Source organism: Hydrogenophaga sp., assembly GCF_031426985.1.
Taxonomy (GTDB): Bacteria; Pseudomonadota; Gammaproteobacteria; order Burkholderiales; family Burkholderiaceae_C; genus Hydrogenophaga.
Map to the genome: position 1 here is coordinate 1 of NZ_JASJOY010000107.1, position 100,763 is coordinate 100,763.

Genomic DNA, 100,763 nt, shown 5'->3' on the forward strand with positions numbered 1-100,763 from the left:
GGGACAGGTCGGCGATGATTTCGCGGATGTTCCAGATCAGCTTGTCCACGTCGGACGACTGTTGGGTGGCGCCGTTGACTTCGAGCGCGATCGCGCCACGGTCGATCACCACGCCGGCCATCGGCACGATCTCGGAACAGACCGCGCCTTCTTCGATGTCCTTGCCGAGGTCCCAGGGACGGCCCTTGTCGCGCGCCGCCAGCTGCAGGTCGCGGCGCGTCATGTCCAGGCCGGCCGCGTAGCCGTAGACCACCTCATGCGCCTGGTCCGCGCTGACGCGAAAACCGGGCTGGTCGATGGCCAGCACCAGCTCCATTTCAAAGTGGTAGTTGTTCGTGCCGGGCGGGTAGGCCACGGTCGCGCCGCTGTGCACCAGGGTCTGCGGTGACTTGGTGAAGTAAAACGGGCGCTCGGCACTTTTGTCGACCGGGCGGCCCATCTCGACGGCGTGCGCGTGGTAGTTGCGGCCGACGCAGAAGATGCGGTTGATCGGAAAGCGCTCCGTCTTGCCACGGATGGGCAGGGACTGGATGGCGGGTGGGGGGAAGAGGTACTGGGTCATGGTGAGAAGGAAAAAGAAGTCGGAGCGCCGTGTCTAGAACCAGAAACACCGCGGAACCGGCTGTGCCGGGCCGCTGGTGTTGCCCCCTTGAGGGGGTGAGGCGCGAAGCGCGGCGCGGGGGTGGGCTATCTCGTCTCGTAGACGCCCAGCTTGCGGTGCAGCGGCGATTCGTCGGCGATGAAGACGAAGGCGGGCTGTTCGGTCGAGCGGTTCGTCAGTGCCACGGGTTCGTAGCCGGGGGCGCAGCAGGTGTCGGCCTCGACCAGGCCGAAGCGTTTGCCGCAGGTGGACACGTCCACGCCGCCCTCGATCAGGTGGAACACCTGCGCGGGCGAACGCGCGGGCAGCGCCAGCGTCTGGCCGGGCTTGAGCATGAGCGCGTAGAAGCCCAGGATGTTCTGCGCGTCGCCGCCGGTTTCGGGGTTCACGTAGGTGACCTGCACACAGTCCAACGCGGGCTGGTTGGTGGCCATCGCCACGAGCGCGGCGCGCGTGTCCACCCAGGGGTAGCGCAGCATGGGGTAACGCTTGTCGCTGCGGTTGAAAACGTGTGTCGGCACCACACCGGCGCGGGTCCAGGCGCGGTCGCCGCTGCCTTGGTTGACGGTCTGGCGCGCGCCGTTGATGTGGTAACTCGCCTCCATGTAATAGACCAGCGGCAGGTCCAGCACGTCCAGCCACACCACCGGGTCGCTGCCGTCGTGGCCGTGTTCGTGCCACAGCCCGGTCGGCGTCAAGATCAAATCGCCGCGGCGCATCGGGCACTTCTCGCCGTTGACCGTGGTGTACGCGCCTTCGCCTTCCACGATCATGCGCACCGCGTTGGGCGTGTGGCGGTGGCTGGGCGCCCACTCGCCCGGCAGCAGCAGCTGCATGCCCAGGTAGATGGCGGGGCTGGCCTTCATGTTCTCCAGGCCATGGCCGGGGTTGGCCAGCACCAGCACGCGGCGCTCGGCTTTCTCGATCGGCGTGAGCTCGCCGGCTTTCAGCAACAGCGGCTTGAGCGTGGCGTAGGGCCAGTGGATGGCCTGCGTGGCGCGCGTGGGCGTGCCCGGCGGCAGCACGGCGCGCAGGCTGGGCCACAGCGGCACCAGGTTCAGGTGTTTCAGGTCGTCGCGGTAGTCCTGCGGCAGGTCTTCCAGGCGGCCGAGTTCGTGGCTCATGGGGTGTCTCCTCTGGTCTTCGGTGCGGCGGGGGCGGCGTGTCGGGTGGGAAAAGGTTCGCACGAAAATAATCAGCATACTCATGATAAGGGTGCTGCTAAACTGGGTCAACACTTTCCTGTACCGCCATGGACTCCGCCGCATCCACCGCCATCGACATCGATCTGCAACCCGGTCACATGATCCGCCGCCTGCACCAGATCTCGGTCGGCATCTTCCTGCAGGAAACGAGCGAACCGGGTGTGACGCCGGTGCAGTACGCCGCGCTGCAGGTGGTGCACAACCAGCCGGGCATCGACCAGCGCACGCTGGCGCGGGCCATTGCGCTGGACGCGTCCACCACCGGCGGCGTGGTCGACCGGCTCGAAGCCCGGGGCTGGTTGGAGCGGCGCATGTCGCCCGAAGACCGGCGCGCGCGCCAGCTGTTCCTGCTGCCGCCCGGCGAGCAGGGCCTGCGCGACACGCTGCCGGCCATGCTGCGCGCGCAGGAACAGATCCTGGCGCCGCTCACGCCGCGCCAGCGCAGCGAATTCATGCGCCTGCTGCACGTGCTGGTGACGCAGAACAACGACCTCAGCCGCGCGCCCAGCGACGGGCCGCTGCGCAGCGGCCCGGCCGTGGCTTAGGGCGCGCGCAAGCGGTTTCGCGCGGTTGAGGGCCCCCATGAATAAGGGGGGGCCTATTGGAAATCGAACGGGGCGTTCGGGTTATTGGCGATCACCCCGGAATCCTGTGTTTGTGTGGATTCCGGGGATTGTTTGGGGCCCATTCAATAGCTTCTGACAACGAACGACTTCCAGCTGTCCTTCGGACCTTCGAGGGTGATGCGACCCGCCTGACCGTTGTTCTCAAACACCAGATGGTCACCCGAAGCTGAACAGTCTGCGGTCAGACAGCGCAATCGCCATTGGGACTGATAGGGGTGAGGGTAATTGTTGTAGTTGTGGGCAAGATCATCTCTTAGTTCCACCTGCCAAACGAGCGTGGTGCCGCTCTCATCGCCTTTGCCTGCTGGAACCGTATAGGCGACGGTGGCCGCTATGTAGTCATTGGTGCTGTCGTAGGTTTTTGACTCGTCAAAACGCGATGTGAAATAGTCGAAGCCGTCGACCGACTTGAGCTTTTTCATGAGGTACCTTGTTCCCTCGCCTTCGGCAACCTTGCAATACGTGTCATAGCAAAACTCTTTGTACGTATAAGTCGCGTCCGGCTCCATGATCCATTTGGGCCAAATGGGGTGATTGTTGACGGCGAACATTTTGGGATCCACCTTGGCGGCCAGCCCGTGTTGCGCTGCATCAGGAGGCGGGGGCGAGTAATAAACAGCATCTGGGCCGGTTTGAATCCACGTCGTGCTCCGATCTGTGAACTTGTCGTTGGTGCGTGCCACCACCGGAACCCCCAGAATGTTCTTGTACGACTCCCACGGATCGTCGGCTGTGTAATAGAACTTGGACTTCACCATGCGGCCCGCGTTGTAGCAATGCACCACGGCATATGGCTTTTCGTCGTTGGGAAACCAGGCGCTGATGGCGGGCTGGGTCTCGTCTTCTGAGCGGCAGCTGGCGGTGAACGAAAGGCCGGCATTGACGTTGGTCGGCAAGTCCTGGAGCACGGGCACGAAGCTGTTGCCCAGGGCACTGCCAAATTGCGCCAGGTTGGTTTTGAGCGTGCTGTTGACTTCCGTTTGCGCACTGTCCCAGCCGGCGACGAATGGCGAGACGAAGGTCATTTCAATCCAGGTCTTGTCGCTGCTGCTGGCCGCCAGGTACTGCTGGTGCACCATGGCCACTTCATCTTTCATCAGCAGCGCCAGCTGGTTCTGTGCTTCGCTGAATTGGGCGGTGATGGTGGCCAGCAGCAGGTTGCACATGCCCCGCTGTTCCGCCACGTTGCCCGACATGTCGGCCGTCTTTTCGCATTTCAGACGGAAAGCGTTGGCCAGCGAATCCAGGTTGGACTTCAACGCCAAACCTTTGAACGACTGGTTCTGGGCTGCCACGTTGCGCAGCAGCGCATACAGAGCGGTTTCACTGCCAAACTTGCTTTGTTTGAGCCCTCCGTTTTGCTGCACGTAGTCGCTCAGGTTCTTATAGGGCACCTTTCCGAGCGGATTGAGCATGTTGTGGTAGGTGCTGGTGTACGACACGATCTTGTTGTAGTCGTCGTAGAAGCGCCCCAGCGCCGTGTTCTGGATCGAGTCGTACACCGCTTTTTGCAGCTCTTCGATGCGGTAGCCCAGTGCCACCACCTTGGCATCGAGTTCGTGCAGTTGCTCTTGTATTTCGTCCAGCTTGTCGTTGATCTCGGTGAGCTGTTCGACCATCTTGTCGGACTGGTCACATGCCGCGCCGGCTGAAGCGCTCAAGGCCTTGCCCATGAACTTGCCCACGCCCTCCCCCACGTAGGGGATGAACTTGCCGTAGTCGCTGGCCACTTCGGTGATGGCTTGGAGCCACCCGGGACAACTGGCCTGTGTGTCGGTGCTGGCCGCCGCCATGACGCGGTCAAGACTGGCGGTTTGGGCGGGCTCGTCGTCGTCAGCACGCATGTAGTCTGGCCGCAGCACTTCGTGCTTGTCCAGCCGCTTTTTCAGTTCGGCGTAGAACGCCAGCTCGCCATAAGCAAGCTCGGGGTCTTGACGCACGGTCTGGTACAGCCGCCCCAGTTCGTTGAAGTGATCGGGCGTCCCGTCGAGGTTTTCAACGGCTTGAAAAAACGTGGCCAGTTGCACGCTCAGCTGCTGCGGAGACACCGCGTAGCGCGCCGCGTAGGTGCGAAACAGGTAGGTTCCGAGCATGGTGTCGGAGTTCGACAGCGCGAAGCTGTTGCGGTCGGTGCGGTAGACGTCGCTCACCGACACCAGCTGGGCATCGGCGTTGTAGAGCTTGAAACTCAGCTGCTCGGGTGGGCTGTAGTTGAGCAGCGTCATGCGGCAGCTTGCCTGCGTTGCACAGTTCAGACTTTGTGCGTAAAGCTCTGCGCCGTTCTGGTCAAGCACGCTGATGCGGCTGACGTCGAGTGCTTCCATGCCAGAGAAGCGGGCTTGGGCGACGCGCGTTTGCTCGACACTGCCGCCACCGCAGGCAGCCAGGCCCAGGCACAAGGCCAGGGCTGTGCCCAGTTTCAGCAGGACAGCCGGGACCGGGGTGAGCGGTCGCACGAAGCGGCCAGGGACATGCGGTGCTGATGTCATACAGACTCCTTAAAAACAATAGCGGGTGCTGCGTTGACCGATGGCGGTGCAGCGGGTTGGGTGGGGTTGGACGCGTGCGGTGCCAGGCGGCTTTCGACCGATCGGATGTTGCGCAACAGGCTCATGTGGTCACTGGCGTTGGGGAACCAGGCGCCATCGGCCTGCTTTTTCAAACGTTGCAGGCGCTCGGTCACATCGGGTGTGGCGTGCGCTGGCCCCAATGCGTCCAGGTGTTGCTCTATCCCGAGCAGCTGTTCGTTGAGGTTGTCGAGCACGCTGTCGGCCAGAGACTGCCTCAGCGACCGGGCACCCATCCACGCAGGAATGGCCACGGCCATCAGCCACAAGGCTAAAAGCCAGATGCGGTCAAACAACGCCGCCCAGTGCAGCGGGAGATGGGCAAAGACAGCCGGGATGCCCTGGTCAAAGTAGCGGCGCGCGACGGGGCTGAGGCTGACGGTTTGGTCCAGATCGGCAGGAAAGCCGCCCGGGTTGGCAAAAAATTGATTTCGACCCTGACCCACCTCGCGCGCGGCCAGCAGAAAAAGCCATTGCAATGCAGGGTGCATGTCGTCTTGCACCAGCAAATTCACGGTGGACGACAGCAGCACCACGTCTTGCGGGGGCAGCACGCGCGTGATGTCCAGCGCGCCCCTGGGGATGCGCACCTGGCTGAGCTCTGGCAGGTGTTTGAGGTAGGCCTCGGCAAGGGCCAGGTTCAGCATGTGCACGCCGGGCATGTTCAGCAGTGCTTGCACGTTGGGTGAATCGATCCCGTCGACCATGAACACCGCGTCGAGTTCGCCTCGGCGCAACCGATCGATGGCGGCCGCGTGCGATAGCTCGTAGAAGTTGGGCCGCTCCTTGTAGGCGAGGCCATGGGCGCCTGCGAGCTTGACGAAAATGTTGCGCGTGGCGGAACCTGGCAGCCCGATGGCCAGCCGCATGTCCCGCAGCTCGACGATGCTGTTGAATGCGTTGGCCTCGCCACGGTAGAAGATCCACAGTGGCGAAAACTGCACGCTGCCCATCGACATGAGCGAGGTGTAAGTCTCGGGCGCCTTGCCGCCACCGGTGAGAAAGCTGGCATTCACGGGATCGGCGTCGTCCTGCAGTCGAACCCAGCCCTCTTCCAGTCCGGCGGTGGGGCGCAGCACAAGTTCGATGCCGTGTCGAGCAAAGATGGCCGCAAACTGCTCGGCCAACCTTGTGTAAGAGCTGCCCGCTTGCCCGGTGGCCAGGTAGGCCTTGGCAGGTGGCCAAGGCCGTAAAACGGCCGCAACAAACACCACCCCCCCCACCGTGGCCAGCAGCAGCCAGCGAAAGTGCATCACCACGGCCACCCAGCCGCGCAGCTCGTCGGCCACCATTTCGGCGGTGTCCCGCAAACGCTCTCGCACCTCGCCCAAGGCTGCGTGGCGCTTGCTCATCTCGATGCCTCAGTTGATCACGCCGGGACAACCCGCGCGGTTGCTTCGCGAACGAAACGTGGGCGCATCTTCAATGGCCGCCTGGACCGCCGCCACCGTGCGCGGGTCGAAGGTGATGCCGTAGCCGCGGTCAAGCCCCATGAGGTCGGTGTAGAAAATGCTGTGCACGCCGTTTTGCGTCAGGCAGCGGCGGTGGGGCAAGACCGCGTCGCTCACCCCTTGCGCCAGGGCGCTGCGGGCGGCCACCAGCGCGTCGTTGGGCCATACAGAGGCATTGGCAGGGGCCGACGGGGCCTGTGCGTAGTCACCCGCAATCAGGGTCACGGGCACATCATCGAGCACGCCTTTTTGACGTTCGTTCCAGCCACCGGCGCCGGTCAGGTAGGCGCGGGTGACCTGCGGCGCTGCGCCCTCAGCCATGTTGCCCCAGGTCTTGAACGTGTCCACCGATTTCAGACACATGGCGTCGCCCAGGCAAGCCAGGGGCGAGAGATCGCCCCTGGCGACGTCGGCGGGAAATGCCCCCTCCCACGGGGTGCCGATGGTGGTGAGCGAGCGAACTCGAATGCTGGAACCAGCGGCTTTGAGTACCCCAAACGCAGCACGCGAAAAAAGGCCGCCCATGGAGTGCCCCACCACATCCACCGTGGTCACGCCGTACGCCGAGCGCAGGTGTTCAAAAAATGCCGCAAGACGAACACCCGCAGCGTCAATCTCTCCCACAGAGTCCACGGTCATGGAAGCAGGCAACGCGGTCGGGCAATCACTGAACCCGTACGCCCCCTCAAATGCAGCGATAGGACCAGGCCCCACCCGCGCAGGCGAGGTGAACACCGCGTAGCCGGCCTTGATCAGCGCCTGGCGCAGGTGGTCGTCGGTGCTGCCCGCTGCAAACCCCTTGGCGCACCCTGCGCTGGGCGTGGTGAAGGGGCTGACGGCCGCTCCACCAGAAACGATGACCACGGCGCGCTCCTGCGCCTGGGCCACGGCCCACCCCGCCATGCCCGCCACCACACAACCCACCCCCAGCCAGCGAACCATCATTTGCAGCATTGTCGGATTCAGGCGCGGCTTGTTGGGCCTCGCCATTCGGTTACTTCAGATGCGCCGTAGGTTAGCTTTTCACCCCCTTTCAAAGCGCACTTTTTCCGACAAACTCCGACAAATTCCGACCTAAATTAAACGCCTCAACCATCATCGCAGGAAAGTAGCCATAAATAGTTAGCAGTGTGCAACGATCCATTCGGCAAATAGACGTATGGATTAATACCTATCCGCAAACTAAAAAAATGACCGCCCACAAGCGCCGCTCCAGTGGCGCTGGACCCGCATGAATTGTCGGAATTTGTCGGTGCAGAACCCTTGATCACGACAAGCCGCATCGACTAGGATGAAAAGGCCTCGGCAAAGGATTGCCTGTGGCAAATATTTCGATCCTCGGAGTTGCATGGTGGGCAATTGGTTTAATGCAGGTTTATTGAGCGCCATTGCTTGTCTCGGCACGGGCTGTGGAGGCGAATCAAAACAACCAATTTACACCGCCATTGTGGATGCTGGCAGCAGTGGCACCCGAATGTACCTATACAAGGTTGTCCCCGGCAGCTATCCCGTTGTTGAGCATTTGCTTGAGCAAGAATACGACGCCGCAGAAAACGGCATCGATGAATTTATCAATGGCCAGGGTGGCGTTACCGGGGACATGGGGCCAGACCAAGTGGGCCCCTATGTGATTGGTCCGCTGTTGAATGCGATCAAACCCAAGCTCCAGGCATTGTCGGTGGCGCCACGCGATGTGCTCGTGGAGGTGTTGGCAACGGCCGGCATGCGAACTGAAGAAATCAGAAACGGCGGCAGCCACACCGACGAGAACATTGCTCAGTTCTACGACGGCATTAAAACTTACATCACGCATCAAGGATTTCCGGTTGGTGATGTTCGAACCACCGACGGCAACAGCGAAGAGGGGAAGTGGAGCTGGATCAATTTGAACGACAAATACCGCCACGCATTCACTACCCAGGAAAGCCCCGTTGGTGTCGTTGAAGTGGGCGGCTCTTCTGTTCAGGTGACCTACCCCACCCACACCACCCCGGCACCTGGCAACCATGTGTATCCGGTGACCATTGGCGGCAAGATATTTTTTGTGTTCAGCAAAACCTATCCGGGGCTGGGCCAAGATGAAGCACGCAAAGCCATGCGCACCGCCGGATACCCAGACGCTTACACCGGTGGTACCGACTGCTTCCCCATGGGCATGACCACCGCCGAGGACAAAGGCGATCTCAACATCAGGGTTTCGCCGCAAACCGTGTTGCCGGTGGTCAAGCTCAGAACGGCGGGTGGCGATGCAACCAGCGCTGCTTACCGTTTTGAAGCGTGTTCAAACACGTTCAACAGCATCATTGCCAACACCATAGAGTCACTCGGTGACCCACAAATCGAAAACAGCAGCGGCCATTTTTACGGCATAAACAGCGCCTTCTATGCGTATGAAACCTTTGGCATTCACGAGGGCGATATTTCGGCAGAGCTGCTGGCTGAAAAAACCCAGGACATGTGCGCGGACAAAAGCAATTTTGACCTGACCAAAGGCTTTTCCAGAAATCAGTGCGCATCGGCAACCTACATCAATGCCCTGACATACGGCCCGTCTGGACTGTTTGCCAATGCACCCGATGCGTTTGTCAAAGTGGTCCCGACCAAATCCGCTGGTGCGACCGTCTTGTCCTGGACGCGGGGCTATTTGATGAACAAACATGGTCAATAAATGGTGTTTCCATTTTAAAACACCGGATGTGCAATCCGTTGATTCATTGCCCGTTCGCGCATCCATGAAAAATCACCGACCCGTCGCCTGCAGCCTTCTCATGCTGGCCGCATTGAGCGGCTGCGGGGGGGCGCATGCGCCCATGGCAGATGCCATGGTTTCGTTCACCCGGTTCGCCCCCAATGGTTCCAACATCTTCACGGTTGAGACCGATGGCACGGGTGAGCAACAGATCACTTTTGGGGAAGCTGTCGATGCCCACGGAACCTGGGCCCGCACGGGTGAGCAGTTGGCCTATTCTCGCGTCACACCCATGGGTTCCAGCATCCAGCTTGCACAGGGCACCACTGAAAAAGCCACATCACTGACACCAGAAAACGAGTGGGGCATGGTGCCCTCGTTTTCACCCGATGCTGCTCGAATTGCCTACGCCAGCAACCGCGATGGCAATTTTGAGATTTATACGATGGCGCGTGACGGTACCGACTTGCAGCAGCTCACGTTCAGCGATTACCCGGTGTCACATGTGGGGCCGAAGTACGCGCCCGATGGCCAAACCATCTTGTACGCAAAACGCCTGCGCGACGAAGACGCTGACCAGGACCTGTACCTCATGCGGGCAAACGGAATCCCCATTCGGCGGCTGACCCAGGGTGCGAACAATGCAGAAAGTCGCAGCTGGTCGCCCGATGGCACACGAATTGTCTTCAACAACGTGGTGGCCGGGGTGGGGCAAATTTTTATCGTCAACGTCGATGGCACGGACTTCACCCAGCTCACACGCAATGCCGGCACCAGCCCCGCTTTTGAGCCTGGCGGTATTTTCCCGAGCATGCGAGGTGACATCACGCCAGCCTGGTCGCCCGACGGCGCCTGGATCGCTTACGCCAGCGACGCCGATGGTGATTTTGATATCTACCTGATCAGGCCAGATGGCAGTGGCAAACACCAGATAACGAATACCCCGGCTCACGAATTGTCTGTGGGCTGGCGTCCGATGAATTGAACGAAATTCTCGTCGTTGGATGGGGTCACCCGACCTGCCAAACACTCTTTGGATCCACGTTCTGTACCAAAAAAAGAAGACCGATCACCCACTCAGCAGGCAGCAACCCGGCACGGGATCAACGGTGCACGGGAACAGAAGCCGGGGCTGGCGAGGATAGGCCCACCGCCTCGATCGGGCCCAGGAAGGCATACCCCACTCGATGGGCTGTCTGCAGCGGGAATGGGTAGCCCAGGCAGGCGTCGGCTTTTTTGCGCAAGCGCCGAACAAGAACTTCGAGCCGACGGGCATCGTAAGCCTGCGGCTGAACACCCAGCGCACGGGCGATCTCGTCGCGTGACACGGGCTGCCCCGGTGTCTGGGCGAGTCGGCGCATCAGACTGCGCTCGTTGTTCGTCAGCTCGATGGATACACCGTCCGGCGACAGCAAGGACCAGTTCATCGCGTCCAGCATCCATCCCTTGGTGTTCACACGCGTGAGTCGGCGTGCGAGGTTGCCAATCAGACAGGACAGCTCGGGCAGTGAGACGGGCTTAACCAAGTAGGCATCAGCACCGGCCTGAGAGCCCCGGATGCGGGCAGCTTCCTCTCCCCGCGCAGTGGTGATGATGACGCCTGTTTCTGGCACCGCACCGCGCTGCATCAACCAGTCCAGTGCGTCCCCGTCGGGTAGCCCAAGGTCCAGCAGCAAGATATCCGCATGCTGCCGTTGCAGCCAGGCACTGGCCCCCTGAAGACTCCCAACCGATGCTGTGAGATATCCGTCCAGGTTGAGATAACTTTGAACCGCATCCGCCAACTCCGATTCGTCTTCGATCACCAATACACGAATGTCTGACGTTGGGTTCATGACGGTCTCCGTGGAAATTGCAACCAGAAGCGGCTGCCGCTGCGCGGCCAACTTTCAACGCCAGCCTTGCCCTGGTGCATTTGCATGATTCTGGCCACCATGGCCAGACCCAGCCCGAGTCCTCGATGCTGGCTTTCTTGGTTGACTCGGTAAAACTCATCAAAGATGTGCTCGGCCGCATCGTCATCGATGCCGGCGCCCTGGTCGGTCACCGATAGGGTGATGCTGTCGACATCGAAAGACAACCCCAGCTCGATCCATGCGCCACCCGGTGCGTATTTTTCTGCGTTCTCAATCAGGTTCCACACGGCCAGATCCACCAAATGACGGTCCCCTTGCACGACAAGAGCGGCCTGGGGCTGTGTCCCGGGCACGTGATCGGCATATCGACAGCGCATGCCTTTTTGTTTCGCCAGATCCAGCGTGCTTGCGATCCATTCATTGACGTCAATGGGTGCCTGGCGCAACGCGCCATAAGCCCCGTTCAAAATGCGGTCGCTCTCGAACCATTGTTCAAACAAACGACGCAGCTGCTCTGTGGCAAGTAACACCTTGGACAAGCGACGCTCAAGATGGTGTGTTCCCGTGACCAATTCTCGGCGTGCAACTTCAACCTGACTCATGATGACCGCCAGCGGATTTCGAAATTCATGAGCAATCAGCGAGCCAAACCGGACGTAGCGTTGCTTGAGTTCCTTTTCCCGTTGCAGTGCTTCCTGCAAGTCATGCGTTCTGTTGCTGACCTGGAGTTCCAGGGTCCGCTCCGACTGGGTCATCAGGTGAATGATTTGCCCGCGCAAAGCAATGGCCTCTGCCTGATCTTTGTCCCTTTGCCGCATCTCTAGCCGTATGAGATCAGCCATCGCAAAGGCAAGCAAGATCATTTCCAGGGCCGACGATATCTGCAGGGCATACTGGGTAAATCCATTGCTCGGGATGATGTTGAACGCTCTCAAAGAGGCAACAACAACCCCGAGCCACAGGACCTGCCACGAGAACAAGAAAATGCGCACCCGCTCCCAGCGCTGACGCGCCGCCGTCACACAGGCAAAAAGAATGACGGCGGCCACAATCAGAGACAAACCAAACAAAGCCTGGTTGGCCATTTTGACGGGCACCGTCCACTTCAAATGAGCCAGCATCAGGCACACATTGGCCGCCAAAATGACCGACAACGACACCAGCACGCCATCGAGACGTTGCAAATAACTTCGGGTTTCCAGAAAAATCCGAGAGAAATGAATTGCCGCAATCGCGGCCAGTCCCAAAAAAACACCCTGAGATATTTGGTCAAAACGTGCGGCATCTTGCCAGAAGAATACGCGGCCGTAGCCGTTGCCGGCGAAAATGCCCAAGCCGAAGAGCCCTATGTAGGCCAGGTAATAAAGAAATCGCCGGTCGCGTGTTGTAATAAAAATGCAGGCATTGAGGAAAAACAGGGCCGCCACTCCGCCAAAATACATGAACTGTCCGAGTGTCATATGTTGTCGGTGCAATTCAAAATCCGACCCATTTGATACTCGAATAGGCATCGATAGCGCGTATTGAGACCGAATCCGCAAGTAAGCCCATTGTTGACTGCCGTCGAGCTGCAGAGGGAAGGTGTAGTACGGACGCGGCAGCGGTCGGCTTGAAAACGGACGCGCGGATCCGGTAATCACAGCAGGTTCGCCGTCCACGAAAACATCCAGCTCATCCAGATGGGTGTTGAGAACCTCAAGTACCCAGTGGCCTGCGAAAGCCTGGCGGACCTGCAGCGGTACGCGTATCCAGTACGCCGCGGTGTCAAATCCGAAATTGAGCTCGTTTTGCGAGTGCCAAGGCGTGAAGCGTTTGGCTTCAGCCAGCGCACGCGCCTCGGTCAACTTGAGTGCCCCCGACGGGTCTCGAAAGTAGGCAAGCTGGCTGACCAGGGCATTGCCTTCGTCGTGCGGCGTCCACTCAGCCGGCCTGTTGGTGGCGTGTGCGGTACCTGCGAAGACCAGCAGGACGAGCGCCCAAAAGCACAAAACGTGCAGCTGGGTCATCAATCGTTGGCATGTCAACGAAAGGATGTTGGGCAGGGGCAGATCATCAAAGACGGTTTTCGTGGACACATCGAACTATCGGCGCCCGGCACATCTTCTAAAGCCTCTAAAGCTGGGCGATCCGTGGGTATCCGACCCTCGTTCTGACCCTTGTATGGGAGCAGCGAGACCTCTGCTGGCTTACGGGGCGATGAGCTCTGTGAGGGGCCGTACCACCCGTCTGTTTCTCATATTGCAAGAAGGCGGTGACGAACTTTATTGTTCGCGTATGAGCGTTATTGTCGGCACACAGCGGTGCGGTCTGGCTGGGGGCAGGTGGTAACCCGCTGGTAACAAGTTTCCAACATAATGCGAAACCAAATTACAACGCCAGACCTTCCATCCCCCTGACGGAGACCCCCGACATGCCCCAACGCGCCACCAAAATCGTCGCCACCCTCGGCCCCGCGTCCAGCGATCCCGCCCTGCTCGAAGCCATGATCCGCGCCGGCGTCAACGTCGTGCGGCTGAACTTCTCGCACGGCAAGGCGCAGGACCACATCGACCGCGCCAACCTCGTGCGCGCCGCGGCCAAGCGCGCCGGGCGTGAGGTCGGCATCATGGCCGACCTGCAGGGGCCCAAGATCCGCGTCGGCAAGTTCGCCGACGGCAAGGTCATGCTCGAACCGGGCCAGCCCTTCGTGCTTGACGCCTCGCGCACCGAGCCGGGCGACCTCACCGGGGTGGGCCTGGACTACAAGGAACTGCCGCGCGACGTGAAGGCCGGCGACACCCTGCTGCTCAACGACGGCCTGATCGTCATGACGGTGGACAAGGTGGTCGGCGACGCCGTGCACGCCACCGTCAAGCTCGGCGGCGAGCTGTCCAACAACAAGGGCATCAACAAGCAGGGCGGCGGCCTGACCGCGCCGGCGCTGACCGCCAAGGACATGGAGGACATCAAGACCGCCATGAGCCTGCAGGCCGACTACGTGGCGGTGAGCTTTCCCAAGAACGCGACCGACATGGAGCTGGCGCGCCAGCTGTGCAACATGGCCGCCGCGCAATACAACCACAAGCCGGGCCTGATCGCCAAGATCGAGCGCGCCGAGGCGATCCCCGAGCTGGCCAACATCCTCAAGGTGTCCGACGGCATCATGGTTGCGCGCGGTGACCTGGCGGTGGAAGTGGGCAACGCCGTGGTGCCGGGTTTGCAGAAGCACATGATCAAGCTGGCACGCCAGATGGACAAGGTGGTCATCACCGCCACGCAGATGATGGAGTCCATGATCGTCAACCCGGTGCCCACGCGCGCCGAGGTGAGCGACGTGGCCAACGCCGTGCTGGACGGCACCGACGCGGTGATGCTCAGCGCCGAGACCGCGGCCGGCAAGTACCCGCTGGAGACGGTGGAGCAGATGGCCGCCATCTGCCAGGCCGCCGAAACGACCGACCACGACCCGCTGGACGACGACTTCATCGACGAGACCTTCACCCGCATCGACCAGGCCATCGCCATGGGCGCGCTGTTCACCGCGCACCACCTCAAGGCCAAGGCCATCGTGGCGCTGACCGAGTCGGGTTCGACCGCGCTGTGGATGAGCCGTCACAATGTGCGCATGCCCATCTTCGCGGTCACGTCCAAGCTGGCCAGCCAGCGCAAGATGACGCTCTACCGCAACGTGCGCCCGCTGCTGGTGGACACCAGCGCCGACCGCGACACCGCGCTGGCCGAAGCCGAAGCCGATCTGAAAGCGCGCGGCGTGATCCACACGGGCGACGTGTACGCCATCACCGTGGGCGAGCCAATGGGCACGCCGGGCGGCACGAACACGCTGAAGATCATCCGCGCCGGGTAGAGGTAGCCCCCCTGCGCCGCTGTGCGGCTTCCCCCCTCTGGCCTGCGGCCGGGGGGGACGCACCCTGTGGCCTGGCAAAGCCAGTTCCACGGGTGCCCTAGTCGTAGACACATGCGCCGATTGCCAAGCCCCTCCGCCTGTGCGGCAGGGGCATGCCGCTCGCGGCCTGGCACAGCCGGTTCTGCGGCAGCGCGTTTGTCATCCGCGGGCAAGGCCTGTCGTCTTAAAATTCCCCGAGTTACAGACCGGTTACCAACTTTGACTAGGGGATTTTCATGGCTCTCGTTTCCATGCGCGAACTGCTCGACCACGCTGCGGCGAACGGCTACGGCATTCCGGCTTTCAACGTCAACAACCTCGAACAGGTGCAGGCCGTCATGGCCGCGGCCGACGAAGTCGGTGCGCCCGTCATCCTGCAGGCCAGCGCTGGCGCCCGCAAGTACGCGGGCGAGGCCTTCATCAAGCACCTGATCCAGGCCGCCGCCGAGCAGTACCCGCACATCCCCCTGGTCATGCACCAGGATCACGGCACCAGCCTCAAGGTCTGCGAAGGCGCCATCGGTCTGGGCTTCGGCTCGGTCATGATGGACGGCTCGCTGATGGAAGACGGCAAGACCCCCGCCAGCTTCGACTACAACGTGGACGTGACCCGCAAGGTCGTTGAACTGGCCCACAGGACCGGCGTGACGGTGGAAGGTGAACTCGGCTGCCTGGGCAACCTGGAAACCGGCGACGCTGGCGAAGAAGACGGCATCGGCGCCGAAGGCAAGCTGGACCATTCCCAGATGCTGACCGACCCCGAAGAGGCCGCCCAGTTCGTCAAGGCCACCCAGCTCGACGCGCTGGCCATCGCCATCGGCACCAGCCACGGCGCCTACAAGTTCAGCCGCCCGCCCACCGGCGACATCCTGGCCATCTCCCGCGTCAAGGAAATCCACGCCCGCATCCCCAACACCCACCTGGTCATGCACGGTTCGTCCAGCGTGCCGCAGGAGCTGCGCGCCATCATCAACCAGTACGGCGGCGCCATGAAGGAAACCTACGGCGTGCCGGTGGCCGAGATCCAGGAAGCCATCAAGCACGGCGTGCGCAAGATCAACATCGACACCGACATCCGCATGGCCATGACCGGCGCGGTGCGCAAGTTCCTGGCCGAGAACCCCGAGAAGTTCGACGCCCGCGAATGGCTCAAGCCCGCCCGCGAAGCCGCCAAGGCGGTGTGCAAGGCGCGTTACCTGGAATTCGGTTGCGAAGGCCAAGGCGCCAAGATCAAGGGCCAGACGCTCAGCGTGATGGCCGCCCAGTACGCCCAGGGCGTGCTGGCGCAACAGGTGGTTTGAGCCCCCACGCTCCGCCGCTGCGCGGGTCGCTGCCCCCCATGGGGGTTGATCCGGCTTGGGGCGGCCCGGCGCCGGATCGTCTGATCCCACGATCGACCTGCGATAATTCGCCGGAATGGTTCGAAGCCCGCTGACTGTTCGGTCACCGGGCTTTTTTCTTGGCTGTCACCTTTTCCGCGACCGATCATGACCACCGCCCTGCACACCTCCGCCCTCAAGTCCCTGCCGCTGCTCGCGCGCGGCAAGGTGCGTGACAACTACGCCGTGGGCGACGACCGCATCCTGATGGTGGCCTCGGACCGCATCAGCGCTTTCGACGTGATCATGGGCGAGCCCATCCCCGGCAAGGGCGCGCTGCTGACCCAGCTCTCGCTGTTCTGGTTCGACCAGCTCGGCCCCAAAGGCCTGGCCATCTGCCCCATCCACCTGACCGGTGACGCGCCCGAGAGCGTGGTCTCGGCCGACGAGGTGGCCCAGGTCACCGGCCGTTCCATGCTGGTGCAGCGCCTCAAGCCCATCCCGGTCGAAGCCGTGGTGCGCGGCTACCTGGCTGGCAGCGGCTGGAAGGAATACCAGGAGAGCCGCTCGGTCTGCGGCGTGCCGCTGCCCGAAGGCCTGCAGAACGCCAGCCAGCTGCCCGAGCCGATCTACACCCCGGCGGCCAAGGCCGAGATGGGCGAGCACGACGAGAACATCACCTTCGAGAAGACGGTCGAGATGGTCGGCGCCGACATCGCCGCGCAGATCCGCGACAAGGCCATTGCGTTGTACAAGGCCGCGGCCGAGATCGCGCTGAAGAAGGGCATCATCATCGCGGACACCAAGTTCGAATTCGGTCTGGACAAAAACGGCACCGTGGTGCTGATGGACGAGGTGCTGACGCCCGATTCCTCGCGCTACTGGCCGGCCGACCAGTACGCCGTGGGCAGCAACCCGCCCAGCTACGACAAGCAGTTCCTGCGCGACTGGCTGGAAACCGCCAAGGTTAATGGCCAGCCCTGGGACAAAGCGCCGCCCGCACCGCGCCTGCCGCGCGAGGTGATCGAGAAGACCTCGGCCAAGTACCAGGAAGCGCTCACGCGCATGCTGGGCTGAACTTCGTTCCCCCACAAAAAAGCCCGGGCCTGCCCGGGCTTTTTTGTGGGGGAATGTCCGCCTGTTGCCTTCCGGTGGGTCGGAAAAGGCCACGTCCGTCGGGCGTGAGGCGGATCAAATCCCCTCGGCAAAGCCCGGCGCCAGCGCCTCCCGCAAATAGGCCACGAACACCGTGACCGCGCGCGGCACGTGCGCCGAATACGGGCGGATGGCGTAGAGCTGCTCGGCGAACCCGCCCACCGGCTTCCAGTCCGGCAGCACCTGCACCAGCTTGCCCGACAGCAGACTGGCCTGGGCGGTGAAGTCGGGCAGCAGCGCGATGCCCAGGCCGCCCAGCGCCGCGTCGCGCAGGGCTTCGCTGTTGTTGGCCGCCAGCGAGCCGGACACCTGCACCGTCACCCGCTCGGCGCCCGCCCGGGCGCGCAGCGGCTCCAGGGTCCAGGCCGGCGTGTCCTGCGAGCGCGGGTAGTGCAGGCAGTTGTGCTGCGTGAGGTCGCCGGGCGACTCGGGCATGCCGTGCTTGCGCAGGTAGGCGCGGCTGGCCACCAGCACCGAGCGGGTGCCGCACAGCGTCCAGGCCACGTGGGTGTCGGGCGGGTGTGCCGTGTGGCGGATCGCGAGGTCGAAGCCCTCGGTCGCCAGCGACGAGAGCCGGTCGGCCAGGTCCAGCTCCAGCCGCACCTCGGGGTACTGGCGCAGAAAGTCAGGCAGGCGCGGCACCAGCTGCTGGCGCGCAAAGGCCACCGGCGCCGTCACCCGCAGCAGGCCGCGCGGCGCGCCGGCCGCGTCGCGCACCTGGGCAAAGCACTGGGCGATGTGCTCGAACGAGGCCCGCGTGTCGTCCACCAGGCGCTGGCCGGCCTCGGTCAGGCGCACGCTGCGGGTGGTGCGCTGCACCAGCGCCACCCCCGCCAGCCGCTCCAGCTCGGCCATGCGCTGGCTCACCGCCGCCTTGCTCACGCCCAGGCGCGCGGCCGCCGCCGTGTAGCTGCCCTGCTGGGCCAGCACGTTGAGCCAGTGGAAGTGGCCCCACAGCTCATGAATTTTCTGTTCGTTCATGCCTTCATTGTTCACCAAACTGAACAATCAATTCAAGGTTTCGGTCTTGTATCAAAAGCGCCCGGTTCCTAGACTGCATGCATTCATCCACCGGAGACATTCCATGAACGCACGCCAACCCGCCGTCACCGACATTCCGCACTTCGTCGGTGGCGCCCGCTTCGCCGGCGCGGCCAGCCGCAGCCAGGACGTGACCAACCCCGCCACCGGCGCCGTCACCGGGCGTGTGGCCCTGGCCAGCGCGGCCGACGTGGATGCGGCGGTCGCCGCCGCGCAGGCCGCCTTCCCCGCCTGGTCCGACACGCCGCCGATCCGCCGCGCGCGGGTCATGTTCAAGTTCCTGGAACTGCTGAACCAGCACAAGGACGATCTGGCCCGCATGATCACCGCCGAGCACGGCAAGGTCTTCACCGACGCGCAGGGCGAAGTGGCGCGCGGCATCGACATCGTCGAATTCGCCTGCGGCATCCCCCAGCTGCTCAAGGGCGATTTCACCGACCAGGTCTCCACCGGCATGGACAACTGGACCATCCGCCAGGCCCTGGGCGTGGTCGCCGGCATCACGCCGTTCAACTTCCCGGTCATGGTGCCCATGTGGATGTTCCCGGTGGCGATTGCCGCGGGCAACACCTTCATCTTGAAGCCCAGCCCCATCGACCCCAGCGCCAGCCTGTTCATGGCCGATCTGCTCAAGCAGGCCGGTCTGCCGGACGGCGTGTTCAACGTGGTGCAGGGCGACAAGGAAGCCGTGGACGCGCTGCTGGTGCACCCGGACGTCAGGGCGATCAGCTTCGTCGGCTCCACCCCCATCGCCAACTACATCTACGAAACCGGCGCCCACCACGGCAAGCGCGTGCAGGCCCTGGGCGGCGCGAAGAACCACATGGTGGTGATGCCCGACGCCGACCTCGACCAGGCGGTGGACGCGCTGATTGGCGCGGCCTACGGCTCGGCCGGCGAGCGCTGCATGGCGATCAGCGTGGCGGTGCTGGTGGGCGACGTGGCCGAGAAGATCATGCCCAAGCTGATCGAGCGCACCAAGGCGCTGAAGGTGCTCAACGGCACCAACCTGGCCGCTGAGATGGGCCCCATCGTGACCCGCGCGGCCTACGAACGCATCACCGGCTACATCGACGCTGGCGTGATGCAGGGCGCCGACCTGCTGGTGGACGGCCGCCAGTTCGACGCCAGGCAGACCGGCGAAGGTTGCGAAGGCGGCTTCTGGATGGGCGGCACGCTGTTCGACAACGTGACCACCGACATGCGCATCTACAAGGAAGAGATCTTCGGCCCGGTGCTGTCCTGCGTGCGCGTGGCCGACTTCGGCGCCGCCGTGCAGCTGATCAACGACCACGAGTTCGGCAACGGCACCAGCTGCTTCACCCGCGACGGCCACGTGGCGCGCGAATTCGCCCGCCGCATCCAGGTCGGCATGGTCGGCATCAACGTACCGATCCCGGTGCCCATGGCCTGGCACGGCTTCGGTGGCTGGAAGAAGAGCCTGTTCGGCGACATGCACGCCTATGGCGAAGAGGGCGTGCGCTTCTACACGAAGCAGAAGTCGATCATGCAGCGCTGGCCCGAAAGCATCGGCAAGGGTGCCGAGTTCGTGATGCCGACGGCCAAGTAAAGGCGCCGGACCCCGGGCGCAGGTTCAGTTCGAGATGCCGTACTTGCGCAGCCGTGCCGCGATCGCGGAATGTGAGGTGCCCAGGCGCTCGGCCAGTCGCCGGGTCGACGGGTACTTGGGCCACAGCCGCTGCAGCAGCGCGCATTCATAGCCGGCAACCGCCTCGTCCAGGCGGGTCACGCTGTCTTCGTCGAGCACCGTCTGGGCGGCCGTGGCCGCATCGGCCAGTTCGAGGTTGTCGGTGTCGATGACGGCGGCGTCGCTCATCGTGACGGCTCGGAAGATCACGTTCTGCAGCTGCCGGACGTTGCCGCGCCAGGGGTTGGACTGCAGCGCGGCGGTGGCGGCGCGGCTCAGGCGCACCGGTGGCCGGCCGGCCTGCGAGCAGGCGCGCTCCAGAAAGGCCTGCGCGAGCAGCAGGATGTCCTCCGCGCGCTCGCGCAGCGGCGGCACGACGACCTGCAGCACGTCCAGGCGGAACAGCAGGTCCTGCCGGAAGGCGCCGCTCTCCACCATGTCCTCCAGCGAACGGTGGGTGGCGCTGATGATGCGGACATCGGCTTTCAGTTCGCGCTCGCCCCCCACGCGCCGGAAGCTGCCGTCGTTCAGGAAGCGCAGCAGCTTGGCTTGCAGGTAGGGCGACATCTCGCCCACCTCGTCGAGGAACAGGGTGCCCCCGTCGGCCAGCTCCAGCAGCCCGGGCCGGCCGCCGCGCAGCGCGCCCGTGAAGGCGCCCGGCGCATAACCGAACAGCTCGCTCTCGGCCAGGCTCTCGGGCAGGGCGGCGCAGTTCAGTGCAAAGAAGGGCTGCCCGTGCCGCCGGCTGCCGGCGTGGCAGGCGTGGGCGACCAGCTCCTTGCCGGTGCCCGTCTCGCCGCGGATCAGCAGCGGCGCATCGACCTGCGCCATGCGGGCGGCGCGCTGCCGGAGGTTGCGGATCGCGGTGGACCGGCCCAGGATGGCCTCGAAGCCGCCCGCGCTGTAGTTCTGCAGCGCGCTCAGGCGCTCGCCGATGCGGTGCGGCGCGTGCAGCGTCAGCACGGCCCCGGCGACCCGTCCGCCGGATTCGTGCAGCGCCACCGTCTCCAGCAGGTAGGGCTGACCGCCGACCTGCACCTCGCCCACGGGCAGGCGGTAGTCGTGCGAGACCAGGGTGTCGGCCAGGCCCGCGTCGCCGGTCAGTTCGTGCAGCGACAGGCCCGAGAGCTGGTCCTCCCGCAGGCCGATGGCCTGGGCCGCCGCGGCGTTGGCCACGACCACCTGGCCCTGGGCGTCGACCGCCAGCACCGGGTCCGCCAGCGACGCGAGCAAGGCGTCGAGGTACAGCTGCCGGCGGGCGCCGGGCAGCATGGACACCTCGGTGGCCTGCCGCACGCCGGGGATGGCCTGCACGGCGGCGTCCACGCCGGCCAGGTCGGCCGGCAACAGCGCCGGGGCTTCCAGGTAGATGTGCGGCGGGTCGACCTCGACGGCGATCACATCCAGGCCGCGGCCGGCCAGGACGGCGAGGATCTCCTGGGCGATGCCGAGGCGGTCGACGAACTCGATTTTCAGGCGCATGGTGTGTACGGGAATCGATACGGTGGAATGAAATCGTGACGGCAGTGTAACGGCCGTAGGGGGGCGATGGAAATCTGTTTTGAGGGCCTGGTCACTGCAGGCGCTGCCATTGCGGGCAGACCGGACTCCCCTTGTGGTGTATGGATTTCGATACGGCATCAGGCGATGACCGGCTGTGCCTGCTCTCGCAAGGGCTTGATTTGTATGGCCTTGGCCGCGTCACCGCGTGGTGGCACAAGGCTTGCAAGACAGCCCCACGGCGGGGTTTCCCCATGAACGAAAAAAAGAGGGCTCAAGGCATGAAGGTTCTGGTTCTTGGCAGCGGTGTGATCGGCGTGTCGGTCGCGTATTACCTGGCGCGTGCCGGGCACGAGGTGACGGTCGTTGACCGGCAACCCGCGCCGGCCCTCGAAACCAGCTTCGCCAACGCGGGCGAGGTCTCGCCCGGCTACTCGGCCCCCTGGGCCGGGCCGGGGGTGCCCGTCAAGGCGATCAAGTGGATGCTGATGCACCACAGCCCGCTGGTCATCAAGCCGATGCTGGACCCGGCCATGTGGCGCTGGGGTCTGTCGATGCTGCGCAACTGCACCGAGGCGCGCTACCGCGTCAACAAGGCCCGCATGGTGCGGCTGGCCGAGTACAGCCGGGACTGCCTGGTCGACCTGCGGCGCGAGACCGGCATCCGGTACGACGAACGCGCCCAGGGCACGCTGCAGCTGTTCCGCACCCAGAAACAGCTTGAGGGCGTGGGCAAGGACGTCGAGATCCTGCGCCAGTACGGCGTACCCTTCCAGGTGCTCGACCGCGAGGGTTACCTGCAGTACGAGCCCGCGCTGGCCCAGGTGAAAGAGAAGTTCGTGGGCGCGCTGCGCCTGCCGGGCGACGAAACCGGCGACTGCTTCCTGTTCACCCAGCGCCTGGCCGAGATGGCCAAGGGCCTGGGGGTGCGCTTCGAATTCGGCGTGAACATCCGGCACATCGAGCAGTCGGGCGACCGCTTCACCGGCGTGCAGACCGATCGCGGCCTGATGACCGCCGACCGCTGCGTGCTGGCCACCGGCAGCTACTCGACGGCCCTGGCCGCGCCGCTGGGCCTGCACCTGCCGGTGTACCCGGTGAAAGGTTTCTCGATCACGGTGCCGATCACCGACCCCGCGGCCGCGCCGGAGTCCACCATCATGGACGAGACGCACAAGGTGGCCGTCACGCGGCTGGGCGACCGCATCCGCGTGGGCGGCACGGCGCAGCTCTCGGGCTTTGACCTGAACCTCGATGCCGGCCGGCGCAAGACGCTGGAGTTCGTCGTGGGCGACCTGTTCCCCCGCGGCGGCGATGTGCAACGCGCCGAGTTCTGGACCGGCCTGCGCCCAATGACACCCGATGGCACGCCGATCCTCGGCAGCTGCCGCGTGAAGAACCTGCTGCTGTGCACCGGTCACGGCACGCTGGGCTGGACCATGGCCGCCGGCACCGGCCGCGTGATGGCCGACCTCATCAGCGGCAAGTCGCCCGAGATCGACATGGAAGGCCTCGGCCTGGACCGCTACGCCTGAGCGGTCCGCCGGCGTTTTCCAACCGTCTTTTGCATCGCGCCCGCCGGGCGCACGGCCGCCACCGGGCCCAGATCCGGCGCGGCCGACTTTCCTTTCATTTCACAACACACCACAGGAGACTCCCCCCATGTCCGTGTCCGAAATCGTCAGCGCCCTCAACGGCGTCATCTGGAGCCCCGCTCTGATCTACCTGTGCCTGGGTGTCGGGCTGTACTTCTCGTTGCGCACCCGCTTCATGCAGGTGCGCGGCCTGGGGCAGATGATCAAGCTGATGTTCAACAACAAGTCCTCGGCGGCCGGGGTGTCCTCGTTCCAGGCGCTGGCCATGTCGCTGTCGGGCCGGGTGGGCACGGGCAACATCGCAGGCGTCGCCACCGCGATCACCTTCGGTGGCCCTGGGGCGGTGTTCTGGATGTGGATGGTGGCCTTCCTGGGCGCGTCGACCGCCTACGTCGAATCGACGCTGGCCCAGATCTACAAGGAAAAAGACGACAACGGCCAGTACCGCGGCGGCCCGGCCTACTACATCGAGAAGTGCATGGGCCAGAAGTGGTACGCGTGGATCTTCGCGGTGTCGACCGTCATCGCCACCGGCCTGCTGCTGCCGGGCGTGCAGGCCAACAGCATCGCCTCGGGGCTGGCCAACGCCTGGGGCGTGGACACCGCCGTGAGCGCCGCCGTGATGGTGCTGCTGCTGGGCTTCATCATCTTCGGCGGCGTCAAGCGCATTGCGCTGTTCGCCGAGATCGTGGTGCCGTTCATGGCGCTGGCGTACATCCTGGTGGCGCTGGTCATCGTGTTGCTGAACGTCGGCCAGGTGCCGGCCATGATCGCCCTGATCTTCAAGAGCGCCTTTGGCCTGGAGGCCGGCTTCGGTGCGGTCATGGGCATGGCGGTGCAGTGGGGCGTCAAGCGCGGCGTGTACTCGAACGAAGCCGGCCAGGGCACCGGCCCGCACCCCGCCGCCGCGGCCGAGGTGGACCACCCCGCCGAGCAGGGCTACGTGCAGGCCTTCTCGGTCTACATCGACACGCTGTTCGTCTGCTCGGCAACGGCCTTCATGCTGCTGTCCACCGGCATGTACAACGTCAAGGCGCCCAGCGGCGAGATGCTGTTCAACGGCCTGCCCGGCGTCGAAACCGGGGCCGCCTACACCCAGGCCGCGGTCGAGACCATGCTGCCGGGCTTCGGGGCTTCGTTCGTGGCGATCGCGCTGTTCTTCTTCGCCTTCACCACCATCGTGGCGTACTACTACATGGCCGAGACCAACATCGCCTACATCAACCGCAAGGTGCACCGGCCGTGGCTGAGCTTCGTGCTGAAGCTGGCCATCATGGCGGCCGTCACCTACGGCTCGGTCAAGAGCGCCGGCCTGGCCTGGGACCTGGGGGACGTCGGCGTGGGCCTGATGGCCTGGCTCAACATCGTCGCCATCCTGATCATCCAGAAGCCGGCGCTGCTGGCGCTCAAAGACTACGAACGCCAGAAGAAGGCCAAGCTCAAGCCCAGCTTCGACCCCGAGTCGCTGGGCATCCGCAACGCGGCTTTCTGGGTCGAGCGGGTCAAAGACAGCAAGGCCGCCGGCCTGCGCAAGTGACCGCCGCGGGCTGCCGCAGCTGCTTCGTGGCGAGTGTGTGACGCCCACGGGCAGGTCATCGATCTCGTCTGACTCTGTGGCCTCGTTGCGCTTTGGCGTGACGGGGCTTTTTTTTGCGACTTCTGTGGCGGGTCTGCTGCAGAGTCGCGTCTTTTTGGATGTTTCGGGCTGGCTTCGAGGGTTGAGAGCAGGGTGAGGGACTTGTTTCGACCCGCTGCTGACTTCGCATATCCGCACAAGGGCGCCGAAATGCCGACATTCAAGCGGGCATCTTGCGCTGCTGATTGGTCTGGCGCCTGCCAGTGCGCACTCGGCTGCTTATGCAAGTGGCGACGAAGCGCCGAGAGGTTCGAATGCCCCTAGTGCTGCCTTGAATTCACGTCCTGTCATGAACATCTTGTGGTCAAGCGTCGCTGCATTGAACACGACAAGCTGTGCCTCGACGATCTCACGATCGACTACCACTTTGGCGACGCCCGGAAGGTATGGCCACCCGAACGGAGGCAGTGCTTCAAGCGCAACGCCTGCAGAAATGGTCAACACTTCATCTCGGCTGGCCCGCCGGAACTGGCCGAACTCCACTTGCAGGTCGCGATCGGTTGGGCTTCTTCCGGCCGGAACGACTACGAGCACGTAAATGTCGCCCGGCAACGGTTTGACCAAAAGTGAGGCGGCTGCGATCACCGGCATTCTTTCAGCCTCACCACCACCGGACCTTGCCCCTGTTCGCCATTGCTGGCTCGGAGGCACGTCGATATCGAACCTGGCACCGAGAAACGACAGGTAGTCGATCAAGTCGTGATAACGGGCGGGCGCGTTCATCGATGGGCATTGAAAGCGGTGTCGCTTGGCTGGACACTTTGTCGAGGAGCCGAGCCGATCAGGCTGCCGCCGCTGGTCGACCCTCCGGGTACTCGTCGAGCAGTTCGGCAAACCGTCCCAGGTCAACATTGCCGCCACTGATCAGAATGCCGATCCGTTTGCCTGCCAGTTCAGATCGGCGGGCCCGCGCGGCAGCAAAGCCCAGGCACCCCGTCGGTTCGACGATGAGCTTCATGCGGGCGGCAAAAAATCGCATGCAATCAACCAGTTCCGCATCCGAAACGGTGAGCACGTCGTCCACCGTGCGCTGGATGATCTGGAATGTGTAGTGCCCCAGATGCTGGGTTTGCGCTCCATCAGCAATGGTACGAGGCGTGTCGATGTGGACGATCGAGCCACTGCGAAACGACTGTTGGCCATCGTTGCCGGCCTGTGGTTCGACGCCATAGACCTTGCAACCTGGAGCGAGCGCTCGGGAAGACAGGGCTGACCCGGAAAGCAGTCCGCCACCGCCTAGGCAGACAAACAGCGCATCGAGTGAACCGACCTCATCGAACAATTCCTTGGCTGCTGTTCCTTGACCCGTGATCACATCAGGATGGTCGTAGGGCGGGATAAGGGCCAGACCGTCGCGCTGGGCGAGGTCTCGTCCAATTTGCTCGCGATCCTCGGTGTAGCGGTCGTAGAGTACAACCTTGCCACCGTAGCCTCGGGTCGCCGCCACTTTGGCGGCCGGGGCGTCGTGCGGCATGACAATGGTGGCAGGCATGCCGAGCAGGTGCGCCGAAAGGGCGATGGCCTGTGCGTGGTTACCGGAGGAGAATGCGACAACACCACGGTGACGCTGCTCTGAGTCGAACCGTGAGAGCGCATTGAATGCACCCCTGAACTTGAACGCCCCCATCCTTTGAAGGTTCTCGCACTTGAAGAAGACGCTTGCACAGAACTCGCTGTCAACCGTCCGGGAGGTCAGGACGGGCGTGACATTCGCGTGGCCTCTCAGCCGCTTCGCGGCTTGGACAACATCATCGAAGGTGGGCAGGGCCAATGCATTCATGTGCGCTCCGTCCTGACGGTTCGCGGGCACCTGAAACCTACTCCGATTTGGCAGAAACGGCTAGCCCGGCCTTGTATCGCGAGGATGAACGGAACCTCTTGGCAGGGCAATGCGACTCACGTTGAGGAAAGCATTCGCCCCGGTGCCACTGGCGATGAGACGCAACGAGTATCGATATCAGCGCGAGAGCCTACTTCAAAGCGGGCACTGATGAGCTACAGCAATTGGCCGAAACGGGCCCCTGAAGTTGAACGACCGCAGCCACGCATGCCAACCCCCGGACCGGCGCGCCGGGGTGTCTTGTAGAGCGAAGTCAAGGAGGAGACGGTCGCAGGCCGTCGGGGGACATGAGCGGCGCAGGGCGCCCCGGTGCACCACTCCAGCGAGCGAAGGGTTTCCCCAACCCCCAGCGCCGCGAGCGCCTGTCTACCGCCGCTGCCAGGCCGAAAACTCCAGCGGCCGAATCCCAAACCGCACCGCATTGCCCGCGTGCAGCGAGGCAAATTCAGACAGCACCAGCGTGCAGAAGTGGGCGTGCTCGGCCACTGGCACCGACGCGGGGATCTTGCTCTTCACGGCCTGTTCGGTGACGGCTTCGCCTTGCCGCACGATGGCGGCGACCACCTCGGCCAGTGCCTGGCGGTGGCGCAGCCGGAAGATGTCTGGCGGCACCAGGGTCTGCTGGACCGCCACGTACTGCTGGCACGAGCGTTCGTAGGCCCACACAAACACGTCGCGCAGCAGGTCCACGCGGTTGAGTTCGTACACGCCCAGCATGGCGTTCACATAGGCCTGTTGCGGCACGTCGATGAAGGACAGTGGGCAGAGGTTGTGCCGGATGAACGGGATGTTGGCCGCCAGCCGCGAGACGCGTTTGTTAACGTCCTCGAACGGCTGCAGGTAGGGCAGGTGCACCATCAGGAAGAAGGCCTGCTCGAACGGGTCGGTGATTTCTGCGGCCATCTGCACCACGATGCCCAGCAGTTCCTCCAGCCGCTGGGGCAGCGCCAGGGGCAGGTACACGCTGCCGCCAATTTCCACCGCGCGGCGGCGCACGCGGCCCACGGCGGAGGGGTCGGCCATCAGGCCGTCCGACAGGAGGGCGTGCAGCGCGATCAGGGTGTCGGTCTGCACGCGGGCGTTGTCGGGGCTGAGCACCAGGTATTCGATGGCCTGCTTGTGGTTCAGGATCATCTGCGTTTCCAGCGCGTCCTTGCCCTCGGCGGCCTGGCCGAACTCGATCAGGCGCTCGGTGTCCAGGCGGCTGTAGGTGTTGCCTTCCAGGTGCGACGACGCCCAGGACAGGTCGATCAGCAGGCGGTTGAGGATGTCTTTGGCGAAGGTGCCGGCGGGGGTCTGCTGCGCAGGCGAACGGCCCATGGCATGCAGCTGCTCGCGCAAGGCAGGCGGCAGGTAGGCCGTGTGGTTGGGGTGGTACTGCTCCAGGAACGACTGCCGGTAGCCCACCGGGCTGCGCAGGTGGCGCGGCTGGGTGACGTGGTCGCGGATCTCGGCACCCGCCGCGGAAACGGGCAGGTCGTCCTGGGCAGGGGCGGTGCGCCAGGTGTGCTCGGGCTCGGCGGCGCGGTCGGCCGGCGCTGCCCGGCGGTGGTAGCGCGCGGTTCGGCGCTCCCCCAGCATGTCGATGCGTTGCTGTGCCACCAGCACGGCCAGGCGCCGCTGCAGGGTGCGGCGGTGGAGCGGGGTGCCCAGCTGTTGCTCGATGGCTTCAATGCCCACGCCGCCGGGTGCGGAGGCGATGAGTTCGACCAGCCGGTCCAGCTCTTGGGTGGGGGTGACGCGTGACATGCGGTGGGCTCCGTTGAGGTCGCGGGAGTGTTGCGACAATTGATTTGTCGCAAACTATTTTATGCGACACATAAACTGTCGCAAAGACTTGTTTTGCACCCGTTTTGCGCCTGTACGGCCCCAGGCCCTTCTGTCGAAGCTCGGCCGTGAGCGGAGCACGCCACCGGCGATTCTTGATACCGATTCGTGGTCTTGTGGCGCGTTTGGACATCGCCATCCAGGGGGTGTACAACGCCAGTTCGAAGTCTGTTTGTTGTGAGAGCTTGCATCGATTGCCACACCGCTTTGCGGAAGGAGGCCCCCATGAGCAAGCGTATTTACTGGCTGTTGCCCGACGTGGCCAGCGCCCGCCGGACGATGAATGACATGCTGCTGGCTCGCATCGACGAGCGACACATGCACTTTGTCGGACGCGAAGACCTCAACCTCTCCGGCCTGCACATGGCCAACGTCCTGCAGACCTCCGACGTGGTGCGCGCCGCCCAGCTGGGCGCGCTCATCGGCGCGGTCCTGGGTTCAGTGGCGGGCCTGGCGGTGGCGTGGTACCTGCCGCTGGCCGGCGAGCCGCCGCGATGGGGCCTGGTCGTCGTGCTGGCGATGGTGGGGCTGGTCTTCGGCGCCTGGGCGTCGAGCCTGATCGGTGTGTCCATCCCCAGCCAGCGGCTGCGGCGTTTCGAACGCGCGATCCGGCAGGGCCAGATCCTGCTGATGCTGGACGTGCCGCCCGGGCGTGTCGAGGCCATCGAGTCGCGGCTGCAGGCACTGCACCCCGAAGCCCGCCTCGAAGGCGTCGAGCCCAACATCCCGGCCTTTCCCTGAGCGCCCCGCTCGCGGCAACACGTCGCAGCGACACCGCCACCGGAGGGCACCATGGGCATCGCCATCGCCCTGCTGGTGATCGTGGTCGCCACGGTGGTCTTCCACCTGGTGACTCCCTGGTGGCTGACGCCGCTGGCCTCGAACTGGGCCGCGATGGACGACACGCTGACGGTCACCGTGGCCGTCACCGGCGTGTTCTTTGTCGCCATCAACCTGTTCGTGGTCTACACCCTGTGGCGCTTCCGGCATCGCGCGGGCGCGCGCGCCGCCTACGCGCCCGACAACCACCGCCTGGAGCGCTGGCTGGGCGGCATCACCACCCTGGGCATCGTGGCGCTGCTGGCGCCGGGCCTGCTGGTGTACGCGCGCTACATCGACCCGCCCGCGGACGCGATGCTGCTCGAAATCCTCGGCCAGCAATGGCAATGGCGTTTTCGCCTGCCGGGGCCGGACGGCCGGCTGGGCGGCACCGACCTGCGCTTCGTCTCGGCCGACAACCCCTTCGGCCTGGACCCGGCCGACCCCGCCGCGCAGGACGACCTGCTGGTCGACGCCAACGAGGTCCACCTGCCGACGGACCGCTCGGTGAAGGTGCTGACGCGCTCGCACGACGTGCTGCACGACTTCTTCGTGCCGCAGTTCCGCGCGCGCATGAACATCGTGCCGGGCCAGGTGAGCTGGTTCTGGTTCACGCCCATCCGGGCGGGGCGCTACGAGTCCCTGTGCGCGCAGCTGTGCGGCGTCGGGCACCCGGCCATGCGCGGCGTGGTCGTGGTGGAGGATGCGAACGCCTGGCAGGCCTGGCGGCAGCAGCAGCCCAGCTTCGCGGCGACGCGGGCCGGTGGCGTAGCGGCCGGTGGTGGCGGGCAGGACCTGGCGGCCATGGGCCGCGCGCTCGCGCAGGCCAAAGGCTGCGTGGCCTGCCACACGGTGGATGGCCGGCCCGGCGTGGGCCCAACCTGGCAAGGCCTGTTCGGCAAGACCGAGACCTTCGCCGACGGCTCCACCGCACGGGTCGACGAGGACTACCTGCGCGGCTTCATCCGCAACCCGAAGGCGCGCAACGTGAAGGGCTTCGCGCCGGTGATGCCGCAGATCGAACTGAGCGCCGACGATCTCGACGCGCTCGTGGCCTACATCAAGACGCAGGGCCCCGCGCCCGCCGCCCGGCCCTGACGCCCACAGGACGACCGCCATGGCCCACATCGACACCCCCCACACCGATGACGCCCCGCAGAGCTTCGTCAGGCGCTACGTCTGGAGCCTGGACCACAAGGTGATCGCGGTGCAGTACGCGGGCACGGCCATCGCGGTCGGGCTGGTGGGCCTGCTGCTGTCCAACCTGATGCGGCTGCAGATCGGCTTCCCCGGCGTGTTCGAGTTCATCAACGCCGAACGCTACTACCAGTACGTGACCATGCACGGGATGATCATGGTGGTCTACCTGCTCACCGCGCTGTTCCTCGGCGGCTTCGGCAACTACCTGATCCCGCTCATGATCGGCGCGCGCGACATGGTGTTCCCCTACATGAACATGCTGAGCTTCTGGACCTACCTGCTCAGCGTGCTTGTGCTGATGGCCAGCTTCTTCGTGCCCGGAGGGCCCACCGGCGCCGGCTGGACGCTGTACCCGCCGGCGGCCATCCTGCCCGGCACGCCGGGGCACGACTGGGGCATCATCCTGATGCTGGTCTCGCTGCTGATCTTCATCGTCGCCACCACCATGGGCGGCCTGAACTACGTCACCACCGTGCTGCAGGCGCGCTGCGAGGGCATGACGCTGCTGCGCATGCCGCTGTCGGTGTGGGGCATTTTCGTGGCCACCATCCTCGCGCTGCTGGCGTTCCCGGCGCTGTTCGTCAGCGGCGTGATGATGCTGCTGGACAAGACCCTGGGCACCAGCTTCTTCATGCCCGCCTTGCTGTCGATGGGCCAGGCCACCGGCACCCGGGGCGGCAGCCCGCTGCTGTTCCAGCACCTGTTCTGGTTCTTCGGCCACCCCGAGGTCTACATCGTCGCGCTGCCCGCCTTCGGCATCGTGTCGGACCTCATCAGCGTGCACGCCCGCAAGGCGATCTTCGGCTACCGCACCATGGTCTGGGCGATCGTCGTCATCGGCGGTTTGAGCTTCGTGGTGTGGGCGCACCACATGTTTGTCAGCGGCATGAACCCCTGGTTCGGTTTTTTCTTCGCCACCAGCACGCTGATCATCGCGGTGCCCACCGCGATCAAGGTCTACAACTGGGTGCTCACGCTGTGGCGCGGCGACATACACCTCACGCTGCCCATGCTGTTCACGCTGGCCTTCATCCTCACCTTCCTGGCCGGCGGGCTGACGGGGCTGTTCCTGGGCAACGTCAGCGTCGACATCCCGCTGTCGGGCACCTATTTCGTGGTCGCGCACTTCCACATGGTCATGGGCGTGGCGCCGCTGCTGGTGGTGTTCGGCGCCATCACGCACTGGTACCCCATGGTCACCGGTCGCATGCTCGACGAGCGCCTGGGGCGCATCCACTTCTGGATCACCTTCCTCGGCACCTACGCGATCTACTTTCCGATGCATTACCTGGGCGTGCTGGGCATGCCGCGGCGCTACTACGAGTACGCGAACTACGCCTTCATTCCCGCCTCGGCCCACACGCTCAACGCCTTCATCACCGTGGTGGCGCTGATCGTGGGCGCGGCGCAGCTGCTGTTCGTGTTCAACCTGCTGTGGAGCGCCTGGCGCGGGCGCCGGGCCGAACCCAACCCCTGGCGCGCGGCGTCGCTGGAATGGGCCACGCCGCACACCCCGCCGCACCATGGCAACTGGGGCGCGCAGCTGCCGGTGGTGCACCGCTGGGCCTACGCCTACAGCGTGCCGGGCGCCCCACAGGATTTCATCGCACAGGACGCCCCGGCACTGGCCGGTGGCCAGGAAGCCGGGGCGCCGGCGTCGCCGACCGCGCCCCGGAATGGAGCCCGCTCATGAACACCACCACACTGCCGATCGGGGACCCGGCCAGCACCCGGGCGCGCGCCGCCGCGACCGGGCTGTGGCTGTTCATGGGCGTGGTCAGCGCGCTGTTCGCCTTGTTCCTCGTCGCCTACGCGATGCGCATGGAGGCGGCCGACTGGTCGCCGATCGGCATGCCGCCCCAGCTCTGGCTGAGCAGTGCGCTGCTGCTGGCCGGGGGCCTGCTGCTGCAGCGTTCGGCCACGGCCGCGCAGGCGCTGCACCACGCGCGGGCGCGCGGCCTGTTGCTGGCCGGCGGCCTGGCCGCGATGGCTTTTCTGGGCGCGCAGCTGTGGGCCTGGCAAAGCCTGCTGGACGCGCGCGTGGGGCTCGCGGGCAACCCGGCGGCGAGCTTCTTCTACGTGCTCACCGCGCTGCATGGGCTGCACGTGATCGGCGGTCTGGTCGCCTGGAGCATCACCGTGCCGCCGGCCGTGGCACCGCCGGCCGAGCCGCGGCGGCTCGCGCTGCGCATCACGCTGTGTGCGCGCTACTGGCACTTCCTGTTCGCCGTGTGGGCCGTGCTGTTCGCCGCCCTCGGCTGGCTGACGCCGGAGGTGGTGCGCTTCATCTGCGGGCGCGCCTGAAAGACCACCATGAGCAGCGTCCCCACCCACGTCACATCGCCGAGCACTGGGACCTCTGCGCCGGTGACGGGGCTGCGCGGGCTGGTGGCCGACTGGTCGTCCGACGGCCAGACCTTCCACATCGCCTGGGGCAAGGCGATGATGTGGTTCTTCCTGCTCAGCGACACCTTCGTCTTCGGCAGCTTCCTCACCGGCTACATGACGGTGCGCATGTCCACCACCGTGCCGTGGCCGAACCCGAGCGAGGTGTTCGCGCTGCACGTTGGCGGCGCTGACGTGCCGCTGCTGCTGATCGCGGTGATGACCTTCGTGCTCATCACCAGCAGCGGCAGCATGGCGATGGCCGTGCACTGCGCCTACCGCGGTGAGCGCGTCAACGCGGCGCGGCTGATGTTCCTGACCGCGGCCTTCGGCGCCCTGTTCGTCGGCATGCAGGCCTTCGAGTGGACCAAGCTGATCGTCGACGAAGGCGTGCGGCCCTGGGGCAACCCCATGGGCGCGGCGCAGTTCGGTTCGAGCTTTTTCATGATCACCGGCTTCCACGGCCTGCACGTCACGGCCGGGGTGATCTACCTGCTGGTGGTCGCGGTGCGGCTGCTGCAAGGCAAGTACGACCATTCGGGCAACCACCAGATCGTCGAGATCGCCGGCCTCTACTGGCACTTCGTCGACCTGGTGTGGGTCTTCATCTTTGCCCTGTTCTACCTGTGGTGAACGCGATGCACACGACCCGCGACGCCCCCGCCGGGCAGCAACAGCACCCCATCGGCCTGTACCTGAAGGTCTGGGCCCTGCTGTTCGTGCTGAGCACGATGTCGTACGCCGTCGACTACTACCACCTGCAAGGCCTGTGGCGCTGGGGCCTGATCCTGGTCTTCATGCTGCTCAAGGCCGGCCTCATCGTGGCCGTGTTCATGCACCTGGCCTGGGAACGGCTGGCGCTGATCTGCGCCGTCCTGCTGCCGCCGCTGGCCCTGGTGGCCTTGGTGGGGCTGATGGCCTCGGAGGCCGACTACCTGCACCTGACGCGGCTGCTGTTTTTCCGCTAGCGCACGCACCCGACCTGCACGCCACGCCGAGGTCCACACATCGCGTTGGAGCCGATCATGTTCATTCCGCCCCGCCTGTCCTTCTTCCTGCTGGTGAACGACGCCGAATACGGCATCCGGCGCCACCGGCACACCCGCAACAGCCCGGACACCGCCCACGCCGCGCGCGTGCCGCCGCACCAGCTGGCCAAGGCCGTCGTGCTGGAAGACGACATGGGCTGCGTGGTGGCCGTGGTGCCGGCCGATCGCTACGTGCGGCTGGGCCGGGTGTCGCAGTTGCTGGCGCGCGAGCACCTGCACCTGACCGACGAGGACCGCGTGGCCACGCTGTTCCCCGACTGCGAACGCGGCGCCGTGCCCGCGCTGGGCATGGTCTGGGGCCTGGAGACGGTGGTCGACGACGAACTCGAAACCCAGAGCGTGGTCTACATCGAGTGCGGTGATCACGAGCGCCTGCTCAGGCTGGAGCACCGGCAGTTCCATGCGCTGATGCGCCAGTCCCGGCACGGGCAGTTCAGCGGCCTGCGGCTCCATTGAGCCGCCGCGGCCGCGCCGGGACGTTCGATCAATCGACCCGCTCCACGAGGTCGCGGTAGGCGTGCCAGCTGGCGTGGGCCAGCCAGGGGAAGATGACGATCAGGCCCAGCATGAAGGTGGCGAAACCGATCAGCACCAGGCCGGCGATCAGCGCGGCCCACAAGGCCATCGCCGCGGGGTTCTCCGCGCAGCAGCGCATGCTCGTGATGGCGGCCGTCACGGCGTCAAGCGGCCGGTCGAGCAACAGCGGCGCACTCACCACCGACAGCGTGAACACCATCAGCGCGAACGCGGCCCCCACGCCAAAAAAGGCCAGCAACAGCGGCCCGTACGCGCCCGAGAACAGCACGTCCTGCACGACCGCCGACAGGTCGGGCACCTGGCCGCCGTAGGCGAGCGCGAAGATGATCGCCGCCACCCGCTCCCACAGGATCAGCGAGAGCGTCAGCATGAGGCCGAACAGCGCGATCGAACCGGTGTTGGACCGCCAGGCGAACATGGCCCGCGCCACGTCGATGCGTTCGTGGCGTTCGATCTGTGCCGAGATGGCGTAGAGCCCGATGGCCACGAACGGCGCCACCAGCAGGAAGCCACCGACAAAGGCCGGCACCAGGTAGGTGGCGCCCCAGCCCAGGGCCAGCAGCATCACACCGAAGGCGGTGATGTACACGCCGTAGGCCAGGCTTGACCGGCCCGACCGGGCGAGGTCCGCGTAGCCGCGGCGCAACCATTCGAGCGGCTGTGTGGTGTGCACCCGGCGCACCTGGGGCGTGTCCACGGTCGCGTGTCTTTCAAGGGCATGGTCCATGACGGTCTCCTGCTGAAAGGGGCAACGCAGATCGGCCCGCCCGCGGGCTGCGGTCATGGGGGGTGCGGCCAGCCGCCCGCCCTGGTCGGCGGGCACAGGTTGCCGACCACTCCAGGGGTCGACATGCACCGACCATGCTAGACCCGTGGACCGGACCGCGGCCGATGCCTGCTGCCCCAGCAGGGTTTTCCGGGGCAGGGGGCGTCCGACCCCGCGCGCCACAAGGGGGCTGGCGCACGGGACGGGGTTACCGGGTGGTTACTGGGTAGAGTGGCGGCCTGTCTGTCCGTGATCCACAACCAGGAGATCCACCGTGTACGCCGCCCACCCCCAGCGCTACGAGCGCATGCCCTACCGCACCGTTGGCCGCAGCGGCCTCAAGCTGCCCAGCATCACCCTGGGCCTGTGGCACAACTTCGGCGACACCTCGCCGATGGCCACGCAGCGCACCATGCTGCGCGCCGCCTTCGACGCCGGCATCACCCACTTCGACCTGGCCAACAACTACGGCCCGCCCTACGGCAGCGCCGAGACCAATTTCGGCGAACACCTGCGGCGCGACTTCCGGCCCTACCGAGACGAACTCATCATTTCCAGCAAGGCCGGCTACGACATGTGGCCCGGCCCCTACGGCCAGGGTGGCGGTTCGCGCAAGTACGTGCTGGCCAGCCTGGACCAGAGCTTGAAGCGCATGGGACTGGACTACGTCGACATCTTCTATTCGCACCGCTTCGACCCCGACACCCCGCTCGAAGAAACCATGGGCGCACTGGCCACGGCGGTGCAGCAGGGCAAGGCGCTGTACGTGGGCATCTCCAGCTACTCGGCCGGCAAGACGCGCGAGGCCGCGGCCATCCTGCGGCAGATGGGCGTGCCGCTGCTGATCCACCAGCCGTCCTACAGCCTGCTCAACCGCTGGGTCGAGGAAGAGTTGATCGACACCCTGCAGGCCGAGGGCATGGGCTGCATCGCCTTCAGCCCGCTGGCGCAGGGCCTGCTGACCAACAAGTACCTGGGCGGTGTGCCGGCCGACGCGCGCATCAACCGGCCGGGCGGCGGCTCGTTCAAGGCCGAGCACCTGAGCGAGCAGAACCTGGCCCATGTGCGCGCGCTCAACGCCATGGCGCAGGCGCGCGGCCAGAGCCTGGCGCAGATGGCGGTGGCCTGGGTGCTGCGCCACCCGGGCATGAGCTCGGCCCTGATCGGCGCCAGCAAGCCCGAGCAGATCACCGAACTGGTGGGCGCGCTGGACAACCTGCAGTTCAGCGCCGACGAGCTGGCCGCCATCGACCAGCACGCGGTGGACGGCGGCCTCAACCTCTGGAAAAAGCCCTCGACCGACCAGCGGCTCTGAAGCCGGCGAACCCGTTCACTCAGGCTCGCCGGGCAGGCTCCCCCAGGGCTCGTCGGTCTCGCCGATGAGTTTCGCCACCACCTTGGCCGCCGGGGTGAGCTGGCCCTGTTTGGGCAGGGCCAGGGTGACGTAGCGGCGCAGGTCCGGGCCGACGATGCGCGCCGCCTGCAGCCCGCCCGAGCGCATTTCTTCGGCCATCGAAAACGGCCCCAGCACCGAGTACAGCCCCGGTGAGTGGGCCACCAGTTCTTTCTGCACGCGCAGCGAGTCGGCCACCACCTCGGCCTGCAGCGCAAAGCCTTTGCTGCGCGCGGTTTCGTCCAGCACCGCGCGCCAGTGCGACGGCCGGCGCGGCAGCACCAGGCGCAGGCCTTCGAGCCGCGCGAAGTCCACCGTGTCGTCGCGCGTGAGGCGGTCGCCCGGCATCGACACCAGGTAGGTGCCGGCGGTGGCCAGCAGCTTTTCGTCGGCGCCGGTGGGTTTGCGGAAGCGGAACAGCACCGCCATGTCCACGCCGCCGGTGTCCAGCAGGGTGTCGAGCTCGCCGCCCTGGCCTTCGCGGATGTTCAGGCGGATCAGCGGGTACTCGGCCTGCAGGCGCAGGTAGAGCCGCGTGATCAGCGGGTGCGCGGCCGAAGGCAGGATGGCCAGCCGCACCTCGCCCATGGGCAGGCCGGCGTCGGCGCGGATGTCGGCCAGCAGCTGGTCGGTGTCGCGCACCCAGCCGCGCACGCGAGCCTGCACCCGCTGGCCCAGCTCGGTCAGCGCCACGCCGCGCCCGGTGCGGCGGAACAGCGGGCCGCCGCAGGCGGCTTCGAGCTCGCCGATCTGGCGGCTGATGTGCGACTGCACCGTTTGGCGCTGCGCCGCGGCCTTGGTGAAGCTGCCGAGCTCGGCCACCTCCAGGAAAAGGCGGAAGTCGTTCGGGTTGGCGGGGTGGCGTGCGCTCATTGGTATGCCTTTTCAGAGATGTCTGAAATCTCGGTTTGCATTCTATGCAGATGACAAGCCGCTCCCTAGACTGCGTCCATTCCTTCCCGAACCGTTGTTCCAGACACCCGGAGACACCCCATGAAACTCGCCAGTTTTGAAGTCCAGGGCCGCGCCACCTACGGCGTCGTCGATGCCACCGGCCTGTACCACGCCGTGTCCGATGCCTTCCAGCAGCGTTTTGCCGACCTGAAGGCGGTCATCGCGGCGGGCGAACTGGGCGCTGTGCCAGGGGCCGCGGCCGGGCAGGGCCTGCGGGCCGACCAGGTGCGCCTGCTGCCGGTCATCCCCAACCCCGGCAAGCTGATCTGCGTGGGCCTGAACTACAAGAGCCACGTGGCCGAAACCAAGCGCCCCGACAGCGAGTACCCCTCGCTGTTCCTGCGCTTCAACGACAGCCTGGCCGCGCACGACGACGTGGTGCTGCGCCCCGCGTTCTCCGAGCGCTTCGACTGGGAAGGTGAACTCGCTTTTGTCATCGGCACCGGCGGCCGCCACATCGCCAAGGAAAAGGCCTTCGAGCACATCGCCGGCTACGCCTGCTTCAACGACGTGAGCGTGCGCGACTGGCAGAAGCACACCCACCAGTTCACCCCGGGCAAGAACTTCCCCGGCACGGCGCCGTTCGGCCCGGTGCTGGTGACGCGCGACGAGGTGCCCGACGTGACCGCGCTGACGCTGGAAACCCGCGTCAACGGCAACGTGGTGCAGCACGCCAGCGTGGGCGACCTGATCTTCGACATCCCCACCATCGTGGCCTACGTCTCGCGCTTCACGCCGCTGTCGCCCGGCGACGTGATCGCTACCGGCACCCCCGGCGGCGTGGGCGACCGCCGCGAGCCGCCGCTGTACATGAAAGAAGGCGACGTGGCCGAGGTCGAGATCACCGGCCTGGGCGTGCTGCGCAACCGCATCGGCACCGACCACAGCGCCGCCTGAACGCCGCCTGAACCCCGCTGACGCGCTGCCCGACCCGGAGACCCCCATGAACACCCCGAACCCCAAACCCCACCTGCGCATCGCCGTCGACATCGGCGGCACCTTCACCGACATGGCCGCCTTCGACGAGACCAGCGGAAAGCTGCTGTTCGGCAAGGCCCTGTCCACCCACGGCGAACTCGTCAAGGGCATCCAGTCCACCATCGACAGCGCACACATCGACTGGCGCGACGGCAACCTGTTCCTGCACGGTTCCACCATCGCCATCAACACGCTGCTCGAACGCAACGGTGCCAAAACCGCGCTGCTGATCACCGAAGGCTTTCGCGACATCTACGAGATCGGCCGCGTCAACCGGCCCGACGCCTACAACCTGTTCTTCAACAAGCACCAGCCGCTGGTCAAGCGCTCGCTGCGCTACGAGGTGGCCGAGCGCCTGCGCGCCGACGGCAGCACCCACAAGCCGCTGGACGAAGCCGCGGTGCGGGAGCTGGCCAAAGACCTGCGCGGCCAGGGCATCGAGGCGGTGGCCGTGCTGCTGCTGCACAGCTACCGCAACCCGGCGCACGAGCAGCGCGTCAAGCAGATCCTGCAGGAAGAGATCCCCGGCGCTTTCGTCTGCGCCTCGCACGAGCTGAGCCAGGAATACCGCGAGTTCGAGCGCGTCTCCACCGCCGTGGCCAACGCCTACGTCGGCCCGCGCGTCTCCGAATATCTGGGCCAGCTGGAGGACCACCTGAGCAGCAAGGGCTTCGGCGGCGACTTCTACATCGTGCAGTCCACCGGCGGCCTGTTCCCGGTGGAGCACGCCAAGGTCGGCTGCGTGCGCATGCTCGAATCCGGCCCGGCGGCCGGCGTGATCGGTGCCCAGGCCATCTGCGCGCAGCTGGGCATGGGCGACGCGATCGCCTTCGACATGGGCGGCACCACGGCCAAGGCCGGCGTCATCAGCGAAGGCCGGCCGCTGACCACCGGCTCGGCGCTGATCGGCGGTTACGAACGCGCCCTGCCGATCCAGATCCCGATGATGGACATCCACGAGGTGGGCACCGGCGGCGGCTCGATCGCCCGCGTGGAAACCGGCAACGCCCTGCGCGTGGGCCCGCAGAGCGCGGGTTCCATCCCCGGCCCGGTGGCCTACGGCCGCGGCGGCACCGAACCCACCGTGACCGACGCCAACCTGGTGCTGGGCCGGCTCGATGCCGAACACTTCCTGGGTGGCGAACTGAAGCTGGACATGGCCGGCTGCCAGCGCCAGATGCAGGAACGCATCGCCGGCCCGCTGGGCCTGGACCCGACCACCGCGGCCGACGGCATCCTGCGCATCGCCGTCACCCAGATGTCGCACGCCGTGAAGGCCGTGACCACCGAGCGCGGCCTGGACGCCGGCAGCTTCACCATGGTGGTGTACGGCGGCGCCGGCCCGCTGCATGCCTCGGCCATTGCGCGCGAAATCGGCATCCGCAAGGTGCTGATCCCGTACGCGCCGGGCTACTTCTCGGCCTACGGCATGCTGTTCTCCGACCTGCGCTACGACTACGTGCGCTCGGTGTTCCGCAAGCTGGGCGACGTGTCCTTCGACGAGATCGAGGCCGCCTACAAGACCATGGAAGACGAGGGCCGCGCCGCGCTCGCCGCTTCCGGCATCGAGGCCGATGGCGTGGTCATCGAACGCGCCGCCGACATGCGCTACGTGGGGCAGGAACACGCCGTCACGGTGGACCTGCCGCTGCAGTTCTTCGCGGCCAAGGACCGGTCCGCGATCAAGCAGCAGTTCGACGAGCTGCACAAGGTGCGCTACGGCACGTCGGCCCCCAAAGAGCCGGCCGACCTGGTGAGCCTGCGCGTGACCGTGCTGGGCACCATGAAGAAGCCGCCCAAACACAGCGTGGCTGCCGGCACCGCCACGCCCGACGCCGCCGCGGTGCGCGCGGTCAAGCCGGTGTACTTCCGCTCGGGCGGCTGGGCCGACACCCCGGTCTACATCCGCGACCGGCTGCTGGCCGGCAATGAGATCACGGGCCCGGCCCTGATCGAGGAACACGCCTCGACCACCGTGGTGCAGCCCGGCGACGCGCTGCGCGTGGACGAACTCGGCAACCTGCAGATCAGCATTGGCTCGGACCGTTCCTGAACGGGCGCTTCAAGGAGAACACATGAACACCCCCACCACCCCCCAGGTTGTCGATCCCGTCACCGTCGAAATCATCCGCAACGGCCTCTACGCCGTGACGGAAGAGATGAAGACCAACCTCACGCGCACCGCCTACAACCTGATCATTTACGAGGCGCTGGACTTCACCGTCGGCCTGTTCACCAAGGAAGGCGACACGGTCTCCATCGGCCTGGGCCTGCCCATGTTCATCCGCGGCATGTCCGAGACCGTGAAGGCCAAGATCCGCCATTTCGGCGTCGACAACATCAAGCCCGGCGACATCCTGGTCACCAACGACGCCTACACCACCGGCAGCCACCTGAACCACTTCACGTTCACGATGCCGATCTTTCACGAGGGTCGGCTCGAAGGCTTCACCTGCTGCATGGCGCACTGGCTGGACGTGGGCGGCACGCTGGGCAACGTGACCACCGACATCTTCAGCGAAGGCATCCAGATCCCGATCCTGAAGTACCAGCGCGAAGGCGTGGTGAACCAGGACCTGATCGACATCATCGCCATGAACGTGCGCCTGGCCGAGCGCGCCCTGGGCGACCTGCGCGCGCAGATCACCGCCATCACCACCGGCGAGCGCCGCTACGTGGAGCTGCTGCAGCGCTACGGCGCCGAGGCGGTGAACGCGTCGATCCGCCAGATCATGGATTCGAGCGAGGCCGTGGCGCGCAAGAACACGCTGTCCATCCCCGATGGCGTGTACGAAGCCGAATCCTTCATGGACGACGACGGGCTGGAGATCGGCAAGCGCATCCCGATCCGCGTCAAGGTCACCGTGACCGGCGACGAGATGACGGTGGACCTGTCGGACGTGAGCAAGCAGGTGCGCGGTTTTTACAACAGCGGCTTCACCACCGGCATCGCCTGTGCGCAGGTGGCCTACAAGTGCCTGACCACGCCCACCGACTACCCGGTCAACGACGGCTCGTTCCGGCCGCTGAAAGTCATCATGCCCATGGGCACGGTGATCAGCGCCGAGCGCCCCTACCCGATGCGGGTCTGGATGACCTTCCCGATGACGGTGATCGACACCATCTTCAAGGCGCTGGCACCGGCCATTCCGCACCGCTCCATCGCCGGCCACCACGCCGACCTGGTGTTCCCCAACATCCACGGCATCAGCCCGGAAGATGGCCGTTTGTTCATCGTCGGCATCGGCCCGCTGGGTGGCGGCTGGGGCGCCAAGAGCACCGAGGACGGCGTCTCGGTCACCGTCTGCATCAACGACGGCGACACCCACAACAGCCCGACCGAGCAGCTCGAATCCAAGTACCCGGTGCTGGTGGAGAAGTACCAGATCCGCCAGGACAGCGCCGGCGCCGGCCGCCACCGCGGTGGCCTGGGGGCCGAGATGGTGGTGCAGGCATTGAGCCCCTTCACCGTGACCACCCGCATCGACCGCGTGCACTGCAAGCCCTGGGGCCTGGACGGTGGCGGCGACGCCATGGGCAACGGCTTGGCCGTGCGCCACAAGGGCGAGTGGAAGACCGACCACGCCAACGCCAAGATCTTCAACGTGCGGCTGGAGCGCGGCGACGCCTACAAGATGCTCTCGGGCGGCGGCGGCGGCTTCGGCAGCCCGCTCGAACGCGACCTGGACCTGGTGGCCGAGGACGTGCGCGAAGGTTATGTGAGCGCCCAGGTGGCGCGCGAGGTCTACCAGGTGGCGCTGGACAGCAATGGCCAGGTGGACCACGCCGCGACCCAGGCGCTGCGCAGCGGCCAGGCCACCGCCGCGGCCGAAGACCTGGCCTGGGACGGCCAGTGAGCACCGCCGTGGCCGATCCGCGCGCCGAACGCCTGGCGAACCTGTGGAGCCGGCTCTCGGCCCAGCACGTGACGCTGGGCGCCGGCTGCGGCTGCATGACGGGCGGCGTGAGTGTCTCGCTGGAAGACTTCGAGCTCGACATCGCCGACTACCTGTGGGCCGAGAGCGAGCGCCTGGGCGAAGCGGCGGTGGTGGCCTTCCTGCTGCAACCCGGTGCCATCGACCAGCAGCAGAAGCCGGTGGCGACCCTGCTGGCCCGGCTGGAAGACGGCGAGGCACACGAGGCCGTGGCCGACTGGCTGCTCAGCCGCCTGGCGCGCACGCTCGATTCGTTCGCCAAGCTGCACGGCCCTTCGTCGACCTGAGTCCGTCACCCCATGGCCTTCATCCTGCCCCCTCTGGACCCCGGCGACAGCGCCGCGCCGGCTGTGCGCGTGCCCATCACCGTGCTCACCGGCTTTCTCGGCAGCGGCAAGACCACGCTGCTCAACCGCCTGCTGCGCCAGCCCGACGTCGACATGCGCGGCACGGCGGTGGTCATCAACGAATTCGGCTCGGTGGGGCTGGACCACGACCTGGTGGACCACACGCAGGAGAACATGGTGCTGCTGGCCAACGGCTGCATCTGCTGCACGGTGCGCGGCGATCTGGTCGAGGCCTTCGAGCGCCTGGCGCAGAGCCCCGAAGCGCAACGTGGCGAGCTGCGCCACGTGGTGGTGGAGACCACCGGCCTGGCCGACCCGGCGCCCATCCTGCACACGCTCATGGGCGACCCGCGCCTGGAGCGCCACTGGCGCCTGGCCGGCGTGGCCTGCACGGTGGACGCTTTCAACGCCATGGCCACGCTGGACCAGCACCCCGAGGCCGTGAAACAGGCCGCCGTGGCCGACCGCCTGCTGCTCACCAAGACCGACCTGGTGCCGCCCGAGCAACTGGCGCCGTTGACCGAGCGGCTGCGCGCCATCAACCCGCTGGCGGCCCTGAGCACCGAACCCGACGGTGCCCTGCAGGCGCTGCTGGGCCTGCTGGACCGGCCCAGCGCTGCGCTGGTGCCCCTGCAGGCCGAGCCCGACAGCACGCGCTCGTACTTCTTCCCGGTTAGCGCGCCGGGTCAGCACGACCCGAACCGGCACGACGACCACATCCGCTCGCACGTGATCGTGCGCGAGCAGCCGATGTCGCGCGAAGGCTTCATGGCCTGGCTGGACATGATCGCCGCCATGCGCGGCGACGACCTGCTGCGCGTCAAGGGCATCGTGCAGCTGGCCGACGACCCGGAGCACCCGATGGTCATCCACGGCGTGCAGCACCTGTTCCACCCACCCGAGACCCTGCCGCGCTGGCCCAGCGAGGACCGGCGCAGCCGCATCGTGTTCATCACCCGCGACATCGAGGCCGACGACATCGAGGCCACGCTGACCGTGTTTGAAAGACGCCGCTCCCGCGGCACCCGCCCCGCCCCACCTGTTTGAATGTCAGAAGGAGACAAGACCATGATGAAAAGACGCATCGCCTGTGCCGTGCTGGGCCTCAGCGCCCTCGCACCCGCCTGGGCACAAGACAAATTGCCCGAGGGCACGCTCAGGCTGATCGTGCCCTTTGCCGCCGGTGGCGGCGTCGACCAGGCGGCGCGCCTGCTGGGCAAACAGCTGCAGACCGACCTGGGCCTGTCGGTGATCGTGGAGAACCGGGCCGGCGCCAGCGGCACCATCGGCGGCAAGTCGGTGCAGACGGCCGCGCCCGACGGCATGACCCTGCTGTTCTCGGCCGCCACCCACGTGCTGGCCAAGCAGGTGCTGGCCGTGCCGCCCTACGACCCGCAGACCGACTTCGCGCCCGTGGCGCGCGTGGGCGAGGCGCCGCTGCTGCTGGTGATCCCGCCGACCGCGCCGCAGAAGAACCTGAAAGAAGTGCTGGAGGCCGCCCGCGCCCAGCCCGACAAGTGGACCGCCGCCGTGCCGGCCCTGGGCGCACCCAGCCACCTGGCCACGCTGCTGCTGGCCCAGCAGGGCAAGCTCAAGCTGACCACGACGTCCTACCGCGGCACCGCGCCCGCGCTGGCCGACGTGGCCGGTGGCCACGTGCAGCTGCTGATGGACTCCATCATTTCGCTGCAGGGCATGGCGCGCGGGGGCAAGGTCAAAGCCATCGCGGTCACCTCCGCCCAGCGCAGCGGCGTCGCGCCCGACGTGCCCACCGCGGTGGAAAGCGGCTTCCCCGGCATGGTCTACAACTCTTGGTACGGCGTGTGGGCGCCCAAGGGCACGCCGGCCGACCGGGTGCAGACCCTGAACAAGGCCATCAACAAGGCCACCGCCGGGCTGGCGCGCGCCGGGGCGTTCACCGCGCTGGGCATCCTGCCGGTGCTGGAGACGACCGACCAGTTCCGCCAGTTCGTGGCCGCCGACGTGACGCGCAGCGCCGAGCTGCTCAAGGAAGCCGGTTTCAAGCCGGAGTGAGGGCGCCCGCGCCCACCCAAAAAGGGCCGCGGTTGCGGCCCTTTTCCATTTCGGGGGCGTCGATCAGCTGAGCACCACGCTGGACAGGCGCCGGCGGTAGGTGGCCACGGTCGGGTCTTCGGGCGGCACCTGGCCTTCGGCCACCTTGGGTTTGGGCGGCTCGATCACGTCCAGGATGGCGATGAAGGTCTTGCGCGCCAGCTCGTCGTTCCAGGCCTTGTCGCGCATCAGGATTTCCAGCAGCTCGTCCATGGCCGGCACGAACTGGCTGTGCGCCAGCAGCAGCTGGGCCAGCGCGAAGCGGCTGTCGAAGTCGCGCTTGTTGGCGGCGATTTTTGCCTGCAGCTCGGCCGCGCGGGCCTGCGGGTCGGCCACCTCTGCGTGGGCGTCGCGGGCCTGGATCCAGCGGTTGAGCGAATCGAGCCGGCGCACGCCGGCGGACTTGGCGATGACCGGCGCGAACGCCACCTTGGCGTCGTCGTCCAGCTCCATCTCCAGCAGCAGCTTGACCAGGTCGAAGCGCGCGTCGTCGTTGTTCGGGTCGGTCTGCACCGCGTGCCGCAGCTTCTCCAGCGCGCCTTCCAGGTCGCCGTCGGCCAGCGCGTCCAGCGCTTCGGCCTCTTCTGCGGCGGCTTCCACTTCCTCCGCGGGGGGCAGGTGCTTGTCCAGGAAGGCCTTGATCTGGCCTTCGGGCAGGGCGCCCATGAAACCGTCGACCGGCTGGCCGTTGATCATCAGCACGCAGGTCGGGATGCTGCGGACGCCGAAGGCCTGGGCCAGCTGCTGTTCCTGGTCGGAGTCGATCTTGACCAGCTTGAAGCGGCCGGCGTAGTCGGCTTCCACCTTCTCCAGCAGCGGGCCGATCACCTTGCAGGGGCCGCACCACGTGGCCCAGAAATCCACCAGCACGGGCGTGTGTTGCGAGGCTTCGATGACCTCGGCTTCAAAGTTTTCGATGGTGACGTTGATCATGGCGGTGGCGTTCTCGGCGGGCGTCCTAGTGGGCGCAAAACGTAAAATCCACACTTTACCGGAGCGCGACCGATTCCCCGGCCGCGCCAGCACCCGCCGGCCGCCCCCGTGCCCGGCAGAAAGCCCCCTTCATGAGCTCCATCCAGGTCGGCGTGGTCATGGGTTCCAGCAGCGACTGGGACACCATGCAGCACGCCGTGCAGATCCTCAAAGACTTCGGCATCGCGCACGAGGCGCGCGTGGTCTCGGCCCACCGCATGCCCGACGACATGTTCGCCTACGCCGAGGCCGCCGTCGGCCGCGGGCTGCAGGCCATCATCGCCGGCGCCGGCGGCGCGGCCCACCTGCCGGGCATGATCGCCGCCAAGACGGTGGTGCCGGTGCTGGGCGTGCCGGTGCAGTCCAAGGCGCTGTCGGGCGTGGATTCGCTGCACAGCATCGTGCAGATGCCCAAGGGCGTGCCGGTGGCCACGTTCGCCATCGGCGCCGCCGGGGCCGCCAACGCGGCGCTGTTCGCCGTGGCCCTGCTGGCCAACCAGGACCCGGCCCTGCGGGAAAAGCTCGAAGCCTTCCGCACGGCGCAGACCGAAGCCGCGCGCGCCATGACATTGCCGGTCTGAACCTCATGAGCCTCAAACCTTTGCTGCCCGGCGCCCTGTCCGACCGCGGCCAACAGATGACCCTGGGCGTGATGGGCGGCGGCCAGCTCGGCCGCATGTTCGTGCAGGCTGCGCAGGCCATGGGCTATTTCACGGCGGTGCTCGACCCCGATCCGGCCAGCCCGGCCGGTCTGGTGGCGCATTTCCACATCGAGACGCCGTACGACGACGAGCAGGGCCTGGCCCAGCTGATGCAGCGCTGCGACGCCATCACCACCGAGTTCGAGAACGTGCCTGCGCCCGCGCTGATCACCCTGGGCGCACACCGCCCGGTGGCGCCCTCGGCCAGCTGCGTGGCCGTGGCGCAGGACCGCATCCAGGAGAAGGCGCACTTCGTCCAGTGCGGCCCCATCAGCGGCGTCTACCCGGCGCCGTACGCGGCCATCGAGACGCCCGAACTGCTGGCGGCCGTGCCGGCCGACCTGCTGCCCGGCATCGTCAAGACCGCGCGCCTGGGCTACGACGGCAAGGGCCAGATCCGCGTGAAGAACCGCGAAGAACTGGCATCCGCGTGGGACCAGCTGGGCCGCGTGCCCTGCGTGCTGGAAAAGCTGATGCCGCTGCAGAGCGAGTGCTCGGTCATCGTGGCGCGCGGCGCCGACGGCCAGGTGGTCGCCTTCCCGGTGCAGAAGAACACGCACCACGACGGCATCCTGGCCCTCACCGAGGTGTACGAGGGCGCGGTGCCGGCCGACCTAGCGGCGCGCGCACAGGCCAGCACGGTGGCGATCGCCCACCACCTGAACTACGTTGGTGTGCTGTGCGTCGAGTACTTCGTGGTCGACAACGGCCAGGGCGGCAGCGACCTGATCGTCAACGAGATGGCGCCGCGCCCGCACAACAGCGGCCACTACACGCAGAACGCCTGCGACATGTCCCAGTTCGAGGCGCAGGTGCGCGCGCTGGCCGGCCTGCCGCTGCCCACGCCGCGCCAGCACAGCCCGGCCCTCATGGTCAACCTGCTGGGCGATCTCTGGTTCAACGCCAACGGCGTGCGCGCCCAGGCCAGCGAACAGCCGGTGGCGCCGCCCTGGGCGCAGGTGCTGGCCCTGCCCGGCACCCACCTGCACCTGTACGGCAAGCTCAGCGCCCGCCCGGGCCGCAAGATGGGCCACCTGAACATAACCGGGGCCTCGGTGGCGCAGGTGCGCGAGACGGCGGCCCAGGTGCTTGCGCTGCTCGGTCTGCCCGCGCTGGACTAAGCCCGTGCCCCTGACCCTGAACGCCAGCGACCCGGCCGCCATCGAGCAGGCCGCCCAACGTCTGGCCGCGGGCGACCTGGTCGGCATGCCGACCGAAACCGTCTACGGCCTGGCGGCCGACGCCGGCAACGCCAGTGCGGTGCGTGGCATCTTTGAAGCCAAGGGCCGGCCCAGCGACCACCCGTTGATCGTGCACCTGCCCCCGGCCGAGGGCGGCGACTGGCGCGCCGCCGTGGCCCCGCTGGCGCGCGAGGTGCCCGACTTCGCCGTGGCGCTGATGAACGCCTTCTGGCCCGGCCCGCTGACCTTGATCCTGCCGCGCCGGCCCGAGGTGGCGGCGGTGGCGGCGGGCGGGCAGGATTCGGTGGGCCTGCGCTGCCCGTCGCACCCGGTGGCGCAGGCGCTGCTGAAGGCCGCGCGCGCCCACGGCGTGCTGGGTGTGGCTGCGCCCAGCGCCAACCGCTTCGGCCGTGTCAGCCCCACCACCGCGGCGCACGTGGCCGAAGAATTCGCCGAGCTGGGCGATGAACAGCTGCTGATCCTCGACGGCGGCGCCTGCCCGGTGGGCATTGAGTCGACCATCGTCGACTGCTCGCGCGGTGTGCCGGTGCTGCTGCGCCCCGGCATGGTCACGCCAACGCAGATCGAGGCCGTCTGCGGCCAGCCGCTGCGCGAACGCGACGAAGCGGCGCCACGCGCCTCGGGCACGCTGGAATCGCACTACGCGCCCAGCGCCCAGGTGCGGCTCATGCCGGCCGCCCAGCTGCAGGCGGCGCTGGACGTGCTGGGCGCCGACGCCAAGGGCATCGCGGTGTACGCACGGGCCACGCTGCGCGGCGGGCGCGGTGTGACCCAGCGTCGCATGCCGGCCGACGCCGCCGCCTGCGCGCAGGAGCTGTTTGCCGTGCTGCGCGAACTCGACGCCACCGGCGTCAAGCTGATCTGGGTCGAGAAACCGCCCGAGGGCGCCGACTGGGACGGCGTGCGCGACCGGCTGCAGCGCGCGGCGGCGTGATCTGAGGGCGCACAAAAAAGCCGGCCAAGGGCCGGCTTTTTTCTTGGCCGGGCGGCGGCTTCAGAAGCTGTGGCGCATGCCCAGGGCGATGGAGGTCGAGTCGGTTCCTGCCGTCGCGGTGACACCGCCCAGGTAGCCATTGCCGCCCGGTGCGGCCTGTGCCGTGTCGCTGTTGTCAAAGCGGGTGAGCACGCCATACAGGCTGGTGCGCTTGGACAGCGGGTAGGTGTAGGCCACGCCGTAAGAAGTGGTGTCTGCGTTGGAACTGCGGCGGTCGTTCAGGCGGTTGATGGCCACGGTCACGTGACCCGCGGTGCCCATGTCGTAGCGCGCGCCCAGGTGCGCCAGGTCGGCGTCCTGCTTGAGCCGGTCGAGCACGGTGTTGATCAAGGGCAGCGGGACCGCCTGGGCCGCCAGCCCGGCCGCGAGTTCCTGGCCGGCGGAAGGGTTGGGCTCTTCGATGCGCATGAACAGACCCGACAGCTTCCAGGCCCCCTGGGTGGTCGAGGCGCCGAACACCGTGTTGCGCAGGGCCTGCCGACCCGCCGAGTCGTTCTTGGTGTTGTAGCCGAAGCCGGCCTGGAAGGCGTTGCCGCGGTAGATGGCATTGAGGCCCAGCAGCTGGCTGCTCGAGCTGCTGGCGCCGCCGGTGAAGCTGGCCATGAGCGATGCGCTCCAGGGCCCTTGCACCACGCGGTACTGCAGCGCGTTGTTGTAGCGGATGTCCATGCCCGCCGGGATGGTGATGATCTGACCCGCCGACAGCGCGCTCTGCGTGCCCATGAGGTCGAAGGTGGCAAAGGTCTCGAAGGCGGGCGTGTACTGCCGTCCCATGAGGAAACCGCCCACCGGCGTGACCAGACCCAGCCAGGCCTGGCGGTCGAAACCGGCGTTGTTCAGGTTGACGCCCAGCGACGGGCCGATGGCCACATTGGTCAGGGCCGTGGCCAGCGAAGCGGGCAGGCCGGCGGTCACCCGGTCGGGCAGCTGGGTGCCCGATTTGGGGCGGTTGCCCAGGCCACCGGAATCGAGTTCCGCCCGGCTTTCCAGCGTGAACAGGGCCTTGTAGCCACCGCCCAGGTCTTCTTCGCCTTTGACGCCCCAGCGCGAGCCTTCCATGTGCCCGCTGTTGAGCGACGTGACGCTGCCTTGCGCATAGCCGGTCACGCGGGTGAGGCTCATGTCGGCCAGGCCGTAGAGGGTGAGCGAGGTCTGGGCCGAGGCGCCCAGGCTGGTGAGCACGGTTGCGGCCGCGATCAGGGTTTTGTTCATGTTGTGTGTTCTCCGTGAAGGGGCGGCATCAGGACGCAGACGCGCTCGGGCTGGTCAGGAAGTTGTTGAAGTAGCCTCGGGCCGCCGCGTTGCAGAACGGGGGCACCAGCGTGCCATGGTAGTCGCGCAGCACGGTGGAGGCGTCACCGGCGGCCGCCTTGGCCTGCGCAAAGCCGCCGCGCGCGGTGTCGAAGCCGTCGCCGGCAAAGGCGCTGTCCACGTCAAGCACCTTGACCATGGGATCGGGCACGCTCTTGCCGTTGAAGTAGGTCTTGGCGCCTTGCGTGTTGACATCAAAAAACACCGTGGGGTCTGCGTTGCCTCCGCACAGCAGCATGGGCTGGGTGGGGGTCCAGTTCTGCTTGAGCAGGTCGTTCTTGCTGGCGGCCACCCGCAGCGGGTGTTGGGGGGTGGTCGGGTGGGTCATCGCGTCCGCCAGCACCGCCTGCCGGTAGTCGGTTTTGACCAGGTTGGGCGTGCCGAAGAAGATGGCGAGCCGAGGGTCCGGTGCTGCACCTTCAAACATGAAGGTCGCGGGCAGCTTGCCCGTGCTGAACAGGGTGTCGATGGGCGTGGTGCTGGGCAGCAAGGTTTCGATGCCCGAGGAGAAGGTGGCTTCGTACATCGCTTCCGGGCTGGCGTAGATGTTGCCGTAGGCACGCTGGAAGCTGGTGCTCAGCAGCGGTGCGAACACGGTGGCGCCCAAGCCCACTCTGCCTGCAAAGTTGGCATCCACATAGCTGGCCAATGCGTAAGGGCCAGACAGGTGAGCTCCCGCGGTGACCGGCGTGCCCGCCAGCTGCAGTGCGCGCTGCGCTGCCATGGAAACAAAGCCGCCCTGCGAATAGCCCGACACGAACAGCTTGCTGTTCGCGCTCGCACCCACGGCGGCAAAACCCTTGCGCGCGGCGGTGAGTGCATCCACCACGTCTTTGGCCTGTTGTTCCAGGTTCACGTAGGGGTGGTAGGACAGCGTGGAGGCTTCGTAGCCGGCGTAGTTGGGCGCCACGACGATGTAACCCTGCGCGGCGTACATGGCGGCCACCAGCGCGGCCTCGTTATCGGCGGGGCTGGCCATGTTCTTGTTCTTGTTCGTCGTGGTGCCGTGGGCGTACAGCAGCACCGGACGTGGCCCGGTGCAGGCTGCGTCGGCTCCGCTGGGGACCATGATGCCGCCCGAGGCGGTGGTCTTCTCACCGGCGCCGCCCACCGTGCCGTACTGGAAGTAGTTGAAGGTCACCGTGCACTTGGGCACGCCGGCGACCAGGAACAGCGTGGCCGGTGCCGCCGCCTGGAAGTCCGCGGGCGTGAGGCTGATCATTGCGGAGGGGGATGCGATCAGGCTGCCCGGGGCGCCGCTGAGGTCGTAGCTGGCGCCGTCGGTGGTGCTGTCGCCGCCGCCGCAGGCGGCCAGCAGGGAGGCCACGGCCAGCGCTGCTGCAACCGGTTTCAACATACTCATGCATATCTCCTGGCTTGGGTGTGAATAGAACGACCGTTCGTTTTCGATGGTAACCGGCGTTACCACTTGTGTACCACAGGGAAAACGCGCAGGCCTGGCTTGCCCGTCACCCGCAAACAAGGCCTGTGGTGGCCGGAAGGCCGGTCACGCGCCTGGTGCCCAGGTTCGCAAGCCGGGGTGGCAGGTGCATTCTCACTGCAGGTGTCCAGGCTTGCCTACCGGCGCGTGAGAAAAAGCCCACGGTCCGGTGACCGGGGAGGTCGACACAGCCTTGGCGATGCGCCCGCACCACAAGACAGAAGCCTGCGGCGGCCCGTCCGTCCCCGCGACCGGCGCGTGCACGCACGGGCCGGGTTCACCCAGGTCTGCTCAGTCCCGCAGACTGGCAGTCCATTCCACCAGCGCGTCGAGCGCCGGGCGCCCGGCGCCGGCGTTGGGGTGGTTGATGAAGCCCACCACGGCGTAGCGTTGGCCGTTCTGCGCGTTGACATAGCCGGCGACGCCCACCACGTCGCGCAGCGTGCCGGTCTTGAGCCAGGCGTTGCCGCGCGCCGCGCTGTCGGCGCCGCGCGCCATGCGTGCGGCCGTGCCGTTGACGCCGGCCACCGACAGCGACTGCACGAACCGTTCGCCGTTGGGGTGCCGGGCCGCGTGGCGCAGCAGGTGGGCCAGCGCGTCGGGGGTGATGCGTTCGTCGCGCGAGAGGCCGGCGCCGTTGTCCAGCACGGGCGGCGTGGGGCGGATGCCGAAGGTGGTCTTCCACCAGCGCGCGACCACCTCGCGCGAGCGCTCGAAGCGCCCGGTGCGCACCGGGGTGAGCGGGCCGCGCGGCGCGGTGGCGGCGTCGACACGCGCGGGCGAGAGGCGCCCGAGCGTGAGGAACACCTGCTGCGCCATCACGTTGTTGCTCCACTGGTTGACGTCGGTGATGATGTCAGAGAGCGGCAACGACTGCGCCTCGTGCAGCAGCACCGCCGCCGGTGGCGTGAGGCCGGTGCGCACGGTGCCGGTGAGCGCGCCGCCGCTGGCGCGCCACAGGCCTTCGATGGCGCGCGCGGCGTAGCTGGCCGGGTCCTGGTAGGCCACGGGCCAGACCTTCTCGCCGCAGCTTTGCGGGTAGCGGCCTTCGAAACGCACGGTGTTGGCGTCGTCGAACCGCGCCCGCAGCGCGCCGCGCCAGTCGCCACAGCCGGCTTTGGACAGCGGCACTGTGGCGTCGATGGCCAGGCCGGCCATCGGCGGTTCGCTGCGCACCACGGCCACGCCGGCGGCCGGGTCGGGCTGGAAGCTCAGGATCACCGATTTGAAGTTCACCAGCAGCGCGTCGGGGCTGGCGTTGTAGGGGCGCAGGCCTTCGCCGTCGAACTCGCCCGGATCGTGGCTCGGGACCTCGAACGCGCTGTGGTCGAGCACGATGTCGCCCAGCACGACCTGCACACCCTTGTCGTGCAAGGCCAGGAAGGCGTCCTGGATGCGTTCGAGCACCAGCTTGGGGTCGCCGCCGCCGCGGATGTAGAGGTTGCCGCGCAGGGCGCCCGCGCTGGGCGGCGCATCGGTGTAGAAGCGGGTGCGCCAGGTGAAGTCCGGGCCCAGCAGGTCGATGGCGGCGTAGGTGGTCACCAGCTTCATCACCGATGCCGGGTTGACCGGCTCGTCGGCGCGGTGGCGCAGGCGCTCGGGCGCATCGGGGGGCGCGACCGGCACCACCAGGGCCGAGAAAGCGCTGGCGGGCAGGCCGGCGCGTTGCAGGGCGCCGGCCACGCCGGGGGGCAGGCTGCCCTGGGCCATGGCGCTGCAGGCGGCGACGGCCAGCAAACCGCCGGCCAGCCAGGGGCGGATGCGGCGCATGGGTGAAGTGGGGGCAGACATGGACGCGGATTATCGAGGGCAACGCTGATCCAGTGCCATGTGGCGCGGGCATCCCGCTCCCGGGCGGTCTGCCACCACGGCATGGCCTCGCCGGGCCGCCCGGCCCGTCTGCGTTGTGGGCCTTGCAGCCCATCCCGACAGCAGGTGCCCGCCTCCACGGGAACGTGTCCAGTGTCGCCCGAGCGCCGCCGCGCCGGGCGGCCCGGTGGGGGCTAGGAGTCTGCGCGGCAGAAGGAACATCGGCTGCAACACGCGACAAACCGGTCTCCTGTGGTACCACCTCCTGCGCCCAGGGGGCCACCCTGGGCTTGTCGGTCGCGCCACACGATCCTCGGTTTTCGCGCGTTTCGCTTCGATGCCTTCTGCCGCGCAGCCTCCTAGGGGCTCACCGATAATCGCCCGATGCCCGCCGCCCACGCTTTGAAACTGCTCGCCATCGAGACCAGCACCGACACCTTGTCGGTCGCGGTCGGTGGTCCCGCGCCACTGGCCGGCCACACCGGGCCGGGTGCGGCGCAGGCCTCGGCCACGCTGTTGCCGGCGGTGCAGGCCTTGCTGGCCCAGGCCGGCTGGCCGCTGGCGGCGCTGGACGCGATCGTGTTCGCGCGCGGCCCCGGTGCCTTCACCGGCCTGCGAACGGCCTGCGCCGTGGCCCAGGGCCTGGCCTACGGTGCCCGCTCCGCCGCCCACCCCGGCGGCCTGCCGGTGCTGCCGGTGGACAGCCTGCTGGCCCTGGCCGACGAGGCCTGCCACCAGCGCGCGCAGGCCGGCCAGCCGCTGCCGCCTGTGGTGGCCGCCTTGCTGGACGCGCGCATGGACGAGATCTACGTGGCGCTTTACGCCCACGGCCCGCAGGGGCTGCTGGCCGAGCCGCTGGCACCGCCGCGCCTGTGCGCGCCGGCCGACCTGGGTGCCTGGCTGCAGCAGGGGCTGCCGGCCGGGCTTTCGCTGGCCGCGGGCGACTGCCTGCTGGCGGGCAATGTGTTCGAGGTGTACGGCCCGCAGATCAGCGACCTGCCGGGCGAGCGCCAGCACGCCCTGCCCACCGCCGCCGCCCTGCTGCGCCTGGCGCCCGGCCTGCTGGCCGCTGGCGCCGCCGTGGCTGCGCAGGACGCCCTGCCGCTGTACGTGCGCGACAAGGTGGCCCTGACCACGGCCGAGCGCGAAACCCTGCGGCAGGCGCAGATCGCCCGCCTGGCCGAACAGACGCCGGAGCCAGAGGCATGAGCGTGGCCCCGTCCGCCACCCTGCCGGTGTGGCACAGCACCGACTGGCCCGACGCCGCCGGCCGGCCGCCGCGCGCGGCCGAGCGCCGCATCGCCTTCGAGCCCCTGACCGAGGCCGACCTGGACGCGGTCTGCGAGGTCGAAAAATCCGCTTACACCCACCCCTGGTCGCGCAAACACTTTGCCGACTCGCTGGCCGCCGGCTACCCCGCCATGCTGCTGCTGGGCGAAGCCCTGCCGGGCGAGCTGGTGCACCCGGCCCGGCCTGAAGGCCGCGTGCTGCTGGGCTACCTGGTGGCCATGCCCGGTGTGGACGAGGTGCACCTGCTCAACATCACCGTGGCCCCGGCGCACCAGCGCCAGGGCTGGGCGCGTTTTCTGCTGGACGCGCTGTGCCTGTGGTCGCGCGGCCAGCGCGCGCAGTGGCTGTGGCTGGAGGTGCGCGCCGGCAATGTCCCGGCGCGTGCGCTCTACGAGGGGTATGGTTTCCAGCAGGTCGGCATCCGCCGGGACTATTACCCGGCGGGCCAGGGCCAGCGCGAAGACGCGGTGGTCATGAGCCTGAACCTGGTGGCCGCGCGCGCGGCCGGAGGCGCCGCATGAGCAACGACGAACTGAAGGACGCCGACACCTCGTTCGTGCCGCTGCTGGACGCGCGCCAGCGCGCCATGCTGGCCGAGATGGGCGTCAAGATCTGGGCGCCCAAGCCGGTGGCGGCGGTGGCGCCTGCACCCGCGGTGCAGGCCGAGCCGGTGCCCGCTGCGCCCGCGGTGCAGGCCCCCGCGGTGCGGCCCGCACCAGCGCCCGTGGCCCGTGCGCCAGCGGCACCGGCCGTGTCCGCCGTGCCCGTGGCGGCCCCGGTGCGCAGCCCGGCGCCCGCCGCCAGCGGTCCGGCCGATGTGGGCCTGTCGCCGCGCCCGGCCGGCATCGAGACCATGGACTGGCCCACGTTGCAGGCCGCGGTGGCCGGGTGCGAAGCCTGTGGTCTGTGCCGCGGCCGCAAGAACACGGTGTTCGGCGTGGGCGACGTGCAGGCCGACTGGATGATCGTCGGCGAAGCGCCGGGTGAGCACGAGGACCTGCAGGGCGAACCCTTTGTGGGGCTGGCCGGCCAGTTGCTGGACAACATGCTGCGCGCCGTCGGCCGCAGCCGCACCGGCACGGGCGAACAGGGCGCGTACATCGCCAACGTGCTCAAGTGCCGGCCGCCGGCCAACCGCAACCCGCAGCCGGCCGAGGTGGCGCAGTGCGAGCCCTACCTCGCGCGCCAGGTGGCCTTGGTGCAGCCGAAGATCATCCTGGCCATGGGGCGTTTTGCGGTGCAGTCGCTGCTCAAGACCGACGAGCCCATCGGCCGCCTGCGCGGGCGCGTGCACCGCTACGAAGGCGTGCCGGTGATCGTGACCTACCACCCCGCCTACCTGCTGCGCACCCCGGCCGACAAGGCCAAGGCCTGGGCCGACCTCTGTCTGGCCATGGAGACTGCGAACACCCCCCTGCGCCGCTGACGCGGCTTCCCCCCTCTCTGGCGCGGCTGCGCCGCTGGGAGGAGGGACGCTCCCTACGGCCCGGCGAAGCCGGTTCCGTGGGTGCCCTGGAACAAAGACCCCTCGCGCCGGAGCCGACTCAGTTCTGCTGGGGTGCGGGCTTCGTCGAGGGCCAGAGCACCGACACGATGGCGAGCATCACCAGCGCGACCGCGGCCCAGTCCTGCCAGTGCAGCACCTCGCCCAGCCACCAGGCGCCGCTGAACACACCCAGCACCGGGATGAACATCACCGACAGCGTGGACGCGATGGGCGGCAGCTCGCGCGCCAGCACCAGCCACACCACTTGCGCGAACGCGAACACGCCGACCGCGTTGTAGGCGATGGCCACCCACTGCGCCGGGTTGGGCGCGACCCAGTCGCCGCGCTCGAACAGCAGCGACAGCAGCGTCATCCACAGCGTGGTGGCCAGCGTCATCCAGAAACTGATGGCCAGCGTCGGCGCCGGGATGCGCGTGCGGCGCATCTGCTGCGTGCCGATGGCCCAGGTGGCGGCGGCCAGCAGCATCATGGCCACGCCCAGCGGTTTGCCGGTCAGCGTGGTGATCTCGTGCCACAGCAGCAGCACCACGCCCAGCGCGGCGGCGGCCACGCCGCCCCAGGCGCGCGGGGGCAGGCGCTGGCCGTACCAGAACGCGCCGATCACCGCCGAGAACACCGGCATGGTGTAGCCCAGGATGGCCGCCCGCCCGCTGGACAGCGACTGGATCGCCAGGATGGCCAGCGTGTGCCAGAAGAACATGTTGAGCACCGTGAGCACGGCCAGCTCGCGCCAGTGCTCCCGTTCGATGCGGAACGGCACGCGCCGCAGCAGCAGGAAGCCGCCCAGCAGCGGCAGGCCCAGCCACATGCACAGGGTGCGGAAGGTCAGCGGCGGGAAGCCGGTGACGCCGAACTTCATGATTGGCCAGTTCAGGCCCCAGACCAGGGTGAGCAGGACGAGCAGGATCAGTTGCTGGCGGGACAGGCGGGTCATGGGTGGCGAGAGTATGCCGCCAGAGCGGCATCGACGTGGGCAACGACCCCATTTGAAGGGCGGCGTGTGCAGCCGCTGGTGTGCAAAAATCTGCGCAGTACGCAGCGTGCGCCGGGTCGACGCGTGGCGGCATTGGAGGAGCCAATTGAAACGAATGTTCGGGGCTTTCTGGATCGGCTGGGCGGGGTTGTGGCTGAGCGCCACCCTCCACGCGCAGGAGCGCAGCTTTTCCTTTCCCTTGCCTGAGAACGACTACCAGCGCTACCTCGGCTACACGGCCGGACGCGACCCGCTGGATCTGGATCGGCTGCCCCGACAGGGGCTCAACCGCCATCTGATGGAGTTGCTGGTGTTCCAGAACGCGCTGGTGCTCGGCGGTTGCCGCTGCCAGATCCGGTTCCAGCCTTATGCCACCCAGACCACCAATGCCCGGACCCTGATCGATCTGCAACAGGGCCGGCTGCTGGCTTCGCCCGTGGCCGGGTTCCGCAGCGACTCCCGTGTCGTCGGTGATGTCCACGTGAGCGATGCGGTGTTGGAGGACGATGCCTTCAAGGTCGGCGTCTACACCCACGTGTCCCGGGCCGATGTGCTCGCGATCCGTGACCCGGCGGCGGTGCGCCAGCTGACCTTCGTGGTGGTCGAGAGCTGGGAGGTGGATCTGCGGGTGCTGACCGAAAGAAAGCTCAGGCACGTCAAGGCGGTCAACTGGTCGAGCGCCCTGCGGATGCTGGAGGCCGGCCGGGCCGATGCGATCCTGCAGCCGTTCTCGAACCGGGCCGACATGTCGTTCGACGAACCCTCCCTGGGTCTGCAGTTCAAACCCATTCCCGGCATGAAGATGAATTTCGGCCACGGTCGCTATTACTTCGTCTCGCGGCACCACCCCGAAGGCGAATGGTTCGTCGAGCGACTGAACGCCGGGCTGCGGCGCCTGAAGGCCGACGGCCGGCTCCAGGCGCTGCGGGTGGCCTCGGGCGTGGAGGATGTGCGCCTGAAGGATTTCGTGGAGATCCCATGAAGTGGCCTTGGCCGGCCCCGACGGTTGGCGCCAGTGTGCTGGGGCGCCGGATGCTGCGCCGCAGTTTCTGGTCGCTGCTGCTGGTGGGCTGTCTGGTGATGGCGGTGCAGGCACTGGTCGTGATGTCCCAGGAACGGGAGCAGCGTTTTCGCTCAGTGAGCGACACGGCGCAACTGCTGATACCCAACGTGGCGGCGGCGTCGTGGCAGGTCAGCGAGACCACCATGACGACGTTGCTTGACTCGCTGGTGGCGATGGACGGGGTGGTGGCCGCGCGTTTCGCAGACAACTTCCTGCACATCGAGCGCCGCTCGGCGCGCTGGCCAGCGGCGGCCAAAGACTGGACGGCTTGCGAGCGGGTGATCCGGCACGATCTCACCGGCTTCGCCCTGGGGGCGGAGCGGCTGCCGGCCGGTGTGTTCGAGGTCTGTTTTGTGCAGCCGGCGGGTGGGACCCTGCTGTTGCGCAATGCCTTGTGGGCCGCGTCGCCCCTGCTGGTGCTGCTGGTGCTGGCCTCACTGTACCCGGCCATGCTGGTGCGGCGCATGGTCATTCAGCCCATCAAGGAGCTGACCGATGCGATCCGGCGCTCGAACCTGCTCAATTTCCATCCCGCCAGGCCATCGACCGACCAGGGCGACGAGGTCGACGGACTGATTGACGAACTCAAGGGGCGCACCCGCAGCCTGCTGCGCGAGCAGGGCATGGCCCACCTCGCTTTCCATGCGCTCAGCGACGGCCTGGCGGTGGTGGACCTGCAGTCCGTGATCCGGCGCTGCAACGCCGCCCTGCCGGCGGTGCTGGGTCTGGAGGGCGGACCGTCGCTGGTCGGGCACTCGCTCAGGGACCACCTGCCGCCGGACCTGTTCGAGCCCCCGGACGGCACGCGGGAGTTCGACGGCATCGGGGGCCGGGTGCTGGAGGTCAGAGCCTCGGCGCTGGACATCGGTGGCGATGAGCGCTACCGGGTGGTCCAGATCCGCGATCTGACCCAGCAGAAACGGCACGAGGCCGAACGCCGCCAGGTGGCCAAGATGAATGCCCTGGGCACCCTCTCGGGCGGGGTCGCGCACGACTTCAACAACCTGCTCATGGCCATCGGGGGCAGCGCCGAACTGATCGGCCTGGACGAGACGCTCACGCCCGACGGCCAGCGGCTGCTGGAGACCATCCGTGTCGCCGCGCGCCGGGGCGCGACATTGACCGCCCAGTTGCTCACCTTTGCCCGCAAGCAGCCCATGAAGGTCGGTCTGGTGGAGGTGCGGGAGGTGGTGGCCGAGGTGGTGGCCCTGTCCCGGCGCACGCTGGGCAGCGGCCACACGGTCGAGGTGCAGATCGATGGCCATGCCCGTGTGAGTGCGGACCAGACCTTTCTGGAAACCGCGCTCATCAACCTGCTGGTCAACGCCCGCGATGCCCAGCCGCAGGGCGGCACCATCCGGCTGGAGGTGCAGACGGTGGAGCGGGCCGGACAGGCGTTTGTGCGCCTGTCGGTGGTCAACGAGGGTCCCGACATTCCGCCAGCGGTGCTGGCGCGCATGGGGGAGCCGTTTTTCACCACCAAGTCACCGGGCAAGGGCACCGGCCTGGGCCTGTCCATGGTCCTGGGCTTTGCTGAACAGTCGGGGGGGCGGGTCGAGATGGCGTCGCAGCATGGGCTGACACGCATGGCCATCCTGCTGCCGCTGGAACAGGTGCCTGGCCACGCCACGGCCGACAGCGTGTCGGCGCCGGCACCGCCGCCTTCACCGCGTTCGCTGCGGCTGCTGCTGGTCGACGATGACGCGCCGGTGCGTGACACCCTGGCGGCCCTGCTCCGAAGCCTGGGGCACCGGGTCACGGCCGTGGCATCGCCCCAGGAGGTCGAGTCCTTGCTGGCCGAGCCCGGCCCGTGGGATCTGGTGCTGTGCGACCTGGTGCTGGCGCAAGGCAGCGGCATCGAGGTGCACCAGTTGCTGCGGGCGCGGGGCATCACCACTCCGGTGGTGTTCATCAGCGGCAACGTGCCGAGCTCGATGCAGGCCCGGATCGAAACGCTGGACCATCGGGCGGTGCTCACCAAACCGGTCAGCCGCGAGCAGCTCCAGCGGATGATCCAGGCGGTCTGTCCCGCCAGCGGAGAGGCTCCGTAAAATTCGCCCATGACCTTTCTCGACATGCTCGGCGCGGCAGAGCGCCAGAACCAGTCCCTGCTCTGCGTCGGCCTGGACCCCGATCCGGCCAAGTTCCCCGCGGCGATGAAGGGCGATGCCTCGCGCATCTACGACTTCTGCGCCGCCATCGTTGAGGCCACAGCCGACACCGTGATCGCGTTCAAGCCGCAGATCGCCTACTTCGCCGCGCACCGCGCCGAAGACCAGCTGGAAAAGCTGATGCGGCACATGAAAGCGGTGGCGCCGCAGGTGCCGGTGATCCTGGACGCCAAGCGTGGCGACATCGGGAGCACCGCCGAGCAGTACGCCATCGAGGCGTTTGAACGCTACGGCGCCGACGCCGTGACGCTCTCGCCCTTCATGGGTTTCGATTCGGTGCAGCCCTACCTGAAGTACCACGGCAAAGGGGCCTTCCTGCTGTGCCGCACCTCCAACCCCGGCGGTGACGACCTGCAGAACCAGCACCTGGCCTCGGTCGAAGGCCAGCCGCGCGTGTACGAACACATTGCCCGCCTGGCGCAGGGTCCGTGGAACCTCAACGGCCAGCTGGGCCTGGTGGTGGGCGCCACCTACCCGGCCGAAATCGAGCGCGTGCGCGAACTGGCGCCGACGCTGCCGCTGCTCATCCCCGGCGTGGGCGCGCAGGGCGGCGACGCGGTGGCCACCATCCGCGCGGGTTACCGCACGCAGGCCGGCACCACGACCGGCCCGGTCATCGTCAACAGCTCGCGCGCCGTGCTCTACGCGTCCGGCGGGGCCGACTTTGCGGCCGCTGCGCGCGCCGAAGCCTTGCGCACGCGCGAGGTCCTGAACGCAGCACGCGCCTGACGGGCCGCGCCAGCCACCACCGGATCGGCGGAAGCCGGCACGCGCCCAGTGGCGCGCGCTGGTTGTGGCTTTGCTCCGGGCGCCACAGCGACACGTAACAGCGTGCAACCGCGTGGCGGCGCATTCGAGGCACTGCCTACACTGCCTCCGAACCAAAGGAGGGGTCACGATGACCAAGGCAGAAGACACGGTGGACGCGGTGTCCACGGTGACCGCGCACGAGGGCCTCTCACCCGGGGATACTGCACCGCGCGCCGATGCCTGGGTGCCTGCGGTCGGGGTCGTGGCGGTGGGCGCCCTGCTCAGTGCCTGTGGGGGCGGTAGCGGCAGCGCGCCAGCGGGCGGCCCGGGGTTGTCCGGCGTCGATGTCTCGGCGCACAGCTATGGGGCCGCCACCAGCGACGCCGAAGCGGCGCGCTTCCTGCAGCAGGCGCAGTTTTCCTCCACCGAAGCCGACATCGCCGCCGTGCGGCGTGGCAGTTACGCCAGCTGGCTGGCGGACCAGATCAACGCGCCGATGGGCCAGACCGGCTGGGACTGGCTGGAGCAGCGTGGCTACGGCCGCAACGACAAGCACCAGTTCTTCTTCAACGACTACCCGGCCGACTACATGGTCTGGAAACAGCTGCTGTCGTCGCCGGACGCGGTGCGCCAGCGCATGGCGCTGGCGCTGTCGGAGTTTTTTGTCATCTCGATCAACGGGTCGGAGTTCACCTGGCGCAGCCACGCGGTGGCCCACTGGTGGGACACGCTGGTCGGTCATGCGTTCGGCAACTTCCGCCAGCTGCTGGAGGCCGTGACCCTGCACCCCGCCATGGGCTGGTACCTCAACACCAAGGGCAACCAGAAGGCCGACGCGAACGGGCGTGTGCCCGACGAGAACTACGCACGCGAGGTGATGCAGCTGTTCAGCATCGGCCTGTACGAGCTCAATCCCGACGGCAGCGAGCAGCGCGACGGCAGCGGCAACCGCATCGAAACCTACGACCAGTCCGACGTGACCCACCTGGCCCGCGTGTTCACCGGGTACGACTTCGATGTGCGCGCAGGGGAACGCATTCGCCCCGTCGGGGCGGACTACGACGTTGAAAGCCGGCACTTCGCGGCCCGGCCCATGGCGTTCGACCCCGACCTGCACTCGCCCGAAGCCGTGCAGTTTCTGGGCACTACCATCCCCGCCGGGACGGCTGGCCCGGTGGCCCTGCAGGCCGCCCTGGACACCCTGTTCGACCACCCCAACGTGGGCCCGTTTTTCGGCCGCCAGATGATCCAGCGGCTGGTGACGAGCAACCCCAGCCCGGCTTATGTGGCGCGGGTGGCCGCCGCGTTCAACGACAACGGTTCGGGGGTGCGCGGCGACCTACGCGCAGTGTGGGCGGCGGTGCTGCTGGACGACGAGGCGCGCGGCCCCGCTGGGCTGAGCGACCCGACCTTCGGCAAGGTGCGCGAACTCATGTTGCGCCTGGTGCAGTGGGCGCGCAGCTTCGGCGCCACCTCGCAGGCGGGTTCCTGGAAAGTGGGCAACCTCAGCAGCTCCGAATGGTCATTGGGGCAGAGCCCGCTGCGCGCACCCTCGGTCTTCAACTACTACCGGCCGGGCTTCGTTCCGCCCGGTTCGGCGCTGGCGGCCCGCGGTGCGACGGTGCCGGAGTTCCAGACCATCAACGAGACCACGGTCGGCAGCTACCTCAACTTCATGGAGCACGTGATCCGCGACGGGATCTACGTGTCCGGTGCCACAGCGCTGGAGGCCTATCCGGAAAACGGCACATGGGAGCCGGACATCGTGTCGGCCTACACCCGCCAGCTGCAACTCGTGAACGACCTGCCGGCCCTGGTGGACCACCTGGCGCTGCTGCTGTGCGCGGGCCAGCTGTCGGCCACCACGCGCCAGACCATCGTGACCGCGCTCCAGGCCATTGCGATTGATCCGACAGCGCCGGCCGAAGGCCGCCGCAACCGCGTCGGTGCAGCGATCTTCCTCATCATGGCCTCGGCCGAATACCTGATCCAGAAATGAGGGACGCCGCCATGCACCCCATCCTGCCCGGTCCGCTCTCGCGCCGTGCCTTTCTGCAACGTTCCGCCCAGCTCGCTTTCACGGGCGTGGCCTTGCCCACGGCGCTCAACCTGGCCGCCATCGGCGAGGCGGCTGCGTTCAACGCCAGCGACTACAAGGCGCTGGTCTGCGTGTTCCTGTTCGGCGGCAACGACTACGCCAACACCGTGGTGCCCTACGACAGCACCCGCTACGAGCAATACCGCAGCGCCCGCGCCGACATCGCCCTGGCCCACGCCGATCTGCTGCCGTTGAACCCCGGCAACCTGGCGGGCGGTCTGCGGTACGCCCTGCACCCCAACATGGGTGGACTGGCCGGTCTGTTCAACGCCGGGCACGCGGCGGTGCAGCTCAACGTCGGGCCGCTGGTGGAGCCACTGACCCGCGCCCAGTACGAAGCCGAGACCCGACGCCAGCCGCCCAAGCTGTTCTCGCACAACGACCAGCAGTCGTGCTGGCAGTCGTCCTCGCCCGAAGGCGCCACCGCGGGCTGGGGCGGGCGCATGGGCGATCTCGCCCAACCCACCAACGCCGGCAACCCGCTGTTCACCTGCATCTCGGTCACGGGCAACACCGTCTTCCTTACAGGAGAGGAAGCCCTGGCCTACCAGGTCGGGTCCTGGGGCGCGGTGCGCATCAACGCTGTGGACCGCTGGGCGTTCGGCTCCGATGCGGTCGGCAAGGCGCTCTCCAGCATCGTGCGGGACACCCGTCGGCCCCACGTGCTGGAAGGCATGTACAACGGCGTCACCGCGCGCGCGATCACGGCCGAGGCGTCCATCACCGCCGCGCTCACTGCCTACCCCGACGATGAAGATCACACCCAGTTCGCCGCGATCCCCAACACCAACCTGGGCCGGCAGCTGCGCATGGTGGCGCGGCTGATCGCGGCCCGCAACCTGCTCAGCACGAAGCGCCAGGTGTTCTTCGTCTCCATGGGGGGCTTCGACACGCACGGCGGCCTGTTGCAGACCCACGGCGATCTGATGCAGGAGCTCAGCGAGGCGCTCACCGGCTTCTACCAGGTGACCGGCGACGCCACCGTGATGGGCGCGGGCGGCGTGGCCAACCAGGTCACGGCCTTCACCGCGTCAGAGTTCGGCCGCACCCTCACCTCCAATGGCGACGGGTCCGACCACGGCTGGGGCGGGCACCACCTGGTCGTGGGCGGCGCGGTGAACGGCGGCCAGTTCTACGGCAAACCCCCGCCCGTCAGCGTGGGGGACAGCGACAGCGCCGAGGACCAGTGGCATGTGGGCCAGGGCCGTTTGCTGCCCAGCACATCGGTGGACCAGTACGCCGGCACCCTGGCCCGGTGGTTCGGCGTGAACGACACCGAGCTGGCCGGCATCCTGCCCCACCTGTCCAGCTTCACGGTGGCGAATGGTTACCCGCCCGACCTGGGCTTCATGACCCCCTGAGCGCTGGTAGCCCAGGTGACAGCCCGGGGCAGACGCTGCCACAGCCCCGGCCTACCATGCGGCGGTAGACACACCGCCACCGCCCGGGTGGCCGGTCGCTGCCTGGAGGCAATCCACCCATGAAACTCTACGTTGCGCCGCGCGCGCCCAACCCACGCCGCGTGGTCATGTTCCTGGCCGAGAAGGGCATCGACCCGGTGGCGCAGGGCATCGAGCTGGTCAACGTCGACCTCAACGCGCAGGAACACAAGACCGGGGCCTTCCGCGCCAAGAGCCCGCTGGCGCGCATCCCCGCGCTGGAGCTCGATGACGGCCGCGTGCTCACCGAAACCCGCGCCATCTGCACCTACCTCGAAGGCCTGTACCCGGAACCCAACCTGATGGGGCAGGACGCGACCGAGCGCGCCTTCATCGAAATGGCCGACCGCCGCGTGGAGTGGTACTTCATGCTGCCCATTGGCAACTGCATCCGCCACACCCACCCCGGCCTGGCGCCGCTGGAGCAGCCGCAGTTCCCGGATTTCGGCCGTTCGCAGGGCGAGAAGCTGCGCGAGACGGCCGCCTGGCTCGACGGGGAACTGCAGCGCCAGCCCTGGGTCGCGGGCGAGCGCTTCACCATCGCCGACATCACCGCCTTCTGCGCGATCGAGTTCGCGAAGCTGATGCGCTTCAATGCCAGGGCCGAGGGGTTCGCCGCGCTGCAGGCCTGGCGCGACCGTGTGGCCGAACGTCCGAGCGCGAAGGCCGCCTGATCAGTCTTTCTGCGTGGCCCGCGAAGCGTCCAGCTGCGCCTTGGCGCTCTGGGCCAGCGCCACTTCGCCCGGGGTCTCGGGGGTCCAGGCGTCCACCGGCATCGGCCGGCCGTGCGAGTCCACCGACACGAAGACGATCAGGCATTCGGTGGTTTTCTGCAGCTGGCCGCCTTTCATGTCGCCGCTGCGCACCTCCACCGCGATGTTCATGCTGGTGCTGCCGGTGTAGGCCAGGCGCGCTTCGACCTCCACCAGGTCGCCGATCATGATCGGGCGGTGGAAGCGGATGCCGCCCACGTAGACGGTGACGCAGTAGCGCTTGGACCAGCTCGTGGCGCAGGCGTAGCCGGCCTCGTCGATCCATTTCATGACGGTGCCGCCGTGGACCTTGCCGCCGAAGTTGACGGTGCTGGGCTCGGCCAGGAAACGCAGGGTGATGGCGGACATGGGGGAGGGCTCGCTGAAAGTCATGCGGATGGGGTGGCATTGTCTTGCAAGAACAGCGCCAGGCCACGCTGGGCCTTGCTGCGGTCTGACGGGTGCAGCCAGCGTTCGCCGGCGGTGTGCGCGCCGCCCTGCTCCAGCGTCTGGGCCAGGGCCGTCAGGGCTTCGGGTGGGCCGTCCAGCAGTTCCAGCTCCAGTTCCAGGATGGCTTCGCTGCGCGTGCCCTGCGGGGTCGCCGCGGTGTGGCCGGTGGTGATCGTGCCTTCGTCCAGCGCCACTTCGATGCGCGCGCCCGTCTGCGCCAGCACCCAGCTGCGGCGGGTGAAGTCGGTGCGGAACAAGGGGCGCAGCGTGGGCGCGATCCGGGTCAGCATCGCCGCCAAGACGGCGTCGTCCACCAGCGTGGTGAAGTCCAGCGCGCCCGGGGTGGTCGGGCCTTCCCATTCGTTGCGCTGCGTCAGGCCGTTGACCGAGCGGCCGGCCGTCTTCACCGTCAGCAGGGTGCGATCGCCCACGCGGCGCTCGCGCACCGCCATGCGCAGGGCCTTGAGCGCCAGGTCCGGCGTGTCGAAATAGGTGTTGAGCAAGGGCTCGGTGCGCGGCGGCGCGGCCAGCAGGGGGTGCGCCAGCAGGCGCGGCACGTCGTGCGCGGCCAGGCTGAGCTTGAGTTCGGTTTCGGTGTGGGCCATGCCGCGAGTCTGCCATCCCGTGCCTTTGGTCGCTGCGCAGCGCCCGTGCGGCCACGTTTGCTTACCGCAGGTGGCGGGGTCTGGTGCACACTTGAACCGTGTTCATCCTTTTCATCACTGCCATGTCACCTGCTTCCCTGCGTACCCTTTGTCTGTCCCTGGTGCTGGGCGCCAGCCTGCCGGCCGCTGTGGCCGGCAAACCCCAGTGGGTGGAGGACGGCCAGCACAAGAAGGAAAAGAGCCAAAAGAGCCACCGCGGTGGCCAGGACGACGAGCGCCGCTCCTCCGGCGGGCCCCGCGACGATGGTGCCCGTGGCGATGCGCGGGCGTCGGGAGGGGCGTCGGTGCAGATCCAGATCGGCGGCTACTTCGAAGAATCCCAGCGCCGCGCCGCGCGCGACTATTACGAACCGCGCTGGCGCGCCGGCAAGTGCCCCCCCGGCCTGGCCAAGAAAGGCAATGGGTGCATGCCGCCCGGCCAGGCCAAGCACTGGCACCGTGGCGAACCCTTGCCCCGCGACGTGATCTATTACCCCGTGCCCGCCAGCGTGCAGGTGCGCCTGGGCACGCCCCCGGCGGGCCACAAGTTCGTGCGCGTCGCGACCGACATCCTGCTCATCGCCGTGGGCACCGGGATGGTGATCGACGCCATCGAGGACCTGGGCAACCTGTGACCGCCGTCCCCCGTCACCGCGTGCTGCGCCTGGCCCTGTGGGGGGCCGCCAGTCCGGTGCTGTGGGCCGGTGCGGCCCAGGCCGACGAGGCGCTGACCCTCCAGGCCAGCCGCGACTACGTGGTCGGCGCGGCCATCGTGTCGTCGGCCGGCCAGATCGGCGAGTCCGACCAGCGCCTGAGTCTCAGCCCCGTGTGGGCGTTTCAGATCGGGCGCTTTCGCCTGGCCTCGGGCCCGGCCGCCAACCTGCTGAGCGTGGGCCGTGAGAAGGTGGACGCCGGCCTGAGCACGGTGCTCGTGAGTCAGGGTGCCTGGCGCCTGAGCACTTCCTTGCGCATCCGCGACGCGCGGGACTCGGCCGACGACCCGCTGCTGCAAGGCCTGCCCGACGTGCGCGCCACCCTGCTGGGCCGCGTGAACGCCAGTGTGGACCTGGGTTCGCGCTGGTCCGGCAGCCTCAGCGCCACACAGGACCTGCTGGGCCGTGGCACCGGCCTGGGGCTGGGCGCCGGCCTGGGTTACCGCTACCCGCTGTCGGCCAGCACCTACTGGGACGCGTCGGTTGGCCTGGGCTGGGGCAACGCGCTGGCTCACCGCACGAACTTCGGCATCAGCCCTGAAGCGGCGGCCAGCAGTGGGCGCGCGCCCTACGCCATCGGCGCGGGCTGGGACAGTGCCTCGCTGGGCTGGAACCTCACCTCGGCCCTGAGCGAGCGCTGGGTGGCCTACGGCGGCCTGGGCGTGTCGCAGCTGCAAGGTGCTGCTGCCCGCAGCCCGCTGGTGGGCCGGCGCACCGTGGCCAGCGCCAGCATCGGGCTGGCGTACCGCGGCCGGCACTGAGCGCCGACGTTCAGCGCCGCAGCAACCGCGCCAGGTACCGCCCGGTGTGGCTGGCCTCGCAGGCGGCCACGGTTTCGGGCGTGCCCTGCGCCACCACCGTGCCGCCGCCCGAGCCGCCTTCGGGGCCCATGTCGATCAGCCAGTCGGCGGTTTTGATCACGTCGAGGTTGTGTTCAATGATGACGATGGTGTTGCCCGCGTCGCGCAACTGGTGCAGCACTTTCAGCAGCAACTCGATGTCGGCGAAGTGCAGGCCGGTGGTCGGTTCGTCCAGGATGTAGAGCGTGCGGCCGGTGTCGCGCTTGCTCAGCTCCTGCGCCAGCTTGACGCGCTGCGCCTCACCGCCCGAGAGCGTGGTCGCGCTCTGGCCCAGGCGCACATAACTCAGGCCCACGTCCAGCAGGGTCTGCAGCTTGCGGTGCAGCGTGGGCACGGCGCTGAAGAATTCGGCCGCTTTCTCCACCGTCATGTCCAGGATCTGCGCGATGTTGCGGCCCTTGTACTGGACTTCGAGCGTCTCGCGGTTGTAGCGCTGGCCGTGGCAGACCTCGCAGGGCACGTAGACGTCGGGCAGGAAGTGCATCTCGACCTTTACCACGCCGTCGCCCTGGCAGGCCTCGCAGCGGCCGCCGGCCACGTTGAAGCTGAAACGCCCCGGGCCGTAGCCGCGTTCGCGCGCGGTTGGCACTTCGGCCATCAGCTCGCGGATGCCGGTGAACAGGCCCGTGTAGGTGGCCGGGTTGCTGCGCGGGGTGCGGCCGATGGGGCTCTGGTCGACGTTGATGACCTTGTCGAAGTGTTCGATGCCTTCGATGGCCTCGTGTTCGGCCGGCTCGTCGTGCGAGCGGTAGAGCGTGCGCGCCACCGCTGCGTACAGCGTGTCGTTCACCAGGGTCGATTTGCCCGAGCCCGAGACGCCGGTCACGCAGGTCAGCAGGCCGACCGGGAAGGCCACGCTCACGCCTTTGAGGTTGTGGCCGGTGGCGTTGATCACGCGGATTTCCTGCAGCTCGCCCAGCGTGGCCTCATGCGCGGCCTGGCGTTCGGCGCGGCGCTCGGCGGCCGGGCTCATCGGAAAGCGCGACTTGACCGCCGAAGCCTTGGGGTCTGCCTTCACCTCGGGCTTGATGACGGGCAGCCAGGGCGTGCGCCGAGCCGGCACGGCGATCTGCTTGGCGCCGCTGAGGTACTGGCCGGTCAATGAGTTCGGGTCGGCCATCACCTGCGCGCAGGTGCCCTGCGCCATCACCCGGCCGCCGTGCACACCGGCACCGGGCCCGATGTCGATCACGTGGTCGGCGGTGCGGATCATGTCCTCGTCGTGTTCGACCACTAGCACGGTGTTGCCCAGGTCGCGCAGGTGCTGCAGCGTTCCGATCAGGCGGTCGTTGTCGCGCTGGTGCAGGCCGATGCTGGGTTCGTCGAGCACGTACATCACGCCGCTCAGGCCCGAGCCGATCTGGCTGGCCAGGCGGATGCGCTGCGCCTCGCCGCCGCTCAGGGTGTCGGCGCTGCGGTCCAGGCTCAGGTAGTTCAGGCCCACGTCGTTGAGGAACTTCAGGCGCTGGCGGATTTCGTTGACCACGCGCGCCGCGATGTCGGCCTTCGCGCCTTGCATTTCAAGCCGGCGGAAATAGTCCAGCGCCTCGCCCAGGGTGATGTGGCTGACCTTGTAGATCGGCTGGCGCTGCTCGCCATCGCCCACGAACACATGGCGCGCTTCCTTGCGCAGGCGGGTGCCCTGGCATTCGGGGCAGGGCTGGGTGCTGCGGTAACGCGCCAGTTCCTCGCGCACCGCGACCGAATCGGTCTCGCGGTAGCGGCGTTCGAAGTTGCGGATGATGCCTTCGAAGGGGTGTTTCTTCGCCACCTTCTTGCCCGCGCGCTCGCCCGATTCCAGCGCGTAGCTGAACTTGATGTCCTCGTCGCCCGAACCGTAGAGCAGCACCTGCTGCACGCGCTCGGGCAGGCTTTCCCACGGCGCCTCGGCATCGAAGCCGTAGTGCGCGGCGATGCTCTCGATCATCGCGAAGTAGTAGCCGTTGCGCCGGTCCCAGCCCTTGATGGCGCCGCTGGCCAGGCTCAGCGTGGGGAAGGCCACCACGCGCTCGGCGTCGAACACCTCGGTGTGGCCGATGCCGTCGCAGGCCGGGCAGGCGCCCAGCGGCGAGTTGAACGAGAACAGGCGCGGCTCCAGCTCGCCCACGGTGTGGGTGCAGACCGGGCAGGCGAACTTGGCGGAAAACGCCAGCTCGGCGCCCGTGTCCATGTCCACCGTCAGGGCGCGGCCTTCGGCCAGGCGCAGCGCGGCCTCGAAGCTCTCGGCCAGGCGTTGCCGTTGCGGGTTGGTGCCTTCCTCGTCGGCCGAACGCACCTTGATGCGGTCGATCACGACGTCGATGTTGTGCTTCTCGGTCTTCTTGAGCGCCGGCAGGGCCTCGGCCTCGACCACCTCGCCGTTCAGGCGGAAGCGCACATAACCCTGGGCCTGCATCTCGGCGAACAGCTCGGCGAACTCGCCCTTCTTTTCGCGCGCCACCGGCGCCAGGATCATCAGCCGGGTGCCTTCGGGCAGGGCCAGCACCGTGTCCACCATCTGCGCCACGCTCTGCGACGCCAGCGGCAGGTCGTGCTCGGGGCAGTAGGGCGTGCCGGCGCGGGCGTAGAGCAGGCGCAGGTAGTCGTGGATCTCGGTCACCGTGCCCACGGTGGAGCGCGGGTTGTGGCTGGTGGCCTTCTGCTCGATCGCGATGGCGGGCGACAGGCCTTCGATCAGGTCCACGTCGGGCTTGTCCATCAGCTGCAGGAACTGGCGCGCATAGGCGCTCAGGCTCTCCACATAGCGGCGCTGGCCCTCGGCGTACAGCGTGTCGAACGCCAGGCTGGACTTGCCCGAGCCCGACAGCCCGGTGATCACCACCAGCGCGTGCTTGGGGATGTCCAGGTCGATGTTCTTGAGGTTGTGCGTGCGCGCGCCACGCACCGACAGCGTGCCCGCCGTGCGCAGCGCGGCGGCGTGGGCGGCGCTGGTCGGCGTGGTTGGGGCATCCGGTGCGGCGGGGGGCTGCTGGGGCAGGTTCTGGTTCAAGGCGGCGCTGGCCAGCGGTGGGCTCTGGCGTCAAAAGGGCAACCCAGCATGATACGGCCGGACCGCCTCTGGTGTGAATGCGCCCGACCGCCGCGCCGCGCAGGGTGGCCAACACATGACCTGGATTCAACAACCGCCTCGCGGAGCGCGGCAGGCCTTGTGTTGTTCCATGGCTCGGGCGTACCGTGTGGTTTTCGCCGACCTGAGGAGGTTTCTCCATGGATTTTCTGGACTGGGTGCGCGGCCCGTTGCTGGCGCTGTCGTTGTTGGTCTTCACCGCCGGTGTCGCCTGGCGCGGTTGGGCGCTGTCGCGGCTGCCCCACGGGGCCGCGCCCGGCGCGCCCGAACGTCAGCCGTTCGGCACCGGTGCGGCCTTGCGCGCCGCGCTCACCCGCATGCTGCCCAAGGGCGGATTCCACCCCAGCGCCACGCTGGTGACTGTGAATCCCTATGTGTTCCACATCGGGATGGCGCTGGTGTTCTTCGGCTATGCGCCCCACATCGCTTTCGTGCGGCGGCTGACCGGTCTGTCGTGGCCCGCGTTGCCCGACTTCGTGATGTACCTGGCGGCGGGCGCCACCATCGTGTCCTTGTTGATCGCCTTGTTGTTCCGCCTGACCGATCCGGTGCTGAAACGGATCTCGACCGCCGACGACGGGATCACCTGGGTGCTCACCTTCCTGCCCTTTGTCACCGGCATGGCGGTGATCGGGGATCCTTCTGCCACCATCCTGGCGCGCGGCCACGTGATCTACCGCGATCCGCTGGCGATCCACCTGTTGTCGCTGGAGCTGTTGCTGCTGTGGTTTCCGTTCGGCAAGCTGATGCATGCCTTCCTGGCGCTGCCGGCGCGCATGCAGCTGGCCACCTTCTTTGGTCGTCGCGGGGTGCGCTCATGATCAACATGGACGTGTTCCACGGCTTCCTGGAAGCCATTCACCACCTGCCCGAAATGGCGCAGCCCGACGCGCTGAGTGACGCCGAAAGGCTGGACCGGGCCAAAGCGGTCATGCGGGCCAAGACCGACCGCGGCCTGGCGCTGGACCTGGAGGCCTGCGTGAACTGCGGCTACTGCTCCGAAGCCTGCCACTTCTACCAGAGCACCCAGGACCCGAAATACAGCCCCAGCCGCAAGCTGGACCTGCTGCGCCGGGTGCACGCGCGCGAGACCTCGGCCTTTGCGCCGCTCAAGCGCCTGTTCGTTGCCGACATCACGCTGGACGACTTGAAGGAATGGCAGGAACTGGTGTACGACTCGTGCACCGAGTGCGGGCGTTGCAGCATGGTCTGCCCCATGGGCATCAACACGGCGCGCGGCGTGAACGTGATGCGCGAAGCCCTGTTCGAGGCCGGGCTGGCCCCGCTGGAGCTGACGGCGGTGGCGCAGGAGCAGGCCGGGCGGGGCACGGTGTTCGGCGTCGGCCCCGACCAGCTGCGGCAGACGCTGGACCTGCTGCGTGCGCAGGGCATCGCCATCCCGCTGGACGAGCCGCAGGCCGACCTGATGGTGGTGACGACGGTGATCGACGTGCTGCTCTACCAGGACGCCCTGGCCGCCACGGCGCGCATCCTCAACCACCTGGGCATCCGCTGGACCCTGCGCAGCGCCGGCTTCGAGGCGGCGAACTTCGGCCTGCTGTCCGGCAGCGAAGCGCTGCAGAAGGCGGCGAGCCAGCGCCTGATTGACGAGGCGCTGGCCATCGGCGCCAAAACCGTGATCCTGCCCGAATGCGGCCACGCCTACCCGGCGTTGCGCTGGGACGCGCGGCTGCCCGACGGCCAGCCGCTGCCCTTCGAGGTGCTGGCGGTGTCCGAATTCGTCGGGCGCGAAATCACCGCCGGGCGGCTGCAGCTGCAAGCGCCCGAAGACCCGAGCCGCAAGATCACCTACCACGACGCCTGCAAGCTGGCCCGGCACGGCGGCGTGGTGGACGAACCGCGCGCAGCCCTGAAGGCCCTGGGCATGGACTTGCGAGAAACCACGCCCACGGCCGAACAGAACTGGTGCTGTGGCGGTGGCGCGGGCGCCTTCCTGATCAACCGCGCCGAAGGCCTGCGGCACAAGGCCTGGGGCATCAAGCGCGAGCAGATCGACGCCACCGGGGCCGACACGGTGGTGGTGTCCTGCGGCAGTTGCCGCCTGAACGTGATGGCCGGCGCCGAGGCCGACGCCTGGCCGACGAAGATCGAGAGCGTGGTCGAGATGGTGGCCCGGCAGCTGCCGGCCTGAGGCCCCTCCCGCGTCTTGCGCCCTGGGTCGGCGGCCCGGACGGGCCCCGCCCCACCGCCAGCGTGGGGTGGGCCTTTGGCGCACAATACCGGCCGTCCCCAACACCCCCCGGTATGGCGTCGGCGTGCTTTTCCATGGTGTCTTCTACCTCTGCTCCCCCTGTTTCCAGCGGTGCCCCCGCCCCCGATGCCAGCCGCATGACGGGCGACGAGCGCCGCGCCAGTGCTGCGCTGGCGCTGGTGTTTGCCCTGCGCATGCTGGGCCTGTTCATCGTGCTGCCGGTGTTCGCGCTCGAAGCGGCGCGCCTGCCCGGTGGCGACGACCCGGCCCGCGTCGGCTTCGCCATGGGCCTGTACGGCCTGACCCAGGCGTTTCTGCAGATCCCGTTCGGCATCGCGTCCGACCGCTTCGGCCGCAAGCCCACCATCGTGGCCGGCCTGCTGCTGTTCGCGACCGGCAGCGCCATCGCCGCCTGGGCGCCCGACCTGACCTGGCTGTCCATCGGCCGCGCCGTGCAGGGTGCTGGCGCCATTTCGGCCGCAGTCACGGCGTTTCTGGCCGACGTCACGCGCGACAGCGTGCGCACCAAGGCCATGGCCATGGTCGGCGCCAGCATCGCGCTGATGTTCGCGCTCTCGCTGGTGATCGCCCCGCTGCTGGCCGGCTGGGTCGGCCTGCCGGGCATCTTTCTCATGACCTGCACGCTGGCGCTGCTGGGCATCGCCGTGGTGCTGTGGGTCGCACCGCCCGAGCCGGTGGTGCACAAGCCGTCCGACATGCAGCAGGTGCGCGGGGGCCTGGCCGAGGTGCTGCGCCATCCCGGCCTGCTGCGCCTGAACCTGGGCGTGTTCGTGCTGCACGCGGTGCAACTCGCCATGTGGATGGCGCTGCCCGCCCTGCTGGTGACCGCCGGGCTGGCCAAGCCGGACCACTGGCAGGTCTACCTGCCGGCGGTGGCGGCGTCGCTGCTGGTCATGGGCGGGGTGCTGTTCCCCATGGAGCGCAAGGGCCGGCTGCGCGCCGCTTTCCTCATTTCCATCGGTCTCATCCTGGTGGTGCAGCTGGGCCTGTGGGCCGCGGCGGGCGCCCAGCCGGGCCTGTGGAGCCTGGGCGGCCTGCTGTTCGTGTTCTTCATCGGCTTCAACATGATGGAAGCCAGCCAGCCCAGTCTGGTGTCCAAACTGGCGCCGGCCCACGCGCGCGGCGCGGCGCTGGGGGTCTACAACACCCTGCAGTCGGTGGGCTTCTTCGTCGGGGGGGCGGTGGGCGGCTGGCTGGCGCGTGCGCACGGACCGCAAGGCCTGTTCGCGGCCTGCGCCGTGGCCACGCTGGTGTGGTTCGTGGTGGCCTGGCCGATGCAGGCGCCGGCGCCCGCCGTTTCAGCGCGGCGCTGAGCCCGACCTGGCGTCCAGCGGAGCGCTGCGGCTGTCCGCTGGCGCGTCGCCGAGCGGTGGTTCGCGCAACGACCGCATCATCAAAATCGACATGGTGCTGTAGAGCGGCCGGCTGATCATGCGCGCCACCAGGCTGGCCATCAGCGCACAGGCCATGAGGCTGAGCACCATGCTGTGGCCGTCGGTCATCTCCATCACGATGATCATGGCGGTGATGGGCGTCTGCGTCACCGCGGCCAGAAAGCCGCACATGCCCAGCGCGATCAGGGCCGGGCCGTGGGGCGATTCGAGCAGCCTGGCCACGTCGGCGCCCAGGCCGGCGCCGATGCTCAGGCTGGGACCGAACAGGCCGCCCGGCACGCCGGCCCAGGACGAGAGCCAGGACGCGATCAGCTTGAGCCCGGTGAACAGCAGCGGCGTGTGGTGCGCCTGGGCCGGGGTGTTGAGCAGGGCCTGGGTGTGCTGGTGGCCCACGCCCACCATCTGGCCGTCGGTGAGCACGGCGATCACCGCCACCACGAACCCGCAGACCGCCGCGAAGGCCACGGGCCGCTTGCGGCGGTAGGCGCAGAAGCGGTCGGGCAGGCCGGTGAAGGACGCCAGCATCAGGCGCGAGAGCAGGCCGCCCAGCAAACCGGCCGCCAGTGCCACCAGCAAGCCCGGCCCCATGAGGGCCCACCACGACACGCCATCGGCCCGCACCCGACCGAAATACGAGAGGTTGCCGAAGGCCGAGACGGCCACCAGGCCCGAGACCACGATGGCCGCCAGCATCAGACCGCTGCTGCGCTCCTGCAGGCGGCGCGAGAGTTCTTCGATGGCGAACACGATGCCTCCCAGCGGCGTGTTGAAGGCCGCGGCGATGCCCGCCGCGCCGCCGGCCACCAGCAGCTCGCGCGTGCTGATGTCGGTCCGCGGCGAGAGCCAGCGTTTGGCGTGCAGCATCACGCCCGCCGCCACCTGCACCGATGGCCCCTGGCGACCGATGGACAGACCGGCCAGCAGCCCGCCCGCCACCGCCGCGATCTTGGCCAGCGACAGCCGCAGCGAGACGAAGCGTGGGCGGGCCGCCATGGGGGTTTCCGGTGCCAGTGCCGTCAGCACCTGCGGCACGCCCGAGCCGGCCGCACCCGGCGCCCAGCGGCGCGTGGCCCAGACGATGAGGGCGGTCAGCGCCGGCGTCCACACCAGCGGTGCCCACCAGAGGGCGCCGCGCAGCGCCTGGTAGCCACCGAAGGCCGCATCGGCCAGCAGGGTGAAGCCCACCACAGCCAGGCCGGCGAGCACCGCGTAGGCGATGACGATGGCGCGGTCCAGCCATTGCCGCCCGTCGCCCATCTCGTCGCGCAGGTTCTGCAGAAAGTCCGGTTCGCCTCTCATCGCGGGACAGTGTAGGCGCGTGACGCGGGCCGGCTGTCAGCGGCCGGTGGCCTGTTGGGTCTGGCCGGCAGTTGCGGCACAATGGCTGACCCTCCGGCGCCCGGTTTCCCGGTCCCGCCCGGTCTCTCTCCCCTCAGGGCTCAGCACACTCATGGCATCCGTCAACAAAGTCATCCTCGTCGGCAACTGCGGCCGCGACCCCGAAATCCGTTACCTGCCCTCGGGCCAGGCCGTGGCCAACGTCAGCGTGGCCACCACGAGCCGCCGCAAGGACCGCAATTCCGGCGAATTCGTCGAAGAAACCCAGTGGCACCGCGTGACGTTCTTCGAACGCCTGGCCGAGATCGTCGGTGAGTATGTGAAGAAGGGCACCCCCATCTATGTGGAAGGCCGCCTGACCTACCGCAAGTACACCGACAAGGACGGCATCGAGAAAAACGCCACCGACATCGTCGCAAGCGAAATGCAGCTGCTCGGCGGTCGCCAGGGCATGGGCGGCCCCGGCGGCGACGAAGGTGGTGGTGGCGGTGGTGGCGGGAGCTACAGCCGCCCGGGCGCCGCGCCGCGCCCGGCGGCGCCTGCGGCCCGCCCGGTCCCGGCGCCCGCCCCCGTGGCGGCCCGCCCGGCCAGCGGTTTCGACGACATGGACGACGACATCCCGTTCTAATTCAGAAAAAGACGCTTTTTGTTGATTGAGAGGCCCGCTCTCCCTATGGGAAGCGGGCTTTTTTCACAACCCACACTTTTTTATACGCCCTTTGGGGTGGACAAGTTATCTGGAATTGGTGAAAACTGTGGGTAATGACCCACTTCATCGCCAAGCAAATCAAGCTTCAAAGCGGAGAACGCATCTCCGTGTTGTGCCGGCCTGGCGGGCTTCCGGTTCACGAGGCGACGCTCTTCCTTGATACCTTTCGGACCCGCGGTCTCGCAGCCAACACAATCCACTATGTCTGCGCAGCGCTTGCAATCGCTCACCGAGAACTGGATGCAGCGAAGGTCAATCTGCTTGAGAGGTTCCAACAGGCTCGATTCCTCACCAGGCCAGAACTCACTCGGCTCGGCGATGCCGTACGGTATCGGGCGCAAGACATCGACGACGAGCCCGTAGAGGCTGCGAACGTCATTTCCCTTCGCAGCGTCTATCCGAAGCGCCCTGCACCCGCAAGCGAGCGTGCACAGGTCGATTTGAAAACTCAGGCCAGCCGTCTCAGGTATATCGCGGACTACCTGGAATTCCTGTCCGACTACGTGAGGGCGACGCTTCCAAAAGCGCAGGCCAATGAACTTGGCGTAGAAGCAGACCGCAGGCTGAAGGCGTTCAGGGCTGAAATCCCGGCGGTATCCAATCGGGCGAAGGTTGGAGCCCGGGTAGGGTTGAGCGAAGAAGAGCAGACCCGGTTGATAGAAGCGGTCCATCCGGACTCACCGAGCAATCCCTGGAAGGCGGGCTTTGTGCGCAGGCGCAACTGGCTCATGGTCGTTGTGTTCCTCGCGACTGGTATGCGGCAAGGGGAACTGCTTGGCCTTCGAATTGGAGACCTGGGCGAGAAGGAGTCCAAGTTGGCGGTTCTTCGCAGGCCCGACAAAAAGGATGATGACCGCAGCCGGGAGCCCAACACCAAGACTCGCGACCGTGTGCTTGAGCTGGCCCCTTCAATCATTCGAGTGCTCTTGCAGCACATCAACGTAGACCGCTACGCCATTAAAGCCGCCAGGAAGTACCCGCAAATCTTTGTTGCAGACGATGGCATGCCGCTGTCGAGCTCGAGTGTCACCAAGATGTTCCAGGAGCTGCGCAAGGTCGTCCCTGACCTTCCTGTGGCGCTCACCAGTCACGTCATGCGGCACACCTGGAATGAGCGATTCTCGGAACAGGCCGACGCACTTGGCATGTCTCCCGAGGAAGAACAAAAGGCGCGTAATGAGCAGCAAGGGTGGGCAGACAACTCCCGGACGGCCGAGACCTATACACGTCGGCACACGGCCAAAAAAGGCAGGGAGCTGAGTTTGCGTATGCAGGAGAGGTTGGATGAAAAGCTCAAAAAGGGCGAGTAGCACATATGGATTGGTCCCGATTGAGCGGCCCATCGGGGTGGCTTACACAAGGGGCGGAACCGCGTTCAACCCGAGCGACGATATATGGCAATGGACTGAAGACGTCTTCAGGGTGTACCTCGACTTCACCAAGTTGAACCTACCCCCGCCATTGCTTGATTCGCTGCAGCGAACACTGTGCGTGGTGGCTCAAGGTAGCTCTCCCAGCTATCTCCAGAACCTGTTTGTAGCCTTCAAGCACTTTCTGGACCTCCGTGGCGAATCCTCTCAGCTATCGACCATCACGATTTTGGAGGTCTCAAACTACTCTGCGCGTTTGAGTCCTGCTGAAAAGTGGAGGCTCGGTACATTGAACGTAGTGCTACAGAAGTGGGCAGCCCTGGACCTGTTCGGGCTGGAGCCAGGGTGCTCGACCTACCTGCAGGACAAGCGCAAGCCTGGCAACGCCAAGGGGGAAGCCGTCCGTACGCGGAACCCCGTGTCCGGTCCATTCAGCGAAGGTGAATACACGGCCTTGTACAAGGCCGTGGACGCTGCCTATGGTGAGCACCGAACCCCAAAATGGGTTGTAGTGCTTACGCGCTTGCTCTTTGCTTGCGGCGGCCGAATATCGCAGTACGCGTCGCTGAAGATATTGGACTTCGCAGTCACCGACGGTGCTTTTGACTTGAACCTGCCTCAGGTCAAACAGCGAGAGAAGAGCTCACGAGAAGTCTTCAAGAGCCACAGTCTCAGCCCACAAACCGGAAGGTTGGTCCAGGAGTATGTCGAAGACCTCAAGTCGGACGGCTACGCTGAAGACGATGCGCTGTTTCCTGAGCGTGTTGTGATGCGGGTCGGCCCAAAAGTTGACCGGCGCGTCCAAAGTGACAACTTCTTTGGGCACTGCACCCGGCAGTCCCTCTCCCGAGAGTTCAGCAATCGAATGGAGGCCCTTGCCCCCACAACGGAGCGCTTGAACTACACAACCTTGCCCGTGACCCCGAAACGGTTCCGCTACACGTTTGGCACCCGAATGGTCGAGGAGGGCGCAAGCAAAGCGGTCCTGGCTGACCGCCTCGGACACACTGACCTCCAGAACGTGGACCACTACTACGAGGCCTCGCCAAAAATTGTCGAAAACATCGACCGGGCGATGGACCAATCTCTGGCTCCTCTCGCAGCAGCATTTAGAGGTCGGCTCATTGAGGGCGAAGCACAATCGACCCACAAAGGAGCCCCGGGTAGCCGCATCATCGACTTCAGGGTTGCGCCAAAGCCACTGGCCAGTTGTGCCGGGAAAGGGCAGGGCTGCTCATTCAACAAGCCGGTGGCCTGCTACACCTGTTTCAAGTTCGAGCCCTGGCTGGACGCCCCGCACGAAAAAGTCCTGGAGCGTCTGGAGCTCGAACGGGCTCGCCATGCGGGGGATGAACGCATCGCAAAGGTCAACGACGACGCCATCCTTGCGGTTCGGCAGGTCATTGCCGAGTGCGCGCAAGTTCGCGAACAACGTCGAGGAGGGGCCGCGCCATGAGCGGCCAAGTCCTTCACTTCACCCCGAACGCTGAGCTTGGGCCGCAAGCCAACCTTGCTGCTTTCATTGACCTTTGCCGTCAGTCCGAGGTTCTCGGCGCACGAGAACAGTTTGACGAGAACACATGGGATGTCGGGTACCAAAAAGGGCAGAACAAGGTTCTGAGGGTCATCTACAGCACGCATGAAGCTGCAGCGCAAGACAAGGCCGAGCCCGCCTTGCCTCAGCCATTCCTGGACTTCGCTAAGGCCGTGCTCGTCTATCTGCAGGACACACGACCGGTTGTATCCCAAGCTCCGCGCATCGCTGCACTTCGCTACCTTGAGGCTGCCCTGCGGGATATGAACAAAGGGAGGCGTCCAACCGCCGTGAGCCCAGAGGTGCTGGATAGAGCGATTGAGCTTGCCAAAACAAGTGTTTCTGCGGGGGTCGCCTATCGAACCGCTGGGCAGCTAGGGCTCATAGCCAAGTTCATGGCCGCGAAGGGGTTCATCGGGCTTCGGCAGCCCTGGCGGCCTCGCATGAAGAAGCCTCAGGAGTACGGTTCGCGCATTTCCAAGGAGGCGATTCAAGCCAGGCAAGAGAAGCTACCTTCTGCTGCGGCCCTGCGCGCTCTGGGCGGCATATTCCATGAGGCCTCGAATCCCGTGGATGTCCTGGTCTCAAGCTACACGGCGTTGATGTTGTGCGCGCCGGAACGAATCAACGAGGTCCTTCGGTTGAGGCGTAACTGTCTTGTGCCAGGTGAGCAACGGTTCGTCGGAAAAATCGGCATGCGCTGGGCCGGGTCCAAAGGGTTCGACGACACGACAAAGTGGTTTCCAACGCAGATGGGTCCGATAGCCAGAGATGCGGTTGAGCGCCTTCTGGCTGTGACAAACGAGGGGCACAAACTTGCGGCTTGGTATTCGGACAACCCGACCACCATGTACTACCACGCGGGAGTCGTCCACCTCCGGCATCGTGAAGTGCTGAGCCTGGCGGAGGTAGCACAGGTTCTGTGGGGAGATGCGGGAGGGCGGGTTGCTGCGAACGTGTGGGCAAGGTCCAAAGGACTTGAAGCCGTTCCGTTTGATAAACGTCGCATCGGGTACCTCAGGGCCGATGTGGAGCGGGCGGTACTCGACATGCTTCCGGCAACGTTCCCCTACGTGCCGGGCGACGAGGAGCTTCTGTGCAAGGACTCCCTCGCCGTCACTCGAACCAACGAGCTGCACGCTGAGCGCGCTACATATCTGTGCATGTTCGACTGCGTGGACCACGGCACTATCGACAACCGGTTGGGCGTGCCAGGCAAGGAGTCCATCTTCGACCGATTCACGTTCACAGAGGATGACGGCACCCGTATCGGTTTGAACAGCCACAGCTTGCGGCATTACCTCAACATGCTTGCTCAGATGGGGGGTCTGAGCAGCGCTGAGATTGCAATCTTCTCTGGGCGCAAGGACGTGCAGCAGAACCGGGCATACGACCACATGTCTTCGGCGGAGGTACAAGCGCCAATCAGCGCAGCGCTCAAGGCGGGGTTCACCACCGCCCTGGTCCCCGCAGGTTCCCGAACCATCACCACCCGCAGCGAGTTCAAAGGCGTTGGGGTGGTTGCAGCCCACACCACGGACTTCGGCTGGTGTATGCATAACTTCGCCGCAGAACCGTGTCAGATGTATCGTGACTGCATCAACTGCGAGGAGCAGGAGTGCATCAAGGGTGATGCCCAGAAGGAGGAGAACCTTCGACTCCTGAAGAGTGAAACAGAGTACCTCCTTGAGCAGGCGCGCCAAGCCCTGAGCGACGAAGAATACGGCGCGGATAACTGGGTCAAGCACCAGACCACAACACTGCAGAGAGCCTGCGCCTTGCTCGACGTGATGGCGGACCCCAAGGTGGTTCCTGGCGCCAGGATACGACTCGACCGGGTGGTCAATGCGCCACTGCTCACCAATCAGGCGCCTGCTCTTCCCATCAACACTCGCCGCGTGAGAAAGGCTCTGAAATGAAAAAGTCCCGCGCTCCCGCGTTGACCCTCGAACGCATTCAAACGGTCCTAGACACCCTTGATGGCTGGAAAGGGAAGCTCACCTGGGACTTGCTGATTGACTCGGTCTACGAGGCCACTGGCATCACCTACTCGCGATTCACCTTCGCCGAGTATCCCGCCATCACCAACGCCTTCAAGCTGCGAAAAGAGACGCTGCGGGATGAAGGGGGCAAGCCAGCCCGTCAGCCCAAGGATGAGCGGCTCAGGGCAGCCCTGGCGCAGGCCGAAAGATACAAGGCCAAGGCTATGCGCCTGGAGGAAGAGAACCGGGCTTTGCTCGACCAGTTCGTGACCTGGGCCCACAATGCCGAGCGCAAAGGGGTCACTCTGTTCATGCTCAATGCGCCTATCTCCAAACCCCAGAGAGATAAGAGCAAAGGGGTGGACTGATGGCCAGCGGTCAACAGCTCGCAGAGGAAAACGTCCTCCGATTCATGGCCTGGATGGCCTCCAAGACCGACACCGACTTCCGCAACATGGCGATGCGAGGAGTACTGTCTCGCACCGAAATCGCTACCGAATGCGGCTTCGCCAAATCAGCACTGTCGCAAAACCCGCGCATCCGTGAGGCGCTAAAGCGGCTCGAAGACGACCTTCGGGAGCGAGGTGTACTCCCCAGGCTCACTGCGGGAGAGGATGCAGAGACTGCTCCATTGCGCCCGCCGCCGGGGGCGTCTGCCCGTGCCGCAAGGGAGGCGGAGCGGCTCTCTCGCCTGGAGCAAGAGAACGCAAGCCTGAAAGCTGAGAACGGTGAGCTCAAGCGACTGCTTGAGCGCTATGCCGTTCTGCAGGAGGTGTTGGCTGAGACAGGAAGGCTTCCGCGGTGACCGAGCCCATAGAGGTCACCCTGCGGGTAACCGGCGTTCGGTCCCAGAACCCTATGGGATTCGGTGGAGCCATCTTCACAGGGGTCCCCATCGACGCCACTGGCTCGGTTCTGGACGCAGGCACTTACGTTGTTGTCCGGGCGACGCGCGAGGTGCTGGGGGCAACTCGTGTCGAACGCGGTCAGTGGTGGCGGGTTCGAGGCCCGGTCGCCCATCGAACTGCGGTGGTTGACGGCTTCACCCTCAACGAGCAGCAGCTCGAGGCGGACGCAGGGTACCTTGCGATGCCTTCCGGAGAGCACATCGTCACGTTCATCGCTGAGTGCCCAGCCTTTGAAGGCTTTGGTACGGTGAAGGCACGGCGCCTGTGGGAACGATACGGGGAAGCCCTGTATCAATTGTTGGAGGCCGGCGACCCGACCGCCTTCTCCGGGACGCTTACCCAGGAGGCCGCGCAGCGATTGGTGAACGCTTGGCAGGAGCACGGCCAGTCTCAGAACTTGCAGTGGCTACAAGCAGTGGGCCTCGATGTTCGAATGGGGAAGAAGGCGTTGCGGTTCTTCGGTGACGAGACAAGGGCGCGTATCGAGGAGGACCCCTATCGATTGCTCTCGTTCACTGGCAAGTGGGTGTTGGTGGACCAGCTTGCCAAGGACCACTTCGGCGTCATGCCCGACGACCCCAGGCGCCTGCGGGGGGCCATTGAGGAAGCTTGCTATCGGATGTTCGCTCTTGGGCACACAACGATGCTCACTGCCGACCTGACGGAAAAGGTCAGCCCTTTGCTCGGCCGCCCTCCGAGCGGAGTGCGTTGGCGGGACATGCTGTCAATTGCATTGTCGGAGGGTCTCAGCAATGGGAGCGTCATTCAGACGCAGCATGGGCTACAGCAGCTTGGCGCTTTGGTGATGGAAAGACAGGTTGCTCGCGCCATCCAGGAGCGCCTGGCAGGGCCTGAGCAACCCCTGCTACCCATGGACCAGGCAGGCAGTCTCATCGCGGCTGGGGAGACGCAGGACGGCATCGAACTGAATCCGGAGCAGAGGCAGGCCCTTCACATGGCCTCAGTCCACAGGTTCTGTTGCATCACTGGGGGTGCCGGCGTCGGGAAAACGACTGTTCTAAAAGCCCTGTACCGCCTGTACGACCATGTCGGCACGAAGGTACTCCAGGTTGCGCTTGCAGGTAGAGCAGCAAAAAGGATGCAAGAGGCCACTGGCCGGCCGGCCTTGACTATCGCGAGCTTCTTGAATGGGGTCGCCCCGGCGACCTTTGACGGCCCGACCGTACTCGTTGTTGACGAGGCCAGCATGGTGGACCTCGTATCTATGAGTCGCATCTGCCAAGTGCTTCCAGCCCATGTGCGGCTGGTACTTGTCGGCGACCCCTTCCAGCTGATGCCCGTCGGGCCCGGGCTGGTCTTTCACTGCGTTTTGCAGGTGCCTGGCGTTCCGGTGACAGAGCTCAAGACCGTCAAGCGATATGGCGGCGAAATCGCTGCGGTTGCCACAGCTGTAAGAGCGGGGCGCTGGCGCGATATGTCCTCCGACGAGACCGCCCCGATTGCGTTCATTCCGTGCGAAAGGCGTCTCATAGCCGAGTTGGTCGTCGAGCTCTATGCACTGGACACCAAGGGGACGCAGGTGCTTGCTCCGCTAAGAAACGGGCCAGCTGGGACAAAGACCCTCAACATGCTTTGCCAGGAGCGATTCACCAAGTCCCAGCCAGCCATCGCATTCTGGAGCGACGACTACGAGCAGCCTGCCCTATGCGGGCTCAACCTCGGCGACATGGTTTTGTGCACCAGAAACCTCTGGGACAAAGGACTGCAAAACGGGTCGCTGGGTCGTGTGGTTGAAGTAGTCCCCATGCCAAGCAGGGAAGCCGCCACTACCGATGACGCACTTGCGTGGGTCGAATGGGACGACGGCATTCGCCGCGCAGTCACTGTGGACATGCTCGACGACCTCGAACTCGGGTACAGCGTAACAGTGCACAAAGCGCAGGGGTCGCAATGGCGCAGGGTCATCATCCCTGTCACAGATTCGCGGCTCTTGGACCGAACCCTGCTCTACACAGCAATCACGCGCGCCCAGCTGCAAGTCATCTTGGTCGGAGACGTCGAGGCAGCTCGAAGGGCGGTACTTGCACCGCCAAAGGTGCACAGCAGGAAAGTTGCCCTCGACCTGCAATTGGCAGCTCTGCTACAGGCCGGTACGGCCCCGCGCTTGTCTCCGCTGCATTGACGACGGAAGCGACACTTGGCGCGCTCCAGCGACCTGCTGGACGGTTCTAGCGCTCCCCAGGGTTTGGTGGCAGCATAAAAAAGTTGCTACACGTCTTACCCACAAACAGGTCAAAGTTCCCCGTCAAAGACGGCTTCGGTCAGGGCAGCACCGAGTAGCCAACATTCTGATTGCTTGAATGTGAGCTCACTCACTCACAGCCAACCCCTTACCAACATGTTTTTGTCCGCATACCCGTTCTGAGTCGGCACCCTCCCTGACGCCACGTCTGTCCTCCCGGACGTGGCCTTTCCACCCGCCCGGCCTCACGGCCCGGCGGGTTTTCTTTTTTTGAGCCACCCGGGTGGCCGGTTCCGGGCTGCGTGGCACGGGGCCTTCGGCACAATGGCGCCATGCACGCCACGCCCCACCTGCTGCCCCCCAACGACCCGCAACGCGAGCTGCTGCACAACGAGGTGCACGCCCGCCCGCCGGCCCGCATCCGCCTGCCGGCGCTGGTGACCTACGTGGCCTTGCTCAACGAGGGCGTGACGCGCGAGCAGGAATGCGAACACCTGCGCCGCCTGCCGGGGCAGGCGGCGCTGCCGGTCGAGCAGCTCAAGGCCAGCTTCCTGCGGCTGCGCCTGCCGGGCTACACGCTCAAGTGGGAACGCCACACCGAGTTCACCCGCTATTCCATCGTGCAGCCGTTGCCCGCCGGCGCCGGCCTGGGCGCGGTGGACCCGGACCTGGGCGCCGCGCTGGTCACGCCCCCGGGCTGGCTGGCCGGCCTGCCGGGCCAGACCATCGCCGCCATCCACCTGGTGATGACCGAGAGCGACATCCCATCGCCCGCCGAGGCGCTGGCCCAGGCGCGCCACTGGCTGGGCGACCACACCGTGGTGGCCTCGCTCATGGGCAACCAGGGGCACTCCATCGCGGTGACCGATTTCTGGCTGCGGCCCGACGGCTTCGAGCGCCAGCTGGTGATCGCGCCGCCCGGCACGTCTGAAACCCGCGCCGGCCGCATCGCCTCGCGCCTGCTGGAGCTGGAAACCTACCGCCTGATGGCGCTGCGCGGGCTGCCGGCGTCCAAGGCGCTGGGGCCGCTGCTGACGCACAGCGAAGGCGCGCTGGCCGACATCACCGCGCAGCTGGAAAACAAGAGCAACAGCGACCAGGCCTTGCTGGACACGCTGATCGGCCTGGCCGCGGGCGTCGAGCGCGCCACGGCCGAACACAGCTACCGCTTCTCGGCCACCCGCGCCTACGACACCCTGGTGCGCGAGCGCACCACCGAGCTGCGCGAGCAACCCATCCCCGGCACCCGCACGCTGGGCGAGTTCATGCAGCGGCGGATGTCGCCGGCCATGGCCACGGTGCAGTCCACCGCGCAGCGCCTGGCCTCGTTGTCCGACCGCGTGACGCGCACCAGCGCGCTGCTGCGCACGCGGGTGGACATCGCCACCGAAGAGCAGAACCAGCAGCTGCTGGCCAAGCTGACCAAGGGGCAGGAACTGCAGCTGCGCCTGCAGAGCACGGTGGAAGGCCTGTCCATCGCGGCGATCTCGTACTACGTGGTCAGCCTGATCCTGTACCTGGGCAAGGCCGGCAAGGAAGCGGGCCTGCCCCTCAAGCCCGAGCTGCTGGCCGGCGCGCTGATCCCGCTGGTGCTGTGGGCGGTGTGGCGCACCACCAAGAAGATCCACGAGAAGCTGCACGCCGGACATTGACCCCCCCCGCGCCGCGCCTGAAGGCGCGTCACCCCCTCAGGGGGCGGCACTGGCGGCCCGGCGAAGCCGGTTCCGCGGTGCCCTGGAACCGACTCCCCCTCAGGCGTTGAGGGGTGGCCGCCGTAGCGCGGGTTTGATTCGAGGATGCGGTGGAACCGGCTTTGACGGGCAGCTCGCATCGCCCCTTGAGGGGCGGAGCGGTTACGCGAAGCGAACAAGCGACGGGGGTGGGCGCTGACCTGCGGCGCGGGGGGGGGGGGGGTCAAGAACATCCGTTGTGCAGCTTCCACTGGGCTTCGTGGCCCAGGGCCTTGGCGAAGGCCGGCACCTGGCAGCGTTCGGCCTCGGCCGCGCTGGGGGTGCCCGGTGTCGGCTGCAGGCCCATCTCTTCCAGCGTGGCCATGTCGTCGAAGCCGCCTTGCACCGCCCCGGTCTGGTCCACCCAGCCTTGGGCGACCCCAATGGCGCCGATGAACAGCAGCAACACTGCGGCCTGCGGCAGGGCGATGCTCCAGCCTTTCTTTTGCGCCGGCACCTCGCACACGCCGCCGGGGCAGAGCTGGGCTTTCTCGCGGTTGAAGACGTTGTAGAGCTTGCAGCCCAGGCAGATGCCGAAGGCGGTCTCGAAGAACATCAGCGTCAGGCAGCTGGCGCAGACCAGCATGTTCACCGGGCCCATGAAGCGGTTGAGCACCATCAGGTACAGCATGGCCAGGCCGAGCAGCAGGCCCAGGCCCCAGGCAAAGCGCTTCTGCGGCGCGCCCACCCATTCGGGCGCCTGGTGTCGCACGATCCAGCCGCCGACGATCATGCTCGGCGCCCAGCGCGGGTTGAGCATGCGCAGCGCCATGTCGATCAGGAACACGATCACGAACAGCCGCGTGGGCTGGTAGTTGGCGGTCAGCAGCGCGTTCATGAACGAGACCACGGCCGGGAAGAACAGCAGGCCGGCGGCGGCGCGCACGGTGCGTTCGTTGACCACCCGCACCGGGTAGCCCGCAACGGTTTCGCCGAACTGGAAGGGGTTTTGCATCTGTCATTCCTTATATTGGAATGTGATGTTGTAACGGGTTCCGGGCCGCGGCGCCAGCCAAGATGCCCGCACCGCGTGCGTTTTTTTCGGGGGCCGGTGGCGTGCCCGGCTCAGCCCCGAGCCGTGCCGATGCCCAGTGCCTTGAGTTTGCGGTAGAGCGAGCGCTCACTGATGCCCAGGCGCTGCGCCAGCTCGGCCCGACTGCCGGCGTGGCGGGCCACAGTCTCGCGCAGGGCGGCCAGTTCCAGGCTGCGCAGGTCCTGGCCCTCGCCGGCCGGGGCGGCGGGGGCCGGCCGGGCCCAGGCGCCTCGGGGGGCGCCGGGGCGGCGCCCGGTGGCGATGGCCTGGCGCACGTGCTCGGCTTCGATCACGCCGCCGTCGCACAGCAGGGCGGTGCGTTCGAGCAGGTTGCGCAGCTCGCGCACGTTGCCGGGGAAGGCCTGTGTCTCCAGCAGCGCCAGCGCGGCGGGGGCGATGTCCAGGCGCCGCGGCGCGGCCACGCGCGCCAGCAGGGCGGGGGCCAGCAGGGCCACGTCGCCGCCGCGTTCGCGCAGCGTGGGCAGCTGGATCGGGAAGGCCGAGAGCCGGTAGTACAGGTCTTCGCGGAAGCGGCCGTCCTGCATCAGGGCTTCCAGGTCGCGGTGCGTGGCCGCCACCACGCGGATGTCGGTGTGCCGCAGCTCGGTGCTGCCCACGCGGCGGTAGGTGCCGGTTTCCAGCAGGCGCAGCAGCTTGACCTGCATGGGCAGCGGGATGTCGCCCACCTCGTCCAGGAACAGGGTGCCGCCGCTGGCCGCTTCGACCAGGCCGCCGCGCGACGTGGCCGCGCCGGTGAAGGCGCCGCGCTCGTGGCCGAACAGCTCGGACTCGAACAGGTGCTCGGGCAGGCTGGAGCAGTCCACCGCCACCAGGGGCTTGCCCGCGCGCGGGCTGGCCTCGTGCACGGCGCGGGCCACCAGTTCCTTGCCGGTGCCCGACTCGCCCAGCAGCAGCACGCTGGCGCGCGAGGGCGCCACGCGCGCCACCAGGGCCAGCATGCGCTGGAAGGCGTCTGAGCGGCCGATCAGGCCCTGGGCGTCCGACCGGCCCTGGGCCACGCGCAGCGGCTCCATCTTCTCCACATAAAAGGCGGCTTGCCCGTCGGCGCCGGGCAGGGGCGTGAGCTCGATGTTGACGTAGGCCTCGCCGCCGGGCGTGTGGTGCAGGTGCAGCACGCGTTCGCGCTGGCCCGACACGCGCGACTGCGCCAGCGGGCAGGACTCGCCGGCCTGGTCGCAGGGCACGGCGAAGTGGTGCGAAACCTCGTAGCAATGCCGCCCGACGACGCTGCGCGCCGGGCTGTGCTCGCGCCGGTAGGCCGCGTTGGCGGCCAGGATGCGGTACTGCGCGTCGAACAGGATGTGCGGTTCGGGCAGGCCTTCGAGGAAGGCGGTGAGTTCGGGCAAGGGTTTCACGCGGGCTCCGGATCGGCGGGTCTGCCAACGGCTGACATTGTCTGCCGGTTCTGGCAGTCCGGCGCCGCGTGGCCGGGCCGGCGGGCGGCGGCGTGAGCGGCCAAGTCCTGGTGGCGCAGCGCCGGGAAGGGCGGGCCTTGGGGTGGCACGGTTCTTGGAACGGACAGGGCCGGCACCCAAGTCACAGGAGGTTCCAGGTGTTGTTCCGCATCGTGCACGACCCCGTTGGCGGGGAACAGAGCTACCTGCTCGCCGACGCCGAGGCGCGCGAGGCCGTGCTGGTGGATCCGCACAGCCGCGACCTGCCGGTGCTGCAGGCCTTGCTGGGCGAGCACGGCTTGTGCCTGCGCTGGGTGCTGCGCACCCACGAGCACGACGCCCAGCGGCCCGCCGAACGGGACGGGCTGGCCCGCCTGGGCGCGCCGCTGGTGCAGGGCCGCCCTGGCGAGGGCAGCGTGCACCCGGCCGATGGCGCCGAACTGGGCTTTGGTGGCGAGCACCTGCGCGTGATCGAAACCCCCGGGCACACCGCGCACTGCCTGAGCTACGCCTGGCGCGACCGCGTGTTCTGCGGCGGCCTGCTGGCGGCGCAGGCCTGCCCGCACCAGCCCGTGCCGGCCGATCCGGCCGCGCTGTGGGACAGCGTGACCCGGTGCATCTTCACCCTGCCCGACGAAACCCTGCTGTTCGGCGCACACGCGCGGCGCGCCGGCGCGGTCAGCACCGTGTTAGAACAGCGCCGCTGGCACCCCTGGTTCGCCGGCCACACGCGCGACGCTTACCTGGCCCGGGTGGCGGCGCTGGCACAGCCGGCGGGGCCGGCCTTTCCCACCGATCTGGAGACCCCCCTGCCATGAGCCTGTCGACCCCCCGCATCACCGTGATCGGCGCCGGTTTCGGCGCCCTGTCCACCGTGCGCGAACTGCGCCGGCGCGACCGGTCGGCGCAGATCACCCTGATCGCCCCCCGCGCCGAACTGCACTACCTGCCCGGCATCATCTGGATTCCCAGCGGGCTGCGCACACGCGAACAGCTGGTGGTGCCGCTGGACAACTTTCTGCGCCGCATGAACGTGCAGCACCTGGCGGCCGAGGTCACCGGCCTGCGCGACGCCGGACGGGTGGTGGACACCACCGCCGGCGAGGTGGCCAACGATGCGCTGGTCATCGCCAGCGGCGGGCGGTTCATCAAGAAACTGCCGGGCATCGAACACGCCATCACCCCATGCGAAGGCATCGCCGCGGCCGAAAAAATCCGCGACCGCCTGCGCGCCATGACGGGCGGCACCATCGCGGTCGGTTTCGCCGGCAACCCGAACGAGCCCAGCGCCGTGCGGGGCGGGCCGATGTTCGAGTTCCTGTTCGGCATCGACGAGCAGCTGCGGCGCGAAGGCCGGCGCGAGCGCTTCGAGCTGGTGTTCTTCAACCCGACCCGCGAGCCCGGCAACCGCCTGGGCCCTCGGGCCGTGCAGCACCTGCTGGCCGAGATGGCTCGCCGCGGCATCCGCACCCACCTGGGCCACAAGATGCAGCGCTTCGAGGCCGACCAGGTCGTCACCGAAGGCGGGGCATTCGCGGCCGACCTGATCCTGTTCATGCCCGGCATGACCGGCAATGCCTGGTTCGACCAGACCACCCTGGCGCGTTCGCCCGGTGGCCTGCTGCAGGCCGACGCCCACTGCCGCGTGGCCGGCAGCGAGCAGGTCTGGGTGGTGGGCGATTCGGGCAGCTTCCCCGGCCCCGACTGGATGCCCAAGCAGGCCCACATGGCCGACCTGCAGGCCGCTGCCGCCGCCGAGAACCTGCTGGCCGGCCTGCGCGGGCAGGCGCCGTCGGCCACCTTCAAGGTCGAGCTGCTGTGCATCATCGACGCCATCGACCACGGCACCCTGGTCTACCGCAGCCCGCAGCGCCAGATCGTGCTGCCCCCGTCGCGGGTCTTCCACTGGGCCAAGCGCTGGTTCGAAGGGCGGTATCTTCGACAGTACCGCTGAACCCCCGCTCTGGAGCCCCCATGCAACCCGATCCCGACGACCTGCCCACACTGCGCGACGAACTCGACCTGCTGGCCGACCTGGTGCCGCTGACCGAACAACGCATCATCGAACTGGGCTGCGGCAACGCGCGCCTGGCGCGGGCGCTGGTGCAGCGCTGCGCCGGTGCCCAGGTGGTGGGGCTGGAGGTGGACGAGGTGCAGCACGCCCAGAACGTCGCCAACCCGCAGCAACGGCTGGTGTTCATGACCGGCAGCGCCGAGGCCGTGCCCTTCCCCGACGCCAGCTTCGACGGCGCCCTGATGCTCAAGAGCCTGCACCACGTGCCGCTGGACGCGATGGACGCGGCCCTGGCCGAGGTGGCGCGGGTGGTCCGGCCCGGCGGCTGGTGCTATGTGAGCGAGCCCATCTTCGGCGGTGCGCTCAACGAGATCGTGCGCCTCTACAACGACGAGAACACCGTGCGCCGTGCGGCCCAGGCCGCGCTGGACCGCGCCCTGGCGGCCGGCACCCACTGGGAGGCTCTGGCCGAGCGGCGGTTCGCCCAACCCGCCCACTTCCAGGACTGGGCCGAGTTCGAGCAGCGCATGCTCTACCCCAGCTTTGCCGACCACTTCATCACGCCCGCCCTGGCTGCGCGGGTGCGCGCGGCGTTCCTGCCTTACCTGACGGCCGACGGCGCCCACTTCGTGCGGCCCATGCACGTGCGCCTGCTGCGCCGCAAGGGCTGAGAGGCAATCGGTCATGCCCGCCTTGGCGCCCCAAAACCCCGCCTGCGCCGTTGCAAATGCGCGCCGTAGCCCGCGCTACGGCCGTGCTTTGCGCCTTGCCGGCCGTGCATCGGGACGCCCTTTCGGGCACGCCCCATTCCCTCCCAGCCTCTGAGCGCGCCGGGCCCGTTCAGCCGTTCAGATCTGCGCCGCCGGGTCCGGCGCCAGCTGGTCCAGCGCCTGGATCGCCTGGTGGTGGGTGAGGAACACCCGGCCGCTGAGCCGGTCCAGGAAGTCGCTGCGCCGCAGCCGGTCCATCACCGGGCCCTTGACCTCGCTCAGGTGCAGCTGCACGCCCGCGTCCTGCAGCCGCTGGTGGATGTTGCGCAGGCTCTCCAGCGCGCTGGCGTCGATGTCGTTCACCGCGGTGCACTGCAGCACCACGTGGCGCACGTCCGGCCGGCTGGCCAGTTCCGCGGCCACCCGGTCTTCCAGGTAACGCGCGTTGGCGAAGAACAGGCTTTCGTCGACCCGCAGGCCCAGCACGTGCGGCTGCGTCAGCACCTCGTGGCGCAGCACGTTGCGGTAGTGCTCGGTACCGGCCACGTTGCCCACCACCGCAATGTGCGGCCGGCTGCTGCGCCAGATGTGCAGCGTGAGCGAGGCGATCACCCCCACCGTCAGGCCGGTCACCAGATCCGACAGCAGGGTGACCGAGAAGGTCAGCGCCTGGGCGGCGAAGTCGGCCCGCGCGTAGCGCCAGTTCGGCGCGAAGCTGCGAAAGTCGATCAGCGAGCCCAGCGAGATCAGGATGGTCGCGGCCAACGCCGCCATGGGCAACTGGTGCAGCCAGGGGGTGAGGAACAGGGCGGTCAGCGACAGCAGCACGGCGGTGATCAGGCCCGCCGCCGGCGTGCGGCCGCCGCTCTCGGCCACCACCGAGGTGCGCGAAAAACTGGCGCCGACGGCGAACGCCCCCGTCAGCCCCGCGGCCAGGTTGGCACCGCCCATGGCGCGCATCTCGGCGTTGACGTCGATGCGCTCGCGCCGCCGCGCCGCCATGCCCTGGGCAATGGAAATCTGCTCGATGAAGGTCATCACCGCGATCAGCAGGGCCGGCACGACCAGCGCCTGCACGGTGGACGACGGCACCCCCAGCAGCGGCGCCAGCACCAGGCTGGGCAGCCCCTGCGGGATGTCGCCCACCACCGCCAGGCCCTGGGCCTGCCAGTCCAGGGTGGCGGCCAGCCCGATGGACAGCAGCAGCACCAGCAGCGGCGAGGCCTTGGCCGCGAGATCGGCCGCCATCGCGGGCACCCCCAGGCGGCGCAGCACGGGCTTGAGCCAGCGCCGGCCGGCCCACAGCAGGGCCAGCGCCCCCAGCCCCACCGCCAGCGTCAGGCCGTGCACCTGGCCCAGGTGCTGGCCGGCGCTGCGCAGGAAGGTCGGCAGGTTGTCGCTGGCCACCGGCGTGCCCAGCACATGCCGCAGCTGGCTCATGGCGATCAGCAGGCCCGAGGCCGTGATGAACCCCGAGAGCACCGGCTGGCTCAGGAAGCTGGCCATGAAGCCCATGCGCAGCCCGCCCATGACCAGCAGCGCCAGGCCCACCATGACCGCGAGCACGGCACTGGCGGCGACGAACTCGGTCGTGCCGGCGCCCACCACGGCGCCCACCGCCGCCAGCGACATGATGGAGCGCAGGGCCGACGGCCCCGGCCCGAGCACCGTGCTGCTGCACATCAGCGCGTAAATCACCATGGGCACGATGCTGGCGTACAGCCCGGTCACCGGCGGCATGCCGGCCAGCACGGCGTAGGCCAGGCTCTGCGGGATCAGCAGCAGGGTCACCACCGCCGAGGCCGTCAGATCGGCGGCGAACTGCGGGCGTTCGTAGGCAGGGCCCCAGCGCAGGATGGGGAACCAGTCGGTCAGGGTCTGCTGCATGGGGGTCAGGCCGGCGCGTTGGCCGCTTCGGTGTGGATCACGCCCCCGCCCAGGCAGACCTCGCCGTCGTAGAGCACCGCGCTCTGGCCCGGCGTCACCGCCCATTGCGGCTCGGCAAAGCGCAGGGTGAAGCCGTTGGCGTCGGTGGCCAGCGTGCAGGGCGCGTCGCTCTGGCGGTAGCGCGTCTTGGCCGCGATCTGCGTGGCGGTCGGCGCTGTGCCCGCGACCCAGCTCACATCCTCGGCGCGCAGGCTGGGCGCCAGCAGCCAGGGGTGGTCGTGGCCCTGCACCACCCACAGGATGTTTTTCTCGACGTCCTTGCGCGCGACGAACCAGGGCGCGTGCTCGTTGCCGCCCTTCTGCGCACCCTTTTCACGGATGCCGCCGATGCCCAGCCCCTGGCGCTGGCCCAACGTGTAGAACGACAGCCCCACGTGCTGGCCGATGGTGCGGCCGTTCGGGTCCTTGATGGGGCCCGGCTCCTTGCGGATGTAGCGGTTGAGGAAGTCGCGAAACGGCCGCTCGCCGATGAAGCAGATGCCGGTGCTGTCCTTCTTCTTCGCGTTGGGCAGCGCGATCTCGGCCGCGATGCGGCGCACCTCGGTCTTGGGCAGTTCGCCGACCGGGAACATGGTTTTCGAGAGCTGCGCCTGGTTCAGTCGGTGCAGGAAGTAGCTCTGGTCCTTCAGCGGGTCCAGGCCCTTGAGCAGCTCGTGTTTGCCGGTCGCTTCGTTCAGGCGCACGCGGGCGTAGTGGCCGGTCGCGATCTTCTGTGCGCCCAGGCGCATGGCGTGGTCCAGGAAGGCCTTGAACTTGATCTCGGCGTTGCAGAGGATGTCGGGGTTGGGCGTGCGACCGGCCTGGTACTCGCGCAGGAACTCGGCGAACACGCGGTCCTTGTACTCGGCGGCGAAGTTGACGTGCTCGATCTCGATGCCCAGCACATCTGCCACGCTGGCCGCGTCCAGGAAGTCCTGCCGCGTCGAGCAGTACTCGCCGTCGTCATCGTCTTCCCAGTTCTTCATGAAGATGCCGATGACCTCGTGGCCCTGCTGTTTGAGCAGGTACGCGCTCACCGCGGAGTCCACGCCGCCGCTCAATCCGACCACCACACGTTGCTTGTTTGCCATGGGGGGATTATCCCAAGCCCGGCCAGGGCGTGCACCGCGGTCGAACTTGTGAGGCCCCGGCGGTGGCGTAAACCGCTGCAGAAGCGCAGGCTTGCGGTGAGGGCGCTCCGGGGGCGCTGTCCACCGGCGGGTCAGTGGACCTGCAGGGCCTGCTGCGTGAAATGCGCCGACAGCACCGCGATGTTCGCGGGGATGGCGTACTTGTGCGGCGTGTACCCGGGCATCATCGACCTCGCCCGCATGCCCGAGGTGGAGGCCAGCGACAGCAGCTGGTGCTTGAGGCGGATGCGGCAGCGTTCGCCGTGTCGCGGTATGTCGGCCGCGCTCATGATCTTCTCGCAGTCGGCATAGAAGCGAAGCATGTGATGCTGCGCGGACCAGCACATGCGAACCCGGTACAGCGGGTCACCGATCAGGTGCCGGTAGACGTCGAACGCGACATTGCGGTGTTCGATCTCCTCCACCAGGTGCCACTTGAACAGCTTGCCAAACGCCGGGTGGGTGCGGTGGTGGTCGTACAAGCCGCTGTTCAGCATGAAGATGCCCAGCTGCGTGGTGTACGACTCGAAACCCTCGATGTAGCCGATCCGGAACCGATCGGTCCCGTCGGCCAGGTAGCCATCAAATTCGGCTTTCAGCCGGTCGAGGCGTTCTTGCAGGCCGGGGTAGCCGTGCGCCAGCACGACCTTGTTGAAATCGATGTGGCGCTGGTAGTGCTGGGCTTCCTGGCGGCTGAACCGGTCGACGTCTTCGCGCAGCCGGTCGTCGCGGATGCGGTTCATCACACGCCGCAGCGATTTCACGAAGAAGGGTTCCACCTGGCTGACGTACAGCCCCATCGCACTGTGCTGATACGACAGCTTGGCGTTGCCCGCGATGTACAGCGGATGGAAGTCCTCGCTGGCGGGCACCTCGAACCGCATCGTTCGAACGGGAATCGGATGCATGGCAACCTCCTGGATTCCGGACGCGGTTGCCGCAGCAGGGGCCATCGGCCGCGCATCGAATCAATATACGCACTTCGACGGTGTGCGCCAATTGCGGCCGTGCCCGCTCCGACAGATGGGGGGCCGATTCAGGTGGCCAGGGTCGGCCGCGGGATGGGGCGTTGTCCAGCGAGTGTCGCCACCGGGCATCAAAAAAATTGACCACGGACGGCAAAACCCGCGAACGTCGGCGGTCGGGGCGGGGGCTACAGTTTTCCCATGGCGTGCCAGCCGCTGGCGCGCCGAAAGGAAACCACCATGTCCCGTCTGCCCGCCCTGTTCATCTCCCACGGCTCGCCCACCTTCGCCATCGACCCCGGCCTGGCCGGCCCGGCGCTCACCGCGCTGGGCAAGACCTTGCCGCGGCCGAAGGCGATCCTGATCGTTTCGCCGCACTGGATGACGCGCGAGCCGCGCGTGGCCACCACACCGCGCCCGCAGACCATTCACGACTTCGGCGGTTTCCCGCCCGCGCTCTACCAGCTGAACTACCCGGCCCCGGGCGCGCCCGATGTGGCGCAGCGCGCCATCGACCTGCTGCGCGCCGCCGGCTACGCGGCCGAGGCCGACACGCAATGGGGCCTGGACCACGGCGCCTGGGTGCCGCTGCTGCACCTGCTGCCGCAGGCCGACGTGCCGGTGTTCCAGGTCTCGCTGCCCGCGCGGCTGGACGGCGAACGCGCCTACGCCTACGGCCAGGCGCTGGCGCCGCTGGCCGCCGAAGGCGTGCTCATCATCGGTTCGGGCAGCCTGACCCACAACCTGTACGAGGTGCGTTTCGACGCGCCCGATGCCCACGGCGAAACCTACGCGGTCGAGTTCTCCCGCTGGATCAACGACGTGGTGACCGGGCGCGACCACGCCCGCCTGCGGCAGACCATGGACCTGGCGCCGCACGCGCAGCGCGCCCACCCCACGGCCGAACACCTGTGGCCGCTGATGGTGGCCGCCGGGGCGGCCGGTGCCGAGGTGCCGGCCACCCGCATCGACGGCGGCATCACGCACGGCGTGCTGGTCATGGACGCCTTCGTTTTTGGCGACACGGCCGACGCGGTGGCGGCCTGAGCATGGACGCCACCACGCCCGCGACGCTGCGGCTGACGGTGGGTGCAGCGACCACCACGCTGGCGCTGGACGCGCCCGCGGACGCACCCCGCCGCTGGGACTGGCCTCTGGGCCACGCCACGCTCTGGCCGACCCGGCCCGGCGGCCCTTCGCCCGTCATGATCGAAAACGCCATCCAGGGGGTGGAGGACCGGATCGAAACCATGGCGCGCCAGGTGCCCGCCGGTGCGCGGCTGGTGGCCAGCGCCGCGACCCTGGCGCCCCTGCGGCGCGAGGGGGCCATTGCCGGCCTGCAGCAAGGGGCCATTGCCCTCGCGCAGATCGAGCGCGAGTACCAGTCGCTCGCGGCCCGGTCCATGGGGGCGCCGTCGGCGCGCGCCCAGGTGTTCGACCATCCCTCGGGCGATGCGCTGGTGCTCATCCTGCGCGAGTGCCTGCACCACCTGGGCCTGGACGCGGTGCACCTGCAGGATTGAGATGCACCGCGGGTGGGGGCGGGGTGTCACGCGTCTTTCACGCGCTTGACATACGCTGGGCTTTGCCGGAATCTGCGCAAGGCCCCGTTCCGGCACGCCCAAGGGATGGTCTGAGGGCGCTTCCTGTCACCACAACGAAAGCGAGTTCTCCATGCATCGCAAGCTGTCCAAGATCGCCCTGGCCACCCTGTTGCTGGCCACCGGTGCCGCCCAGGCGCAAGACAACACCCTCCGCCTGCTGACCTGGGCCGACTACGTGCCCAAGGACGTGCTGGAACAATTCACCAAGGAAACCGGTATCAAGGTCGAGGTCACGCTCTCGAACAACGAGGAAATGATCTCCAAGCTGCGCGCCACCGCCGGCGCCGGCTTCGACCTCGCCCAGCCCAGCCAGGACCGCATCGCCGGCCCGCAGACCGAATTCGGCATCTACAAGCCGATGGACCTGTCCAAGATCCAGGCCGCGCAGTTCATCCCCTCGATGCTCGAAGCCACCCGCATCAACACCACGGTGGCGGGCAAGGTCTACGCCGTGCCGCACATCTGGGGCACCGACGGTCTGGTGGTGAACACCAAGACCTCCAAGGCCACCGACTACGCCGACCTGTGCGCCGCCGACAACGCCGGCAAGGTCAGCATGCGCCTGAAGCGCCCGACCCTGATCGCCTTCGCGTTCTCGATGGGCAAGAACCCGTTCGCCGCCTACAACGACCCCAAGGCCTACGGCGCGCTGATGGACGAGGTGGGCAAGAAGCTGACCGACTGCAAGGCCAACGTGAAGTTCTACTGGGACGGCAAGGACCAGCTGCTGGCCGGCATGCGCTCGGGCGAGCTGACCACCGCCATGATGTGGGACACCGGCGGCTGGGGCCTGAACAAGACCCATCCGGACATCAAGTTCATCGCGCCCAAGTCCGGCGCGCTGGGCTGGGTGGACACCTTCGCCATCCCGGCCAAGGGCAAGAACGACGCCGCCGCCTACGCCTGGATCAACTTCAACATGCGCCCCGAGATCGCCGCCAAGGTCGCCACCTCGGCGGGCAACTTCACGGCCGCCAAGGGCGGTGAACAGGGCATGGACCCGGTGCTCAAGCAGCAGTTCGCGGCCAGCTTCCCCGAAGCGGCGCTCAAGAACATCAAGTGGTACCCGGCCGTGCCCGCCGGCCTCGAAGACATCGAAGGCCGCGTGCTCGACCGCGTCAAGGCGGCCAAGTAAGCCGATGCCCGCGTCTCCCGCCGTCCTGCCATCCGCAGCGCCGGCGGGCGCCTTCGACCTGGAAGTCCAGGCCGTCCGCAAGCGCTACGGCGCGTTTGCGGCGGTGGACGACCTGAGCTTCGGCGTCCGCTCCGGTTCCTTCTTCTCCATCCTCGGGCCCTCGGGCTGTGGCAAGACCACGCTGCTGCGCATGGTGGCGGGCTTCATCGCGCCCGATGCGGGGGACATCCGCATCAAGGGCGCGTCCATGCACGGCGTGTCGCCCAACCGGCGGCCGGTGAACATGGTGTTCCAGCACCTGGCGCTGTTCCCCATGATGACGGTGGGCGAGAACATCGCCTACGGGCTGGAGCGGCGCGGTATGAAGGGCGCCGCCGCCAAGGCCCGGGTGACCGACATGCTGCGGCGCGTCGGCCTGCCGGGCAGCGAAGACAAGCGCATCGACCAGCTCTCGGGCGGGCAGAAGCAGCGTGTGGCCATCGCGCGCTCGCTGGTGCTCGAACCCGCCCTGCTGCTGCTCGACGAGCCGCTGGGCGCGCTCGATCTGAAATTGCGCGAGCACATGAAGGTCGAGCTCAAGCAGCTGCAGGCCGAGGTCGGCACCACCTTCGTCTACATCACGCACGACCAGAGCGAGGCCCTGGTCATGTCCGACCAGGTCGCGGTGATGAACCACGGCCGTTTTGAACAGCTGGGCACGCCGCAGCAGCTGTACTACCAGCCGCAGACCGCGTTCGTCGCGGGCTTTGTGGGCCACAACAACCGTTTCGAGGGTACGGTCGACACCCGCAACGGCGACCAGGTGCTGTTGCGCACCGCCAGCGGCCTGGCCCTGTGGGCCCAGCGCGTGGGCGCGGTGGAGGTGGGCCAGCCGGCCAGCCTGTTCATCCGCCCCGAGGCGATCGAGATCGGCCGCAGCCCGCGCGAACTGCCCGCGGGCGACCCGGCCTGGAGCGCCACGGTGCAGGCCGTGCTGTTCGACGGCGGCAACTCCACCGTGCAGGTGCAGGAAACGCGCACCGCGACCCCGCTGCACATCGCCCTGCCGCTGACCGGCCGGCTGGCCGACCTGAAGGCGGGCGAGACGGTGCACTTCGCCTACCAGCCGGCGCAGGCCTGGTGCTTCAAGGCCTGATGCGATGAACGACATGGCCACCCACCGCCGCTGGATGCTCGGCCTGCTGCTGGCCCCGGCCCTGCTGTGGCTGGGCGGGCTGGTGGTGCTGCCGCACGTGGAGCTGCTGCTGCTGTCGCTGCAAAAACGCATAGCCCCCGGCGAATATGGTTTCGCGCTCGACCAGTACCGCACCTTCGTGGACGAGCCGCTGTACTGGAACACCTTCGTGCGCACGGCGGTCATGTCGGTGCTGGCCACCGCGCTGACCCTGCTGCTGGCGTTTCCGGTGGCCTGGTACATCGCCAAGGTGGCCAAGGGCCGGGTGCAGATGCTGCTGCTGGTGCTGTGCCTGCTGCCGTTCTGGGTCAGCGAAATGGTGCGCACCCTGGGCTGGCTGATCCTGCTGCGCGAGACCGGCGTGGTCTCCAGCCTGCTGCAGGCCGTGGGGCTGGCGAACCAGCCGGTGGAGCTGCTGTACCACGACGCCACCATCCTGGTCGGCTTGGTCTACGCCTCGCTGCTGTTCATGGTGATCCCGCTGGTCAACAGCCTGGAAAGCCTGGACGACAGCCTGATCGAAGCCGCCTACGACCTCGGCGGCAGCACGGCCAACATCGTGCGCCGCATCGTCATCCCGCACGCGGCGCCGGGCATCGCCGCGGGCTGCATCGTGGTCTTCATGCTCTGCCTGGGCAACTACCTCACGCCCACGCTGCTGGGCGGCAAGAACTCGCTCTGGTTCACCGAGCAGATCTACACCCAGTTCATCACCCGCTTCAACTGGAACCAGGGCGCGGCCTTCGGCTTCCTGCTGCTGTTCCTGTCCAGCCTGCTGGTGTGGGCGGGGCTCAAGCTCACAGGTCAGCGCTTTGGCGCGGTGATGAAGACATGAGCCCCCACGTTCACGCTGTTCACTGCCCCCCGAGGGGGCGCTCAGTGCCCTTCGGGCGGCCGGGCGGGCAATGACATGATCCCCAGCCTGCCCCGTCCCTTCCTGCAGCGCGTTGGCCTGGGCGCCTTCGTCGCCGGGTTCTTCGTGTTCCTGTTCGTGCCGCTGCTGGTGGTGGCGGTGTTCGCCTTCAACAACGCCGACTACCCGACCCCGCCGTGGATGGGCTTCACCTTCGACTGGTTCACCGCACAGAGCGATGCGCGCACGGGTTTGCTGTTCGACGCCGAGCTGCTGCAGAGCATGGGCGTGAGCGCCTGGGTGGCGCTGTGGGTCACGCTG

The 100,763-nt window shown here is 67.3% G+C and carries 84 protein-coding genes and 1 pseudogene; 57 read left to right on the plus strand and 28 right to left on the minus strand.

From position 1 onward, the window contains the following. Together RMP09_RS13840 and RMP09_RS13845 are read right to left on the minus strand one after the other, a co-directional pair. Positions 1-562 (minus strand): fumarylacetoacetate hydrolase family protein (locus RMP09_RS13840; protein WP_310566562.1); only part of this gene is annotated, 562 nt, incomplete at its 3' end. 125 nt (positions 563-687) lie between these two features. Continuing rightward, positions 688-1,725, minus strand: coding sequence for a cupin domain-containing protein (locus RMP09_RS13845; protein WP_310566563.1), 1,038 nt, complete (start codon positions 1,723-1,725; stop codon positions 688-690). A 128-nt stretch (positions 1,726-1,853) separates the two neighbouring features. Between RMP09_RS13845 and RMP09_RS13850 the strand changes: the two genes are divergently transcribed. Next, the gene (locus RMP09_RS13850) at positions 1,854-2,351 is read left to right on the plus strand and encodes a MarR family transcriptional regulator (RefSeq protein WP_310566564.1); all 498 of its coding nucleotides are present in this window, start codon (positions 1,854-1,856) and stop codon (positions 2,349-2,351) included. 143 nt (positions 2,352-2,494) lie between these two features. On the opposite strand, the gene RMP09_RS13855 is transcribed toward RMP09_RS13850, so the two are convergent. From RMP09_RS13855 to RMP09_RS13865, 3 genes are read right to left on the minus strand one after another with little or no spacing between them, the layout of a single operon-like run. Then, positions 2,495-4,921 carry a hypothetical protein gene (locus RMP09_RS13855; RefSeq protein ID WP_310566565.1) on the minus strand — a complete coding sequence of 809 codons (2,427 nt, stop codon included), beginning with the start codon at positions 4,919-4,921 and terminating at the stop codon, positions 2,495-2,497. After that, complete coding sequence (locus RMP09_RS13860; protein WP_310566566.1) at positions 4,918-6,351, minus strand: TAXI family TRAP transporter solute-binding subunit; 1,434 nt, start codon at positions 6,349-6,351, stop codon at positions 4,918-4,920. Before RMP09_RS13860 ends, RMP09_RS13855 begins: the two co-directional genes overlap by 4 nt. A 9-nt stretch (positions 6,352-6,360) precedes the next feature. Beyond that, entirely contained in the window at positions 6,361-7,338 is a 978-nt protein-coding gene (locus RMP09_RS13865; RefSeq protein ID WP_310566567.1) for an alpha/beta fold hydrolase, read from the minus strand. A 490-nt stretch (positions 7,339-7,828) separates the two neighbouring features. On the opposite strand from RMP09_RS13865, the gene RMP09_RS13870 reads away from it, so the two are divergent. Both RMP09_RS13870 and RMP09_RS13875 read left to right on the plus strand, forming a co-directional pair. After that, positions 7,829-9,118, plus strand: coding sequence for a hypothetical protein (locus tag RMP09_RS13870; protein ID WP_310566568.1), 1,290 nt, complete (start codon positions 7,829-7,831; stop codon positions 9,116-9,118). Continuing rightward, positions 9,108-10,124, plus strand: coding sequence for a hypothetical protein (locus tag RMP09_RS13875; RefSeq protein ID WP_310566569.1), 1,017 nt, complete (start codon positions 9,108-9,110; stop codon positions 10,122-10,124). Before RMP09_RS13870 ends, RMP09_RS13875 begins: the two co-directional genes overlap by 11 nt. A 118-nt stretch (positions 10,125-10,242) precedes the next feature. On the opposite strand, the gene RMP09_RS13880 is transcribed toward RMP09_RS13875, so the two are convergent. Then, positions 10,243-10,974 carry a response regulator transcription factor gene (locus RMP09_RS13880; RefSeq protein WP_310566570.1) on the minus strand — a complete coding sequence of 244 codons (732 nt, stop codon included), beginning with the start codon at positions 10,972-10,974 and terminating at the stop codon, positions 10,243-10,245. Next, positions 10,971-13,001: a sensor histidine kinase gene (locus tag RMP09_RS13885; protein ID WP_310566571.1), complete on the minus strand. Its 2,031-nt coding sequence runs from the start codon at positions 12,999-13,001 to the stop codon at positions 10,971-10,973. Before RMP09_RS13885 ends, RMP09_RS13880 begins: the two co-directional genes overlap by 4 nt. A 404-nt stretch (positions 13,002-13,405) precedes the next feature. Here RMP09_RS13885 and pyk point away from each other — a divergent pair, with 404 nt between their 5' ends. The 3 genes from pyk to RMP09_RS13900 all read left to right on the plus strand — a co-directional run bounded on the left by pyk (position 13,406) and on the right by RMP09_RS13900 (position 17,274). Beyond that, on the plus strand, positions 13,406-14,839 hold the full coding sequence (pyk, locus tag RMP09_RS13890; RefSeq protein WP_310566572.1) for a pyruvate kinase: 1,434 nt from the start codon (positions 13,406-13,408) through the stop codon (positions 14,837-14,839). Positions 14,840-15,114: 275 nt separating this feature from the next. Beyond that, on the plus strand, positions 15,115-16,179 hold the full coding sequence (gene fba / locus RMP09_RS13895) for a class II fructose-bisphosphate aldolase (RefSeq protein ID WP_310566573.1): 1,065 nt from the start codon (positions 15,115-15,117) through the stop codon (positions 16,177-16,179). Between the two features lie 186 nt (positions 16,180-16,365). Next, positions 16,366-17,274: a phosphoribosylaminoimidazolesuccinocarboxamide synthase gene (locus RMP09_RS13900; protein WP_310566574.1), complete on the plus strand. Its 909-nt coding sequence runs from the start codon at positions 16,366-16,368 to the stop codon at positions 17,272-17,274. 114 nt (positions 17,275-17,388) lie between these two features. Here RMP09_RS13900 and RMP09_RS13905 read toward each other — a convergent pair whose 3' ends face one another. After that, a complete protein-coding gene (locus RMP09_RS13905) occupies positions 17,389-18,333 on the minus strand; it encodes a LysR family transcriptional regulator (protein WP_310566575.1) in 945 nt (314 codons plus the stop codon). Between the two features lie 103 nt (positions 18,334-18,436). Here RMP09_RS13905 and RMP09_RS13910 point away from each other — a divergent pair, with 103 nt between their 5' ends. Continuing rightward, a complete protein-coding gene (locus tag RMP09_RS13910) occupies positions 18,437-19,963 on the plus strand; it encodes a CoA-acylating methylmalonate-semialdehyde dehydrogenase (RefSeq protein WP_310566576.1) in 1,527 nt (508 codons plus the stop codon). Positions 19,964-19,987: 24 nt separating this feature from the next. Here RMP09_RS13910 and RMP09_RS13915 read toward each other — a convergent pair whose 3' ends face one another. Further along, positions 19,988-21,523 (minus strand): sigma 54-interacting transcriptional regulator, encoded by a 1,536-nt coding sequence (locus RMP09_RS13915; protein ID WP_310566577.1) that lies wholly within the window; start codon positions 21,521-21,523, stop codon positions 19,988-19,990. A gap of 299 nt (positions 21,524-21,822) precedes the next feature. Between RMP09_RS13915 and RMP09_RS13920 the strand changes: the two genes are divergently transcribed. Beyond that, positions 21,823-23,076 carry a D-amino acid dehydrogenase gene (locus RMP09_RS13920; protein WP_310566578.1) on the plus strand — a complete coding sequence of 418 codons (1,254 nt, stop codon included), beginning with the start codon at positions 21,823-21,825 and terminating at the stop codon, positions 23,074-23,076. A 127-nt stretch (positions 23,077-23,203) separates the two neighbouring features. Next, positions 23,204-24,673, plus strand: coding sequence for an alanine/glycine:cation symporter family protein (locus tag RMP09_RS13925; RefSeq protein ID WP_409559730.1), 1,470 nt, complete (start codon positions 23,204-23,206; stop codon positions 24,671-24,673). Positions 24,674-24,991: 318 nt separating this feature from the next. On the opposite strand, the gene RMP09_RS13930 is transcribed toward RMP09_RS13925, so the two are convergent. From RMP09_RS13930 to RMP09_RS13940, 3 genes are all read right to left on the minus strand, one after another. After that, entirely contained in the window at positions 24,992-25,495 is a 504-nt protein-coding gene (locus RMP09_RS13930; protein WP_310566579.1) for a YbaK/EbsC family protein, read from the minus strand. A 58-nt stretch (positions 25,496-25,553) separates the two neighbouring features. Continuing rightward, positions 25,554-26,552, minus strand: coding sequence for a threo-3-hydroxy-L-aspartate ammonia-lyase (locus RMP09_RS13935; protein WP_310566580.1), 999 nt, complete (start codon positions 26,550-26,552; stop codon positions 25,554-25,556). 426 nt (positions 26,553-26,978) lie between these two features. Beyond that, positions 26,979-28,361, minus strand: a complete 1,383-nt coding sequence (locus RMP09_RS13940; protein ID WP_310566581.1) for a Fic family protein — start codon at positions 28,359-28,361, stop codon at positions 26,979-26,981. A 303-nt stretch (positions 28,362-28,664) separates the two neighbouring features. Here RMP09_RS13940 and RMP09_RS13945 point away from each other — a divergent pair, with 303 nt between their 5' ends. Genes RMP09_RS13945 through RMP09_RS13975 form a run of 7 tightly spaced genes read left to right on the plus strand, consistent with a single transcriptional unit; the run spans position 28,665 to position 34,348 of the window. Then, a complete protein-coding gene (locus tag RMP09_RS13945; RefSeq protein ID WP_310566582.1) occupies positions 28,665-29,180 on the plus strand; it encodes a DUF1269 domain-containing protein in 516 nt (171 codons plus the stop codon). A 51-nt stretch (positions 29,181-29,231) separates the two neighbouring features. Then, positions 29,232-30,356 (plus strand): c-type cytochrome, encoded by a 1,125-nt coding sequence (locus RMP09_RS13950; RefSeq protein ID WP_310566583.1) that lies wholly within the window; start codon positions 29,232-29,234, stop codon positions 30,354-30,356. A 19-nt stretch (positions 30,357-30,375) separates the two neighbouring features. After that, positions 30,376-32,151, plus strand: coding sequence for a cbb3-type cytochrome c oxidase subunit I (locus RMP09_RS13955; RefSeq protein WP_310566584.1), 1,776 nt, complete (start codon positions 30,376-30,378; stop codon positions 32,149-32,151). After that, positions 32,148-32,762 carry a bb3-type cytochrome oxidase subunit III gene (locus RMP09_RS13960; protein ID WP_310566585.1) on the plus strand — a complete coding sequence of 205 codons (615 nt, stop codon included), beginning with the start codon at positions 32,148-32,150 and terminating at the stop codon, positions 32,760-32,762. Before RMP09_RS13955 ends, RMP09_RS13960 begins: the two co-directional genes overlap by 4 nt. Before the next feature lie 9 nt (positions 32,763-32,771). Continuing rightward, complete coding sequence (locus RMP09_RS13965) at positions 32,772-33,476, plus strand: heme-copper oxidase subunit III family protein (protein ID WP_310566586.1); 705 nt, start codon at positions 32,772-32,774, stop codon at positions 33,474-33,476. Between the two features lie 5 nt (positions 33,477-33,481). Next, positions 33,482-33,811: a cytochrome C oxidase subunit IV family protein gene (locus tag RMP09_RS13970; protein WP_310566587.1), complete on the plus strand. Its 330-nt coding sequence runs from the start codon at positions 33,482-33,484 to the stop codon at positions 33,809-33,811. Positions 33,812-33,868: 57 nt separating this feature from the next. Beyond that, the gene (locus RMP09_RS13975) at positions 33,869-34,348 is read left to right on the plus strand and encodes a YbaK/EbsC family protein (RefSeq protein WP_310566588.1); all 480 of its coding nucleotides are present in this window, start codon (positions 33,869-33,871) and stop codon (positions 34,346-34,348) included. 28 nt (positions 34,349-34,376) lie between these two features. Here the strand turns inward: RMP09_RS13975 and RMP09_RS13980 are convergent, their stop codons facing one another. Next, positions 34,377-35,156: a DUF2189 domain-containing protein gene (locus tag RMP09_RS13980; RefSeq protein ID WP_310566589.1), complete on the minus strand. Its 780-nt coding sequence runs from the start codon at positions 35,154-35,156 to the stop codon at positions 34,377-34,379. Positions 35,157-35,469: 313 nt separating this feature from the next. On the opposite strand from RMP09_RS13980, the gene mgrA reads away from it, so the two are divergent. After that, entirely contained in the window at positions 35,470-36,510 is a 1,041-nt protein-coding gene (gene mgrA / locus RMP09_RS13985; protein WP_310566590.1) for an L-glyceraldehyde 3-phosphate reductase, read from the plus strand. A 15-nt stretch (positions 36,511-36,525) separates the two neighbouring features. On the opposite strand, the gene RMP09_RS13990 is transcribed toward mgrA, so the two are convergent. Further along, positions 36,526-37,461, minus strand: a complete 936-nt coding sequence (locus tag RMP09_RS13990; RefSeq protein ID WP_310566591.1) for a LysR family transcriptional regulator — start codon at positions 37,459-37,461, stop codon at positions 36,526-36,528. 120 nt (positions 37,462-37,581) lie between these two features. On the opposite strand from RMP09_RS13990, the gene RMP09_RS13995 reads away from it, so the two are divergent. The 6 genes from RMP09_RS13995 to RMP09_RS14020 are packed head-to-tail and all read left to right on the plus strand — an operon-like array spanning position 37,582 to position 44,836. After that, positions 37,582-38,439: a fumarylacetoacetate hydrolase family protein gene (locus RMP09_RS13995; RefSeq protein ID WP_310566592.1), complete on the plus strand. Its 858-nt coding sequence runs from the start codon at positions 37,582-37,584 to the stop codon at positions 38,437-38,439. Positions 38,440-38,485: 46 nt separating this feature from the next. Continuing rightward, positions 38,486-40,573: a hydantoinase/oxoprolinase family protein gene (locus tag RMP09_RS14000; RefSeq protein WP_310566593.1), complete on the plus strand. Its 2,088-nt coding sequence runs from the start codon at positions 38,486-38,488 to the stop codon at positions 40,571-40,573. Between the two features lie 22 nt (positions 40,574-40,595). After that, positions 40,596-42,377 carry a hydantoinase B/oxoprolinase family protein gene (locus RMP09_RS14005; protein ID WP_310566594.1) on the plus strand — a complete coding sequence of 594 codons (1,782 nt, stop codon included), beginning with the start codon at positions 40,596-40,598 and terminating at the stop codon, positions 42,375-42,377. Then, positions 42,374-42,742 (plus strand): hypothetical protein, encoded by a 369-nt coding sequence (locus tag RMP09_RS14010; protein ID WP_310566595.1) that lies wholly within the window; start codon positions 42,374-42,376, stop codon positions 42,740-42,742. The genes RMP09_RS14005 and RMP09_RS14010 overlap by 4 nt, the downstream gene beginning before the upstream one ends. Before the next feature lie 12 nt (positions 42,743-42,754). Continuing rightward, entirely contained in the window at positions 42,755-43,849 is a 1,095-nt protein-coding gene (locus RMP09_RS14015) for a GTP-binding protein (RefSeq protein ID WP_310566596.1), read from the plus strand. 24 nt (positions 43,850-43,873) lie between these two features. Beyond that, positions 43,874-44,836 carry a Bug family tripartite tricarboxylate transporter substrate binding protein gene (locus tag RMP09_RS14020; RefSeq protein ID WP_409559731.1) on the plus strand — a complete coding sequence of 321 codons (963 nt, stop codon included), beginning with the start codon at positions 43,874-43,876 and terminating at the stop codon, positions 44,834-44,836. 63 nt (positions 44,837-44,899) lie between these two features. Here RMP09_RS14020 and trxA read toward each other — a convergent pair whose 3' ends face one another. Then, positions 44,900-45,808, minus strand: a complete 909-nt coding sequence (trxA, locus tag RMP09_RS14025) for a thioredoxin (RefSeq protein WP_310566598.1) — start codon at positions 45,806-45,808, stop codon at positions 44,900-44,902. Between the two features lie 131 nt (positions 45,809-45,939). On the opposite strand from trxA, the gene purE reads away from it, so the two are divergent. The 3 genes from purE to RMP09_RS14040 are packed head-to-tail and all read left to right on the plus strand — an operon-like array spanning position 45,940 to position 48,684. Then, positions 45,940-46,428 (plus strand): 5-(carboxyamino)imidazole ribonucleotide mutase, encoded by a 489-nt coding sequence (purE, locus tag RMP09_RS14030; protein WP_310566599.1) that lies wholly within the window; start codon positions 45,940-45,942, stop codon positions 46,426-46,428. Between the two features lie 5 nt (positions 46,429-46,433). Next, entirely contained in the window at positions 46,434-47,669 is a 1,236-nt protein-coding gene (locus RMP09_RS14035) for a 5-(carboxyamino)imidazole ribonucleotide synthase (protein WP_310566600.1), read from the plus strand. A gap of 10 nt (positions 47,670-47,679) precedes the next feature. Beyond that, the gene (locus RMP09_RS14040; protein WP_310566643.1) at positions 47,680-48,684 is read left to right on the plus strand and encodes an L-threonylcarbamoyladenylate synthase; all 1,005 of its coding nucleotides are present in this window, start codon (positions 47,680-47,682) and stop codon (positions 48,682-48,684) included. 60 nt (positions 48,685-48,744) lie between these two features. Here RMP09_RS14040 and RMP09_RS14045 read toward each other — a convergent pair whose 3' ends face one another. From RMP09_RS14045 to dacB, 3 genes are all read right to left on the minus strand, one after another. Beyond that, entirely contained in the window at positions 48,745-49,956 is a 1,212-nt protein-coding gene (locus RMP09_RS14045) for a porin (protein ID WP_310566601.1), read from the minus strand. 28 nt (positions 49,957-49,984) lie between these two features. Then, positions 49,985-51,418 carry an alpha/beta hydrolase gene (locus RMP09_RS14050; protein WP_310566602.1) on the minus strand — a complete coding sequence of 478 codons (1,434 nt, stop codon included), beginning with the start codon at positions 51,416-51,418 and terminating at the stop codon, positions 49,985-49,987. A gap of 369 nt (positions 51,419-51,787) precedes the next feature. Continuing rightward, positions 51,788-53,287: a D-alanyl-D-alanine carboxypeptidase/D-alanyl-D-alanine-endopeptidase gene (dacB, locus tag RMP09_RS14055; protein ID WP_310566603.1), complete on the minus strand. Its 1,500-nt coding sequence runs from the start codon at positions 53,285-53,287 to the stop codon at positions 51,788-51,790. Between the two features lie 402 nt (positions 53,288-53,689). Between dacB and tsaB the strand changes: the two genes are divergently transcribed. From tsaB to RMP09_RS14070, 3 genes are read left to right on the plus strand one after another with little or no spacing between them, the layout of a single operon-like run. Further along, entirely contained in the window at positions 53,690-54,514 is an 825-nt protein-coding gene (tsaB, locus tag RMP09_RS14060) for a tRNA (adenosine(37)-N6)-threonylcarbamoyltransferase complex dimerization subunit type 1 TsaB (RefSeq protein WP_310566604.1), read from the plus strand. After that, positions 54,511-55,116 (plus strand): ribosomal protein S18-alanine N-acetyltransferase, encoded by a 606-nt coding sequence (gene rimI / locus RMP09_RS14065; RefSeq protein ID WP_310566605.1) that lies wholly within the window; start codon positions 54,511-54,513, stop codon positions 55,114-55,116. The genes tsaB and rimI overlap by 4 nt, the downstream gene beginning before the upstream one ends. After that, complete coding sequence (locus RMP09_RS14070; RefSeq protein WP_310566606.1) at positions 55,113-56,021, plus strand: uracil-DNA glycosylase; 909 nt, start codon at positions 55,113-55,115, stop codon at positions 56,019-56,021. Before rimI ends, RMP09_RS14070 begins: the two co-directional genes overlap by 4 nt. A 118-nt stretch (positions 56,022-56,139) precedes the next feature. On the opposite strand, the gene RMP09_RS14075 is transcribed toward RMP09_RS14070, so the two are convergent. Then, positions 56,140-57,036, minus strand: coding sequence for a DMT family transporter (locus RMP09_RS14075; RefSeq protein WP_310566607.1), 897 nt, complete (start codon positions 57,034-57,036; stop codon positions 56,140-56,142). 154 nt (positions 57,037-57,190) lie between these two features. Between RMP09_RS14075 and RMP09_RS14080 the strand changes: the two genes are divergently transcribed. From RMP09_RS14080 to RMP09_RS14105, 6 genes are all read left to right on the plus strand, one after another. Next, positions 57,191-58,057 carry a hypothetical protein gene (locus RMP09_RS14080; protein ID WP_310566608.1) on the plus strand — a complete coding sequence of 289 codons (867 nt, stop codon included), beginning with the start codon at positions 57,191-57,193 and terminating at the stop codon, positions 58,055-58,057. Continuing rightward, the gene (locus RMP09_RS14085; RefSeq protein WP_310566609.1) at positions 58,054-60,189 is read left to right on the plus strand and encodes an ATP-binding protein; all 2,136 of its coding nucleotides are present in this window, start codon (positions 58,054-58,056) and stop codon (positions 60,187-60,189) included. The genes RMP09_RS14080 and RMP09_RS14085 overlap by 4 nt, the downstream gene beginning before the upstream one ends. A 9-nt stretch (positions 60,190-60,198) precedes the next feature. After that, positions 60,199-61,038: an orotidine-5'-phosphate decarboxylase gene (gene pyrF / locus RMP09_RS14090; protein ID WP_310566610.1), complete on the plus strand. Its 840-nt coding sequence runs from the start codon at positions 60,199-60,201 to the stop codon at positions 61,036-61,038. 169 nt (positions 61,039-61,207) lie between these two features. Beyond that, entirely contained in the window at positions 61,208-63,058 is a 1,851-nt protein-coding gene (locus RMP09_RS14095; protein WP_310566611.1) for a DUF1800 domain-containing protein, read from the plus strand. A gap of 11 nt (positions 63,059-63,069) precedes the next feature. Further along, positions 63,070-64,518 (plus strand): DUF1501 domain-containing protein, encoded by a 1,449-nt coding sequence (locus RMP09_RS14100; RefSeq protein WP_310566612.1) that lies wholly within the window; start codon positions 63,070-63,072, stop codon positions 64,516-64,518. A gap of 119 nt (positions 64,519-64,637) precedes the next feature. Continuing rightward, the gene (locus RMP09_RS14105) at positions 64,638-65,270 is read left to right on the plus strand and encodes a glutathione S-transferase family protein (protein WP_310566613.1); all 633 of its coding nucleotides are present in this window, start codon (positions 64,638-64,640) and stop codon (positions 65,268-65,270) included. Here the strand turns inward: RMP09_RS14105 and RMP09_RS14110 are convergent, their stop codons facing one another. Both RMP09_RS14110 and RMP09_RS14115 read right to left on the minus strand, forming a co-directional pair. Continuing rightward, on the minus strand, positions 65,271-65,717 hold the full coding sequence (locus tag RMP09_RS14110; RefSeq protein ID WP_310566614.1) for an acyl-CoA thioesterase: 447 nt from the start codon (positions 65,715-65,717) through the stop codon (positions 65,271-65,273). A gap of 20 nt (positions 65,718-65,737) precedes the next feature. Beyond that, positions 65,738-66,403 carry a CYTH domain-containing protein gene (locus tag RMP09_RS14115; RefSeq protein WP_310566615.1) on the minus strand — a complete coding sequence of 222 codons (666 nt, stop codon included), beginning with the start codon at positions 66,401-66,403 and terminating at the stop codon, positions 65,738-65,740. A gap of 122 nt (positions 66,404-66,525) precedes the next feature. Here RMP09_RS14115 and RMP09_RS14120 point away from each other — a divergent pair, with 122 nt between their 5' ends. Beyond that, complete coding sequence (locus RMP09_RS14120) at positions 66,526-67,077, plus strand: hypothetical protein (RefSeq protein ID WP_310566616.1); 552 nt, start codon at positions 66,526-66,528, stop codon at positions 67,075-67,077. Next, positions 67,074-67,916, plus strand: coding sequence for a MipA/OmpV family protein (locus RMP09_RS14125; RefSeq protein ID WP_310566617.1), 843 nt, complete (start codon positions 67,074-67,076; stop codon positions 67,914-67,916). The genes RMP09_RS14120 and RMP09_RS14125 overlap by 4 nt, the downstream gene beginning before the upstream one ends. A gap of 10 nt (positions 67,917-67,926) precedes the next feature. Here the strand turns inward: RMP09_RS14125 and uvrA are convergent, their stop codons facing one another. Beyond that, on the minus strand, positions 67,927-70,923 hold the full coding sequence (gene uvrA / locus RMP09_RS14130; protein ID WP_310566644.1) for an excinuclease ABC subunit UvrA: 2,997 nt from the start codon (positions 70,921-70,923) through the stop codon (positions 67,927-67,929). Between the two features lie 299 nt (positions 70,924-71,222). Here uvrA and RMP09_RS14135 point away from each other — a divergent pair, with 299 nt between their 5' ends. The 3 genes from RMP09_RS14135 to RMP09_RS14145 all read left to right on the plus strand — a co-directional run bounded on the left by RMP09_RS14135 (position 71,223) and on the right by RMP09_RS14145 (position 74,628). Beyond that, positions 71,223-71,903, plus strand: coding sequence for a hypothetical protein (locus RMP09_RS14135; RefSeq protein WP_310566618.1), 681 nt, complete (start codon positions 71,223-71,225; stop codon positions 71,901-71,903). Next, on the plus strand, positions 71,900-73,234 hold the full coding sequence (locus tag RMP09_RS14140) for a (Fe-S)-binding protein (RefSeq protein ID WP_310566619.1): 1,335 nt from the start codon (positions 71,900-71,902) through the stop codon (positions 73,232-73,234). Before RMP09_RS14135 ends, RMP09_RS14140 begins: the two co-directional genes overlap by 4 nt. 197 nt (positions 73,235-73,431) lie before the next feature. Continuing rightward, the gene (locus RMP09_RS14145; RefSeq protein ID WP_310566645.1) at positions 73,432-74,628 is read left to right on the plus strand and encodes an MFS transporter; all 1,197 of its coding nucleotides are present in this window, start codon (positions 73,432-73,434) and stop codon (positions 74,626-74,628) included. On the opposite strand, the gene RMP09_RS14150 is transcribed toward RMP09_RS14145, so the two are convergent. Continuing rightward, positions 74,614-76,008: a chloride channel protein gene (locus RMP09_RS14150; RefSeq protein ID WP_310566620.1), complete on the minus strand. Its 1,395-nt coding sequence runs from the start codon at positions 76,006-76,008 to the stop codon at positions 74,614-74,616. The genes RMP09_RS14145 and RMP09_RS14150 overlap by 15 nt on opposite strands. A 151-nt stretch (positions 76,009-76,159) precedes the next feature. Between RMP09_RS14150 and ssb the strand changes: the two genes are divergently transcribed. From ssb to RMP09_RS14190, 8 genes are all read left to right on the plus strand, one after another. Continuing rightward, positions 76,160-76,675, plus strand: a complete 516-nt coding sequence (ssb, locus tag RMP09_RS14155) for a single-stranded DNA-binding protein (protein WP_310566621.1) — start codon at positions 76,160-76,162, stop codon at positions 76,673-76,675. A gap of 134 nt (positions 76,676-76,809) precedes the next feature. Then, entirely contained in the window at positions 76,810-78,066 is a 1,257-nt protein-coding gene (locus RMP09_RS14160; protein ID WP_310566622.1) for a site-specific integrase, read from the plus strand. Beyond that, a complete protein-coding gene (locus RMP09_RS14165; protein WP_310566623.1) occupies positions 78,041-79,582 on the plus strand; it encodes a site-specific integrase in 1,542 nt (513 codons plus the stop codon). Before RMP09_RS14160 ends, RMP09_RS14165 begins: the two co-directional genes overlap by 26 nt. Beyond that, a complete protein-coding gene (locus RMP09_RS14170; RefSeq protein WP_310566624.1) occupies positions 79,579-81,579 on the plus strand; it encodes an integrase in 2,001 nt (666 codons plus the stop codon). The genes RMP09_RS14165 and RMP09_RS14170 overlap by 4 nt, the downstream gene beginning before the upstream one ends. Further along, positions 81,576-82,010, plus strand: coding sequence for a hypothetical protein (locus RMP09_RS14175; RefSeq protein WP_310566625.1), 435 nt, complete (start codon positions 81,576-81,578; stop codon positions 82,008-82,010). The genes RMP09_RS14170 and RMP09_RS14175 overlap by 4 nt, the downstream gene beginning before the upstream one ends. Continuing rightward, the gene (locus RMP09_RS14180; protein WP_310566626.1) at positions 82,010-82,447 is read left to right on the plus strand and encodes a VPA1267 family protein; all 438 of its coding nucleotides are present in this window, start codon (positions 82,010-82,012) and stop codon (positions 82,445-82,447) included. Before RMP09_RS14175 ends, RMP09_RS14180 begins: the two co-directional genes overlap by 1 nt. Continuing rightward, positions 82,444-84,693, plus strand: a complete 2,250-nt coding sequence (locus tag RMP09_RS14185) for an AAA family ATPase (RefSeq protein WP_310566627.1) — start codon at positions 82,444-82,446, stop codon at positions 84,691-84,693. Before RMP09_RS14180 ends, RMP09_RS14185 begins: the two co-directional genes overlap by 4 nt. A 392-nt stretch (positions 84,694-85,085) precedes the next feature. Beyond that, on the plus strand, positions 85,086-86,405 hold the full coding sequence (locus RMP09_RS14190; RefSeq protein ID WP_310566628.1) for a DUF3422 domain-containing protein: 1,320 nt from the start codon (positions 85,086-85,088) through the stop codon (positions 86,403-86,405). A 262-nt stretch (positions 86,406-86,667) separates the two neighbouring features. Here the strand turns inward: RMP09_RS14190 and RMP09_RS14195 are convergent, their stop codons facing one another. Together RMP09_RS14195 and RMP09_RS14200 are read right to left on the minus strand one after the other, a co-directional pair. Continuing rightward, positions 86,668-87,438 carry a DUF4395 domain-containing protein gene (locus RMP09_RS14195; RefSeq protein ID WP_310566629.1) on the minus strand — a complete coding sequence of 257 codons (771 nt, stop codon included), beginning with the start codon at positions 87,436-87,438 and terminating at the stop codon, positions 86,668-86,670. Between the two features lie 110 nt (positions 87,439-87,548). Then, on the minus strand, positions 87,549-88,892 hold the full coding sequence (locus tag RMP09_RS14200) for a sigma-54-dependent Fis family transcriptional regulator (RefSeq protein WP_310566630.1): 1,344 nt from the start codon (positions 88,890-88,892) through the stop codon (positions 87,549-87,551). A gap of 197 nt (positions 88,893-89,089) precedes the next feature. On the opposite strand from RMP09_RS14200, the gene RMP09_RS14205 reads away from it, so the two are divergent. The 3 genes from RMP09_RS14205 to RMP09_RS14215 are packed head-to-tail and all read left to right on the plus strand — an operon-like array spanning position 89,090 to position 91,616. Further along, the gene (locus RMP09_RS14205; protein WP_310566631.1) at positions 89,090-89,749 is read left to right on the plus strand and encodes a hypothetical protein; all 660 of its coding nucleotides are present in this window, start codon (positions 89,090-89,092) and stop codon (positions 89,747-89,749) included. After that, positions 89,746-90,885 carry an NAD(P)/FAD-dependent oxidoreductase gene (locus tag RMP09_RS14210; RefSeq protein ID WP_310566632.1) on the plus strand — a complete coding sequence of 380 codons (1,140 nt, stop codon included), beginning with the start codon at positions 89,746-89,748 and terminating at the stop codon, positions 90,883-90,885. The genes RMP09_RS14205 and RMP09_RS14210 overlap by 4 nt, the downstream gene beginning before the upstream one ends. A 20-nt stretch (positions 90,886-90,905) precedes the next feature. After that, positions 90,906-91,616: a class I SAM-dependent methyltransferase gene (locus RMP09_RS14215; RefSeq protein ID WP_310566633.1), complete on the plus strand. Its 711-nt coding sequence runs from the start codon at positions 90,906-90,908 to the stop codon at positions 91,614-91,616. A 177-nt stretch (positions 91,617-91,793) separates the two neighbouring features. Here the strand turns inward: RMP09_RS14215 and RMP09_RS14220 are convergent, their stop codons facing one another. From RMP09_RS14220 to RMP09_RS14230, 3 genes are all read right to left on the minus strand, one after another. Further along, on the minus strand, positions 91,794-93,542 hold the full coding sequence (locus RMP09_RS14220; RefSeq protein ID WP_310566634.1) for a SulP family inorganic anion transporter: 1,749 nt from the start codon (positions 93,540-93,542) through the stop codon (positions 91,794-91,796). A 5-nt stretch (positions 93,543-93,547) separates the two neighbouring features. After that, positions 93,548-94,672, minus strand: a complete 1,125-nt coding sequence (mnmA, locus tag RMP09_RS14225) for a tRNA 2-thiouridine(34) synthase MnmA (protein ID WP_310566635.1) — start codon at positions 94,670-94,672, stop codon at positions 93,548-93,550. A gap of 131 nt (positions 94,673-94,803) precedes the next feature. Continuing rightward, positions 94,804-95,619, minus strand: coding sequence for a metal-dependent hydrolase (locus RMP09_RS14230; protein ID WP_310566636.1), 816 nt, complete (start codon positions 95,617-95,619; stop codon positions 94,804-94,806). Positions 95,620-95,916: 297 nt separating this feature from the next. On the opposite strand from RMP09_RS14230, the gene RMP09_RS14235 reads away from it, so the two are divergent. The 6 genes and pseudogenes from RMP09_RS14235 to RMP09_RS14260 form a co-directional block, all read left to right on the plus strand. Continuing rightward, a complete protein-coding gene (locus RMP09_RS14235; protein WP_310566637.1) occupies positions 95,917-96,723 on the plus strand; it encodes a class III extradiol ring-cleavage dioxygenase in 807 nt (268 codons plus the stop codon). Between the two features lie 2 nt (positions 96,724-96,725). Further along, a complete protein-coding gene (locus RMP09_RS14240) occupies positions 96,726-97,199 on the plus strand; it encodes a hypothetical protein (protein ID WP_310566638.1) in 474 nt (157 codons plus the stop codon). Between the two features lie 151 nt (positions 97,200-97,350). After that, positions 97,351-98,415 (plus strand): extracellular solute-binding protein, encoded by a 1,065-nt coding sequence (locus tag RMP09_RS14245; protein ID WP_310566639.1) that lies wholly within the window; start codon positions 97,351-97,353, stop codon positions 98,413-98,415. Between the two features lie 4 nt (positions 98,416-98,419). Next, positions 98,420-99,550, plus strand: coding sequence for an ABC transporter ATP-binding protein (locus RMP09_RS14250; RefSeq protein WP_310566640.1), 1,131 nt, complete (start codon positions 98,420-98,422; stop codon positions 99,548-99,550). Between the two features lie 13 nt (positions 99,551-99,563). Continuing rightward, positions 99,564-100,424, plus strand: coding sequence for an ABC transporter permease (locus tag RMP09_RS14255; RefSeq protein ID WP_310566641.1), 861 nt, complete (start codon positions 99,564-99,566; stop codon positions 100,422-100,424). A gap of 75 nt (positions 100,425-100,499) precedes the next feature. Continuing rightward, a pseudogene (locus tag RMP09_RS14260) lies at positions 100,500-100,763 on the plus strand (ABC transporter permease); the annotation flags it as partial.

Excerpts from the sequence above, each read along its gene's own strand:
- RMP09_RS14235 (WP_310566637.1), top strand. The coding sequence starts at position 95,917 with ATGTCCCGTCTGCCCGCCCTGTTCATCTCCCACGGCTCGCCCACCTTC.
- RMP09_RS14070 (WP_310566606.1), top strand. The coding sequence starts at position 55,113 with ATGAGCAACGACGAACTGAAGGACGCCGACACCTCGTTCGTGCCGCTG.
- RMP09_RS13855 (WP_310566565.1), bottom strand. The coding sequence starts at position 4,921 with ATGACATCAGCACCGCATGTCCCTGGCCGCTTCGTGCGACCGCTCACC.
- purE (WP_310566599.1), top strand. The coding sequence starts at position 45,940 with ATGAGCTCCATCCAGGTCGGCGTGGTCATGGGTTCCAGCAGCGACTGG.
- RMP09_RS14135 (WP_310566618.1), top strand. The coding sequence starts at position 71,223 with ATGGATTTTCTGGACTGGGTGCGCGGCCCGTTGCTGGCGCTGTCGTTG.
- RMP09_RS14075 (WP_310566607.1), bottom strand. The coding sequence starts at position 57,036 with ATGACCCGCCTGTCCCGCCAGCAACTGATCCTGCTCGTCCTGCTCACC.
- RMP09_RS14255 (WP_310566641.1), top strand. The coding sequence starts at position 99,564 with ATGGCCACCCACCGCCGCTGGATGCTCGGCCTGCTGCTGGCCCCGGCC.
- tsaB (WP_310566604.1), top strand. The coding sequence starts at position 53,690 with ATGCCCGCCGCCCACGCTTTGAAACTGCTCGCCATCGAGACCAGCACC.
- RMP09_RS13905 (WP_310566575.1), bottom strand. The coding sequence starts at position 18,333 with ATGAACGAACAGAAAATTCATGAGCTGTGGGGCCACTTCCACTGGCTC.
- RMP09_RS13845 (WP_310566563.1), bottom strand. The coding sequence starts at position 1,725 with ATGAGCCACGAACTCGGCCGCCTGGAAGACCTGCCGCAGGACTACCGC.
- RMP09_RS14190 (WP_310566628.1), top strand. The coding sequence starts at position 85,086 with ATGCACGCCACGCCCCACCTGCTGCCCCCCAACGACCCGCAACGCGAG.
- RMP09_RS13875 (WP_310566569.1), top strand. The coding sequence starts at position 9,108 with ATGGTCAATAAATGGTGTTTCCATTTTAAAACACCGGATGTGCAATCC.
- RMP09_RS14240 (WP_310566638.1), top strand. The coding sequence starts at position 96,726 with ATGGACGCCACCACGCCCGCGACGCTGCGGCTGACGGTGGGTGCAGCG.
- RMP09_RS13850 (WP_310566564.1), top strand. The coding sequence starts at position 1,854 with ATGGACTCCGCCGCATCCACCGCCATCGACATCGATCTGCAACCCGGT.
- RMP09_RS14035 (WP_310566600.1), top strand. The coding sequence starts at position 46,434 with ATGAGCCTCAAACCTTTGCTGCCCGGCGCCCTGTCCGACCGCGGCCAA.
- RMP09_RS14020 (WP_409559731.1), top strand. The coding sequence starts at position 43,874 with ATGAAAAGACGCATCGCCTGTGCCGTGCTGGGCCTCAGCGCCCTCGCA.
- ssb (WP_310566621.1), top strand. The coding sequence starts at position 76,160 with ATGGCATCCGTCAACAAAGTCATCCTCGTCGGCAACTGCGGCCGCGAC.
- RMP09_RS13935 (WP_310566580.1), bottom strand. The coding sequence starts at position 26,552 with ATGAATGCATTGGCCCTGCCCACCTTCGATGATGTTGTCCAAGCCGCG.
- RMP09_RS13965 (WP_310566586.1), top strand. The coding sequence starts at position 32,772 with ATGAGCAGCGTCCCCACCCACGTCACATCGCCGAGCACTGGGACCTCT.
- RMP09_RS14210 (WP_310566632.1), top strand. The coding sequence starts at position 89,746 with ATGAGCCTGTCGACCCCCCGCATCACCGTGATCGGCGCCGGTTTCGGC.
- RMP09_RS13940 (WP_310566581.1), bottom strand. The coding sequence starts at position 28,361 with ATGTCACGCGTCACCCCCACCCAAGAGCTGGACCGGCTGGTCGAACTC.
- RMP09_RS14165 (WP_310566623.1), top strand. The coding sequence starts at position 78,041 with ATGAAAAGCTCAAAAAGGGCGAGTAGCACATATGGATTGGTCCCGATT.
- RMP09_RS14005 (WP_310566594.1), top strand. The coding sequence starts at position 40,596 with ATGAACACCCCCACCACCCCCCAGGTTGTCGATCCCGTCACCGTCGAA.
- RMP09_RS14215 (WP_310566633.1), top strand. The coding sequence starts at position 90,906 with ATGCAACCCGATCCCGACGACCTGCCCACACTGCGCGACGAACTCGAC.
- RMP09_RS14160 (WP_310566622.1), top strand. The coding sequence starts at position 76,810 with ATGACCCACTTCATCGCCAAGCAAATCAAGCTTCAAAGCGGAGAACGC.
- RMP09_RS13900 (WP_310566574.1), top strand. The coding sequence starts at position 16,366 with ATGACCACCGCCCTGCACACCTCCGCCCTCAAGTCCCTGCCGCTGCTC.
- RMP09_RS13915 (WP_310566577.1), bottom strand. The coding sequence starts at position 21,523 with ATGCGCCTGAAAATCGAGTTCGTCGACCGCCTCGGCATCGCCCAGGAG.
- RMP09_RS13860 (WP_310566566.1), bottom strand. The coding sequence starts at position 6,351 with ATGAGCAAGCGCCACGCAGCCTTGGGCGAGGTGCGAGAGCGTTTGCGG.
- RMP09_RS14195 (WP_310566629.1), bottom strand. The coding sequence starts at position 87,438 with ATGCAAAACCCCTTCCAGTTCGGCGAAACCGTTGCGGGCTACCCGGTG.
- RMP09_RS14170 (WP_310566624.1), top strand. The coding sequence starts at position 79,579 with ATGAGCGGCCAAGTCCTTCACTTCACCCCGAACGCTGAGCTTGGGCCG.
- RMP09_RS13960 (WP_310566585.1), top strand. The coding sequence starts at position 32,148 with ATGAACACCACCACACTGCCGATCGGGGACCCGGCCAGCACCCGGGCG.
- RMP09_RS14230 (WP_310566636.1), bottom strand. The coding sequence starts at position 95,619 with ATGCATCCGATTCCCGTTCGAACGATGCGGTTCGAGGTGCCCGCCAGC.
- RMP09_RS14085 (WP_310566609.1), top strand. The coding sequence starts at position 58,054 with ATGAAGTGGCCTTGGCCGGCCCCGACGGTTGGCGCCAGTGTGCTGGGG.
- RMP09_RS14110 (WP_310566614.1), bottom strand. The coding sequence starts at position 65,717 with ATGTCCGCCATCACCCTGCGTTTCCTGGCCGAGCCCAGCACCGTCAAC.
- RMP09_RS14145 (WP_310566645.1), top strand. The coding sequence starts at position 73,432 with ATGACGGGCGACGAGCGCCGCGCCAGTGCTGCGCTGGCGCTGGTGTTT.
- fba (WP_310566573.1), top strand. The coding sequence starts at position 15,115 with ATGGCTCTCGTTTCCATGCGCGAACTGCTCGACCACGCTGCGGCGAAC.
- rimI (WP_310566605.1), top strand. The coding sequence starts at position 54,511 with ATGAGCGTGGCCCCGTCCGCCACCCTGCCGGTGTGGCACAGCACCGAC.
- RMP09_RS14080 (WP_310566608.1), top strand. The coding sequence starts at position 57,191 with ATGTTCGGGGCTTTCTGGATCGGCTGGGCGGGGTTGTGGCTGAGCGCC.
- RMP09_RS13995 (WP_310566592.1), top strand. The coding sequence starts at position 37,582 with ATGAAACTCGCCAGTTTTGAAGTCCAGGGCCGCGCCACCTACGGCGTC.
- RMP09_RS14140 (WP_310566619.1), top strand. The coding sequence starts at position 71,900 with ATGATCAACATGGACGTGTTCCACGGCTTCCTGGAAGCCATTCACCAC.
- RMP09_RS14245 (WP_310566639.1), top strand. The coding sequence starts at position 97,351 with ATGCATCGCAAGCTGTCCAAGATCGCCCTGGCCACCCTGTTGCTGGCC.
- RMP09_RS14015 (WP_310566596.1), top strand. The coding sequence starts at position 42,755 with ATGGCCTTCATCCTGCCCCCTCTGGACCCCGGCGACAGCGCCGCGCCG.
- RMP09_RS13945 (WP_310566582.1), top strand. The coding sequence starts at position 28,665 with ATGAGCAAGCGTATTTACTGGCTGTTGCCCGACGTGGCCAGCGCCCGC.
- RMP09_RS14100 (WP_310566612.1), top strand. The coding sequence starts at position 63,070 with ATGCACCCCATCCTGCCCGGTCCGCTCTCGCGCCGTGCCTTTCTGCAA.
- RMP09_RS13990 (WP_310566591.1), bottom strand. The coding sequence starts at position 37,461 with ATGAGCGCACGCCACCCCGCCAACCCGAACGACTTCCGCCTTTTCCTG.
- RMP09_RS13885 (WP_310566571.1), bottom strand. The coding sequence starts at position 13,001 with ATGACCCAGCTGCACGTTTTGTGCTTTTGGGCGCTCGTCCTGCTGGTC.
- RMP09_RS13955 (WP_310566584.1), top strand. The coding sequence starts at position 30,376 with ATGGCCCACATCGACACCCCCCACACCGATGACGCCCCGCAGAGCTTC.
- RMP09_RS14175 (WP_310566625.1), top strand. The coding sequence starts at position 81,576 with ATGAAAAAGTCCCGCGCTCCCGCGTTGACCCTCGAACGCATTCAAACG.
- RMP09_RS13930 (WP_310566579.1), bottom strand. The coding sequence starts at position 25,495 with ATGAACGCGCCCGCCCGTTATCACGACTTGATCGACTACCTGTCGTTT.
- RMP09_RS14095 (WP_310566611.1), top strand. The coding sequence starts at position 61,208 with ATGACCAAGGCAGAAGACACGGTGGACGCGGTGTCCACGGTGACCGCG.
- trxA (WP_310566598.1), bottom strand. The coding sequence starts at position 45,808 with ATGATCAACGTCACCATCGAAAACTTTGAAGCCGAGGTCATCGAAGCC.
- RMP09_RS13970 (WP_310566587.1), top strand. The coding sequence starts at position 33,482 with ATGCACACGACCCGCGACGCCCCCGCCGGGCAGCAACAGCACCCCATC.
- RMP09_RS13920 (WP_310566578.1), top strand. The coding sequence starts at position 21,823 with ATGAAGGTTCTGGTTCTTGGCAGCGGTGTGATCGGCGTGTCGGTCGCG.
- RMP09_RS14220 (WP_310566634.1), bottom strand. The coding sequence starts at position 93,542 with ATGCAGCAGACCCTGACCGACTGGTTCCCCATCCTGCGCTGGGGCCCT.
- RMP09_RS14120 (WP_310566616.1), top strand. The coding sequence starts at position 66,526 with ATGTCACCTGCTTCCCTGCGTACCCTTTGTCTGTCCCTGGTGCTGGGC.
- pyk (WP_310566572.1), top strand. The coding sequence starts at position 13,406 with ATGCCCCAACGCGCCACCAAAATCGTCGCCACCCTCGGCCCCGCGTCC.
- RMP09_RS13925 (WP_409559730.1), top strand. The coding sequence starts at position 23,204 with ATGTCCGTGTCCGAAATCGTCAGCGCCCTCAACGGCGTCATCTGGAGC.
- RMP09_RS14150 (WP_310566620.1), bottom strand. The coding sequence starts at position 76,008 with ATGAGAGGCGAACCGGACTTTCTGCAGAACCTGCGCGACGAGATGGGC.
- mnmA (WP_310566635.1), bottom strand. The coding sequence starts at position 94,672 with ATGGCAAACAAGCAACGTGTGGTGGTCGGATTGAGCGGCGGCGTGGAC.
- RMP09_RS13910 (WP_310566576.1), top strand. The coding sequence starts at position 18,437 with ATGAACGCACGCCAACCCGCCGTCACCGACATTCCGCACTTCGTCGGT.
- RMP09_RS14115 (WP_310566615.1), bottom strand. The coding sequence starts at position 66,403 with ATGGCCCACACCGAAACCGAACTCAAGCTCAGCCTGGCCGCGCACGAC.
- RMP09_RS13880 (WP_310566570.1), bottom strand. The coding sequence starts at position 10,974 with ATGAACCCAACGTCAGACATTCGTGTATTGGTGATCGAAGACGAATCG.
- RMP09_RS14050 (WP_310566602.1), bottom strand. The coding sequence starts at position 51,418 with ATGAGTATGTTGAAACCGGTTGCAGCAGCGCTGGCCGTGGCCTCCCTG.
- RMP09_RS13980 (WP_310566589.1), bottom strand. The coding sequence starts at position 35,156 with ATGGACCATGCCCTTGAAAGACACGCGACCGTGGACACGCCCCAGGTG.
- dacB (WP_310566603.1), bottom strand. The coding sequence starts at position 53,287 with ATGTCTGCCCCCACTTCACCCATGCGCCGCATCCGCCCCTGGCTGGCC.
- pyrF (WP_310566610.1), top strand. The coding sequence starts at position 60,199 with ATGACCTTTCTCGACATGCTCGGCGCGGCAGAGCGCCAGAACCAGTCC.
- RMP09_RS13975 (WP_310566588.1), top strand. The coding sequence starts at position 33,869 with ATGTTCATTCCGCCCCGCCTGTCCTTCTTCCTGCTGGTGAACGACGCC.
- RMP09_RS14000 (WP_310566593.1), top strand. The coding sequence starts at position 38,486 with ATGAACACCCCGAACCCCAAACCCCACCTGCGCATCGCCGTCGACATC.
- RMP09_RS14045 (WP_310566601.1), bottom strand. The coding sequence starts at position 49,956 with ATGAACAAAACCCTGATCGCGGCCGCAACCGTGCTCACCAGCCTGGGC.
- RMP09_RS14250 (WP_310566640.1), top strand. The coding sequence starts at position 98,420 with ATGCCCGCGTCTCCCGCCGTCCTGCCATCCGCAGCGCCGGCGGGCGCC.
- RMP09_RS13950 (WP_310566583.1), top strand. The coding sequence starts at position 29,232 with ATGGGCATCGCCATCGCCCTGCTGGTGATCGTGGTCGCCACGGTGGTC.
- RMP09_RS14180 (WP_310566626.1), top strand. The coding sequence starts at position 82,010 with ATGGCCAGCGGTCAACAGCTCGCAGAGGAAAACGTCCTCCGATTCATG.
- RMP09_RS14105 (WP_310566613.1), top strand. The coding sequence starts at position 64,638 with ATGAAACTCTACGTTGCGCCGCGCGCGCCCAACCCACGCCGCGTGGTC.